Below are 115,343 nucleotides of genomic sequence, written 5' to 3'. Positions count from 1 at the left end.
TCGACGTCGATGTTGCCCGACGTCGGCTCGCTGTCGACGAAGACCGGTGTGGCGCCGGTGTAGCTGATGGCGTTGGCCGTGGCGACGAAGGTCAAGGAGGAGGTGGGCACGTGGTCGCCTGGGCCGACACCCCAGGACACCAGGGCCAGGTGGAGGGCGGACGTGCCGGAGGAGAGCGCGACCGCGTTCCGGGCGCCGACACGCGCCGCGACCTCGGCCTCGAACTTGTCGACGTGCTCTCCGAGCGGGGCTACCCAGCCGGAGCGGATCGCATCGACGACGAGCTGTTCCTCGGCCTCGCCGACGTCCGGCGCGGAGAGATAGATGCGGCTCACTGGACAGCGCTCGGGATCGTGTTGTGGCGAAGGGCCAGCTCCGCGAGACCGGCGGTGACGACGTCGTTGCTCTGGCTGCGATCCACGCGCAGCGCCTCGTGGGGGCGGATCGGTGGGACCGTGACGTGCGAGATGAGTCCGTGGACGGCGGGTGTGCCGATCTCGTCGATGCCGAAGAGGTCCTCGTGCAGCTTCTCGCCGGTCTTCAGACCGGTGAAGACGACGCGGACGTCCTCCTGGCTGAGGCTGATCATGCGTTGGGCGAGCTCCAGGATGCTCACCGGTTCGCCCATGTCGAGCACGAGGGCCTCGCCGTCACGGCCGATGGCCGCAGCCTGGACGACGAGCTCGACGGCCTCGTGCACCGTCATGAAGTACCGAGTCACCTGAGGGTCCGTGACCGTGACCGGGCCTCCGGCCTCGATCTGGGCGGCGAAGGTCTTGATGACCGAGCCGTTGGTGCCGAACACGTTGCCGAACCGCACACTGAGGTAGGTGCCGGAGGCCCGCTCGGAGCGTTCCGCGGTCAGTCGCTCTGCGATGCGCTTGCTGTAGCCCAGGACGTTGACCGGATCGGCCGCCTTGTCGGTGGAGATGTTGACGAAGCGTTCGACGTGGTGCCGCTCGGCGGCGTCCAAGAGGTTGAGCGTCCCCCAGACGTTGGTCTGGAGAGCCTCCGAGGCATGGCGCTCCAGGACGTTCACGTGTTTCAGCGCGGCGGAGTGGAAGACGATCTCAGGACGGAACTCCGAGAACACCTCTTCGAGGCGTTGGGAGTCGCGGATGTCGGCCAGGACGATGTGGTCGGACTCGAGGTCCGCCCGGCCGTCGATGGACAGGGCCAGGGTGTGCAGCGCGGACTCGTCGCGGTCCAGGAAGGCGACGGCCGACGGACTGAACCGGACGATCTGGCGGCACAGCTCCGACCCGATGGACCCGCCGGCTCCCGTGACCAGGACGCGCTTGCCGGACAGGTAGGCGGCGATCGACTCGAGGTCGGTCTCGATCTGGTGACGACCCAGCAGGTCGCCGGGCTCGAGGCTCCGGACCGAGCGCACGGTGACGCCGTCCAGCAGCTGGTCGACCCCCGGAAGGATCTTGACGTCGAGCCCATGGGCCAGGGCGTCGGAGGTGATGCGGTTCACGAGCTCGGTGCTGGCACTGGGGATGGCCAGGACGACGCCGCTGGCCCTGACGTCGGTGGCGACCTGCGCGACGTCCTCGATCCGTCCGAGGACGGACAGGCCGCGGAACCGGAAGTGCTTCTTGCGGGGATCGTCATCGACGAGGGCGACGGGATTCCATCGCTCCTTGGGGTCGTTCAGCATGGAGGCGATGAGCTGTCGCCCGCCTTCGCCTGCACCCACGATGACGACGCGAGGCGCAGTGGCCCGGGACATCCCGGCCCGTTCACGGGTGACGAGACGCCACAGGCCTCGAACCCAGGCGGTGAGGCAGAAGGTCAGGAACGCAGCGATGATCGGCGCCGAGTGAGGCACCCCGACCGCAGGGGACACCAGGTTGAAGACGGTGGAGACGACACCGGCCACGGCGACGACGGTGCCGAGCAGGAAGAGCTCGTCGATCGACGCCATGGCGGATCGGCCGTGATGGAGGCGGAAGAGCCAGGCGGTCAGGAGGTGGGCCGCCCCTGCCACTGCCCCCACAGCCAGGACGCCGAACAAGGGCACGGCGTCTCCGGCTGACAGCGTCGACCCGGCGACGACAGCCAGGTCCTCCAGGCGGAGCGCGGTGGCGAAGTACAGCGCCACCATCCAGGCCGAGACGTCCAGCACGCCCAGGCTCACGAGTCGCCGGTTGCGAAGGATCTCGATCAGGCTGGCTCGCACGAGCTGACTACCGCACTTTCATTTCGTCGACATGAACGGGGTGCTCCCGGCAGGTGTCATCGTCCATGCAGGGCATTGGACCATCGTAAAGCCTCAAGCCTTTCTTCGTGCCTTTGCCCTACTTCTGCGCGGAGGCTCGGGAGCCTCCTCCACGACCGGGGCCGTGTCGGTGGCCGGGTCCGCGTCCGCGTCCGTGTCCGCGTCCGTGTCCGTGACTGTGACTGTGACTGTCTCCACGTCCGTGTTCGTGTCCGGAGCCTCGTCGGGAGCAGTCGTCTCGGCTCGTGGACCCGGCTGGTCCGCGAGAGCACGCACGACCAGGACGGCCGGCTCGGTGACACCGACGGCGAGAGCCGAGTCGACAGCGCTGCGCAGGTCAGAGACCCGGGTACGACCCAGCTCGACCACGATGACGAAGAGCCCTGCGCCACGAGCCAGGAGCGTCGCATCGGCGAAGTCGGCCACGGGGGCGGTCGAGATGATCCCGAGCCCATGATCTCGCATCGCGTCGCGCAGCAGCGTGCTGAGACGCGGTGAGGCGGTGAGGCCTCCGGCATCGGGACTCAAGGCTCCCGCGGGGAGGAGGACGAGGCCGGGCGTCAGCTCCACGCTCGGCGCAGGCCCGGGCTCAGGGTCGCTCAAGGCTTCCGCCAGGCCCGGACCGGAGTGGTGCAGGAGGCTGGTGAGCCGTCCGGACCGAAGGTCCGCGTCCACGAGGACGGTGGAGCGGCCGGCCTCGGCGGTGGCCTGGCCGAGCTGAGCGACGACGACAGCCGACGACAGGTCGCCGGCCCCGGTCATGACGATGCTGGCCACACCGTCACGCACAGGCATGTGCTGAAGGCTGGCGGCCACCCGGCGCCAGGCGTCGCTCGTCCGGGGATCGGCCTGAGCGGTCGCGGCCCGAGGGTCGGTCGGCACGACACCCAGCACCGTGACGCGGTCGTCGAAGCGGTCGAGGTCGTCGAGATCCTGCAGGCGCCGCCCGCGCAGCTCGGTGAAGAAGACGGACGCCGCCCCGAGGGCCAGGCCGATCAGGATGCTGAGCGCGATGATGGAGGACGTGGACGGTGACACGGGTGGGCCCGGCTCATCGGCCGGCTGGACCACCTGGGCCGGCGCCGAGTCTGTTTCGGCGTCAGGGTCGGACAGCGCGGCCGCGGTGATGGCGTCGCCGCCGGTGACGAGAGCGAGATAGCGGACGAAGGTGTCGGCGTAGGTCTGCGCGACCTTGCGCGCGTTCTCGGGCGACCGGTCGCGCACGGACATCCGGATGACCGCGGTTCCCGGCTCGACCGTCGTGGAGGTGGCAGAGAGGAAGGCGCGCGGCGAGACGTCGAGCTCCAGCGAGTCGATGACCTGACGGACCAGCACGTCGGTGCTGGCGAGGGCCTGGTAGGACGCCGCTTGGGTCTCGGCCGAGCTGGTGGTGGCGCCGGCCGCGTTCTGGCTGGGCTCCACGTACAGGCGGACCGTCGACTCGTACTGGCGGGGGAGCAGGAACAGGGCGGCGACGCCGATCGCGATCGCGACGACGAGCAGCGCGGCGACCCGGCGCCAGCGGCGCCGCAGGGCGCGGGTCAGGTCCTTGAGTTCCATTGATCCTCCGTCGTGAGTACTGGAACACCCTAGGCCAGCCCCAACCCGTCGAGACCCCGCGGTGGTGCGCGTCGTCTGCTCGCGCACCGATGAGGAGAGCGCACGAACGGTCAGGACGCCGGCCCGCGCGCGGCCTCCAGCACGCGGAAGCCCTTCGCGGACGCCGCGCGTCGCGTGGGCCAGCCCTGCTCGCCGAGCCAGCGCTGCAACGAGTCGGCGCCGAGGTTCTTGCCCACCACCATGCGTGCCAGGCCTGTGGGGCCGAGCCGGGGGAGCCAGGTGAGCAGGAGCTCATGAAGAGCCTGCTTGCCGATGCGGACCGGTGGGTTGGACCAGATCTCGTCGAACGCGAGGTCGGCCGGGACGTCGTGGGGGAGCGCCACGTGCACCGTGACGCCGTGCCGCGCGGCGTTGGTCCGGGTGAGCTCGAGCGCGCGCTCGTTGACGTCGACGGCCCAGACGGTGGCGTCCGGGTTCTGGAGCGCCAGCATGACGGCGACCGGACCCCACCCGCAGCCGAGGTCGAGCAGGGTGACGGGACCGGCGGGCACGTCGCACGACTCCAGCAGGAGCCGGGTCGCGTGGTCGAGGTGCTCGGCCGAGAAGACGCCCGTGCTCGTGGTGAACGACAGGTCGCGACCCAGCACCTGGACGCGCACCTCGCGTCGGCGGTCGTCGGCCGACGGGTCACGGTCGAAGTAGTGGCCGCTCATGGGACCCATTGTGGCGTCCCGGGGTGCGCAGGGTCCCGGCCGGCTTCAGCAGTGCCGGAAGACGTAGCCCTTCGTGCCGCGCGGCACCACGTCACGGTCCCGCAGGAGGATGGCATGCCGGCCGCCGCGGTCGGCGCAGGCCGTCCTGTAGGCGGCCTTCCCGTTGTCGGTGTACTCGATCTCCACGAGCCTCGAGCCGTAGAGCTTCGTGTACGCGCCGCACTCCCGGTAGACCTGGCACTCCTCGGCCACCGCGAAGTCGAGGCCGAGGGCCTTGCCGTCGAGCTCGGGGGTGTTCTTCTGGCCGAGGGCGAGTCCTGCGGCGTGGGCCTCGGTGGCCAGTCGGCGAGCCATGTCGGCGGCCTGCGCCTTCGTCATGAGCTTCGAGGAGCGGGTCCAGGAGTCGAGGTTGTCGGCCTCGACCGCCTCGTAGCCGTCGCGGGCGCACCCGGCGAACCATCGGCGGTTGACCCGCTGCAGCTCGCGGCGCCGGTCGGCGGTGCGCAGGTCCATCAGCACCTCGTCGGGCCAGCCCGGGTCGTGGACGAGCGTCGAGCCCTTCCTCAGCAGGAGCCTGGGGTGGTGCTTCTTCCACCAGCTGAGCGTGCCGGGCTGGGTCTGGAAGGAGTTGACGTAGCAGATCGAGTACCGTCCGGCGGCCTTCGTGGTGCGGTCCCGGACGACGACGGTGACGTCGTCGGCCGGCCTGTAGCTGCCGCCCAGCTGGTAGTCGACGACGGCGCCGTCGGGAAGCGGCTGCACCGTGGGGCCGGCGGCCTGGGCGGCCGAGCCGGTGAGGACCGTGAGGAGCAGGGCGAGAGCGGCGAGCAGGCGGGTCACGAGGAGCGCTCCGAGGGCGGTGTCCAGGACTGGCGGACGCGGGTGGGGGCGACGAGGAGCCACGCGTCGGTCACGAGCTCGCGCAGCTCGGCGGCGTCGGCGCGGTGGAGGTGGACCAGCACGTAGTCGTAGCCGTCGTAGTGCGGGGTGGTGAAGTAGGCGGGGTCGTCGCCCTCGACGAGTGCGACCTTGTCGTCGGCGGAGCAGCGCAGCGCCAGTGCGCCCTCGGCGTCGGTCCGCAGCCGCCCCACGAGCTTGCCCTTGACCTTGAGTGCCGGTGTCCCGTACGACGTGGACTCCTCGGTGTCGGGGAAGGTGCTCCCCGCCCAGCTGACCAGCTCGTCCCACTCCATGGGCACATCCTCCCACCCATGGGGAGCGCGGTCCTCCGGTCGGCTCAGGCCTCGTCGCGGCGGCGGCGTGAGGCGAGCACCCGGTCCGCGATGCCGGCGTCGTCGGGATAGACGACCTCCTCGAGCACGAGCCCGTGGGCCGGCATGACCCGGACGCGGGAGTCGCGCTCCCTCCCCTGGAGGACTCCGAGGGCCCAGGCGGGCTCGTCACGGCCGTCGCCGACGGCCGTGAGGGCGCCCATGAGCGCTCGCACCATGGAGTGGCAGAAGGCGTCCGCGCGGACCGTCGTGGTGACGAGTCCGCCCTCGCGGACGGTGGAGAGCTCGAGGAGCGTGCGGATGGTGGTGGCACCGTCGCGCCTGCGGCAGAAGGCGGCGAAGTCGTGCTGACCGAGCAGCAGCTCGCCGGTCACGTTCATGCGATCGACGTCGAGGGTCTTGCCCCAGGGCACGACGTGGTTGCGCACGATCGGGTCGATCCCGGCGGGGTCGTCACTGATCCGGTAGGCGTAGCGGCGCTCGAGGGCGGCGAACCGTGCGTCGAAGCCAGGCGGTGCCTGCGTGACGGAATGGATCGTCAGGTCCTCCGGCAGGAGGCTGCGCAGCCGTCGGCCCAGCTCGCGGGGGACGACGTGGTCGGGGAGGTCGACGTGGGCCACCTGGGCCCGCGCGTGCACCCCGGCGTCGGTGCGACCGGCGCACTGGACCATCGGCGGGGTCGGGAGGCGCAGGATCTTGGCGATGGCCTGCTCGACGGTCTCCTGGACCGTGCGGTGGCCGGGTTGCGTGGCCCAGCCGCGGAAGCCGAGGCCGTCGTAGGAGAGGTCGATCCGGAGTCGCACGGTGGGGAGTTTAGTCGTCGGGACGAACGAGAAATGCGCCGCCTTCGACCTTCCGACGGTGCGGTCGGGGTCGAGGGCGGCGCAGGTCCGGGATCAGGCCCAGCGCTCCGAGGAGGGCGGGAAGACGAGGTTCCGCTCACCCGTGTAGATCTGCTTGGGGCGCGCGATCTTCTGCTCCTTGTCGTCGACGAGCTCGACCCACTGCGCCAGCCAGCCCGCGGTGCGGGGGATGGCGAAGAGGACCGTGAACATCTCCGGCGGGAACTCGAGCGCCTCGTAGATGAGGCCCGAGTAGAAGTCGACGTTGGGGTAGAGCTTGCGCTTGACGAAGTACTCGTCCTCGAGCGCGACCTTCTCCAGCTCCTGCGCGATCTTGAGCAGCGGGTTGACCCCGGTGACCTCGAAGACGTCGTCGACGGCCTTCTTGATGATCGTGGCCCGCGGGTCGAAGTTCTTGTAGACGCGGTGACCGAAGCCCATGAGCTTCTCGTCGCCCTTCTTGACGCCCTCGATGAAGCCGGGGACGTTCTCGACCGTGCCGATGCGCTTGAGCATCCGCAGCACGGCCTCGTTGGCGCCGCCGTGCAGTGGGCCGAAGAGCGCCGCGATGCCGCCGGAGACGGCCGAGTACGGGTCGACCTGGCTGGAGCCGATGGAGCGCACCGCGTTGGTGGAGCAGTTCTGCTCGTGGTCGGCGTGCAGGATGAACAGGACCTCGAGGGCCTTGGAGAGGCGCGGGTCCGGGTTGTACTTCTGCTCGCTCATCTTGAACAGCATCGCGAGGAAGTTCTCGGTGTAGGTCAGGTCGTTGTCGGGGTAGACGTACGGCTTGCCCTGCGCGTGACGGAAGGCCCATGCGCCGAGAGTGGGCATCTTGGCGATGAGGCGCACGATCTGCTCGTGACGGACCTGCTCGTCGCTGATGGCGCGCGCCTCGGGATAGAACGTGGAGAGGGCGCCGACGCTCGAGAGCAGCATGCCCATGGGGTGCGCGTCGTAGCGGAAGCCCTGCATGAGGCTCTTGAGGTTCTCGTGCACGAACGTGTGGTAGGTGATCTCGTGCACCCACTGCGCGTGCTGGTCCTCCGTGGGCAGCTCACCGTGGATGAGGAGGTAGGCGACCTCGAGGAACGTGGACTTCTCGGCCAGCTGCTCGATGGGGTAGCCCCGGTACTCCAGGATCCCCTTGTCGCCGTCGATGAAGGTGACGGCGCTGCGCGTGGAGGCGGTGTTGGTGAAGCCCGGGTCGTACACGGCCAGGCCAGGCTCGTCGTCGGACTTCCCGATCTTGCCGAGGTCCGCGGCACGCACGGTGCCGTCGGTGATCTCGAGCTCGTACTCCTCGCCCGTACGGTTGTCGCGGACGGTCAGTGTCTCTTCGGTCACGATGGGTCTCCTGTGCCGGCTGATTTCTGAGGCCCGCGATGGTGTGCGGACCTCATGTTCAACCTATCCCCGGTAGTGAGGACATGCTCAGTGGGGGCCGTCACAGCGGCGGTGCAGCAGAAGCGCAGCAGCCCCGTTTTGACCCGACACCTTCCCGCCCGTTACTCTTGAACGTCGTTGTGTCCTGCGTCTTCACGCGGACCCGACTGCCCCAAGCCACAGTTCCGAAACACGAGAAGGTCTGCCGTGCCCACGTACAGCCCCAAGCCCGCCGACATCACGCGTCAGTGGCACGTCATCGACGCCGAAGACGTCGTCCTCGGACGCCTGTCGGTCCAGGCTGCGACGCTCCTGCGTGGCAAGCACAAGGCCACCTTCGCCCCGCACGTCGACGGCGGCGACTTCGTCGTCATCGTCAACGCGGAGAAGGTCGCCCTCTCGGGCAACAAGCGCACCGACAAGCTGGCCTACCGTCACAGCGGCTACCCGGGCGGACTCAAGTCCATCGCGTACGGCGACCTGCTCGACAAGGACGCCCGCAAGGCCATCGAGAAGTCGGTCCGCGGCATGCTTCCCAAGAACCGTCTGGGCGACGCCCTCATCAAGAAGCTCAAGGTCTACTCGGGCCCCGAGCACCCGCACGCCGCGCAGAACCCCCAGCCTTTCGAGATCACGCAGATCTCCCAGTGACCAACCAGATTCCAGAGAAGAGCAGCACCGTGGCCGACACCACCGAGAACGCCGACTTCGAGACCAACGCCGAGGGCGTGGCCTACACCTCCGAGAGCAGCCCGTCCGCTGACGCGCCCCTGGCGCCCGCGACGATCGCTCCCGGTGCGGCCACCGGCCGCCGCAAGGAGGCGATCGCCCGCGTGCGCATCGTCCCCGGGACCGGCCAGTGGGTCGTCAACGGCAAGCCGCTGGAGGAGTACCTCCCCAACAAGCTGCACCAGCAGATCGCCAAGGAGGGCCTCGAGGCCCTCGGCCTGACGGACCGCTTCGACGTCGTCGCCCGCGTCACCGGTGGCGGCATGACCGGCCAGGCCGGCGCGCTGCGCCTCGGTGTGGCCCGCTCGCTCAACGCGATCGACGAGGAGACCAACCGCCCCGTCCTGAAGAAGGCCGGACTCCTCACGCGCGACTCGCGCATCAAGGAGCGCAAGAAGGCCGGTCTCAAGAAGGCCCGCAAGGCTCCTCAGTACAGCAAGCGCTGATCAGCAGCTGCTGACGTCGTGGGGCGGATCTTCGGCACCGACGGGGTCCGTGGGCTCGCCAACCGTGATCTCACGGCCGAGCTCGCGCTCGACCTCGCCGTGGCAGCGGCCCACGTGCTGGGCGAGGTCGGCGTGTTCGCCGACCAGCGACCCACGGCGGTCGTGGCGCGCGACCCGCGGGCCTCGGGCGAGTTCCTCGAGGCCGCGGTCGTGGCCGGCCTGGCCTCGGCCGGCGTCGACGTGCATCGCCTGGGCGTGGTGCCCACGCCGGGCGCTGCGTTCCTGACGGCCGAGCTCAAGGCCGACCTGGGCGTCATGATCTCGGCCAGCCACAACGCGATGCCCGACAACGGCATCAAGTTCCTCTCGCGCGGCGGGCTCAAGCTCGACGACGCGATCGAGGAAGCCATCGAGGACCGGCTCGAGGAGCCCTGGGACCGTCCCGTCGGGGGTGCGGTCGGTCGCATCGGCGACAGTCACGTGGGCGTCGAGGTGTATGTCAAGCACCTCGTGAGCACGGTTCCCGTCCGCCTGGACGGCCTGACGATCGTGCTCGACTGCGCCAACGGGGCCGCCTACGAGGTGGGTCCCGAGGTGTTCCGTCAGCTGGGCGCGCAGGTGGTCACGATCCACGCCGAGCCCGACGGCATCAACATCAACGCCGACTGCGGCTCCACCCACCTCGGCGATCTCCAGCGTGCCGTCGTGGAGCACCGGGCCGACGCCGGCTTCGCCTTCGACGGCGACGCCGACCGCTGCCTGGCCGTCGACGCCACGGGGCAGGTGGTAGACGGAGACCAGATCCTCGCGATGCTGGCCCTCGCCTTCCGCGACGCCGGGCGACTCGTCGACGACACCGTCGTCGCCACCGTCATGAGCAACCTGGGCTTCCTTCGCGCGCTCGAGGCCGAGGGCCTCACGGTGATGCAGACGGCGGTCGGCGACCGCTACGTGCTGGAGGCGATGCGCCGTGGCGGATTCTCCCTCGGTGGGGAGCAGTCCGGTCACGTCATCATGAACGACTTCGCCACCACCGGCGACGGCGTGCTCACGGCCGCGCACGTGGCGGCGCGCATGGCAGCCACGGGTCAGACGTTGGCGCGGCTCGCGTCGGTCGTCACCCGCATGCCGCAGGTGCTCGTGAACGTGCCCGACGTCGACAAGTCCCGCGCCGACACCGACCCCGTCCTGCTGGCCGCGGTGAAGGACGCCGAGGCGCATCTCGGAGTCGAGGGGCGGGTGCTGCTGCGTCAGTCGGGCACCGAGCCGCTCGTGCGGGTCATGGTGGAGGCCGCCACCCTGGAGCGGGCCGCCGAGGTCGCCGACCAGCTGGCCGGCGTCGTCCGCACCTCGCTCGCACTCTGACTCAGCCCCCACTCACGTCGGTCGTTCTGCGGGGCCCGGACGGTGCGAGGCGGCGTCAGGAGAAGGCGGCGCGGCGGCGGACGCCCGTGAAGCTGATGAGCCACAGGACCGTGGACAAGATCACCAGCATCACGAGGCAGGCGATCCAGATGCCGACCTCGTGGTTCCACAACGCGTCGTGCTGCTCAGGCGGCAGGGCCCGGTTCAGGTCCGTCGTCGCCGCCGCTGCTGCGTATCCCCACCGTCCCGGGGCCAGCCAGGCCAGCTGCTCGAGCCCCAGTCGTCCGGCGATGGGGAAGAGGCCGCCGCACAGGACGAGCTGCGCCATCACCAGCAGCACGAGCGGCGGCGTGGACTGCTCCGGGTTGCCGAGCCGGGCGGAGACAGCGAGCCCCAGGAGCATGCAGCACACCGACGTGGCCGAGACCGCGACGAGGATCTCCGCGGCCGCCGGCATGAAGAAGATGCTGTCCGACGGGTCCTTCTTGAACAGGAGCACGACCGCGACGAGCAGGATCGACTGGACCACGACGACGGCGGCCAGCACCGCGGTCTTGGCGATCAGGTACGACAACGGGGGAAGGCCGGCGTCCCGCTCGTGCAGGAAGATGGCACGCTCCCCGACGAGCTCACGGATGGAGCCGGCCAGGCCGAGGAAGGCCGCTCCGATCGTGAGGATGGCGAGCAAGCGTCCGGGATTCGGGTCGGGCTCGGTGCCCAGCGGCGCGAGGCCGTGCGAGCCCGGGACGGCCAGCGCCAGGACCGCGAGCAGCACGGGCATGCCGAGCGTCAGGGCGACCAGAGGCTTGTCGGCCAGGATGAGCCGGACGTGACGACTGGCGACGGTGAGTGCACGACGGGTGATCTGGCCCGCGTCGAGCGGCGGAGCGGGCACGTCGAACGACGCCGTGGACGCCGGTCGGTCGATCCGGTCCCGGCCGGGGGTCGCCGGCGTCGGGACCGCGAGGTCGGTGAAGACCTCGGCCCACGACGCGCGGCCGAAGTGTCCGAACACCTCGGACGGCGGGCCGCGGAACGCGACGGTGCCACCGGCGCGCAGGACGATCACCTCGTCGACGAGGTCGAGGTGGTCGAGGTCGTGCGTCACGACGAGGACCTGCTTGCCGTCGTCGGCGAACTGGCGCAGGAGCTGCATGATCTGCAGGACCAGCGAGGGATCGAGGCCGGAGGTGGGCTCGTCGAGGATCAGCATGGTTGGCTCGGTGAGGAGCTCCATGGCGATGGCGACGCGGCGTTGCTGCCCACCGGAGAGCCGGTCCACGGGCGTCTCTGCGTGCTGCGTGAGCCCGAGCTGGTCCAGCACCTCGTCGACCCGGGCGTGGCGTCCCGTCACGGTGACGTCGTCGGCGAACCGCAGCCGCGCGGTGTAGTCGAGGGCCTGGCGTGCGGTGAGCTTGCCGTGGGCGATCGTGTGCTGGGGAACGACGCCGATGTCGCCGCGGAACGCCTGGCGCTGGCTCGCCATGCTGGCCTCGCGGAAGTCGACCGAGCCCGAGGTGGGGCGCACCTGCCCGGTCAGGAGTCGGAGCAGGCTGGACTTGCCTGCGCCGGAGGGGCCGATGACGGCCACGACCGACGGCTCCTCGACGGCGAAGGAGACCTGGTCGACGATGCGTCGGCCGGAGCGGATGGCGAGCACGGCGTCGCGCACCACGAGGCCGCCGGCTGACTCGGGCACGAGCCCGCCGCGCTGCACCCGGAAGTGCGTGTTCCCGATGAGGACCTTGTCGCCGTCGACGATCCGCTGCTGCGCGACGGCCGAGCCGTTGACGATCGTCTGGTTGGTGCTGCCCAGGTCGATGATCCAGCGTTCCCCGTGCCGGGTCTCGACGCGGGCGTGCCGGGTCGAGACCATCGGGTCCTCGAGACTCAGGTCGTTCGAGACGTGCCGACCGATCGTCACCGTCCCGCTGGTCGTGCCCGGCAGCGCTGACGACGGCGCCCGGAAGGACTCGTCGGCCGGGACCAGGGTCCGCCGGTCCAGGGTGTGGCTCGCCAGCGGGTCCACGAGGTCGAGACGGATGAGCGGGGCGTCGGCCGGGTCGCCGAGCAGGACGTCGTGGGCGTCGACGAGACTGACGCGCTGGATCTCCTGCCCATGGATCCAGGTGCCGTTGGCGCTGCCGAGGTCCTCGAGCACCCACACCCCCTCGTGGACGACTCGCGCGTGCCGGCGCGACACGAGGTGGTCAGGGACCACCACGTGGCCGGCGGGGTCGCGGCCGATCACGACCTCCTGGCCGGGCGTCACCTCCAGGACGACGGCGCCATCGACCGTGATGCGGACGGCCCTGGGGTCGGTCATGGGTCAGCGCTTGCCGGTGAAGGGGTCCTGCGCGTCGAAGGCCCAGCGGCGGAGCGTGAGCGTCGCCGCGCCCTCGGCCGTCTCACCCGTGGCCGTGTAGAAGTAGCCACCGCCGAGCGACTCGAGCCCCAGGGCGGCGTCGAAGCGCCAGCCGCGGACGCCGGTGCCACCGTCGCGCAGACCGTCCGGCGCCAGCTTCACGACGGAGCCGGTCTCGCCGCCCAGGCCACGGAGCTTCTGCGTGGTGGCCGGCGTGCGCGCCGGGATGCTGAACAACGTGTAGTTGGGGAACGACGGCTTGGGGCCCTCGTAGACGGCCAGGAGGTACCGGTCCAGCCACGGGTCGAACGCGAGGTTCTGCACGCCGTACCGGGTGTTGCCGGTGTAGACGAAGTACTTGCCCGCGGGGCTCTCCGGACCGTCCGAGGCCGGCGAGCTGCTCACGGGCTGGGCGTACTCGGCCAGCGTCGCGGGCGTGAACTGGAGCAGCACCTGGTAGTCGTTGTCGGAGCGGGCCTCGTTCTCGAAGATGCCGTAGGCGACGGTCACCATCTCCTCGTCGGAGCCGTCGAGGGCCGGTCCGAGGGCGATGCCGTCGATGCCACTCGTCCCGTAGCGGTGGTCGGGCGTCTCCGCGACGTCGCCGTCGAACGTCCCGTCGCCGTTGACGTCCTCGAGGTAGTCGTTCGTGACGTCGGGCATGTAGACCATGGAGACGCCGTCGGTCTCGTCGGCCCGCTGTCCGAGGCCCGTCAGGTCCTTGCCGTCGATGACGGCCAGGAAGAAGCCGTTGATGTCCTTGCGGGTGAGCGATCCGTAGATCTTCCCGCTCTCGGCGTCCAAGGTCAGGTCGCCGAGGTGGCCGCCGAGTCCCGTCACGCTGGCGACGACGTCGCCGGAGAAGTTGGTCTTGTAGAGCCAGTCCTTGAAGGACCAGTAGATGAACTTGTTCTCACGGTCGACGACGATGCCCTGGACGTGCTCCTCCGGGGGCGCTGACGCGATCGACACCGTGGAGGGGAGGCCGGCAGGACGCCGGCCGAAGGTGGGTGCCTGCGGTGCGGCCTCGGGGTTGACCGACGCCGAGGGCTTCGCTGCGCCGGACTTCTTGGCGTCGGCAGCGACCGGCTGCTGGTCGTCGGAACCGGAGCGGCTGACGGCCCACACGACGCCCGCGACCAGGGTGGCGGCGAGCACGAGGCTCGTCGCAGCAACGGCGAGGACCGTGCTGCGCCTCCGGGCCTCGGAGGTGGCGGCCTCCTCGAGGGGCGCGGAGCCCGGAGGGAGCGGAGGAGCGCCGGCCGCCGGGCGACGCCTGATCTGGGTCGAGTCGTCCGGCAGATCGACCGGCGCCGCCGAGGGGCGGGGGGTTCGGATGACGGTGGGCTCGTCCGGTGTCGGCACGGTGCCGGCCCCGGTGGCCAGGTCGTGCAGGAGCTCGTGGGCGCTCGAGTAGCGGCGGGCCGGATCCACCGCGAGGCAACGGCCGAGGATCGCGGCAAGGTCGGTGCTCACCGGGACGCCAGTGAGATCGACGTCCTCGTGCGAGAACGCGCGCCGCATGATGGTGGCTGCGGTGTCGGACGAGCTGGAGCGGAACGGCGTGGCGCCGGTCAGGGCCTCGAGGAGCGTCGCGCCGAGGGAGAAGATGTCCGAGGCGGGCGAGGCCTGGGAGTCGAGCAGCACCTCCGGAGCCAGGTAGGCGATCGTGCCGGACATGGCTGCGGTGGAGGTGGCGCCGGTGCGTGCGGTGACCTTGGCGATGCCGAAGTCGGCGAGGATGGGGTTGCCGTTGCGGGAGTAGAGGATGTTGGCTGGCTTGACGTCGCGGTGCAGGAGTCCGGCGTCGTGGGCGTGGGCGAGGGCGGTGCCGATGTGGAGGGCGACGTCGCGTGCCTGGGTCTCGTCGATGTGTCCGGTGGAGCGCATGCGGTCGCGCAGGGTCCCGCCGGGGGCGAACTCCATGACCATGTAGGGGTCGCCGTCGGGGGTGGTGCCGGCGGCGAAGACGGAGACGATGTCGGGGCACCAGTCGAGGCTTCCGACGGCGGCGCACTCGCGTTCGAAGAGTCTGAGCTCTTCGTCGGTGACCTCGGCGACGCGCAGGACCTTGACGGCCACGGTGCGGTTGAGGGCGGGCTGTCGGGCCTTGTAGACCTGGCCGAAACCGCCACGGCCGATGAGCTCGGCGTCCTCCAGGCCCGGGATCCCCAGGTCGACCACGGCATGCCCCACTTCGCTTCGGTGTGCCCGCTCGACCGGGCGCAGATGGGTCGAAATGTAGCGTCCGTGACGACGAGGCGGCAGCCACTTGTCGAAAACACCGACAGCATCACGTCACACGCAGGGTGCGGCAGCGTTCGTGACGACCGGGCGGCAGCCACGTGTCGAAAAGATTGACGAGTGAAGGGCCGAGGGCCTGAGGGTAGGGAAGGGTCGTAATCACTGTGATCCCGGCTGCTGCGAGCAGATGGTGTCCTACCGTGCGAAGGATCCCCCTCCCGAGACGGAGCTCCTCATGAAGTCACCCCGGATCCTGCTCGTCACGGCCCTCGCCGTCGCAGGACTCAGCACCACACTCCTCGTGGCACCGGCCGCCCAGGCCGCCGGCTCCACCCACCTCACCCTCACGTACACCAAGGCCATGAAGAACGAGCTCAACAACGCCCGCGGGACGCTCACGACACCGGTCGAGCGCACCGTGAAGCTCCAGTACCGGAGCGGGACCACCTGGAAGACGCTCAAGAGCACCACGAGCGCGTCGGACGGGACCTTCCAGTTCGCGTTCCGGCTCCAGGGCACCAAGGCGCTGCGGTTCCTCGCTCCCAAGTACCCGTCGCACGCCACGATCACGGGCACCGTGCGGACCGTCACGATCGTCGCCCAGACGGGCAAGCTCCTCGTGACGCCGGACTCGCAGTGCACGTTCTTCGCGACCGACCGGACCGCGGTCGCCTCGTTCACACCGGCCCGCCCGGGACGCAAGGTCACGTTCCAGACCAACGTCGGCTCGATCGTCGGGTACCAGGACGGTCGCGGCAACGTCGCGGTGACCATCCCGGCCGGCAGCTCCGTCTTCAGCTACAAGGCCTTCGCCATCGCGGCGGAGCGCAACGGCGCGGCGGCCAAGACGTCGAACGGCTACACGTACGCCACCACGTCCTGCACCTTCACCCCGCTCTGACCGGAAGTCTGGTCGGAGCCCGTGGCGGGCCGGTCACATCTTGCGGAAGCGCACCCACTTGACGGAGTGGTCGGCGTCCTTGCGCAGGATGAGGTCGGCCCGTCCACGCGTGGTCTGCACGTTCTCGCGCAGGTTGGGCCAGTTGATCGTGTCCCACAGCTCGCTCGCGCGCGCCACGGCCTCGTCGTCGGTGAGGGAGCTGTAGCGGTGGAAGTACGAGGCGGGGTCGGTGAACGCCGTCTTCCGCAGGGCGAGGAACCGGTCGACGTACCAGCGTCGGATGTCGCGGCTCGAGGCGTCGACGTAGATGCCGAAGTCGAAGTAGTCGCTCACGGCCGCGCCGGGGCTGCCGTCGCCGCGATCCTTGGCGGGGGCCAGCACGTTGAGGCCCTCGATGATGACGATGTCGGGGTGCTCGACGGCCACGACGTCGTCGGTGCGGTCGTAGGTGAGGTGCGAGTACACCGGCGCCTCGACGCGGTCGACGCCTGACTTCACGTCGATGACGAACCGCAGCAGGGCCTTGCGGTCGTAGGACTCCGGGAAGCCCTTGCGCTGCAGGATGCCGCGACGCTCGAGCTCTGAGTTGGGGAGCAGGAACCCGTCGGTGGTCACGAGCGAGACGCTCGGGTGGCCGGGTCCGTGGGCGAGGAGGTCGCGCACGATGCGGGCCGTCGTGGACTTGCCCACCGCCACCGAGCCGGCGATGCCGATCACGAAGGGCGTGCGCTGGGGCTGCGGGTTGCCGAGGAACTTCTCGGTGGCGCGGTAGAGGCCCGTGGCGGCCCGCAGGCGCAGGGCGATCAGCTCGGTGAGCGGCAGGTAGACCTGGCGCACCTCCTCGAGGTCGAGCTGGTCTCCGAGGCCCTTGACCTGGTCGATCTCCTGCGCCGACAAGGGCAGCGGCGCGTCGCCCGCCAGGGCCGCCCACGCCGCGCGATCCATCTCCACGTACGGAGACCGCTCCCGACTCATGCGCGCCATTGTTCCCGTACCACCTTCCGTGCCATGCACTCGGTACCCTGGACAGCATGTGCGGAATCGTCGGGTACGTGGGTCATCGCCAGGCACTCGACGTCGTCATGGGGGGTCTGAAGCGGCTTGAGTACCGCGGCTACGACTCGGGCGGCGTCGCGCTGGTCGACGGCGACCACATCACGTGGGCCAAGAAGGCGGGCAAGCTCTCCAACCTCGAGGGCGCGCTCAAGGAGCGAAGCATGCCCGCGTCCACCACCGGGATCGGGCACACGCGCTGGGCCACCCACGGCGGCCCCACCGACGTCAACGCCCACCCCCACCTGGACTCCTCGGAGCGGGTGGCCATCGTCCACAACGGCATCATCGAGAACTTCGCCGAGCTCCGGGCCGAGCTGGAGAGCTCGGGACGCGAGATGGTCTCCGAGACCGACAGCGAGATCGTGGCGCACCTCGTCCGCGACCAGCTCGACGTCACCCCGAACCTGACCGACGCCGTGCGCGCGGTCTGCGCCCGGCTCGAGGGCGCCTTCACCCTCGTGATCACCGATGCCGAGCAGCCCGACGTCGTCGTGGGCGCGCGCCGCAACTCCCCGCTCGTCGTGGGGCGCGGCGACGGTGAGAACTTCCTGGGCTCCGACGTCGCGGCGTTCATCGACTACACGCGCGACGCGGTGGAGCTGGGCCAGGACCAGGTCGTCACCATCACGGCCGACGGGATAGACGTCGTCACCTTCGACGGCGAGCCCGCCGAGCACCGCGACTACCACGTCGACTGGGACGTCTCGGCGGCCGAGAAAGGTGGTCACGAGTGGTTCATGCTCAAGGAGATCGCCGAGCAGCCCCAGGCCGTCGCCGACACGCTCCTGGGTCGTCGTGACCCCGACGGACGGCTCGTGCTCGACGAGATGCGTCTCTCCGACGACGAGCTCCGTGACATCGACAAGATCATCGTCATCGCGTGCGGTACCGCCATGTACGCGGGCCTCGTGGCCAAGTACGCCATCGAGCACTGGACGCGCATCCCGTGCGAGGTCGAGGTGGCCAGCGAGTTCCGCTACCGCGACCCCATCATCGACCGCTCCACGCTCGTGGTCTCCATCAGCCAGTCCGGCGAGACCATGGACACCCTCATGGCCATCAGGTACGCACGCCAGCAGCGCGCACGGGTCCTGAGCATCTGCAACACCAACGGCTCCACCATCCCGCGTGAGTCCGACGCCGTCATCTACACGCACGCGGGGCCCGAGATCGCCGTCGCCTCCACCAAGGGGTTCCTGTCCCAGGTGGTCGCGTGCTACCTGCTCGGCCTGTACCTGGCTCAGGTCACCGGGGCCAAGTACGGCGACGAGATCAGCTCGATCATCGCCGAGCTGGAGGAAGTCCCCGCCGGGATCCAACGCCTCATCGACGACGCGGGACAGGTGCGGAAGCTGGCCGCCGACCTCGAGTCCTCACGGTCGTTCCTCTTCCTCGGCCGGCACGTCGGCTACCCCGTGGCCCTGGAGGGCGCGCTCAAGCTCAAGGAGCTGGCCTACGTCCACGCCGAGGGGTTCGCTGCCGGAGAGCTGAAGCACGGCCCCATCGCGCTCGTGGAGGACGGGACACCGGTCTTCGTGGTCGTCCCGCCGCGAGGGCGCGACCAACTGCACGAGAAGGTCGTCTCCAACATCCAGGAGGTCCGCGCCCGCGGCGCCCGCACCATCGTGCTGGTGGAGGACGGCGACGACTCGGTCGTCCCGTACGCCGACGAGGTGATCCGGCTGCCCAAGGTGCCCACGCTCCTTCAGCCGCTGGTCGCCACGGTGCCGTTGCAGATCTTCGCGTGCGAGCTCGCGCAGATCATGGGCCACGACGTCGACCAGCCGCGCAACCTCGCCAAGTCCGTCACCGTGGAGTGACCGTGGCCATCTGGGGAGTGGGCGTCGACGTCGTCGACCTGGCACGGTTCGAGAAGTCGCTCGAGCGCACGCCTGGCCTGCGCAGCCGGCTGTTCCGGCCCGAGGAGCTGGCCGCGGGGCACACCACGGAGTCGCTCGCGGCTCGGTTCGGCGCCAAGGAGGCCTTCGTGAAGGCGCTCCGCTCGCCCGCCGGACTGTCCTGGCAGGACATCGAGGTCGTGCAGGACGCGGCGGGAGCACCCTCGCTGGAGCTCCACGGCGCGGCGGCCTCCCGGGTCCAGGAGCTGGGCATCACGGCCGTCCACCTCTCGCTCTCGCACGACACCAGCGTCGCCACCGCGTTCGTCGTCGCGGAGTCCTGACGTGCTGCGCGCCCACCGCGCCGACGACGTGCGCGCCGCCGAGCAGGCGCTGCTCGGGACCCTCGACGACGACGGCGAGCTGATGGCCCGGGCCGCCCGTGGCCTGGCCGAGGCGATGCACCACGTCCCGGCGGGCGAGGTGCTCCTCGTGCTGGTGGGCTCGGGGTCCAACGGTGGAGACGCCCTCTTCGCCGCGGCGCATCTGCTGGACCGCGGCGTGCGCGTCGACCTCCTGCTGCTCGAGCCCGAGAAGGTCCATGCCGCAGGGCTGCGGGCCGCGCTGACGGCCGGGGCCCAGGTGGTCGACCGTGCCGGCGGGCACCGCTTCGTGCTCGACGCGATCGTCGGCATCGGGGGTCGGCCCGGTCTGCGTGAGCAGGCCGTCGAGGTCGTCCGTCAGCTCCAGGGCGCCGACGTCACCTCGGTCGACGTGCCGTCGGGCGTGGGAGTCGACGAGGCCACCACCGGCGAGCCGCACGTCCGGGCCCGTCGCACGGTCACGTTCGGCACGCACAAGGTGGCGGGGCTCGTGGACCCCGCGGCAGCGGTTGGGGGAGGGACACCGGTCCTGGTGGACATCGGGCTCGGCCCGTACCTCGGCGCTCCGGCCGTCGAGGCGCTCGAGGAGACCGACGGTCACGTCCTCGCCCGGCACCTGTTCACCGACGCCGTGAGCCACAAGTACACGCGCGGCGTCGTGGGGGTCGCAGCCGGCTCCGACGAGTACGCGGGCGCGGCGCACCTCTGTGTGGCCGGCGCCCAGGCCGGACCCGCGGGGATGGTCCGATTCGTCGGCGAGGAGTCCCTCCGGCACCGGGTGGTCGACCGAGCACCCGAGGTGGTGGCCTCGTCCTACGACGAGGCCGGGCGCGTGCAGGCCTGGGTCGTCGGCCCGGGCGGCGGCAGCCAGGCCGGCGAACGTCTCGCCTGGGCGCTCGAGCAGGGAGTCCCGCTCGTCGTCGACGCCGACGCGCTGCAGCACCTGCCCGACCGCTTCGAGGTGCCGGCCCTCCTGACGCCGCACGCGGGTGAGCTGGCCCGCATGCTCGGCGTCGAGCGCGACGACGTGGAGGCCGAGCCGCTCGCCCACGCCACGCGCGCGGCCGAGCAGTCGGGCGCGACGGTGCTCCTCAAGGGCGAGCGAACCCTCGTGGTCCGGACCGGTGCCCCGGCACGGGTCAACCTCGTGTCCACCCCGTGGCTCGGCACAGCAGGCTCGGGCGACGTCCTCGCCGGGTTCGCCGGCGCCCTGGTCGCTGCTGGGCTCGACCCGTTGGACGCTGGCTCGGTGGCCGCGCTCCTGCACGGTCGTGCCGGGCAGCTGGCCAACCCCGGCGGGCCGTTCACCGCGTCCGACGTCGCCCGGCGCCTGCCGTCCGTCGTCGCGGCCTTCCTGCGGGGAGACGGCGCATGAGCCGCGAACCGCAGGCCGAGGCCGTCATCGACCTCGACACCTACCGGTCCAACCTCGAGGCACTGCGTGCCGCGGCGCCCGGCGCTCTCCAGATGCCCGTGGTCAAGGCCGACGCCTACGGCCACGGTCTCGCGCCCGTGGCCCGGGCCGCTCGCGAGGCGGGTGCCGACTGGCTGGGCGTGGCCACCGGGGCGGAGGCGCTCGCCCTGCGCGAGGCCGGCGACACCGGGCCCGTGCTGTGCTGGCTCGCTGCGCCCGGCGCCGACTTCACGTCGCTCGCCGAGGCCGACGTCGAGGTCACGGCATCGTCCGCCGAGCAGCTCGCCGAGATTCTTTCCGGCAGCACGCGTCGGCCCAAGGTCCAGCTCAAGGTCGACACCGGGCTGCTCCGCAACGGCGCCTTCGGCCCCCAGTGGGACCTCCTCGTCGAGGCCGCCGTGCAAGCCCAGTCCGCGGGGCGGCTCGAGGTCACGGGCGTGTGGTCGCACTTCGCGTGCGCCGACGAGCCGGACCACCCCGCCAACGACGAGCAGGAGCGGGTCTTCACCGAGTCCGTCGAGCAGCTCGAGGCGGCCGGGATCGCGCCGAGGCTCCGGCACCTGGCCAACTCCGCGGCCACGCTCGTGCGTCCCTCGTCCCACCTCGACCTCGTGCGGGTCGGGATCGCCTCGTACGGGATCAGTCCCGACGCCGGGCTGCAGCACGGCGTCGCGCTGCAGCCCGTCATGACGCTGCGCGGGCGCGCAGTCTCCGTCAAGCGTGTCCCGGCCGGCCGCGGCGTCTCGTACGGCCACACCTACGTCACGGACCGCGAGACCACCCTCGTCGACGTGCCGCTCGGCTATGCCGAGGGCGTGCTGCGCACCGCCTCGGGGCGGGCGCGGGTCGGCGTGGCCGGCGCCCAGGTGCCGGTGGCGGGGCGGATCTGCATGGACCAGCTCGTCGCCGACGTGGGCGACCTCCCCGTCGCGCGGGGCGACGTCGTCACGCTCTTCGGCCCGGGCGACGACGGCGAGCCCACCGCCCAGGACTGGGCCGAGGCCGCCGGTACGATCGCGTACGAGGTCGTCACGCGGCTCGGTGGTCGCATCGTCCGCACCTATCGAGGAGAACGATGAACCGACTCACGGCACTCGGCGTCACCGCCGGAGCGTTCGTGGCTGCAGGTGTCACCGCCAAGGTCGTCGACGTGAGGCGCACGTCGGCCCGGCGCGACGAACTGGCCGACGCCACGGCGTTCGGCACGGTGCACAGCCCCGCACAGACCGTGGTGGCCCACGACGGGACGTCAATCAACGTCGAGGTCGACGAGGCGCCCGATGCGCCGGCCGATGCTCCCACGATCGTCTTCGCCCACGGCTGGACCTGCACCCTCGACACCTGGCACTTCCAGCGGCTCGCGCTGCGGGGTCGCTACCGGATGGTCTTCTACGACCAGCGCTCCCACGGCGCGTCGGGTCGCTCGCACGCCGACTCCTCCGGCCTGGACGACCTGGCGCAGGACCTCGCTGCGGTGCTCGACGCGCACGTGCCCGACGGGCCGGTGGTGCTCGTGGGCCACTCCATGGGCGGCATGACCCTCATGGAGCTCGCCGGGCGCGAGCCCAAGCTCTTCGGCACCCGCGTCGTGGCCACCATGCTCATCGGCACCAGCTCGGGCAGGCTCATCCACGAGGCGCCGGCGCTCGCGAAGCTCGCCCCGCTCCTGCGGGTGGCCAGCCCGGTCCTCGACTGGGGTCGCGGCTTCAACAGCCGCACGCTCATGAAGCGCTGGGCCGTCGGCCCCGGAGCGAGCGACGCCGCCGTCGACATGACCGACCTCATGATCCGGCAGGCGCGCACCCAGGTGCTCCTCGACTTCTACCCCAACTTCGTCACGCTCGACACGACCGCCGGACTCGTCGACCTGGGACAGGTGCCCACCGTGGTGCTCTGCGGGACCAAGGACATGCTGACCCCGTTCAAGCACAGCCGCCGGCTCGCCGAGACCATCCCGGGCGCCACGCTCGTGGCGGTCGAGGGAGCGGGCCACATGGTCATGCTCGAGCAGCCCGGCCGGGTCACCGAGGCGCTGCAGGGCCTCCTGGAGAGGGCTGCATGAGTCGGATCCGCGCCCTCGACGTCATCGACGCCGGGCCCGAGCACGCGCCCGCCGTCCTCGACGTCATCCGACGCTCGTTCGGTGCCCGCCAGCAGCTCGACCCGCCGTCCACGGCGCTGGAGGAGACCGAGGAGTCCATCGCCGCGGTCCTCGCCGGACCCGGGGGGCTCCTGGTGGAGCGACGCGGCGAGCCCATGGGCGCCCTGCTGTTCGACGAGTCGCGGCCCGGTTCCCTCGGCCTGCGCCGGGTGGCGGTGGACCCCGACATTCAGGCCCGCGGCGTCGCGTCGGCCATGGTGGGCGTCGCCGAGGACACCGCCGAGGAGCGCGGCAAGGACGGCATCTGGCTGCACGTGCGCGAGGAGCTGCCCGAGACGGTGCGCTTCTGGGCTCGCCGCAAGTACCACCCCCTGCGCCAGGACGGACCGCTCATCGAGTTCGGCAAGACGCTCTGGCTCGCGCGCGAGGTGCCCACGCCGGAGGCCATGCACCACCTGGCCGACCGCGTCGCCTCGCTCGTGCGCGCCGGCGACCTGCTCGTCCTCTCCGGCGACCTGGGCGCCGGCAAGACCACCTTCACCCAGGGCCTCGGCGACGCCCTGGGTGTCCGCGGCCCCATCACGTCTCCCACGTTCGTGCTGGCCCGGACGCATCCCTCGCTCGTCGGGGGCCCGCCGCTCGTCCACGTCGACGCCTACCGGCTGGGCGGTGCCGAGGAGGTCGACGACCTCGACCTCGACACCACGGCCGACGAGGCGGTCACGGTCGTCGAGTGGGGCGCCGGCATCGCCGAGCAGCTGAACGACAGCTGGCTCTCCGTCACCATCGAGGTCCGCGGTCCCCGCCCCATCGACCCCCTCGGCACCCCGCACGCCGGCGAGGTCCCTGGTGCCGAGGAGATCGACGACGTCGAGCCCCGCGTCGTCACCATCAAGCCCAACGGCCCCCGCTGGGTCGGCGTCCCGCTCCGCTCCACCCTCCTCGGCTGACCCCGACCCCGAGATTCGCGGCTCCATCCACCGAATGGGGCACGAGAACGGTGGATGGGGCCGCAAATCTCGGCGTGGGGGAGGGTGTCCTAGGCTCGGGGCGTGCTCCTGCTCGCCCTCGACACCGCCGGTCCCGCGGTCAGCGTCGCGCTCCACGACGGCCACGACGTCGTGGCCACCGCGAGCGGTGTGGGCACCATGGCGCACGGCGAGCTCCTGGCCCCGGCCATCCGCGACGTCCTTGCCGAGGCCGGTGTGACCGCCGCAGACCTCACCGACGTCGCCGTCGGGGTGGGCCCGGGCCCGTACACGGGACTGCGGGTCGGCGTGGTCACGGCACTCACGCTCGCCCAGACCCTCGGGCTCACGACGCACGGCGTGTGCTCGCTCGACGCGCTGGCCGTCGGCACGACGGGCGAGGTGCTGGTGGCCATCGACGCCCGGCGCAAGGAGGTCTACTGGGCCCGGTACGTCGATGCACGCCGCGTCGACGGTCCCCACGTCGACCGGCCCGCCACGCTCGCCGAACGTCACCCGGGTCTCCCCGTCGTGGGACGCGGCGCAGCGCTGTACCCCGACCTCCTGGTCGACGGGGGTGGCCCGCTGGACGCGGAGGCCGCCGACCTGGCCCGCGCGGTCGTGGCCGGCACGGTGGAGGAGCTGCCGCTCGAGCCGCTGTACCTGCGCCGCCCCGACGCGGTCGAGCCCGGCGCCGTCAAGCGCGCATGAACCGCCCGGCCGAGGGCCGTGACGTGGACGCCGTGACCGGCATCGAGGCAGTGTGCTTCGGTTCCGAGGCCTGGAGCAGGACGCTCGTCGAGGACGAGCTGCGCGCGGGACGCGTGCTGCTCGTGAGCGAGCTGGACGGCGAGGTCGTGGGCTACGTCGACGTGAGCGTCGTGGCAGACGTCGCGGACCTCCTGCGTGTGGCGGTCCTCCCACGCGCCCGACGCGGAGGCCGCGCGGCCGCGCTGCTCGACGCCGCGCACGATCGGGCAGCGGCCGCGGGTGCAGAGCGCGTCCTGCTGGAGGTGGCCGCGGACAACGAGGCGGCGATCGGCCTCTACCGCGCGGCGGGATACGGGGCCATCAGCCGCAGGAAGCGCTACTACCGCGACGGCTCCGACGCCCTCGTGCTGGAGAGGTCGCTCGTCGCGGAGGACGAACGATGATCGAGGAGATCCGGTCCTGGCCCTGGGCGTGGGCCTGGCTGACGCTGTTCGTCATCGTGCTGCTGCGGGCCGGCGCCACGTGGGGGATCGGTCGGGCCATCGCCGCAGGCGCCCTGCGCAGGCGCGACGCCGAGGGGCGGGCGTCCGCGCCCCGCGTCCGGCGCGCGATGGAGCGGGTCGAGCAGTGGGGCCCTCCCGTGGTCACGCTGAGCTTCCTCACGGTCGGCGCGCAGACGGTCGTCAACCTCGCCGCGGGCCTGGCGCGGATGGGCTGGGTCCGCTACGCGATGGGTCTGGTGCCCGGCGCCGCCATCTGGGCCACGATCTGGACGTCCCTCGGTGCCGGCGTCGTCGCGGCCGCCACGAGTGCGGGGGCCGACCACACCGAGGCCGTCGTGCTGCTCGTCCTGACCGTGGCCGTGGTGCTGGTCGTCGCCGTGGTTGCGAGTCGGCGTCGGCGTGACACGCTGGAGCCATGACGGATCACCCCATCGAGAGCGACCAGAAGCAGCCCCAGGACACGCTCGTCGACCGCGGCGTCGACGACGTCCTCGACGAGGGCTACTCGCCGGCCGAGAACTACGGACCGGGCGAGGGCTTCGGGACCACGATCGACGAGGAGCGCGAGGGCGAGACCCTCGAGCAGCGCGTCGCCCAGGAGGAGCCCGACGTCGACCCGTACGCCGACGAGGAGCTCGAGGGCAACGTGGGCGACCTCGACGACGAGGTCGGTGGTGAGCGCGCCGGTCGTCTGGTGGATCCCGACCAGGGCCTGGGCGAGGACACCGAGAAGGACCTCGTGGGCGACGACGTCGGCATCGACGGTGCAGGCGCCAGCGCCGAGGAGGCCGCCATCCACGTCATCGAGGACGAGTAGCGGTCGGTGCTCCGGCGGGGACTCGTTCCCCACTCCAGTGCACACCCGTCCACTACGCTGCCGACATGCGCGACTACACGTACCCGACCATCATCGTCACGGCCAAGACGCTCTTCCGGGCGCTGGGCATGAAGTTCCAGATGTCCGGGACGGAGAACATCCCGCGCGAGGGCGGAGCCATCCTGGCCGCCAACCACATCGGTTACGTCGACTTCGTCTTCGACGGCCTGGCCACGCAGCCCAGCAAGCGGCTCGTGCGGTTCATGGCCAAGAAGGAAGCCTTCGACCACGCCGTCGGCGGCCCGCTCATGCGCTCGTTCCACCACATCGAGGTGGACCGTGACAACGGCGAGGCGTCGTACCACCGGGCCGTGGAGTACGCGCGCTCCGGCGAGGTGGTGGGCATCTTCCCCGAGGCCACGATCAGCCGCTCCTTCGAGATCAAGGAGCTCAAGACGGGTGCCGTGCGCATGGCCGCGGAGGCGGGCGTCCCGCTCATCCCCATGGTCACGTGGGGCACGCAGCTGCTGAAGACCAAGGACCACGAGTCCGACATCTGGGGTCGCGGCAAGACGATCGCGCTCCACGTCGGCAAGCCGCTCCAGGTCACGGGCGAGGACCCCGTCGCCGAGACGCTGGAGCTCAAGAAGGCCATGAGCGCCCTGCTCGACAAGGCCATCACCGAGTACCCGGTCAGCCCGGAGGGGCAGTGGTGGGCTCCGGCCCGCTACGGGGGCACCGCTCCCACTCCCGAGGAGGCCGACCGACTCGACGCGGAGGAGAAGGCCGCCAAGGCCGCCCGACGCGCCGCCCGAGAAGGAGGAGCAGCATGAAGGCCATCTACCAGGACACCGTCCTCGCCGAGGCACCCCAGGACGAGCTCGTCCGCATCGAGGGGAACTGGTACTTCCCGCCGGCCAGCCTCGCCGAGGGTCAGTTCGCGCCCAGCCCCACGGCGTACCACTGCCCGTGGAAGGGCGACGCCCAGTACTGGACCGTCGGGTCCGGCGACGACGTCCTGGAGGACGGCGGCTGGTCGTACCCCGAGCCCATCCCGTCGTCGTTCGAGCGCGTCGGCACCGACTACAGCGGCTACGTCGCGTTCGACCCCCGCGTCACGGTCAGCGAGTAACCGGCGAGGATGGGGTCGTGACTGAACCCCTCGTCCTCGGCATCGAGTCGTCCTGCGACGAGACCGGTGTCGGCATCGTGCGCGGCACGGAGCTGCTGGCCCACGCGGTCGCCTCCAGCGTCGACGAGCACGTGCGGTTCGGCGGCGTGGTCCCCGAGGTCGCCAGCCGCGCCCACCTCGAGGCCATGGTGCCCACGCTGGAGCAGGCCTACGCCGAGTCGGGCGTGCGCATCCAGGACGTCGACGCCATCGCCGTCACGTGCGGGCCCGGACTCACCGGCGCCCTGCTCGTGGGTGTGGCTGCCGCCAAGGCGCTCGCGCTCGCCCACGACAAGCCGTTGTACGGGCTCAACCACCTCGTCTCGCACGTCGCGGTCGACCAGCTGGAGCACGGTCGGCTCGACCGGCGCGTGGGTGCGCTCCTCGTCAGCGGCGGGCACACCGAGATCCTCCTCGTCGACGACCTCGCCGATGGCGTGCAGATGCTCGGCAGCACGATCGACGACGCCGCGGGCGAGGCCTTCGACAAGGTCGCTCGTCTGCTAGGCCTCCCGTACCCCGGTGGCCCGCACATCGACCGCGCGGCACAGGACGGCGACGGCAGGGCCATCGCCTTCCCGCGTGGCCTGACCAAGGGTCGCGACCTGGAGAAGCATCGCTACGACTTCTCCTTCTCCGGTCTCAAGAGCGCCGTCGCTCGGCACGTGCAGCGGGAGCAGGCCGCCGGGCGCTCGATCGACGTCGCCGACGTCGCGGCCTCGTTCCAGGACGCCGTCGTCGACGTGCTGACCTCCAAGACCGTCAAGGCGTGCCGCGCCGAGGGCATCGACACGCTCGTCGTGGGCGGGGGAGTGGCGGCCAACGGTCGCCTGCGCGCCCTCATCGAGGAGCGGGCCTCGGCGGCCGGCATCGAGGTGCGGGTCCCGCGTCCGGGGCTCTGCACCGACAACGGCGCCATGGTCGCCGCCCTGGGTGCCGAGGTGGTGCGGCGAGGCGTCGCCCCGTCGTCGCTCGACCTCCCCGTCGACTCGAGCATGCCCGTCACGCAGGTCGTCGCCGCCTGAGTCGGTTTACCACGGGGGGTTGGCAAACAGACCCATACCTACGGAAGCTTCCGTAGGTATGGGTCGGCTTACCGACTTAACGTGGTAAACCGTCGTCGACACGCCATCTGCTTTTCTTGAATTGTTCAGGAAAAGAGGGCATGGTGTCAGTGTGCCCGTCGCGACTGCGTTCCCCGACCTCCTGAGGGAGGCGGGCCTGCGTGTCACCACGCCGCGCGTCGCGGTGCTGGGCGCGGTCCACGCCCACCCCCACGCCGACACCGAGGTCCTCATCGACGCAGCACGCGTCGAGGTCCCCGCCGTGTCGCACCAGGCCGTCTACGACTCGCTGCGCGTGCTGTCCGACGCCGGGCTGATCCGACGGATCCAGCTCCCCGGTCACGTCGCGCGCTACGAGTCGCGCGTGGGCGACAACCACCACCACCTCGTGTGCCGCTCGTGCGGCGCCATCGAGGACGTGGACTGCAGCGTCGGGCACGCGCCGTGCCTGACCCCCTCGGACCACCACGGCTTCGTCATCGACGAGGCCGAGGTCATCTACCGCGGAACCTGTGCGGCCTGCCGGGCCGCCCAGACCGTCTGAAACGTCTCCCGAAGACGACGAACCGGAAGGAAGAGACATGGCTGAGCACAATGCGGAGGTCGGCGACCTCAACGACCCCAGCAACGAGGGGCGTTGCCCGGTCGTCCACGGGGCCAAGTACCCCGCCGAGAGCGGCAGCACCAACTCCGGCTGGTGGCCCAACCGGCTCAACCTCTCGATCCTGGCCAAGAACCCCGAGGCCCGGAACCCGCTCGCGGCCGACTTCGACTACAAGGCTGCCTTCGAGGCCCTCGACCTGGCCGCGGTCAAGTCCGACATCGCCGACGTCCTCACGACGTCGCAGGACTTCTGGCCCGCCGACTTCGGCACCTACGCGCCCTTCATGATCCGCATGGCCTGGCACAGCGCCGGCACGTACCGCGTGCAGGACGGCCGCGGCGGAGCCAACGCCGGTCAGCAGCGCTTCGCCCCGCTCAACAGCTGGCCCGACAACGGCAACCTCGACAAGGCCCGCCGCCTGCTGTGGCCCGTCAAGAAGAAGTACGGCCAGAACCTCTCCTGGGCCGACCTCATGATCCTCACGGGCAACGTCGCCCTCGAGACGATGGGCTTCGAGACCTTCGGCTTCGCCGGCGGCCGTCCCGACGTCTGGGAGGCCGACGAGGACGTCTACTGGGGCCCCGAGACCGAGTGGCTCGGCGGCGAGGAGGGCGGCGCGCAGCGCTACTCCGGCGACCGTGAGCTCGACGGCCCGCTGTCGGCCGTGCAGATGGGTCTCATCTACGTGAACCCCGAGGGTCCCGAGGGCAACCCCGACCCGCTCGCCTCGGCGCGCGACATCCGCGACACGTTCGGCCGCATGGCCATGAACGACGAGGAGACCGTCGCGCTGATCGCCGGCGGCCACACGTTCGGCAAGACCCACGGCGCCGGCCCGGCCGACCTCGTCGGCACGGAGCCCGAGGGCGCCTCCATCGAGGAGCAGGGCCTGGGCTGGAAGAACACCCACGGCACCGGCAAGGGCGCCGACGCCATCACGTCGGGCCTCGAGGTCACCTGGACGTACCACCCCACGCGCTGGGACAACGAGTTCTTCCACATCCTGTTCGCCTACGACTGGGAGCTCTTCGACTCCCCGGCCGGCGCGCACCAGTGGCGTCCCAAGAACAACGCCGGCGACGGCCTCGTGCCCGAGGCGTTCGGCGACGGCACGCGCGAGCCGCGCATGCTCACCTCCGACCTCGCGCTGCGGTTCGACCCCATCTACGAGCCCATCTCGCGCCGGTTCAAGGAGAACCCGGAGGAGTTCGCCGACGCCTTCGCGCGTGCTTGGTACAAGCTCACGCACCGCGACATGGGTCCCATCGTCCGGTACCTCGGCCCCGAGGTCCCGAGCGAGGAGCTGCTCTGGCAGGACCCCGTCCCCGCTGCCGAGGGTGCCCCGCTCACCAACGCCGACGTCAGCGCCGTGAAGGACGCGGTCGCGGCCACCGACCTGAGCATCAGCGACCTCGTGAGCGTGGCCTGGGCCTCGGCCTCGACGTTCCGCATCAGCGACATGCGCGGCGGCGCCAACGGCGCCCGCATCCGTCTGCAGCCGCAGGCGAGCTGGGAGGTCAACAACCCCGACGAGCTCGCCCGGGTCCTCGGCGTGCTCGAGCAGGTCCAGGCCGACTTCAACGCGAAGGGTGGCGCGCACCTCTCGCTCGCCGACCTCATCGTGATCGCCGGCAACGTCGGCGTCGAGAAGGCGGCCCAGGCCGCCGGTCACGACGTCACCGTCCCGTTCCGTGGGGGTCGTACCGACGCCACGCAGGAGCAGACCGACGTCGAGTCCTTCGCGTGGCTCGAGCCCCGGGCCGACGGCTTCCGCAACTACGAGGCCAAGGGCAACCGCCTGCCGGCCGAGTACCTGCTGATCGACCGCGGCAACCTGCTGGACCTCACCGCGCCGGAGCTCACGGTCCTCGTCGGCGGTCTGCGTGTCCTCGGCGCCAACTACGACCGCTCCGACCTGGGCGTCCTCACCGACCGCCCGGGCCAGCTGACGAACGACTTCTTCGTCAACCTGCTCGAGCTGGGCCAGGAGTGGTCGGCCGTCAACGACACGTCCACGGTCTTCCAGTCCAAGGACGCGTCGGGCCAGGTCCGCTGGACCGGCTCGCGGGCCGACCTGGTCTTCGGCTCCAACTCCGAGCTGCGTGCGCTGGCCGAGGTCTACGCCAGCGACGACGCGGCCGAGAAGTTCGTCCAGGACTTCGTGGCGGCGTGGGTCAAGGTCGCCGAGCTCGATCGCTACGACCTGCGCTGACCGATCGCAGCCACGGTGTGACCGTCCGGTCGGAACTCTTCGCGAGATCCGACCGGACGGTCATGTCCGGCGGGGGTGGGCTCGTCGGAACCTGACCACCTGGCCCGAGCGGACCTGGGCCAGCGCGTCGACGTCGCGCGGGACGACCACCCCGATCACGGGGTAGCCCCCGGTCACCGGGTGGTCGGGACCCAGCACGACGGGCAGCCCCGCCGACGTCACCTGCACGCTGCCCCGCACGCACGGCTCGCTGGCCAGCTCGCCGGTCCGCGCCCGCTCGACGGCATGGCCCTCGAGCCGTACCCCCACACGGTCGGAGCGCTCGGAGACGCGCCAGGCCGCGGTGAGGAGGTGGCGGACACCGGCCGCCGTGAACCAGTCGTCGCGCGGTCCCATCATGATCGCCACGGTGAGGTCGCCGGCCGCGAGCAGGGGTTGCGCCTCCCGCAGGCTGGACGGTCCGTGGCCGACGCCGACCGCGAGGCGCTGCCCGGCCTCGACGGCTCCCGGACCGAGCCGGCTCAGGACGTCGGTGCTGCGCGAGCCGAGGACGGGCGGGACGTCGAGACCACCCGCCACCCCCACGTAGGTTCGCAGGCCGAGGACCGTCGGCGCCACGTCGAGCACGGAGCCGGGGCCCAGGCGCAGCGACCGGCCGTGGCCCACGGGCACGCCGTCGACCCGGAGCGGTCCGACGGCGCCGGTCACGGCGACGCGGTGCTCCTGGGTGGCTCGGAGGACGAGCCCGCCACCGAGACACTCCAGCACGGCGGCGTCCGGGTGGTTGCCGAGCAGGGCGTGGTTGGTGCGCAGCGCCATGCGGTCGAAGGCGCCCGAGGAGCCCACGCCCTGGCTGCCCAGCCCGGGCCGTCCGGCGTCCTGCACCAAGGTCAGGGCCCCGGGCGCCTCCACCACGAGGCTCATGTCCCGACCGCCTCGAACCGGACGGTCGCGCCCGGCTGGAGCAGCGCAGGCGGGTCCCGCTCGACGTCGAAGAGGGCCAGGTCGGTGTGCCCCAGCAGCTGCCAGCCGCCGGGGGACTCCCGCGGGTAGATCCCGCTGAACGTTCCCGCGAGACCGACGGACCCCGCAGGCACCCGCGTGCGGGGGCGGGATAGACGAGGCACCTCGAGCCGGGGATCTCCGTCCACGAGGTAGGCGAAGCCCGGGGCGAAGCCGCCGAACGCGACCGTCCAGGCTCGCCCCGTGTGTGCCTCGACCACCTCGGCCGCCGTGAGGCCGGTGTGCGCCGCCACCGCCTCGAGGTCCTCGCCGTCGTAGACCACCGGCACCACGACGGAGGGGGCGTCGACCGCGATGCCGCGCTCCGGGCCGGGATCGGACTCGGCCACGAGCCGGCGGAGCCGGGCCGGGTCGCCGCGGAGTAGCACCGTGCGGGCTCCCAGCACGACGTCGCGCACGTCGGGGTGGTCGGCGAGGGTCGCCCGCCACGCCTGGGCGCCGGCGAGGTCGCCGCAGTCGAGCAGCAGCGCCTCGGTGCCGCACGGCAGGACGCGAGGTCTCATGCGCGCTCCACCAGGAAGCACGTGGCTCGGTCCTCGACGCGCGTCAGCACGATCGTGGCGGTCCGGCTGCCCTTGAGCCGGAGCCGCGACACGAGCTTCTCCGGCACGACGTCCACGCCGCGCTTCTTCACGGTGAGCGTCCCGACGTCGTGCCCGACGAGCGCGGCCTTGAGCTGCTTCTCCCGGAACGGGAGCTCCTCGAGGATCCGGAACGAGCGGGCCATCGGGTGCTGCACGAGATGATCGGCACTCACGTAGGCGATACGGGGGTCGATCAGCCAGCCGCCGACCTCGTCGGCGAGCCGGCCCACCAGGCCCGAACGGATCACGGCGTCGTCGGGCTCGTGGAGGTACGGCCCCACCGGGCCGACGACCCCCCGCGTCCCGTCCCCCGTGAGCTCCGCGCCGCTGGGCAGGGCCGTGGCCCGGCGCGCGACCGACCCCAGGCCGATGCCCCACAGGCACGCCTCGACGAGGTCGCCGCCGTCGCTGACCCACTGGGCCTCCACGCCGTCGGGGACGAGCTCGTGCGGCAGCCCCGGCATCGTCTTCACGACGGCACCGCGCAGCAGGTGCTCCGTGACCACGTCCCACGAGGGGCTCATGAGGTCGGGGTCGAAGACCCGCCCGCGACCGTCCCGTCGGGCCGGGTCGAGGAAGGCCACCTCGTCGTCGAGCGGGATCACCGTGGTGGCGTCGGCGCACAGCACCTCGCCGGGCAGCTCGAGTGCGGCGAGGTTGGCTCGGGCGACGGCGGCTCGCACGGGGTCCAGCTCGACGCCTCGGACGCGCAGGCCGGCCCGGGCGAGGGCGAGGAGGTCGCTGCCGATGCCGCAGCCGAGGTCGACCACGGCGGTCGCCCCCGACGCGGCGAGCCGCTCGGCGCGCAGCCTCGCCACGCTGCCGCGGGTGGCCTGCTGCAGGGCGTCGTGGGTGAACCAGAGGCGCGCGGCGTCGTCGCCGAGCTTGGCCCGAGCGAGCCCGCGCAGGTGGTTCTGGGTGACGGCTGCCGCCACCAGCTCGACGGGGTGGCTGCGGCGCAGTCGGGTGCCGAGGGCGAGGTCGGACTCCACCCCGGCCCGCTCGTGGACCTCCGCGAGCAGCGCCGCCCCCTCGGGGGAGAGCAGCCGCTCGAACGTCTCCAGGTCCACAGGAGCAAGGTATCGAGCCCCGCGCAGCGGGGTGGGCCGCCACCACGAACGACGCAGTCGTTCGAAGCGCCCGGATGCGAGCGCAGCGAAGCAGGCGCGAGCGCTTAGCACTCGCCGTCGTCGAGTGCCAGCCGTGTGCTAACTTGAGAATTGGCACTCGGCCCACCTGAGTGCCAGCGGTGCACGACCCCCGCGACGGCGTGCGCCAACCCTTCGTTTCATCCGTTGAAAGGGGAGGTCGACCAGTGTCGGTCACCATCAAGCCGCTCGAGGATCGCATCGTCATCAAGGCGGTCGAGGCCGAGCAGACCACAGCGTCCGGTCTGGTCATTCCGGACACCGCCAAGGAGAAGCCCCAGGAGGGCGAGGTCGTCTCTGTCGGACCCGGTCGGGTCGACGACAACGGCAACCGCGTCCCGCTGGACGTCGCCGTCGGCGACAAGGTCATCTTCAGCAAGTACGGCGGCACCGAGGTCAAGTACGCGGGCGAGGAGTTCCTCATCCTCTCCGCGCGCGACGTCCTCGCCGTCGTCTCGTGATCTGAGGCCTCGGGGCCGCTGAGGCGGCCCCGAGGCATCTCACGTCTCTGACCCACCCGCCTTCGCAGAAGGCCACCCAACTCTCTCAAGGAACGTGCTGCATGCCCAAGATCCTGGAATTCGACGAGGACGCACGCCGCGCCCTCGAGCGCGGTGTCGACAAGCTCGCCGACACCGTCAAGGTCACCCTCGGCCCCAAGGGCCGCTACGTCGTCCTCGACAAGAAGTGGGGCGCTCCCACCATCACGAACGACGGCGTGACCGTCGCCCGTGAGGTCGAGCTCGACGACCCCTTCGAGAACCTCGGCGCCCAGCTCGCCAAGGAGGTCGCCACCAAGACGAACGACGTCGCCGGTGACGGCACCACCACCGCCACCGTGCTGGCGCAGGCCATGGTCCACGAGGGCCTGCGCGCCGTCGCCGCCGGCGCCAACCCGGTGGGTCTCAAGAAGGGCATCGAGGCCGCGGTCGCCGCCGTCGTCGAGCGCCTGCACGAGACCGCCCGCACCATCGACGACGTCAAGGACATGACGTCGGTCGCCACCGTCTCGAGCCGCGACGCCCACATCGGCGAGCTCATCGCCGAGGCGTTCGACAAGGTCGGCAAGGACGGCGTCATCACCGTCGAGGAGTCCAACACCCTCGGCACCGGCCTCGACTTCACCGAGGGCATGCAGTTCGACAAGGGCTACCTGTCGCCCTACATGGTCACGGACACCGAGCGCATGGAGGCGGTCCTCGACGATCCCTTCATCCTCGTGAACCAGGGCAAGATCTCGGCCGTCCCCGAGCTGCTGCCGCTGCTCGAGAAGGTCATCGCGGCGGGCAAGTCGCTCTTCATCATCGCCGAGGACATCGACGGCGAGGCCCTCTCGACGCTCGTGGTCAACAAGATCCGCGGCACGTTCACGTCGGTCGCCGTCAAGGCTCCGGCCTTCGGTGACCGCCGCAAGGCCATGCTGCAGGACATCGCCACCCTCACCGGTGCGCAGGTCGTCACGCCCGACGTCGGTCTGAAGCTGGACCAGGTCGGCCTCGAGGTGCTCGGCACGGCTCGCCGCGTCGTCATCACGAAGGACGACACCACGATCATCGACGGTGGCGGCGAGTCCGCCGAGGTCGACGGCCGGGTCAACCAGATCAAGGCCGAGATCCAGAACACCGACTCCGACTGGGACCGCGAGAAGCTCCAGGAGCGTCTCGCGAAGCTGGCCGGCGGCGTCTGCGTCATCCAGGTCGGCGCGGCCACCGAGGTCGAGCTCAAGGAGAAGAAGCACCGCATCGAGGACGCCGTCTCGGCGACCCGCGCGGCCATCGAGGAGGGCATCGTCCCCGGCGGTGGCTCCACGCTCGTCCACGCGGTCTCGGTGCTCGACGACGACCTCGGCCTGACCGGCGACGAGGCTGTCGGCGTCCGGATCGTCCGCAAGGGCGCCGACGCCCCGCTCGAGTGGATCGCCCGCAACGGCGGCGTCTCCGGCGAGGTCGTCGTGGCCAAGGTCCGCGAGTCCGGTGAGGGCTACAACGCCGCCACCGGCGAGTACGGCGACCTGCTCGCGCAGGGCATCCTCGACCCGGTCAAGGTCACGCGCTCCGCGCTGGCCAACGCCGCGTCGATCACGGCCATGCTCCTCACCACGGAGACCCTCGTGGCCGAGAAGCCGGCCGACGAGGCCCCCGACGCGCACGCCGGTCACAACCACTGACCAGCACCGTCAGCCGCATCACATCGGCGCCCGTCATCCCCTGGGATGGCGGGCGCCGCTGCGTGTCCGCCGGTATGTCGTCGCAGGTCAGCGGGGGATTCGCTTGCGCGGGAGCGACCGACCTCATACTGTGAGTATGGATGTGACAGTCTTTGTGTCACATCACCGATGACACAAAGATCCCGAGGAGTGCGCGATGACGATCACCGCTGAGGAGTTCCGCGAGACGGTGGAGCGTGACGGAGTCCTGGAGCGTCTGCTCTCCTCCTCGCAGCAGCTCTCGTACGACCCCCAGACCGAGGTCGACTGGGACGCGCCGGTCGACCCGCTCGCGCACGGCGTGAATCCCGAGTGGTGCACGCTCTACGGCACCGACCTCTGGGAGTCCATGACGCCTGAGCAGCAGGCCACGCTCACGCGGCACGAGGCCGCCAGCGTCGCGAGCATCGGCATCTGGTTCGAGATGCTCCTGCAGCAGATGCTGCTCGTCGACATCTACGACAAGGACTACACGACCCCGGAGTTCCAGTTCGCGCTCACCGAGATCGCCGACGAGTGCCGGCACTCGATCATGTTCGCGAAGGGCGCCCAGCTGCTGGCCGGACGCACGTACATGCCGCATCCGCGCCTGCACCGGGCCGCCCGCCTGCTCAAGCTCATCGCCCGCGGCGAGGTCGCCTACACGAGCATCCTCGTGGCCGAGGAGGTCCTCGACGTCATGCAGCGTGACTGGATGCGCGGCGAGGGCGTGGCTCCGCAGATGAAGACGATCTGCAAGATCCACGTCGTCGAGGAGTCGCGCCACATGAAGTTCGCGCGCCACGAGACCATCGAGGCCATGAAGGGCGCCGGTCGCCTGCGTCGTCAGGTCAGCGGCTTCCTGATCGCCACGGTGGGCTACTACATCGTGAAGTCACTCGTGCGCCCCGGCGTCTACGAGGCCGCCGGCCTCGACGTCCAGGAGGCCCGGGAGGTGGCGCGCACCAACAAGCACCACCAGGCCCTCATGCGGCTCAGCTGCATCCACCTCATGGACTTCCTGTCCGAGGCGGGTCTGCTCACGGGCCCGGCCAAGCGCATCTACCAGCGCGTCCACATGATCTGAGGACGAGCCATGCCCTTCGCGATCACCCAGAGCTGCTGCTCGGACGCCTCGTGTATCGAGGTCTGTCCCACCGACTGCATCCACCCCTCGCCGGGCGAGCCCGACTTCGGCAAGACCGACATCCTCTACGTGGACCCGCGGTCCTGCATCGACTGCGGAGCCTGCGCCGACGCCTGCCCGGCCTCGGCCATCAAGCCCATCGAGATCCTGCGCGGGGGTGAGGTGGTCTTCGCCCAGCTCAACGCGGCCTACTACGAGGACCGGCCCGAGCGCGAGGTCGCCAAGGTGTCCACGCACGCCCGCGTCCCGGCCGGCGTCCCCGACCGGATGCGCATCGCCGTCGTGGGCACCGGGCCCGCGGCCGCGTACACCGCGCGAGAGATCCTGGCCGCCACCGACGCCGAGGTCTCCGTCATCGACCGGCTTCCGGCTCCGGGCGGACTGCTCCGCGCGGGCGTGGCACCCGACCACGGCGAGACCAAGCGCGTGGCCGACACGTTCGAGTGGACGTTCACGCACCCCCGCACCCACCTGTTCATGAACGTCGAGGTGGGCCGCCACGTCACCCACGCCGAGCTGCTCGAGCACCACGACGCCGTCGTCTACGGCGTGGGTGCGCCCGAGGACCGGGCCCTGGGCATCGAGGGCGAGGACCTCCCGGGCGTGCACGGCGCCACGGAGACGGTGGCCTGGTACAACGGCGACCCCGACGTGGCCCCCGACGCCGTGACCGTGGTCGACGGGCGCGCGTTCGTGGTGGGCAACGGCAACGTGGCCCTCGACGTGGCGCGGATCCTGCTCGGCGACGTCGAGCGGCTCGCCACCACCGAGATCGCCGACCACGCCCTCGACGCCCTGCGGAGCAGCGACGTCCGTGAGGTCGTGCTGCTCGGGCGCCGCGGGCCGGAGCACGCCGCCTTCACCCGCCCGGAGCTCCTCACCCTCCCCGACGGCATCGAGCTGCTCGTCGAGGACGACGAGCTCTCGGCCACCGCCCTCGACGACGCGGTGCCGGGGTCGCAGGCCGCACTGCTCGCCCCCGTGCCGCGCGTGCGCTCGGACTGGACGAGCGAGCCCGCCCCGGGCCGACGTCTGGTCCTCGCCTTCAACCGGCAGGTGGTCCGCGCCACCGGCGACGGTCGGCTCGAGAGCATCTCCGTCACGGGCCCGGAGAACGACGTCGAGGCACGCACGGGTCTGCTGGTCTGCTCGACGGGCCGGCGTGGCCGGGCGGTCCCGGGCGTCCCCTTCGACGAGGCCCAGGGCATCGTCCCCAACGCCGACGGTCGTGTGCTCGACCTCGCCGGCTCGCCCGAGCCCGGCACGTACGTCGTGGGCTGGGCCAAGCGTGGAGCGCGCGGCGGGATCGGCGCCAACCGGACGTGCGCACAGGAGACCGTCGAGCAGCTGCTGAAGGACGCCACGGCCGGTCTCCTGACCGGTCCGGAACGTCCCTCGGGCCGCGGCCGCCGGTTCGAGTCCCTCGTGACCCGTCGTCAGCCGCGTGTCGTGCGCGGCAAGGGCGTGGCCGCCATCGAGAAGGCCGAGAAGGCGGCCGGGCTCCGGTCAGGCCGCCCCCGCGTCAAGCTCACGTCCGTCGAGGATCTCCTCTCCACCGCCGGCGCCCGCCGCTGAGCGAGAGGCTCTGCCGGCGACGGCTTCGACGGGCTCGGCCGGAGGCGCACGCAGTAGCGTCGCGGGTGTGACTGTCTTCGACGCGCTGCGGACCGAGCTGGACCTGCCCGACCACTTCCCGGAGGACGTGAGCGCGGAGGCGCGTCGGATCGCGGCCGAGCCCGTGTCGCCCGACGGGCGGACGGACCGGCGCGACCTTCCCTTCGTCACGATCGACCCGCCCGGCTCGATGGACCTCGACCAGGCCGTGCACCTCGAGCGGTCGGCCGACGGGTTCGTGGTGCACTACGCGATCGCCGACGTCGGGGCGGCGGTCCCGCCCGGCGGTGCGGTGGACCTGGAGTCCTGGCGCCGCGGCGAGACGATCTACCTGCCCGACGGTCGGGTCCCGCTCCACCCGCCGGAGCTCTCGGAGGACGCGCTGAGCCTCCTGCCCGACCAGGACCGCCGAGCCGTGCTCTGGACCGTGCAGGTCTCGAGCGACGGCTCGCTCGGCACCGCGACGGTGGAGCGTGCGCTCGTGCGCAGCATCGCCCGTCTGGACTACGAGGCCGTGCAGTCCGCCTCCGACTCCGGCTCGCCCCACCCCTCCGTCGAGGCCCTGGCCGACCTCGGCCGCGCCCGACGCGCGGCCCGGGTGGCGGCGGGCGCGCTGGAGCTGGGCCTGCCGGAGCAGGAGGTCGAGGCCGACGGCGACGGCTGGGCGGTCCGGTGGCGTCGTCGCGCCGAGGCCGACGACTGGAACGCCGAGGTCTCCCTGCTCACCGGCATGGCCGCGGCCAGGATGATGCTGGAGTCGTCGGTCGGCGTGCTCCGCGTCCTGCCGGAGGCCGACGACCGCGACGTCCGACGGTTCCTCCAGCGGGCCGAGGCACTGGGGGTCGACGTCGGTCAGCGCTCGGCCGCCGAGGTGCTGGCCGGCCTCGACCCGGCCCGGCCGCTGCACGTCGCCCTCATGAACGACGGCGCCCGCCTGCTGCGGGGAGCCGGGTACGTGGCCTTCGACGGCGCCCCGCCCGAGCAGTCCCACCACGCGGGCATCGGAGGCCCGTACGCGCAGGTGACGGCGCCGCTGCGCCGCCTGGCCGACCGGTACGGCACCGAGGTCTGCCTGGCCCTCGCCGCCGGCTCGCCGGTCCCGGAGTGGGTCCGGACGGCGCTCGTCCGGCTGCCCGACGCGATGAAAGAGGCTGACCGCCGTGCCAACGCCGCAGACCGCGGCGCCACCGACCTCGCCGAGGCCGTCATGCTGCAGGGCCGGGTGGGGGAGACCTTCCGGGCCACCGTGGTGCGTGCCGACGAGGACCGGGTGACCGTGATGCTCGAGGAGCCGTCCGTCCTCGCCGCGTGCACGGGCGAGGGCCTGCAGGAGGGCGCCGAGATCTCGGTCGTGCTCGAGAGTGCCGACGTGTCCGCCGGGAAGGTCACCTTCCGTCCCGTGTGACGGACCACCTACAGACTCCGGGTATGTATGAGGTTAGGCTGCCCTACATGTCTCGTCTCATGCTGGCCGCCGTCGTCGCGGCCGCCCTCATCCCCCTCGCCGCGTGCGGCTCCTCCGACTCGTCGTCCGACGAGGCCTGGACCTTCACCGACGACCTCGGCACCAAGATCTCCCTCGACGCCGCTCCGAAGCGCATCGTCGCGCAGTCCTCGGTGGCCGCGGCCCTCACCGACCTCGGTCTCGGCGACCGGATCGTCGGCACCTTCGGCCCGCTCAAGAACCCCGACGGCGAGCCGGACGTCCAGGCCGAGGGCCTCGACCAGTCCAAGGTCAAGGACGTCACCGGCTCCGGTGACTACGGCGACGTCGACGTCGAGAAGCTCGCCGGTCTCCGTCCCGACATCGTCATCACGAGCACCTACATCGAGCCGCAGCTCTGGTACGTCAACGAGGCCAGCGAGGCCAAGATCAAGAAGCGCTACGACATCGCCGCGATCAGCTTCCAGGACAAGACCCTGCCGCAGATCTTCGACGGCACGGAGCGCCTCGCCGCTGCCCTGGGCGCCGACAAGAGCGGCTTCGCCGAGGGTCGCGACGCGTTCGGCCAGGCGGCCGAGCGACTGCAGTCGGTGTACGAGGCCCAGGGCGATCCCTCGATCGTGGCCGTCTCGCCGGCGGCCGACGTCCTCTACGTCTCGAGCCCCGACGCGAACCCGGACCTGAAGTACTACCGCGACACCCTCAAGCTCAACATCGTCTCGCCGAAGAAGCCCGACGACGGTGGCTACTTCGAGTCCCTCAGCTGGGAGAAGGCCGACCAGTACGACGCCGACGTCGCCATCTGGGACGCCCGCGGCGGTTCGGCCGCGCTGAAGGGCCTCGAGGCCCAGCCGGTCTGGAACAAGACGAAGGCCGGCCGGGACAAGGCGTACGTCGCGTGGAACTCCGTCGCAGCGCCCAGCGCCGCCGGCTACGCCCGCATCATCGAGTCCTTCGCCGACGGCCTCGAGAAGGTCGCGCAGTAGTCCCGTCCACCACCTCGCTGAGTGTGACGTCCGCGCCGCCGACCACCCCGTCGTGCGACGCGAACGTCACACTCAGCGCGTTCCGGGGCACTTCCGGCCGGGTCGTAGACTTGGTGCATGGATCAGCCGGGCATCCCTGACAAGTTCGCCACCTTGGGACTCACGTACGACGACGTGCTCCTGCTCCCCGGCGAGACCGACGTCATCCCCTCCGAGGTCGACACCACGGCCCGCCTGACCCGCGAGATATCGTTGCGCGTCCCGCTGCTCTCCAGCGCCATGGACACCGTCACCGAGTCGCGCATGGCCATCGCCATGGCGCGCGAGGGCGGCATCGGCATCCTGCACCGCAACCTGTCCATCGAGGACCAGAGCTACCAGGTCGACCTCGTCAAGCGCACCCAGACGGGCATGATCCCCAACCCGGTCACGATCGGCCCCAAGGCCACGCTCGAGGAGCTCGACGAGCTGTGCGGCGAGTACCGCGTCTCCGGTCTGCCCGTCGTCGACCCCGACAACCGTCTGCTCGGCATCATCACCAACCGCGACCTGCGCTTCACCCCCGTCGCCGAGTGGAGCAACACGCTCGTGGCCGACGTCATGACGCCCATGCCGCTCATCACCGGTCCGGTGGGCATCAGCCGTGAGGACGCCTCCACGCTGCTGCGCCAGCACAAGCGCGAGCGCCTGCCCATCATCGACGACGAGGGGCACCTCACCGGGCTCATCACCGTCAAGGACTTCGTGAAGTCCGAGCAGTACCCCCTGGCCAGCAAGGACGACGAGGGCCGCCTGCTGGTCGGCGCCGCCGTCGGCTTCTTCGGCGACTCGCTCGACCGCGCCAACGCGCTGCGTGAGGCCGGCGTCGACGTCCTCGTGGTCGACACCGCGCACGGCCACGCCCGACTCATGCTCGAGATGATCCGCAGCATCAAGGCCGACAAGAACTTCGACGGCATCCAGGTCATCGGTGGCAACATCGCCACCCGCGAGGGCGCCCAGGCGCTCGTCGACGCCGGTGTCGACGCCGTCAAGGTCGGGGTCGGGCCGGGCTCCATCTGCACCACCCGCGTCGTGGCCGGTGTGGGCGTGCCCCAGATCTCGGCCGTCTACGAGGCCTCGCTCGCCGCCCAGCCGGCCGGGGTGCCGGTCATCGCCGACGGCGGTCTGCAGTACTCCGGCGACATCGCCAAGGCCCTCGTGGCCGGCGCCGACACCGTCATGGTCGGCTCGCTGCTCGCCGGCTGCGAGGAGAGCCCCGGCGACCTCATCTTCCTCAACGGCAAGCAGTACAAGAGCTACCGCGGCATGGGCTCGGTGGGGGCCATGGCCTCGCGCGGCAAGAAGTCCTACTCCAAGGACCGGTACTTCCAGGCCGACGTCACGAGTGACGACAAGATCGTCCCCGAGGGCATCGAGGGCCAGGTCGCGTACCGCGGCCCCCTGTCGGCCGTCGCCCACCAGCTCGTCGGTGGTCTGCACCAGTCCATGTTCTACGTCGGCGCCCGCACCATCGGCGACCTCCAGACCAAGGGCAAGTTCGTGCGCATCACGGCGGCCGGTCTCAAGGAGAGCCACCCGCACGACATCCAGATGACCGCCGAGGCGCCCAACTACGCCGGTCGCTGACCGTGCTCGGGGACCGGTGGGGCGTCAGCCCCGCCGAGACCCGGCTGGTCTACGGGTGCGACGCCCTCGTCCACCAGCCCACGCTCGAGGCGTGGCGCGGGGTCACGGTCGAGGCACCGTCGGACGTGGTGTGGCGCTGGGTCAGGCAGATCCGCCTCGCGCCCTACTCCTACGACTGGGTCGACAACCTGGGCCGCCGGTCGCCCGACCGGCTCCACGACCTTCCGGACCCGGTCGTGGGCGATCCGTTCACCGCCACGGCGGGCCGACCGGTGGGCCGGGTGCTCGCCGTCGACCCGGGGCGAGAGCTCACGGGGTCGATCATGGGCGCGGTCATGTCGTACCTCGTCGTGCCGCAGGGCCCGACCTCGTCGCGGCTGCTCCTCAAGATCGCGGCGCGGTCGCGGCGCCCCGTCGCGGCGCTGCTGTGCCTCGGCGACCTGCCCATGGCCCGCAAGCAGCTCCTCACGCTCAAGTCCCGAGCCGAGGCCGGCGCGGACCACTAGGGTCCTGGCCATGAAGGACTCCGTCACGCTGCACATGGACGCCACGCCCCAACAGGTGTGGGACGTCGTCTCCGACATCACGCGCACGGGGGAGTGGAGTCCCGAGACGTTCGAGGCGCGGTGGACCCGTGGCTCCACGGGGCCCGAGCTGGGCGCCTGGTTCAAGGGGCACGTGCGCCGCAGCGGCAAGGGCCCCGTCGTCTACTGGTCGTTGTGCCAGGTCACGGCCTGCGAGCCCGGCCGCGAGTTCGGATTCACCGTGCTCGGCCCGGGCGGGCGACGGATCAACAACTGGCACTACCTGGTCGAGCCCGCCGCCGACGGGGGAGCCGACGTCACCGAGTCGTTCCGCATGGAGCCCTCGGCCGCCACGCGCGTCTACTGGCTGCTCGCCGGATGGCTGCGTGGGCGTTACAACCGGCGAAACATGACGGCCTCGCTGGAGCGCATCGCGTCGATCGTCACCGCACCCCACTAGGGTGTAGCGCATGGCTGACCTCGATCTCGGCGCCGCCAAGCGCGGCCGACGGGCTTACTCCTTCGACGACATCGCGATCGTGCCGAGCCGGCGCACGCGGGACCCGGAAGAGGTCTCCACGGCGTGGCAGATCGACGCCTACCGGTTCGAGCTGCCGGTCATCGCGGCACCCATGGACTCGGTCATGAGCCCCGACACCGTCATCGCGCTCGGCCAGCACGGCGGCCTCGGCGTCCTCGACCTCGAGGGCCTCTGGACGCGCTACGACGATCCCGAGCCGCTGCTCACCGAGATCGCCTCGCTCGACCCGGCTCGGGCCACGGCCCGGCTGCAGGAGATCTACTCGGCGCCCGTGCGCCCCGAGCTGATCCGCGACCGCCTCAAGCAGATCCGCGAGGCGGGTGTCACGGTGGCGGGTGCGCTCTCGCCGCAGCGCACCAAGCAGTTCGCCGACGTCGTGGTGGAGGCGGGCGTCGACCTCTTCGTCATCCGCGGCACCACGGTGTCCGCCGAGCACGTCTCGGGCCAGACCGAGCCGCTCAACCTCAAGGAGTTCATCTACGAGCTCGACGTCCCGGTCATCGTGGGCGGCTGCGCCACCTACCAGGCCTCGCTGCACCTCATGCGCACCGGCGCCGCCGGTGTCCTCGTGGGCTTCGGTGGCGGTGCGGCCCACACCACGCGCTCGGTGCTGGGCATCTCGGTGCCCATGGCCTCGGCCGTGGCCGACGTCGCGGCAGCGCGTCGTGACTACCTCGACGAGTCCGGCGGGCGGTACGTCCACGTCATCGCCGACGGATCCATCGGTCGCAGCGGCGACATCGCCAAGGCCGTCGCGTGCGGCGCCGACGCCGTCATGATCGGCTCGCCGTTCGCGCGGGCCACCGAGGCCCCCGGCCGCGGGTTCCACTGGGGCGCCGAGGCCTGGCACTCCGAGCTCCCGCGCGGCGAGCGCGTCGACATCGGCACGGTCGGCTCGCTCGAGTCGGTGCTGTTCGGACCCTCGTCCGTCCCCGACGGCACCATGAACATCATCGGTGCGCTGCGGCGCGCCATGGCCACCACCGGCTACACCGAGCTCAAGGAGTTCCAGCGGGTCGAGGTCGTCGTCGGGTGAGTGACCCGCACCCCTCCGGGCTGCCTCAGGCCCCTCCCACCTCCGCGGGCGACTCCACCGCGTCGGCGGCGGGAGACCGTGTCGACGGCCGGGCCGCCGCGGGACTCGTCCTCAGCCTGGTGCTGTGGGGTGCCCTGGCCTTCGGCACGCTCACGGTCGGGTTCCTGGCGCTGTTCTTCGGCATGCTGTCAGACGGCTGCTACGAGGGTGTGGACGACGGCATCTGCAGCGACGCCGGCGGTGCCATCTTCTTCGGTGCGGTCCTCGCGTTCTGGGCCGTCCTGGCGTTCTCGCTCATCGGGTCGCTCGTGATGATCGTCCTGAGCCACAAGCGTCGTCGTCGCGCGTGGCCGTGGCCCCTCGGGGCAGCCCTGGTCGACGTGGTGGCGATCGTGCTGTTCCTCGTGGTCGTCGCCTCGCTCAGCCCGTCATGACGGTCGCCGTCGTCGAGACCCGCGAGGACGACCCGCGGGTCGTCACGCTGCGGCAGCAGATGGCCGCCGAGATGGATGCGCTGTACGGACGTCCGCGGCACGCCGTCCCGGCGGAGGGCATCGACCCGGCGTCGGTGCTCGTCACGGTCCTCGTCGTCGACGGTGGCGTGCCCGTGGCCACGGCGGCCCTGAGACGCCTGGGCGACGACGTCGAGGTCAAGCGCATGTTCGTGGTGCCCGAGGCGCGCGGTCGGGGCATCGCCGGTGCGCTGCTCGAGGCCGTGGAGGTCCAGGCCGAGGCCGAGGGCGCCCGTCGCGTGCTCCTGCACACGGGGGAGCGCCAGACCGCTGCGCTCACGCTCTACCGGCGCCGGGGGTACCTGGACGTCCCGGTCTTCGACCCGTACCTCGACGTCCCCGAGTCGGTCTGCCTCGCGAAGGACCTCGCCGCGATCGGGTGAGCAGGTTCACCCCTCGGCATTGGCTGCGTCGGCCGTCGGTGGTCTAGCATGGCAAGGCTGACCTTGGTCAGGCAATCCTGACCTCACCCGAAGGGCTCACTCCATGAAGCGCACCCTCGCCGCGCTCGGCCTCGCCGCCGTCGCCTCCGCCTCCCTCTCCGCCTGCGCCGAGGAGCCCGACGCGTCGTCGGGCGCCATCGCCGTGGCCGCCTCGGACTCCTCCTGCTCGATCTCCAGCACCGACCTGGAGGCCGGACCGGCCACGTTCAAGGTCACCAACAAGGGGTCGCGCGTCACCGAGTTCTACGTCTACGCCGACGGCGACCGCATCATGGGCGAGGTCGAGAACGTGGGCCCGGGCCTCACGCGCAACCTCGTGGTCGACCTCACCAAGGGCACCTACGAGGGCGCCTGCAAGCCCGGCATGGTGGGCGACGGCATCCGCGAGACCCTGAAGGTCACGGGCGAGGCCGCCAAGCCGCTCTCGGACTCCGAGGAGCTCACGGCCGCCGCCGACAGCTACGAGCGCTACGTCGAGAGCCAGACCGGCGCCCTCATCGACAAGACCACCGAGTTCGTCGACGCCGTCAAGGCCGGCAACGTCGACGAGGCCAAGACGCTCTTCCCCGTCGCGCGCACCTACTGGGAGCGCATCGAGCCCGTCGCGGAGATCTTCGGCGACCTCGACCCGCTCACCGACGGCCGGGAGGCAGACGCCAAGGCCGAGGGCCGCGACTTCACCGGCTGGCACCGCATCGAGAAGCAGCTCTGGGTCTCGAACAACACCGAGGGCATGGACACGTACGCCGACGACCTGCTCAAGAACGTCAAGACCGTCGTGACCCAGAGCAAGGAGAAGCCGCTCACCGCGCTGCAGCTGGCGCAGGGTTCCAAGGGTCTGCTCGACGAGGTCGCGACCGGCAAGATCACGGGCGAGGAGGACGAGTTCAGCCACACCGACCTCTGGGACTTCAAGGCCAACATCGAGGGCTCGCAGGCCGCGATCGCCTCGCTGCGCCCCGTGCTGGAGGACCAGGACCCCGCCCTCGTGAAACAGCTCGACGCCCGCTTCAAGGCCCTCGACACCGAGCTGAACCAGCACCAGGCCGAGGACGGGTCCTGGACGTTCTACGACCAGCTCAGCAAGGCGCAGATCAAGAAGCTCTCCGACGCCGTCGCGGCGCTCAGCGAGCCCATCAGCCAGGTGGCGTCCGTCGTGGCCAAGTCGGCCTGACCATGACGAGGCCCTCCGTGTCACGCTGGTCAGCGTGAACGACGAGCAGACCACCCCGACGCCCGGCGTCTCCCGCAGAAGACTGCTGGGAGCGGCCGGGCTGGGTGCGCTCACCGTCGGTGCCGCCGGCGCTGGCGCCGGGTACGCCGTGGGTGGACGTCCCGACGCGGTGGCACCCGACCCCGACGCCCTGCCGGTGGAGTTCACCGGCAAGCACCAGGCCGGCATCGTCACGCCCGCCCAGGACCGCCTCTACTTCGTCGCCCTCGACATGTCCTCGGAGTCGCGCGACGACCTCATCTCGCTGCTCAAGGACTGGACCGCCGCCGCCCGTCAGCTGACCCAGGGCAACGAGGTGGGTGAGCTGGGCGCCGTGAGCGGTCCGCCGCTCGCGCCGCCGGAGGACACCGGCGAGGCACTCGGCCTCGCACCTTCGCGGCTCACCCTCACGATCGGGTTCGGTCCCACCCTGTTCGAGAAGGACGGCAAGGCCCGCTTCGGCCTCAACGGGAAGAAGCCCGAGGCCCTGGTCGAGCTTCCGCCGTTCTCCGGCGACCGCCTGGCGGAGAACATCAGCGGCGGCGACCTGTGCATCCAGGCCTGCGCCAACGACCCCCAGGTCGCGGTGCACGCCGTGCGCAACCTCGTGCGCATCGCCTTCGGCCGTGCGTCGGTCCGCTACTCGCAGATGGGCTTCGGCCGCACGTCGTCCACGTCGGCCGCGCAGGTCACGGCCCGCAACCTCTTCGGGTTCAAGGACGGCACGGCCAACCTCAAGGTGGAGCAGACGAAGGCCGTCGACGAGCACGTCTGGGTCCACGGCGACGACGGACCACCGTGGCTCGTGGGCGGTTCCTACCTCGTGAGCCGCAAGATCAACATGCGCATCGAGACGTGGGACCGCGAGTCGCTCGAGGGCCAGGAGGCCATCATCGGGCGGACCAAGGGCTCGGGCGGCCCCACCAGCGGTGGCGACGAGATGGCCGCGATCGACTTCGAGAAGAAGGGCCCCGACGGCGAGCCGCTCGTGGGCGCCAAGTCCCACGTGCGCCTGGCCCATCCCGACTTCAACGACGGCGTGCAGCTGCTGCGCCGTGGCTACAACTTCGTCGACGGCTCCGACGGGCTGGGCCAGCTCTCGGCCGGCCTGTTCTTCATCTCCTACCAGCGCGACCCGAAGCAGTTCGTGACGATCCAGCGCAGCCTCGCCGGCCCGCTCAACGACCTGCTGAACGAGTACATCGTCCACGTGGGCTCCGGCATCTTCGCCTGTCCGCCCGGCGTCGACGCTCAGGGCTACTGGGGCGAGACCCTCTTCACCGTCTGAGCGGTGCAGGATCCACCGCGCGTCGGGCGGGCGGCTCGTGACGTCCCGGTGGCGGAGCGATGTCGACCCGGTGAATGAGATCTCCGATACTCCGGGTATCTGACTGCTGCGCGGGCCACATACTGCGAGTATGGTGACGGTATGCCTGCCTCCAGCACGTTGTTCCCGCAGTCACGCATCGACGTCCTGACGGCTCAGATCCGCTCCACCACGGGTGAGAGCCGCACCACCACCTCGCCCTTCACGGGGGAGCCGCTCGCCGTGGTCCCGGTCTCGAGCCTCGACGACGTCGACGCTGCCTTCGACGCCGCCCGCGCCGCCCAGGTCCGCTGGTCCCGCACCGCGGTCCGTCAGCGGGCCAAGGCGCTCCTCAAGCTCCACGACCTCGTGCTCGAGCGCCAGGACGAGCTCCTCGACCTCATTCAGCTGGAGTCGGGCAAGAGCCGCCGGCACGCCTTCGACGAGATCGCCCACCTCGCTCTCACCGCCCGGTACTACGGCCGCCGTCTGCGCCGACAGCTGCGACCCGACGGCCGGCCTGGTGTCATCCCGCTCCTCACCGACATCACCGTCCACCATGTCCCCAAGGGCGTCGTCGGCATCATCAGCCCCTGGAACTACCCCCTCACGATGGCCGTGGCCGACGGACTGCCGGCCATCGCAGCGGGCAACGCCGTGGTGCAGAAGCCCGACAGCCAGAGCCCTCTCACGGCGCTCGCGGGCCTGGAGCTCCTGCGCGACGCGGGCTTCCCCGCCGACCTCTGGCAGGTCGTGAGCGGCGCCGGTTCCGTCGTGGGAACGGCCCTCGTGCAGCAGGCCGACTACATCTGCTTCACGGGCTCCACCGCCACGGGCACAGGCATCGCCAAGCTCGCGGCCGAGCGCCTCATCGGGTACTCGCTCGAGCTGGGCGGCAAGAACCCCATGATCGTCCTCCCGGGCGCCGACGTGGAGAAGGCCGCCGCCGGAGCCGTCAACGCGTGCTTCTCCTCCGCCGGCCAGCTGTGCGTCTCCATCGAGCGCCTCTACGTGCACGACACCCTCTACGACGCGTTCCGCGCCGCCTTCGTGCGCCGGGTCGACGCGCTGAGCCTCGGCGCCTCGCTCGACTGGGACGTCGAGATCGGCTCGCTCGTCTCGCCCGCCCAGCTGGAGACGGTCACCAAGCACGTGGCCGACGCCGTCGCCAACGGCGCCACCGTCCTGGTCGGCGGCGAGGCCCGTCCCGAGATCGGCCCGTACTTCTTCGAGCCCACGGTGCTCGAGGGCGTCACCGACGCCGCCGAGTGCTTCGCAGGCGAGACCTTCGGTCCGCTGGTCTCGCTGTACCGGTACAGCCAGGTGGAGGAGGTCGTCGAGCTGGCCAACGCCGGCGAGTACGGCCTCAACGCCAGCATCTACGGTCCCGTCCGCCAGGCCAAGGCCATCGCGACCCGCATCAAGGCCGGCACGGTCAACATCAACGAGGGCTTCGGCGCCACCTTCGGCAGCATCGACGCCCCCATGGGCGGCATGCGCACCTCGGGCACCGGTCGTCGTCAGGGCGACGAGGGCCTGTACCGCTACACCGAGACCCAGTCCGTGGGTGTCCAGAGACTTCTTCCCGTCAGCGGACCCGCCTTCGTGAAGCCCCAGCTCTACGCGCGTCTGATGACCTTTGCGCTCCGTCTGATGCGCCGCACCCCCCGAGCCTGAGAGGATCCCCGCATGAGCAACAGCACCGAGCAGGACTTCGACTACGACGTGATCGTCGTGGGATCCGGTTTCGGCGGCAGCGTCACGGCGCTGCGCCTCACCGAGAAGGGCTACAAGGTCGCCGTCCTGGAGGCCGGCAAGCGCTTCAAGGACGAGGACTTCGCCAAGAGCTCCTGGCGCCTGCGCAAGTTTCTCTGGATGCCCCAGCTCGGCTGCTACGGCATCCAGCGCATCGACAAGCTCAAGGACGCGCTCATCCTGTCCGGCGCCGGTGTCGGCGGCGGCTCGCTCGTGTACGCCAACACGCTGTACGAGCCCCTCGACCCGTTCTACAAGGACCCTGCCTGGGGTCACATCACGGACTGGAAGACCGAGCTCGCGCCGTACTACGACCAGGCCAAGCGCATGCTCGGCGTCTCGATCTACCCCATCGAGACGGCCGCCGACCGCATCATCAAGAAGGTCGCCGCCGACATGGGCGTGGAGGGCACGTTCCACCACACGCCCGTCGGCGTCCTCTTCGGCGAGCCCGGAGCCGACATGGGCGACCCGTTCTTCGGTGGGGCCGGCCCCGACCGCAAGGCCTGCATCAACTGCGGCGAGTGCATGACCGGCTGCCGCCACAACGCCAAGAACACCCTCGTGAAGAACTACCTCTACCTCGCCGAGGAGAACGGTGCCGAGGTGCACCCGCTCACCACGGTCACCGACGTCCGCCCCCTCGAGGGCGGCGGATACGAGGTCGAGACGCGGCGCACCAACCGCCGTTTCCGCCCGCACAAGAAGCTCCGCGCCCAGCAGGTCGTGTTCGCGGCCAGCACCATGGGCACGCAGCGTCTCCTGCACAAGATGAAGGACTCGGGCCAGCTGCCCCACGTGTCCGACCGGCTGGGCCTGCTCACCCGCACCAACTCCGAGGCCCTGCTCGGCGCCATCGCCGACGACCGCGACGTGGACTACAGCCACGGCGTGGCCATCACGTCCTCGTTCCACCCCGACGAGTTCACCCACATCGAGCCCACCCGCTACGGCAAGGGCTCCAACGCCATGTCGCTCATGCAGACGGTGCTCACCGACGGCAGCCTGCCCGGTGCGCGCTGGAAGACGTGGCTCAAGGAGATGTGGCGCCAGAAGGCCAACCTCTTCAAGCTCTACGACCTGAAGCACTGGTCCGAGCGCACGATCATCGCCCTCGTGATGCAGACGCACGACAACTCCATCACGACCTACACCAAGCGCGGCATCCTGGGGCGCAAGCGACTGACGTCGCGCCAGGGCCACGGCGCGCCCAACCCGGCGTTCATCGAGCCGGGTCACCGCGCGGTGCAGAAGATGGCCGAGCACATGGGCGGCACCGCCGGAGGCACCATCGGCGAGCCGTTCAACGTCCCGCTCACGGCCCACTTCATGGGCGGCGTGTGCATCGGCGACTCGCCCGAGCACGGCGTGATCGACCCGTACCACCGCCTCTACGGCCATGAGGGCCTGCACGTCGTGGACGGGTCGGCCATCACGGCCAACCTCGGCGTGAACCCGTCGCTGACCATCACGGCCCAGGCCGAGCGCGCCATGTCGTACTGGCCCAACAAGGGCGAGCTGGACCCGCGTCCCGCGGTGCAGGCCGAGTACCAGCAGATCCAGCCGGTCGCGCCCAAGAGCCCCGTCGTCCCCGACGACGCCCCCGGCGCCCTCCGCCTGCCCATCGTCGGCGTGAGCTGATCCCAGCTCCCTGAGCCTGTCGAAGGGCTGGGGGTCGGAGGGGTCAGACGCGCCAGTCGACCTCGTGCACCACGTGGGTGCCGGCGAGGCCCTTGAGCTCGACCTCGCGGGAGTCGTCCACGACGACGCTCTCCGGGTCGAGCTCGGCCAGGACGGCGTCGCTCACCCAGATCTCGCCCCCGCCGGCCTGCGCGGCCACCCGCGCGGCGTAGGCCACGTTGCGTCCGAAGAGGTCGTTGTCGCGCTGCACCGCCGAGCCCTTGTGCGCGCCGATACGGATGCGCACGTCGACGAGGCCACCGCGGGTGGAGCCGGTGACCGTCCGCTGGGCCTGCACGGCGGCGGCCACCGCCTCGTGCGGCTCGGCGAAGGCGACCATGAAGCCGTCGCCCTGCGTCTTGATGACATGGCCGGCGTGGGCCGCGACCGCCTTCTTGAGGGCGCGGTCGTGCTTGGCCAGGAGCTGGACCCAGTCCTTGTCGCCGAGTCGGTCGTTGAGCGCCGTGGAGTTCTCGATGTCGGAGAACAGGATCGTGACGGTGCCGTCCTTGGCCGCCATCCGGGCCAGGTCGGGACGCTCGACGTCGGCCCATCGGGCGAGGTCGTCGATGGAGCTGCGGAGCATGCCGCCGAAGCCCTTGTCCTTCACGGCGATGCCGGTGCCCACGACGGTGCGGACGACGTCGCTGGCCGTGGGCACGCTGAGCCGGGGTCGTGCGGGTCGACGGCCCTCGGCCAGGCGCTGCTTGAGGGAGCGGACGCGCCGTCGGGCACCGAGCAGCAGGCCGAACGTCACGGCCTGCAGCACCACCAGAGCGACCACGACGCCGCCCAGTGCCCACTCGAGTCCGGTCACGGGCCCACGCTAGCGAACCCGGGCCCGTCAGGCCGGCAGGCTCAGGGGGTGACCTGGCCGGAGTAGAAGCACTGCGCTCCGCCGATGTCGTTCGCGAAGACCGAGAGCGAGTAGCTCTCGCCCGACGACACGTCGGTCATGCCGCCGACGAAGGTCATGGTGTCGACGCCACCGCTCGGGACGAGGAGACCGAGCTCGCCGCCGGTCACCTCGCCGGCGGGGTAACGGATCATGGTCGCTGCTGCACCGTCCTGCGACCAGGCTCCCCACAGTCGCAGGTTGCCGAAGTTGGTCCGCTTGACCAGGAGGTTGGGGCCGGAGCTGTTGCAGTTGCCGTAGACGAGGAAGTCGTCGATCGCGGCCAGGAGCTGAGGCCCGTCGCCGACCGCCGTGGCGAAGTCGACCGACCCGGGACCCTGGAGCCCGCGCTCGCCTCGCTCGCCCGGGATCCCGGGATCGCCCTTGAGGCCCCGCAGTCCCTGGAGGCCACGCTCGCCGGTGGCTCCGGCGAGACCGGGCTGGCCGGCGATCCCGGTCGCGCCGGTCCTGCCCGTGGGTCCGGTCGCACCCGTCGCACCCGTCGCACCGGTCTTCCCGGTCCGCCCTGCCTTGTTGACGCTCACAGCCGTGGTACCGGTGGGGCAGACGTTCTTGCTGCTGGCGCTGCGCACCACGTTCTTCTTCGTGACACACACCTTGACGGTGCTGCTCGTGGTGGCCGACCAGGCCAGGGCTCCACCCCCGACGACCAGTCCGGCCACGAGGGCACCAGCGAGGGCAGCTCGACCTGAGATCCGCATGACTCATGGTCGGACCGGTCGGCCGGTGCGCGGACCGGTTCCGCCGTGATTACGCGCGATCCCCACCGTCGGCCCCGAGGTGCACCCGCGCGAGCTCGAAGCGACTCGCCACGTCCCAGCGGCGCAGGGCGTCGCCGACGTGCTTCTCCACCGCCTTGACGCTGACACCCAGGGCAGCGGCCACCTCGGCGTTGTCGAGACCGCGGGCGACGAGACCGACGACCTCGCTCTGGCGCGGTGTGAGGTCGCGCGGCGGAGGCGGCTGCTCCCCGCGCGGTCCCTCCGAGGCCAGGAGCGCGATGCGGCTGCTGACGCCGAACGCGCACAGGATGCGGGAGAGGTGGGTGCGGACCGTGGCGGGGGAGAGGAAGAGCTTCTGCGAGATGTCGCGCGTGTCGAGCCCGGCGAGGACGAGCTCGGCGACCTCGCGCTCCCGCACCGAGAGCTCGGACCAGCCGCCCGCGCTCCGCGGAGGCAGGCGGCGGCGAGCGCCGGCAAGGACCTGGCCCGCCGAGCGGCGCATGGCGCGGTGACCCGTCTCGTCGGAGTGCTCCACCTCCTCGCGCAGTCCTCGGGAGGCCTCCGCCACCTGGTGTGCGGCGATCCTGGCCCGCGCCAGCACCACGGCGCCCTCGGCCACCTCGATCCCTCTGCCCTCGCTGCGGGCCGCCTCGACGGCGCGCTCCGCGTGCTCCACGGCGGCCGTCGCGTCGCCGTCGTGCAGTGCCACCCGGGAGCGGAGCCGCGCGCAGGCGGGGAAGGCGATGGGGTGGTCGGCGATCTCGAGCGAGGCCTCGAGCCAGGCGTGGGCGGCGTCCGCGTCGTCCGCCGCGACGGCGGCGTTGGTCAACAGCTCGAGCCCGATGGCACGGTCGATGATCGTGAGGTGCGACAGTGCGGCGTCGTCGTCGACGAGGAGCAGCAGGCTCGCAGCCTGCCCGACGTCGTCGATCGAGATGGCCCCGAACGCGGCGAGCAGGTAGACCCCACGACCGAGGTAGTCGACGGCCGGCACCTGCTCGGCCACGAGGGTGTCGATGAGCTGCTGCGTCTCGTCGGCCCGGTCCGCGTTGCCCGTGAGGAGGATGGCCACGGCATCGGCCAGCGGCGACAGCCCGTGCCGTCTCGCCGCCGGTCTCAGGCGGTCGAGAGCGGTGAGGGCGTCGTCGATGCGCCCGGTGAACCCGGCTGCCCGGGTCTCGGTGGCGAGCATCATGACCTCGTACGGGTGACCGGCCCAGGCGCAGGACCACGACGACCCCTCGGCCGCCCGCATCGCGACGTCGAGGCGGGCACCATCCAGCGCGGCCTCTGCGACGAGGTACCGGGCGAACGACCAGTCGGCTCCGCCGTCGTCGTGGGAGGCCAGGACCTCGAGTGACCGCTCCCAGTCGGCACGTCCATGGGCTGCGGGCTCACCGGCCACCGCGAGACCGAGCGCCGCGACGGCCAGGACCTCGTCGAGGGGGCGTTCGGCTCGTCGTTCGGCGTCGTCCGCGGCCTTCAGGCAACCGGGAAAGTCGCCCACCCAGAACCTGGTGAGCGCCAGCAGCGTGTGGTCGAGCGTGGACCGCGGCTCGGGCAGCTCGACCGGGACGCCGGAGCGTTCTCGCACGAGGCGAGCCAGGATCTCCTTCGAACCTGCGTCCATGCGCCGCATCGTAGTCCTGCCGAACCTGTGATTACGCGGAATCACCACTACCGGCGGCCGGTCGTGGCGGCCACAGTGGCGGCATGCGCCTCTGGTCCGCCGCTGCGGTGGCTTCCCTCGTCCTGCTCACCGGCTGTGGAGGCGACGACTCCTCCGACGCCGACAGCCCCGCTGCCACGGGCACCTCCTCGCCGCAGGCGGGCGAGAAGGCCGCCGAGGCGCCCGAGGACGTCTGCGCGGTCCTGTCCGACGCCGACGTCAGCGCCGCCGTGGGTTCGACGCTCGTCGCCAGCCAGGACCCCGGCGGAGGATGCACCTACAAGCCCGAGGATCCCCGTGCACTGAGGGTCGCCGTGACGGTGCTTCGCGCCGACGAGGGTGGCGGCTTCGAGTCCTACGTCGCCGGGCTCAAGGCCTCGTACGAGACGTTCGCCAAGAAGGACCTGCCCGGCGTCGGTGATCGCGCGGTCGTCGCCTCGGGCGCGACGGTCTACGGCGGCAGCCTCCAGGCGGCCTCCGTCGCGGAGGTGAGCGGGCTGCTCGTCAGCGCGAACGCCCTCGGCGGCACGGAGGAGGAGCTGTCCGACGCGGCGGCGAAGACGCTCACGATCGCGGTCGAGAAGCTCGGCTGACCTCTCGCGAGCGGGTCACGGTCCAGGCGATAGCGTGGGGCCCATGGCGAAGATCATCTACACGCTCACCGACGAGGCACCCATGCTCGCGACCTACTCCTTCCTCCCGGTCGTCGAGGCGTATGCCTCCACGGCCGGCGTGGAGGTCGAGACCCGCGACATCTCGCTGGCCGGCCGCATCATCGCGGCCCTCGGCGACCTGCTGCCCGCCGACCAGGCCGCGCCCGACGCCCTGGCCGAGCTGGGTGAGCTGGCCAAGACGCCCGAGGCCAACATCATCAAGCTGCCCAACATCAGCGCCTCCATGCCGCAGCTCAAGGCGGCCATCGCCGAGCTGAAGCAGCAGGGTCTCGACCTCCCGGACTATCCCGACAACCCCACGTCGGACGCCGAGAAGGACGTCAAGGCCCGCTACGACTCGGTCAAGGGCAGCGCCGTCAACCCCGTCCTGCGTGAGGGCAACTCCGACCGCCGGGCTCCTTCCTCGGTCAAGAACTACGCCCGGAAGCACCCGCACTCGATGGGCGCCTGGAGCAGCGACTCCCGGACCAGCGTCGCCACGATGGGCGAGAACGACTTCCGCTCCAACGAGAAGTCGGTCGTGGTGCCCGAGGACGGCACCCTCACCATCCAGCACGTCGCCGCCGACGGCACCACGACGGTGCTCAAGGAGTCGGTCAAGGTCCTGGCCGGCGAGGTCGTCGACGCCACGTACATGAACGCCGCGGCGCTCGACGCGTTCCTGACGGAGCAGGTGGCCAAGGCCAAGGCCGACGGCGTGCTCTTCTCGGTCCACCTCAAGGCCACCATGATGAAGGTCTCCGACCCCATCATCTTCGGCCACGTCGTGAAGGCCTTCTTCGCCGACGTCTTCGCCCGGTACGGCGACGACCTCGCCGCCGCCGGCCTGAGCCCCAACAACGGTCTGGGCGGCATCCTCGCCGGGCTCGACGCGCTGCCCAACGGTGCCGAGATCAAGGCCGCCTTCGAGGCCGGCATCGCCGACGGGCCCGCGCTGGCCTACGTCGACTCGGACAAGGGCATCACCAACCTGCACGTGCCGAGCGACGTCATCGTCGACGCCTCCATGCCGGCCATGATCCGCACGTCGGGCCACATGTGGGGCGCCGACGGCCAGGAGGCCGACACCCTCGCCGTCATCCCCGACAGCAGCTACGCGGGCGTCTACCAGACGGTCATCGACGACTGCCGCGCCAACGGCGCCTACGACCCCACCACCATGGGCTCGGTGCCCAACGTCGGGCTCATGGCGCAGGCGGCCGAGGAGTACGGCAGCCACGACAAGACCTTCGAGATCGAGTCCGACGGCACCGTCCAGGTGGTCGACGGGTCGGGCGCGGTGCTCCTCGAGCACCAGGTCCAGGCCGGCGACATCTGGCGCGCGTGCCAGACCAAGGACGTCCCGATCCGCGACTGGGTCAAGCTCGCCGTGACCCGCGCCCGGGCGTCGCAGACTCCCGCCGTCTTCTGGCTGGATCCGTCGCGTGCCCACGACGCCACCCTCATCGAGAAGGTCAAGACGTACCTGCCGGAGCACGACACCGAGGGCCTGCAGATCGAGATCATGCCGCCCGACGAGGCCACGCAGTTCTCCATCGACCGCATCCGTCGGGGCGAGGACACCATCAGCGTCACCGGCAACGTGCTGCGCGACTACAACACCGACCTGTTCCCCATCCTGGAGCTCGGCACGAGCGCCAAGATGCTCTCCATCGTCCCGCTCATCAACGGCGGCGGCCTCTTCGAGACGGGCGCCGGAGGCTCGGCGCCCAAGCACGTGCAGCAGCTCGTCAAGGAGGACTACCTGCGCTGGGACAGCCTGGGTGAGTTCCTCGCGCTGGCCTCGAGCTTCGAGCACCTCGCCACCTCCACGGACAACGCCCGGGCCCAGGTCCTGGCCGACACCCTCGACCGCGCCACCGGCACGTTCCTCGACGAGAACAAGTCGCCCGGACGAAAGCTCGGAAGCATCGACAACCGCGGCAGCCACTTCTACCTCGCGCTCTTCTGGGCCGAGGAGCTGGCGAAGCAGACCGAGGACGCCGAGCTGGCTGCGGCCTTCGCCGACATCGCGGGCAAGCTGCGCGCCGACGAGCAGACCATTGTCGACGAGCTGCTCGCCGTGCAGGGCAAGCCGGCCGACATCGGCGGCTACTTCCGCCCCGACGCCGAGAAGACCACCCAGGTCATGCGCCCGTCGGGCACGCTCAACTCGATCCTGGACTCCCTGAGCGTCTGACCGCATGGCGGCTGATCGGCAGGACGGTCCGGCGGGGGTGCCGGGCCGTGGGCGGCAGACCAGCACAGCGCTGGCCGCGTTCGAGCTCCGCCCCGTGCGGGTCTCGGACGCGGCTGCGCTCGCGTCGGCCTACCGACGCAACGAGGAGCACCTGCGCCGGTGGGAGCCGCTGCGCTCCGAGCTGTTCTTCACCGCCGTCGGCCAGCTCGACGAGATCGAGCGCCAGCGGGACGCTGTCGACCGGGGACTGGTGGACGCGTGGCTGCTGCTCGACGGTCACGACGTGGTGGCTCGGCTCAACCTGAACAACATCGTGCGCGGCGTCCTGCAGTCCGCCAGCATCGGGTACTGGGTGGACCAGGAACACACCGGGCGAGGGATCGCCGGGGCGTTGGTGGAGTTCGCCGCGCACCGTGCCGGCGTGATGGGTCTGCACCGGCTGGAGGCCGGGACCCTGGTGGACAACGTCGTCTCGCAGCGGGTGCTCGAGCGCGCGGGCTTCGAGCGGTACGGCCTGGCGCCGCGGATGCTCTTCATCGCCGGGCGGTGGCAGGACCAGGTCCTGTTCCAGCGGATCCTGCACGACGATCCCGCCGGCCCGGCCGTCCCGTGACCGCCTGGGCGAGGGCACGGTAGGGCTCGCTCGTAGCCGGCGCGGCGGAGGCGGGTGGCCTGCCAGGGCTCAGGCGCGCAGGAGCTTCTCGACGGGCGTCCAGCCGCGGGCCCGGGCCTTGAGGCGTACGTCGCCGAGCAGCTGCGTGAGGTGGGCAGCGCGGACCTGCACGGCGGCGGCCGTCTCGGACCCCACGTCCTCGAGCAGGTGGGTCACGACCTCGCCGTCGTCGCGCTGGGCCCAGCCGCCGACGACCCGGCCGTCGGCCCACACCGTGGGTCCTGCGTTGCCGTTGACGTCGAAGACCTGCGGCTTGTGGGCCGCATGGAGGTGGTCGCGGTGCTTCCAGCCCATGATGGTGGGATCGAGGGCCGGCAGCAGGGCGACCCACGGCTCCGGCGCCGGGACCGGCTCGAGGTCGTCGGCCAGGACGACGCCGGGAGCTCCCTGGAGGTCGACGTCGGTGAGCGGCAGGTCGGCCACGGCCTGGCGGGTCAGTGTCTTGGTCCACCCGGTCCACCACTGCAGGTCCTCGAGCGTGGCTGGCCCGTAGCGGCGGAGCCAGGCCTCCGCCAGCGTACGAGCAGCCGTGGGGAGGTCGGGCCGCTCGGCGAGCGCTGGGTGCCAACGCTCGGAGAGGCTCCAGGCGAACTGGGTGGAGGTCCAGCCGCCGCGCGGCCGACCCCGGACCACCTGACCTGAGGACGAGAGCACCAGCAGGATGCGCGAGGCGTAGGAGACCTCGGTGGCCCACGTGTCGGTGGGTGGGCCGTTCATGAGCCGGGTGGCGAGCAGGGGAGAGGTCTCGGCCAGGAGGGTGGTGGTGACGGACTCGTGCTGGGCGAAGACCTCGAGCGCCTCGCCCTCAGCCCGCGCCAGGTGTGCCTCGGGGTCTGCGACACCGTTGAGCACCAGCAGCTTGAGGAGCTTGCGTCGCTCGTCCTTGGCCACGGCGAGGCTCGACCCGAGGCAGGCCACGGCGAGCTCCGGCGGGACCGCGAAGACGGTGCGACGCATGGAGAGCACCCGGACGAGGGACCGGTCGTCGTACAGAGCGGTCACGACGTCGTCGGGCGAGGTGCCGGGCGCGCGGAGCACGGCCGAGAGCACCGTGGACGCGGGGTCGGTCCCGTGCAGGGCGACGACGGCGGCAGCCGCCCCGAGCACGTCAGAGGCTTCGTGGCCCGGGGCCAGGGCATGACGCACGCCGACCCTGTCGCGCCGCTCTGCCTCGTCGAAGGTCCGCATCAGTGCACGCTATCGCCGGACACAGACAGGTCATGCCCTGTTGCGGGGGTTGCGCTGCCAGCTAGTTGTTCCGGGTGGTCTCCACTCGATGTGGCCGTCGGGTGCTGTGCGTGACTCCCAGTGGGTGTCGTGGACGTGGTGGTGGTGTCTGGTGCAGAGGAGCGTGCCGTCCTGCAGGTTGGTCTTGCCTCCGACGGAGTAGGGCGTGAGGTGGTGTGCCTCGGTCCACTCGGGTGGCCGGTCGCAGGTGGGGAACGAGCACCCACCGTCGCGGTTGGCCAGGCCGATGCGCTGGTACTTCTCGAAGTACCGCTTGGACTGTCCGTAGTCGAGGGGGAGGGGTTTCCCGTCGAGGACCATGGGGATGATCCCGACCCGGCAGGCGAGCTTGCGGGCCTGCGAGGCGCTCAATCGGGTGCCGTCGCTCAGCGTGGCTGGTGCGATCCCGCCGACCAGCGTGTCGTGCTCGAGCGTCACGACGACCTGGGCTCCGACGCCTCCGTTGGAGGGGAGCTGGTCGATGGGGAGGTGGGAGCAGAGGTCGGTGAACGCGCGGCCCATCTTCTTGGCCGGGTCGGTCTCACTGTCCTCGGGAACAGGACCCAAGGTCGCGTCCGGGTCCGACAGGTGGGCGCGGGACGGGGCGGCGAGGGCGTCGACGGCGGTCTTGAGCATCACGGCCTCGGCCTCGGGGAGCTCGAACTCGCCTCGGAACATGCCGTTCTTCTCGTCCCACATCCGAAAGTACGCGTTCTGCCTCGCCAGCCGCTCGCGATGCACGAGCAGCTCGTTCTCGTGGGCGTCGACGTCGGGCTTGGCCGCGTAGACGTCCATGAGCCGGTCGGTGCGGCGCCGCAGGTCCTTGATGGTGAGCCGCTCTGCATCCTTCAACAACGTCCGCTCCGCCAGGTCGCGTTGCTGAACGGTCACGTCGGCTGGGAGCTTGTCCAGACCTTTGGCGATCACCGAGGACTGCTCGAACGTCACCTCACCCCGAGCCAGGGCATCTTGTGTGTGGGTGGTGGACTCGAGCTTCTGCGCTGTCTTCACCAACCGATGCCCGGCTGCTTCGTCGCCCCCGAAGTCCCTGGCCAGCAGGTTGCCGGTGGAGGTGGCGCCGGCCTTCCGCGCAGCACCTGAGGACTCCAGAGCCCGCACGGCGGCCATCTTCTGCGCAGCCACTCGGGCCTCGACCCGGGTCAGCTCCGCCGTCAGGCGACGAACTTCCGAGGTCTCGAGCCCAGACCAGGCGTCGGTCGGCATCGCGTCCAGATCCGCATGCAGCGCCGAGACACCAGCCACCAGGGGGTGGGAGTCGATCAGAGCCGCGGTCATGGACCCATATTAGTATGGGTGTTTGAATAAGGCAAGACCCTCTGGCATGAATCTCGAACGAGGTGGCGCTGCGGGATGACCTCGCCCACACCAGGAACAATCCCGTGCCGCACTGTGCTGCACTAGATCGTGACGACTCTCGAAGCCCCGCAGACGCCCAGCCGCGTCCGCCACGTGACGCTCGCGCTCATCTCGTTGGCACTCGGCGGCTTTGCGATCGGTACCACCGAGTTCATGACGATGGGCCTGCTGCCCGACATCGCCAAGGGCATCGACGAGTCCATCCCCGCCACGGGCCACATCATCACGGCCTACGCGTTCGGCGTGGTCGTGGGAGCGCCGATCATCGTGTCGCTCGGCGCCCGTCTGCCCAAGCGGGAGCTGGCCATCGGTCTCATCCTCGCCCTCGGTGTCGGCAATGCCGTCACGGCGGTCGCGAGCGGCTACTGGCCCGTCATGGGCGCCCGGTTCCTGGCCGGGCTGCCGCACGGCGCCTACTTCGGGGTGGCCTCCCTGCTCGCGGCATCGCTCGTCCGGCCCGAGTTCAAGGGCCGCGCTGTCAGCTCGGTCATGCTCGGCCTGTCGGTCGCCACCGTCGTCGGTGTCCCGGCCAGCACGCTGCTCGGCCAGGGGCTCGGCTGGCGCGCGGCCTACTGGGCCGTCCTCGGCATCGCGATGGCCGCTGCGGCGATGATCGCGATCTTCGTCCCGCACTCGGCCGCCGATCGTGGGGCCTCGCTGCGCCGTGAGCTCTCGGCGCTCAAGCGTCCGCAGGTGCTGTTCGCCGCAGGCGCCGGCATGGTCGGGTTCGGCGGTCTCTTCGCGATGTACAGCTACATCGCCAAGATCGTCACGAACGTCACCGAGCTCGAACGGGGCTGGGTCGCGGTCTTCCTGCTGGCCTTCGGCATCGGCTCCGTGCTGGGGTCCTGGGGCGCCGGCGTGCTGGCGGACTGGGACGTCGAGAAGACCGTGATCGGCAGCTTCGTCGCCACCGTCGTGGTGCTCGTGGCCTTCTACTTCACGGCCGGCTACCTGGTCCCGGCCCTCGTGCTCGTGCTGTGCGTGGGTGCGCTCGGCTCGCTCCTGGCCATCGCCCTGCAGATCCGGCTGATGCACGTGGCGGGCGACGCCCAGATGATCGGCGCTGCGCTCAACCACTCCTCGCTCAACATCGCCAACGGGCTCGGCGCCTACTTCGGCGGCCTCGTGATCGCCGGTGGCTTCGGCTACCGCCCGACGAGCCTCGTGGGAGTCGCCCTCGCCTCGGTGGGGCTCGTGATCTTCCTCGTGGGCCTGGCCGCCGAACGGCGCGCCCGGTCGTCGGCCTGATCCTGCCTGCCCATCCGTCGTGCCGCCACGAGGGTCACGAGCCCGGCGGCCACCCGGACCGCCTGGGTCGAGACGTCGAGAGCCCCGGAGTCGCTCGTGACCAGGTCGTTCGGGACCGTGGCGAGCACGAGCTGGTAGAGCCCCCACGCGGACGTCGCCCCTGAGCCCACCCAGACCGCGACGGCAGGAACCCATCGGGCGGCAGCTCCTCGGTGGAGCAGCACGAGGCCCACGACCGCGACGAGAGCAGCTGCGACGTCCCCCGACAGGTTGGGCCAGGCGACCGGTGCGTGGGCCAGCGCGTCAGCCGTCAGCAGGGCGGCCGACGTCAGGAGCAGCGCGCAGGCCACGGTCGTGAGGAGGCTCCACGGGGCCCGGGGCAGCGGGGTCCTCGCCACGGATCCCCAGCGGGCCCGGGCGAACAGGCCGAAGGCGAGGAGCAGGAAGACGCCCTGCCACAGGAAGCCGGCATAGACGAGTGCGTAGACCCAGCCGGCGATGGCCTCCGAGCCGGACCCGGAGGTCTCGGGGACGCCCACGAGGAGCTGGAGCGGCACGATGACGAGGATCGGGGCCAGGAGGCCCGTCCCGATCCACATCGGCGCGAGGAGCGCCGCGGTGGGGACACGCTCGGCGAGACGGCTCGCGAACGCCACGGCCAGGAGCACGGCCACCGCGTCCATCGCGAACGTGGCCGCGTTGGCCACGTGCATCGTGGTGCTGCGACCGAACTCGGGATCGAGCAGACCCACGCGGCTGCCGCTCAGCCAGAGCACCTTGAGCACGAGGTAGGGGAGGGTGCCCGCGATCGCGAGGGCGCTCACGACCACACGGGCCCGAGAGATCTCGGGCGGGCTCGCCGGCAGGTTCGAGGACATGCTTCCAGCCTGCGTGCCGATCAGCGCTGCGGCTGTCGGTGACCACCCCGGCCCGACCCTGGGGACGGACCGGGGCGTCGTCGGGGTCAGTGCCCGGCGACCTGGTCCGCGCCGACCTGCGGGCGCAGCCAGACGCGGTCGCCCTCGTGCAGGTCGAGTGCCGTGGCCTCGGCGCGGGTCACCACGACCTGGACGGGCTCGGGGTGCAGGACGTCCTCGGGCGTGACCTCGAGACGGATCTCGAACCCGACCCGCGTCCACCGCGTGATGGTGCCCACCGCGGTGGCCGCCTGCTCGTAGCGCGAGATGTCGATGTCGTGCGGGCGGATGAGCTTGTCCCCGAGCGTCGTGACCGGGCCCAGGAAGCTCAGCACGAAGTCGCTCGCCGGCTTGTCGTAGAGGTCGTCCGGCGTGCCCACCTGCTCGATGCGGCCCTCGTTGATGACGACGAGGGAGTCGGCGACCTCGAGGGCCTCCTCCTGGTCGTGCGTCACGAAGACCGTGGTCACGTGCACCTCGTCGTGCAGGCGCCGCAGCCAGTCACGCAGCTCCTTGCGGACCTTCGCGTCGAGCGCTCCGAACGGCTCGTCGAGCAGGAGGACGGTGGGCTCGATCGCGAGCGCCCGAGCCAGGGCCATGCGCTGACGCTGGCCGCCGGAGAGCTGCGAGGGAAGCCGGTCGGCCCACTGCGTGAGGTGGACCAGCTCGAGGAGCTCGTCCACCTTCGCCTTGATCTCGTTCTTGGGCCGCTTGCGGATCTCGAGCCCGAACGCGATGTTGCGCCGGACGCTGAGGTGCTTGAAGGCCGCGTAGTGCTGGAAGACGAAGCCGACGTTGCGCTTCTGCGCCGGCAGCCTCGTGGCGTCGTTGCCCTCGATGACCACCGATCCCGAGTCCGAGGACTCCAGCCCCGCGATGATGCGCAGCAGGGTCGACTTGCCGCCACCGCTCGGCCCGAGCAGGGCCGTGAGCTGCCCGCTGGGGATGGACAGGTCGATGTCCTCGAGAGCGACGAAGTCGCCGAACTTCTTGGTGATGCCAGCGATCTCAATCCCCATCGGGGCTCTCCTCGGGTCGCAGGAAGGTGACGACGACGAGAGCCGCCACCGCGATGAGTGCGAGCAGGAACGACGTCGCGTACGCGGCGCCCTGCTCGAAGTCCTGGTACTTCTGCTCGACGATCAGCGTGGCGGTCTGGGTCTGGCCCACGACGTTGCCGGAGATGATCTTGACGGCACCGAACTCGCCGAGCGCGCGCGCCAGGCTCAGCACGACGCCGTAGAGCAGCGCCCACTTGATGGAGGGCAGGGTGATGCGGCGGAAGGTCTGCCACGAGCCGGCGCCCAGGCTCCGGGCCGCCTGCTCCTGCTCGGCGCCGACCTCCTGGAGCACGGGCACGATCTCGCGGATGACGAGCGGCAGGCTCACGAAGGCGGTCGCCAGGATGATGCCGGGCGTCGCGTAGGCGATCTGCAGACCTGCGTCCTCGAGGGCGGGACCGAACACCCCGTTGCTCCCGCCGTAGGCGAGGAGCAGGGCGAGGCCCACCACGACGGGCGAGACCGAGAGCGGCAGGTCGATGAAGGCCGACAGCAGGTTCTTGCCGGGGAACTCCTGCCGCACGAGCAGCAGAGAGATGCCGACGCCGAAGACGGTGTTGATGACGACGGCCCAGACGGCGACGTAGACCGTGAGCTGCAGGGCGAACACCACGTCGGGGTCGGAGAACGCGGCCTGCAGGTTCTCGAGGCCGCCGTCGAAGGTCTTCTGGACGACGAGCCCCACGGGCCACGCGACGAGCAGGAAGAGGTAGACGACGACGAGGCCGCGGCGGGCGTAGGTGCCGGCGGTCTTGGGGGGCGTCACGTGACTAGCCACGGCGGGCCACCCAGCGGTTGACGAGCTGCAGGGCCAGGATGGCGGCCAGCGCCACCAGCAGGAGCAGCACGGCCACGGAGGCGGCTGCGGCCTCGTTGCCGTTCTCGATGTAGGTCAGGATGCGCACCGAGGCGACCTCCGAGGTGTGGGGGAGGTTGCCCGAGAGCAGGACGAGGGAGCCGTACTCGCTGATGCCCCGCGCGAAGCTGAGGGCCGCGCCGGCCGTGATGGCGGGGGCGAGCGCCGGCAGGATGATGCGGCGCACCGTCGTGAGCTGCGAGGCGCCCAGGGAGGCCGCCGCCTGCTCCACCTCGGGGTCCAGCTCGAGCAGCACGGGCTGGACGGTGCGCACGACGAAGGGGAGCGTCACGAACAGGAGGGCGAGGAAGACCGCGCGCTCGGTGTTGCTGACGTCGATGCCGATCGGGCTGCGCGGCCCGTAGAGGCTCAGGAGCACGAGGCCGGCCACGATGGTGGGCAGGGCGAACGGGATGTCGATGATGACCTCGAGGAGCCGCTTGCCCCAGAAGCGGTCGCGCACGAGGACCCACGCGATGAGCGTCCCCATCACCACGTTGACGACGGTCACGAGCAGCGACTGCTCCACGGTGAGCCGCAGCGCGTCGAACGTCTGGTCGTCGGTGAGGGTGTCCCGGAAGGTGGCCCAGCCGCCGTCGGCCGCCTGGATCACGATGAGGGCCAGGGGGATCAGCACGAGCAGGCTGAACCACGTGAGCGCCAGGCCGAGCCCGAGCCCGGACTGACGCGTCAACGTGTTGGTGCGGGCACGCCCCCGACCCCGGCGCCCTGTGGGCGTCGGGGTCGGGGGCGCGAGGATCTCCGTGGTCATGACTTCCCGGAGGCCGAGATGATCTTGGTGATGATGCCGCTCTTCTCGTCGAAGAACTTCGTGTTCGCGGCCTCCCAGCCGCCGAAGGTCTTGTCGATCGTGAAGAGCGTCGTGACCTCGGGGAACGGGTTGCTCGGGTCGTTGGCGCCCTTCACGTCGCCGACCTCGACGCCGTCCACGCCCTCGACCGGCCGGAACCCGTACTGCGCGAAGATCTTCTGACCGGCGGCGCTGAAGCCGAAGTCGAGGAAGTCCTTGGCGGCCTGGGGCGCCTTGGTGGTGACGGCGGCCGGGTTCTCGATGAGCAGGTTCTTCTCGGGGATCACGTAGTCCACGTCCTCGCCGCTCTGACGGGCGAAGATCGCCTCGTTCTCGTAGGAGAGGAGCACGTCGCCCGTTCCGCCCTGGAAGGCGGTCGTGGCGTCACGGCCGGAGCCGGGCAGCGCCTTGACGTTGGCGAAGAGCTTCTTGAGGTAGGCCTGCGCGTCGGCCTCGGAGCCACCGTCGGCGATGACCGACTGGTAGGCCGCCAGGATGTTCCAGCGCGCCGAGCCCGAGGAGCCGGGGTTGGGCGTCACGATGCCGACGCCCGGCTTGGCGAGGTCGGCGAAGGTCTTGATGTTCTTCGGGTTGCCCTTGCGGACCACGAGCGACACGACGGAGGTCGAGAGGATGCCCTTCGTGGCGTTCTGGTCCCAGTCCTTCGCGACGAGGTCCTCGTCGACGAGGCGCGTGGTGTCGGGGGTGAGCGAGAAGTGGACGACGTCGGCCTTCAAGCCGCCGACCACGGCGCGGCTCTGGTCGCCGGAGGCTCCGTACGACTGCTTCCAGCTGACGTCCTTGCCCTCGTCGGTCTGGCCGAAGGCCTTCTCGAGCGCGCCGTCGGCTGCCTTGGGGACGGAGTAGGCGACGAGCGAGAGCTGGGTCTTCGAGTCGTCGCTGTCGGAGCTGCCGGACGGGGCACAACCGGTGAGCATCGCCGCGCTGGCGGCGAGGGCCACGGCCGTGGTCAGTCGTCTGCGGGGGGAGAGCTTCATGCCTGGTCCTTCGAGGTCGGGCGCCACGAGTACGTCGCGCTTCGAGCCACGAACCTAGAACGGAACGGAGCGCGTCCCGACCAATCTCACGATGTGGGATATTTCGACACATCGTGGGACGAATGCGTGTGGCACGCCGTCAGTCCAGCACCACGGTGCGCGGTCCGTTGCGCAGGACGCGGGCCTCGGCGTGCAGCTTGACAGCGCGCGAGAGGGTCTGCGCCTCGACGTCGCGGCCCACGCGCGCGAGGTCGGCCGGGGTCATGCGGTGGTCGACGCGCAGGACGCCCTGGTCGATGATGGGGCCCTCGTCGAGGTCGGCCGTGACGTAGTGGGCGGTGGCTCCGATGAGCTTCACGCCCCGGTCGTGGGCCTGGTGGTAGGGCCGGGCGCCCTTGAAGCTGGGCAGGAAGCTGTGGTGGATGTTGATCGCGCGGCCCGCGAGGGACCGGCAGAGGTCGTCGCTCAGGATCTGCATGTAACGGGCGAGCACGACGAGCTGGACGTCGAGCTCGTCGACGAGCCGCAGGATCTCCGCCTCCGACTCGGCCTTGGTCTCCGGCGTCACCGTGAGCCGGTGGAACGGGGTCTCGTAGGCCGCGGCCATCTTCTCGAGGTCGGGGTGGTTGGAGACGACGGCCGGGATCTCGATGGGCAGCGACCCTGTGCTCTGGCGGTAGAGCAGGTCGTTGAGGCAGTGGCCCTCCTTGGACACCAGGACCAGGGTGCGCAGCGGCGCCTCGGCCACCACGATCCGGAAGTCCATGGCGTGCTCGTCCGCGACCGGAGCGAAGCCCGAGCGCAGGGCGTCGACGTCGGCACCGTGCTCGAAGTGCACCCGCAGGAAGAACTCGGCGTCGGAGGTGTCGGTGAACTGCTGGCTGTCGAGGATGTTGCCCCCGCCCTCGGCGATCCAGCGCGTGACGGCATAGACGAGACCAGCACGGTCCGGACAGGTCAGGGTGAGGACGAAGGTCACCCGACCGATCCTAGGGCTGTGCTGGTCTCGTCCGCCTTCGGCGGAGGCTGGTCCTGTCTGCGCTGATGCGGCCTCAGTGGCCGCCGTGGCCCTCGTGGGTGGGCTTGGCGAAGAACAGCACCACGACGATGCCCACGGCGAAGGCCGCGATGGGCAGCCAGTAGGCCTGCGACATGGCGGTCGAGAACTTCTCGGCGATGTCGTGCGGCATGGCCTGCCCGCCGGCCGACGCCGCCGAGTCGGTGTCGCCCGAGAGGCCGTTGGCCGCGAGGCGCGAGCCGATGAGCGCGGCCACGGCGGCGGAGCCGAGGGCCGCAGCCACCTGGCGCGTCGTGTTGTAGATGCCGGCACCGGCACCTGCCGACGCCATGGGCAGGTTGCGCGTGGCCGTGGCGCTGAGCGGTGCCCACAGGCACGCGTTGGAGACGCCGAACAGGGCCATGGGGAGCAGGAGCTGCCACGCCGGGGTGTCGGGGTCGATGAGGTAGGCGCTCCAGCCCATCGCGACGGTGGCGGTGCCGAAGCCCACGAGCGTGATGCTCCGCGGGTGCACCCGGTCGACGAGCTGGCCCACGAAGGGCGACAGGCCCATGAGGATGACGGCCATGGGCGTCATGAACAGTGCGGCCTCGGTGGGGCTGTAGCCGCGGGCTCCCTGCGCGAAGAACATGAACGGCAGGCTCATGGCGGTGATGGCCATGGAGACGAGGGCGATGCCGGCGTTGCCCACGGAGAAGTTGCGGTCGCGGAAGAGGCCGAGAGGGACGAGCGGCTCGGTCTTGATCTTGCTCTGCCAGAACAGGAAGAGCGCGAACACCACGATGCCACCGACGATGAGGCCCCAGATGGCGGCGTCCCAGTCGTAGCGCTCACCCTCCTGGATGCCGAACACGAGGAGGAACATGCCGACGCCGCTGAGGGCGACGCCGAGCAGGTCGAAGCTGTGGGCGTGGGTGGGCAGCGTGGGCACGAGCCGCCAGGCGAGCACGAAGGCCACCACGCCGACGGGCACGTTGATGAAGAAGATCCACTCCCAGCCGGCCGCGTCGACGAGGACGCCGCCGAGGATAGGGCCGACGAGCGTGGCCACGCCGGCCGTGGCGCCCCAGAGCGCCATGGCTCCGCCACGCTTGGCGGCCGGGAACGTGCGGGTGATGACGGCCATCGTCTGCGGAGTCATGAGCGAGGCGCCCACGCCCTGCACGGCGCGCGCCACGATGAGGCCGTCGATCGAGCTGGTGAGTCCGCACCACAGCGAGGCGCCCGTGAAGATCACGAGGCCCACGAGGTAGACGTTCTTGGGGCCGAAGCGGTCGCCGAGGCGTCCCGTGATGAGCAGCGGCACGGCGTAGGCGAGCAGGTACGCGCTCGTGACCCAGATGCCGGTCGTGAAGTCGGTGTCCAGGTCGCGGATGATGTCGGGCGTCGCGACCGACACGATCGTGTTGTCGAGCAGGATCATGAAGAACCCGATGACCATGGCGAGCAGGGCGGGCCAGGGCTTGTAGTCGGGTGGGAGGTCGGACGTCGGACGACCGCCCGTGGGCTGGGGGTTCACTGTCTCGGTTGCCATGGAAGGTCCTTGGTCTCGATGCGGCTGATGAGCTGGGTGATCCACTCGCGCTCGGCGAGCTTCATCGTGTGGAGGTAGTCGGCCTCGATGAGGTAGGCCTCGGGCACGTCGCGGGAGCGGGCGTGCGCGACGCCCTCCTGCAGTCGTTCGAGGTCGACGTCGAGGTTCTTCACGTAGGTGCGCAGGTCGGACACGACGAGGTCGGCCGGCCCGTTGTGTGCCTCGGCGAGGGCCAGCGGGAACCGCGGGTACTCGTTGACGGGCGTGCTGAGCCACTCCCGGAGCTGGGCGACGAGCGCGTCGTACCCGGCCTCGGTGATGGCGTAGGTGGTGCGCTCGGGCCGGTTGCCCTCGCGCTCCGTGCCCACGACGCTGACGAGCTGCTCGCCGTGGAGGCGCTCCACCGCGTGGTAGAGCGAGCCGGGCCGGACCTTGACGAGGTGGTCCTCCTGGCGCTCGAGCAGCAGCTGGTACATCTCATAGGGGTGCATGGGTCGCTCGTTGAGCAGGGCCAGGGCCGCGACGGCCAATGGCTTCAACGAGGTCATCCCGCGCCCTTCCAGTCGAAATATTCCAGGTGGAATATATGGCCTGATGGATGTGCTCCGCAACCAATCTCGAGTGTGGCGCTCACCACCGACACAACGCGAGCCCCCGGTCCGGGAGCAGGTCAGGCGAGGAGCTCGTAGCCCTCGAGGTCGGCATAGGTGCCGTCTCCGAGCGGCTCGGCCTCGCGCTGCGTGCCGAACCGGGTGAACCCGTTGGCCTGAGCCACACGGTTGCTGGCCTCGTTCTCCACGGCGGCGTAGAGCGACAGCCGCTGCAGGCCCAGGCCGCTGTTCTCGTGGAGGGGGGCGAAGGCCCAGTCGCGGACGAGCCCGACCGCTTCGGTCATGACGCCGCGTCGCCGGGCGTCCGGGTGCGTCCAGTAGCCGACCTCGCCGTGGAGCGGGTCGAGCCCGCCGAGGTCCATGATCGCGACGTGGGCGAGCAGGGCGTCGGTCGCGCGGTCGGCCACGACCCACGACGCCTTGGTGCCGGTGGCGCTCGACCAGACCTCCCGGTGGAGGAAGTCCCGAGCGTCTCCCGCGGTATAGGGGTGCGGGAGGTGGTGCAGCCAGTGCCGCGTGACGGGGTCGCTGCACGCCTCGACGACCCGCGGCAGGTCGGCCTCGCTGAACGGCCGCAGCCGGAGCCGGTCGTTCTCGAGCACCGAGTCGAGCCAGCGCGTGCGGGGGAGCGGTGCGTCACCGAACCGGATGGACGCCGTCCACGCGTCGACGGCTCGTCCGCGCTCCCACAGCAGCCCCGGCGTGGTGCCGTGGAGCGTGAAGCCGGCCCGGTGGGCCACGCGCAGCGACGCCTCGTTGCCCACGTGCGCGCGCCAGTGCACGACCTCGGCCACGCCCTCGGCGAAGGTCCAGTCGACGGCGAGCTGCACGGCGCGGACCATGACGCCGCGGCCGCGGGCCCACGGGTGCAGCGCGAAGCCGACGTCGGCCACGCCGTTGCCCCGCACATCGATGTTGCCGGCGTAGCGAGGCCGTCCGTGGGCGTCGGGCGCCTCGATGGCCCAGCCGCGCGCCGTCCCCTGGTCCCAGGCGCGAGGGACCACGGACAGCGCGAACTCCTCGCTCTGCTCGATCGTGTGCGGGACCGGGATGGCGGTCCAGCGCTGCATCTCCTCGTCCTGCGCCATCTGGAGCATCGGCTCGAGGTCGTCGCGCGTGTGGGCTCGCAGCGTGATCTCCCCGTCGGTGAGGACGGGGACGCACAGCGGCCAGGGGAGCGCGGGTCCCGAGAGGGACGGGTGCATCAGGCCGGGTCGCTCGCGAACAGGACGCTCTCGGCGCGGAAGGGGTCGGCGGGGTAGACGCCCAGGATCCGGATGTCGGTGGTGAAGAAGGTCAGCTCGTCGAGCGCCCGCCGCACGCCGACGTCGTCGGGGTGGCCGTCGACCTCCACGAGGAACTGGGTGGCGTTGAACGTGCCGCCCACCATGTAGCTCTCGAGCTTGGTGAGGTTGACGCCGTTGGTGGCGAAGCCCCCGAGCGCCTTGTAGAGCGACGCCGGCAGGTTGCGCACGTTGAAGATGAAGCTCGTGACGACGGGACCGTTCCCGGCCGCGGCCCGGCGCGGCTCACGCGAGAGGACGACGAAGCGGGTGGTGTTGTGGTCCTCGTCCTCGACGTCGTTGGCCAGGATCTCGAGACCGTAGATACCGGCCGCGAGCGGCGGCGCGATGGCGGCCTGCGTGACGTCGTCGGCCTCGGCGATCTCTCGGGCGGCACCGGCGGTGTCGCCGGAGATGACGGGACGCCAGCCGTGCTCGGAGATGATGCGGCGGCACTGGCCGAGCGCGTGCACGTGGGAGTGGACGGTGCGGATCGACGCGAGCGTCGTGGCGGGGGTGGCCATGAGCGCGAACTGGATGCGCAGGAAGTGCTCGGCGATGATGTGCAGGCCCGACGTGGGCAGGAAGTGGTGGATGTCGGCCACACGACCGGCGAGCGAGTTGTCGATGGGGATCATGGCCAGGTCGGCCTGGCCACCTTCGACGGCGGCGAAGACGTGCTCGAACGAGGCGCAGGGCACCGGCTCGGCGTCGGGGTAGTTCTGGTTGATCACCAGGTGGGAGTTGGCTCCCGGTTCGCCCTGGTAGGCGATGCGCGTGCTCACGGCCCCAGTGTGTCAGCCCTGGCCGGTGACGAGCGTGGCACCGTCGGCGGGCTGCACCACGAACGTGGCGGGCCGCCTCCACTGCACGGACTCGAACCGCTCGCCCACGAGGGCCCGGACGCGCTCGACGTCGGCGGTCTCCACGAGCGCGATGGCCGAGCCGCCGAATCCTCCGCCGGTCATGCGGGCTCCGAGCGCGCCCGCCTCGATGGCGGTCTCCACAGCCACGTCGAGCTCGGCGCAGCTGACGGCGTAGTCGTCGCGCAGCGACTCGTGCGAGGCCGTGAGGATGGTGCCCAGCTGCGCCCAGCTGCGGTCGGTGAGGGCCCGCAGGCTCGCCCTGACCCGGGCGGTCTCGGTGATGACGTGGCGGACGCGGGCCTTGAGCGTCTCGTCCTCGAGCTTGTAGGGCGCGTCGAGACCGGCCTGGGCCAGGTGCTCCAGGCCGAGGAGCGCGGCGGCCTCGGCGCTCTCCCGGCGACGGTCGGCGTACCCGCCCGTGGCGTGGTCGTGCGAGACGCCCGTGTCGATCACGACGATCGCGAGCCCGTCGTCGGCGATCTGGAACGGCACGAGGCTCGTTCCCGGCGGATCGGTGGAGGGGTCGGTGAGCACGGCGTGCCCGGCCTGGCCGTGGGCCACGGCGAGCTGGTCCATGGAGCCGGTGGGCGCCCCCACGAAGTCGTTCTCGGCGCGCTGGGCCGACAGCGCGATGGCGGTGCGGTCGAGCCCGAGCCCGGCGATCTCGTCGAGCGCCGCGGTGACTCCCACGGTGAGCGCGGCCGAGGAGGAGAGCCCGGCGCCGGACGGGAGGTCGGACTCGAGCACGAGGTCGAGCCCGCCCACGGGGTGACCGGCCTGCACGAGCGCCCAGACCGCGCCGGCCGGGTACGACGCCCAGCCGTCGACGTCGCCCGGCTGCACCGACGTGGTGAAGTCGGCCTTCTGCCGCGACCCGTCGGGGAGCGTGCTCCACACGTTGACGGCGTCGTCCTCGCGCGGACGGGCCTTGAGGGTGACGAACCGGTCGATCGCGAACGGGACCGAGGGTCCGCCGTTGTAGTCGAGGTGCTCGCCGACGAGGTTGACGCGGCCGGGGACGCGCCACGTCCGGACGCTCTGGGAGTCGCTCACCCGCTCGACCCTAGGCGGTGGTCCCGCCCGAGGGGTGGAACGCTCCACAGCGGGTCCTGGCAGAATGCTCGACATGCCCGACGCTTCCCCTCGTCGGCCGCGCGTGCTCTCCGGAGCCCAGCCCACGGCCGACTCGTACCACCTCGGCAACTACTTCGGTGCCTTCAAGCAGTGGGTCGCGCTCCAGGACGACTTCGAGGCCTTCTACTTCGTCCCCGACCTGCACGCCATCACGGTCGAGTACGACCCGGCGCTGCTGCGCGAGCGGACCTACGTGGCCGCCGCGCAGATGCTGGCGGCCGGCGTCGACCCCGACCGCAGTGCGCTCTTCGTCCAGAGCCACGTGCCCGAGCACGCCCAGCTGGCGTGGGTGCTCGGCGGCGTCACGGGCTTCGGCGAGGCGAGCCGCATGACCCAGTTCAAGGACAAGAGCGCCAAGGGGGGCCAGGACTCCTCGAGCGTCGGCCTCTTCACGTACCCGATCCTCATGGCCGCCGACATCCTGGTCTACCAGGCCGACCGCGTCCCCGTGGGCGAGGACCAGCGTCAGCACGTGGAGCTCACCCGCAACCTCGCGCAGCGCTTCAACCACCGCTTCGGCGAGACCTTCACGGTCCCCGAGGCCCACATCGTCAAGGCCACGGCCAAGATCTACGACCTGCAGGACCCGACGGCCAAGATGAGCGGCTCCAACGCCTCCCACGCAGGCGTCGTCGACCTCACCGACACCGCCAAGCAGGCGGCCAAGAAGGTGCGCTCCGCCGTCACGGACTCCGGCACGGAGATCCGCTTCGACCCGCAGGAGAAGCCCGGCATCGCCAACCTGCTCACGATCTTCTCGGCGCTCACCGACCGTCCGGTCGACGATGTCGTCGCGGAGTTCGAGGGACAGCAGTACGGCCACCTCAAGGTGGCGCTCGGCGAGCTCGTGGGCGACTTCGTCCAGTCGTTCGGCGACCGCACCCGCGAGCTGCTCGACGACAAGGGCGAGCTCGACCGCGTCCTGGCCCAGGGCGCCGAGCAGGCCCGCAGCGTCGCCGTCCCCACCCTCGAGCTCGTCTACGAGCGATCGGGGTTCGTCGCCCCGGCCGGGAGCCGTTGAGCCGTGCCCACCGTCGGCGTCGCCATCGAGGTGCCGGAGCCCTTCGGCCCCCTGCTGCGCAGCAAGCGGGCCTACTTCGGCGACCCCCAGGCCGCCACCGTCCCCACGCACGTCACGCTGTCGCCGCCCGTCGAGGTCGAGGACGGCGGGGTCGACGCCGTGGCCGCGTCGCTGCGTGACGCCGCCGGTGCCACCGACGCCTTCTCCATGACCCTGCGGGGCACGGGCTCGTTCCGGCCGGTCACCCCGGTGGTCTACGTGGCGGTGGCCGACGGCGTCTCACCCACGGAGCAGCTTGCCGAGCGGGTCCGCGTGGCGATCGACGCCCCCGTGCCGGACTTCCCCTTCCACCCGCACGTGACGGTCGCCCACCACCTCGTGGACTCGGTGCTCGACGAGGCCTACGAGGACCTCGCCGACTTCGAGTGCACCTTCACCGTGGACGCGTTCGCCCTGTACCTCCACGACGACGAGACCGGCTGGACCCCGCAGGTCACCTTCCCGCTGGCGTGATCAGCCCGCGAGCGCGTCGACGTCGAGGACGGCGGCCGGCTTCTCCGGGAGGGTGACGCCTTCGTAGGAGATGACGACGTCGCCGCCGTCCTGGCTGATCTGCAGCGGTCGATGGTCCTCGGCATCGAGGTAGAGATAGGACTTCTTGCCCTTCTCGTTGTCGACGAGGGTGATGCAGTCCACCCCGTTGATCGTCTTGTCGGGGCCGATGGTGACCTTGCCCTCGGGCTCGAAGATCTCGTCGACGAACGAGTCGCGCGAGAACTCGTCGGCCAGGTCGCCGAAGCTCGTGCTCGTGACCCACTTCCCGGCGAAGCGATCCGCCGTCTCGGCGTCGGCGTTGTCGGTCCAGAACTGCTTCGAGCCCTTCACGTAGGACGCGTCGTCGACGAGGGCGAGCTCGAACGAGCCCTGGGAGCCGATGGAGAAGGAGCCCTGCACGTCGTCACCGGCGTAGGTGATGTCGATCTGTCCGCGGTCGCCGTCGTCGTCGATCGAGCCCTTCATGCGGAAGGCCTTGCTCGCGCCGATCTCCTTCTTGGCGTCGGCGAGGAGGCTCGCTGCCGACTCCTTGGACGAGGACGAGGACTTCTGCTCCGGGTCGTCGGACTCTGCGTCGTCGGAGCCGCCGCAGGCCGTCAGCGCGACGAGGCAGGTCAGGCCGGCGGCGAGTGCGTGGCGAAGCTTCATGGGTCCCCCTGAGGTCGGCTGGATCGACTGGTCTGGGACTGTATCGGCCCTCGGACGGAGCCGCGAGAGGAACGATCAGGTGCCGGCGCGGGGGCGGAACTCGCCGAGCTGGGTGAGCAGCTCCTCCTGGAACGCGCGGGCGGCCAGCTGGAGGGTCTCGGCCCGGTGGGCCAGCGCGATCTCGCGGCGCAGCGACGGACGGCGGATGCGGATGGATCGCAGGGTGGGCCGGTTCGACATCACCATCTCCGGCACCACGGCGTGCCCGAGCCCGGCCTCGACGAAGCGCAGCACGGCGCTCATCTCACCGCCCTCCACCGACAACCTGGGCTTCACGCCGGCCTGCTCGAACGCGCGGATGGTCACGTCCCGCAGGTCGTAGCCCTCGCGGAACATCACGAGGGGGACGTCGCTGAGCTCGGCGACGTCGACCTCGTCGGGCAGGGGCGACCCCGGGGGAGCAGCCAGCACGAGGCGCTCACGCATGACGGGCGTGGCGACGATGTCGTCGGTCACCGCCTCGCGAGGGGCGATGAGGAGGGCGAGGTCGAGGCGGCCCTGGGCCAGCTCGCGGGCGAGCACGCGAGAGCCGGCCTCGTGGATCTCCAGCTCGATGTCGGGGTGGGCCGTGTGGAAGTGCGTGAGGACCTCCGGAAGCAGGCCGTCGCACAACGAGGGCGTGGCGCCGAGCCTGACCCGGCCCCGCTGGAGCCCGGCCACCTCGTGGACGGCTCGTTGGGCCGACTCGACGTCGATGAGGACGCGCTCGGCGTGGGGAAGGAGCGCCTCGCCGGCGCTCGTGAGCTCGATGCCGCCACGGTTCCTGACGAACAGGGGAGTGCCGAGGGAGTTCTCCAGCACGCGGATCTGCTTGCTCAGGCTCGGCTGCGCCACACCCATGAGGTCGGCGGCCTGCGTGAAGTGTCGGGTGCGTGCCACGGCGACGAAGTAGGACAGCTGCTGGAACTGCATGCACCCATCATGCCCGATGGCTATGAAGGTTGCCCTCATGATGACTTAGCGCGAACCTGAGAACAGTTCTAAGGTGACGAACGTGTCGACTACTCAGCTGAAGCGCGTGCCGGCCTCTCGGTCGACCGTCGCCAAGAAATACGCGATGGCCGTGTCCGGCCTCATCATGGTGGGCTATCTCGTCCTCCACATGTACGGCAACCTCAAGGCCCTGCAGAGCCCGGAGGCGTTCAACGACTACGCCCACCACCTGCGGACCATCGGCGAGCCGATCCTCCCGCACACCGGTCTGCTCTGGATCGTGCGCGTGGTGCTCCTGGCCGCGGTCCTGATCCACGCCTACTGCGCCATCTCGCTGTGGCGCCGCAACAAGAAGGCTGCGGGCTTCACGGGTGGGCTCGGCGCCAAGCGCTACCACTCCAAGCAGAACCGCACGGGCATCCAGCGCAGCTACGCCTCCTTCACCATGCGGTGGGGCGGCGTCACGATCGCGCTGTTCATCGTCTTCCACATCCTGAACCTCACGACGAACGACATCCACCCCGGTGGCGCGTCGGACGAGCCGTACGAGAAGCTCCACAACAGCTTCCAGTACTTCTGGGTCCTGCTCTCCTACACCGTGGCCATGATCGCCGTGGGCTTCCACCTGTGGCACGGCTTCTGGAGCGCCCTGCAGACGCTCGGCCAGAACCGCAGCTCCACGCGCATCGAGTCCAACGCCAACACGGCGGCCATCGTGATCGCCGCCGTCATCACGATCGGCTTCCTCGTGCCGCCCTTCTCCATCTACTTCTTCGGTCTGGGAGGCTGACCATGGCTCAGGCCATCGACGAGTTCATCACCGTCGGCGACGAGATCGCCGACTCCGCCGCACCGAGCGGCCCCATCGAGAAGCGCTGGGACGAGCGCAAGTTCTCGGCCAAGCTGGTCAACCCGGCCAACCGCCGCAAGATCAACGTCATCATCGTGGGAACCGGCCTCGCCGGGGCCGCGGCGGCCGCCACCATGGGTGAGGCCGGCTACAACGTCAAGACGTTCTGCTACCAGGACAGCCCCCGTCGCGCGCACTCCATCGCGGCGCAGGGTGGCATCAACGCCGCCAAGAACTACCGCAACGACGGCGACAGCGTGTACCGCCTCTTCTACGACACCGTGAAGGGCGGCGACTTCCGCTCCCGCGAGTCCAACTCGTACCGGCTCGCGCAGGTCTCGGTGAACATCATCGACCAGTGCGTCGCGCAGGGCGTCCCGTTCGCCCGCGAGTACGGCGGACTGCTCGACAACCGCTCGTTCGGCGGCGTGCAGGTCTCCCGCACGTTCTACGCCCGCGGCCAGACCGGTCAGCAGCTGCTCATCGGCGCCTACCAGGCCCTCGAGCGCCAGATCGCGGCCGGCACGGTCGAGATGAACACGCGCCACGAGATGCTCGACCTCATCGTCGTGCCCGACTCCGACGGCACCGAGCGCGCCCGCGGCATCATCGTGCGCGACATGGTCTCGGGCGAGATCGAGACCCACACCGCCGACGTCGTGGTGCTCGCCACCGGCGGCTACGGCAACGTCTACTTCCTCTCCACCAACGCGATGGGCTCCAACGTCACGGCCACGTGGCGTGCGCACCGCAAGGGCGCCTACTTCGGCAACCCCTGCTACACGCAGATCCACCCCACGTGCATCCCCGTCTCGGGCGAGTACCAGTCCAAGCTGACGCTCATGAGCGAGTCGCTGCGCAACGACGGCCGCATCTGGGTGCCCAAGGCGCAGGGCGACGACCGTCACCCGACGGACATCCCCGAGGACGAGCGCGACTACTACCTCGAGCGCATCTACCCCTCGTTCGGCAACCTGGTCCCGCGCGACATCGCCTCGCGCGCGGCCAAGTACCAGTGCGACGACGGCAAGGGCGTCGGTCCCGGTGGGCTCGGCGTCTACCTCGACTTCGCCGACGCCATCGCGCGCATGGGCCGCAAGACCGTCGAGGCCAAGTACGGCAACCTCTTCGACATGTACGCCCGCATCACCGGTGAGGACCCGTACAGCCAGCCGATGCGCATCTACCCGGCCGTGCACTACGTGATGGGTGGCCTGTGGGTCGACTACGACCTGCAGAGCAACATCAAGGGCCTGTTCGTCGGCGGTGAGGCCAACTTCTCCGACCAGGGCGCCAACCGCCTGGGTGCCTCGGCGCTCATGCAGGGCCTGGCCGACGGCTACTTCGTGCTGCCGTCGACGCTGCCCGACTACCTGGCGTCCCACCACCTCGAGCCCGTGACCGAGGACCACCCGCGCGTGGTCGAGGCCCGCAAGGCCGTCGAGGAGCGGGTCGAGAAGCTGCTCAGCATCAACGGCAGCCGCACGGTCGACTCCATCCACAAGGAGCTCGGCCACATCATGTGGGAGTACTGCGGCATGGAGCGCTCGGAGGAGGGCCTGGTCAAGGCCATCGGCCTCATCCGCGACCTCAAGAACGAGTTCTGGACCAACGTGAAGGTCACGGGCGTCAACGAGGAGCTCAACCAGACGCTCGAGCGGGCCAACCGCGTGGCCGACTTCATCGAGCTCGGTGAGCTCATGTGCATCGACGCGCTCAACCGCGCCGAGTCCTGCGGCGGCCACTTCCGCTCCGAGAGCCAGACCGAGGACGGCGAGGCGCTGCGTCACGACGACGAGTTCGCGTACGTCGCGGCCTGGGAGTACGGCGACGACGACAAGAAGGTCCTCCACAAGGAGCCCCTCACGTACGAGTACATCGAGATGAAGGCTAGGAGCTACAAGTGAAGATCACCGTCAACGTCTGGCGCCAGAAGAACGCCGACGCCAAGGGCGCGATGGTCACCTACCAGCTCGACGACGTCCTGGAGGACATGTCCTTCCTCGAGATGCTCGACGTGCTCAACGAGACCCTCACCCTCGCGGGCGAGGACCCGGTGGCCTTCGACTCCGACTGTCGTGAGGGCATCTGCGGCTCGTGCGGCGTCGTGATCAACGGCATCCCGCACGGTCCCGAGGTCACCACCACGTGCCAGCTGCACCTGCGCAGCTTCAAGGACGGCGACGTCATCGACATCGAGCCGTGGCGCGCGTCGGGCTTCCCCGTCGTGAAGGACCTCGTCGTCGACCGCGGGGCCTTCGACCGGATCATCCAGGCCGGCGGCTACATCAGCGTCAACACCGGCTCGGCCCCGGAGGCCAACAACCTCCCGGTCCCCAAGGAGGACGCCGACCACGCGTTCGAGGCCGCCACGTGCATCGGCTGTGGCGCCTGCGTCGCGGCGTGCCCCAACGGCTCGGCCATGCTGTTCACGGCCGCCAAGATCACCCACCTGGGCCTGCTGCCGCAGGGCCAGCCGGAGCGCGACTCGCGTGTCCTCGGCATGGTGGAGCAGCACGACGCCGAGGGCTTCGGCGGCTGCACCAACATCGGCGAGTGCACCACGGCGTGCCCCAAGGGCATCCCGCTCGACGTCATCAGCCGTCTCAACCGCGACCTCCTCGGAGCCCTCGCGGCCGGCAAGGCCTGACCCGGTTCACCACGGGGTCTGGGCAGACCTGACCCACCGAGGCAACTCCCGACGCCCCACGGCCTGCCGGCCGTGGGGCGTCGTGTTTCCCCAGACCCCGTGGTAAACCGGCCTCGGGGATTTGGGTTAGCCATGTTAATGAACTAGGCTAAGGACATGCCCACCGACACCCAGAGACTCTCCCTGGCGGTGGCGCGACTCAACCGCAGGCTCCGTCAGGAGCGGCACTCCGACCTCACCCCGTCCCAGCTGGCCGTGCTCGGCACGGTGCGCGTCCTGGGACCCACGTCGCCGTCGTCCGTCGCGGCTCGAGAGCGCGTCAGCGCCCCCAGCATCACCCGCACCATCAACTGCCTCGTCGAGGAGGGGCTGGTGGAGCGGAGCCCGCACCCCGAGGACGGCCGCCAGGTCGTCGTCGAGCTCTCCGACCTCGGCGAGAAGGTCCTCGCGGAGGAGCGCCAGCGCCGCGACGCCTGGCTGCACGTGCGCCTGCGCGAGCTCGACAACCGCGAACGAGCCGTGCTCCGGGAGGCCTCGGCGCTCCTCGAGCGCCTGGCCGAGTCTTGAGCCCCACGTTCCGGGCCCTGTCCAACCGCAACTACCGCATCTACGCCACCGGCGCCGTCGTCTCCAACGTCGGCACGTGGATGCAGCGCGTCGCGCAGGACTGGCTCGTCCTCCAGCTCACCTCGAGCGGAACGGCCCTCGGCATCACGACCGGTCTGCAGTTCCTTCCCGCGCTGCTGCTCTCGCCCATCGCCGGCGTCGTGGCCGACCGCTACCCCAAGCGCACGGTCCTGCGCGTCACGCAGGTGGCGATGGCGGTGCCGGCCGCGGTGCTCGGCGTCCTCGCCGTCACGGGGGCTGCTCAGGCGTGGCACGTCTACGTCATCGCCTTCCTGTTCGGCGTCGGCACGGCGTTCGACGCGCCCGCCCGACAGTCGTTCGTCGTCGAGATGGTGGGACGCGACGACCTCGCCAACGCCGTGGGCCTCAACTCCGCCTCCTTCAACTCCGCGCGCCTCGTGGGTCCCGCCCTGGCGGGCCTGCTCATCGCGGCCGGAGGCGGCGGAGCGAGGGCCACGGGCTGGGTCATCCTGCTCAACGCGGTCAGCTACCTCGCCGTCATCGCGTCGCTCCAGCGGCTCGACACGAGCCGGCTGCACCCCTCGCCGGTCGCCCGACGCGGGCCCGGCGCCGTGCGCGACGGAGCGCGGTACGTCCGATCGCGCCCGGACCTGATGCTGATCCTGACGATCGTGTTCTTCGTGGGCACGTTCGGCATGAACTTCCAGATGACGAGCGCCCTCATGGCCACCGAGGTGTTCCACAAGGGTGCAGGGGAGTACGGGATCCTCGGCTCCGTCATGGCGATCGGCTCGTTGGGCGGCGCGCTCCTCGCAGCCCGCCGGGAGGCGCCGCGTGCCCGGCTGGTGGTGATCGGTGCACTCGTCTTCAGCGTGCTCGAGGTGACGGCCGGCCTCATGCCCACCTACCTCACCTACGCCGTCGTGCTGCCGTTCCTCGGTCTCACGGCGCTCACGATGGTGACCACGGCCAACGCGACCATCCAGATGACCTCGTCGCCGGAGATGCGGGGACGCGTGTCGGCGCTCTACCTCATGGTGTTCATGGGAGGCACGCCCATCGGCTCACCCATCCTGGGCTGGGTCGGTGAGACCTTCGGCGCTCGCTGGACCCTCGTGGGTGGCGGGATCATGACGGCGTTCGGCGTGCTGCTCGCCCTCGGCCTGGCGGTCCGCGCCGGGTCCATCGAGCGCCCCACGATGGCGATGACGCGCGACGCGCTCCACCTGCGCCGGTCCGAGGCCGTCGAGGACGCCGACCTCGCGAGCTGATCCACGCCGATCTGCGCCGCGACCACCTCGGACGTAGCGTTCAGTCATGGATGTCGAGCGCACCTTCACCGTCGAGCAGCCCATCGAGCAGGCCTTCGCGTTCCTGAGCGACTTCGAGAACACCGAGCACTGGGACCCCGGCACCGTGAGCACCCGGCGGACGAGCGGCGACGGCGGTCTCGGCACCACGTACAAGAACACCTCGGAGTTCATGGGCCGGAGGGTCGAGCTGGACTACGAGACGGTCGGCTACGACGTCCCCACGCACTTCGTGTGCCGCGGGGTCAACGGCAAGACCACCGCCACCGACCACCTGACGTTCACCGCCGTGGAGGGCCGCACCCAGATCCACTACCGCGCGGTCTTCGAGTTCCCGTTCCCCATCAACGTCCTGGCGCCGCTGTTCGTGCGCGGCAAGATCGAGAAGCTCGCCGACGAGACGGTCGCGCAGATCAAGACTTCCCTCGCCTGACGTCGGGGGTCATCCTCCGAACGACGCCCCGGTGGTCCGGTCCGGGAGCGTATCCTGGACGAATGCCCTTCGCGTCAGCCATCAAGCAGTCGATCGAGGTGGTCACCCCCGACCTCATCGAGCTCCGACGTGACCTGCACGCCAGCCCCGAGCTCTCGTGGCACGAGGACCGCACCACCGACGTCGTCGCCACCTGGATGGACAAGCTGGGCGTCGAGCACGAGCGGCTCGAGGGAACGGGGCTCGTCGCCGAGATCGGCCCCGAGGGCGGACCCATCGTGGCGCTGCGAGCCGACCTCGACGCCCTGCCCGTCGACGACACCACCTCCGACCCCTGGCGCTCCACCGTGCCGGGCGTCGCCCACGCGTGCGGCCACGACGTCCACGTCTCCGGGCTGGTCGGCGCCGCTGTGGCGCTGTCGCAGCTGCACGCCTCGCAGGGACTGCCCAGCCGCGTCCGCCTGATCTTCCAGCCCGCCGAGGAGGTCATGCCCGGGGGTGCGCTGCGGCTGCTCTCCTCAGGAGTGCTCAAGGGCGTCTCGCGCATCTACGCCCTGCACTGCGACCCGTCGCTCGACGTCGGCCAGGTGGGCCTCCGCGAGGGCCCCATCACCGGCGCCTCCGACCGGATCCAGGTCATGCTCTCCGGCCGCGGCGGCCACACCTCCCGGCCGCACCTCACCGAGGACCTCACGTACGCGCTGGGCAGCCTCGTCACCCAGCTCCCCGCCGTGCTGTCGCGCCGCTTCGACCCGCGCGCCGGCGCGAGCCTGGTCTGGGGCTCGGTGCACGCGGGCAACGCCGCCAACGTCATCCCGGCCACGGGCGAGCTGTCGGGCACCCTGCGCATGCTCGACGCCGCCGCCTGGCACCAGGCCGAGCACCTCGTGCGCGGCCTGATCGCCGACATCATCGAGCCCTTCGGCGTCAGTGCCGACGTCACCTACGTCCGGGGGGTGCCGCCGGTCGTCAACCACTTCGGCGCCACGGAGTCACTGCGCCGGGCGGTCACCGACGCCATCGGTCCCGCCGCCGTCGCCGGCACGTCGCAGAGCCTCGGGGGCGAGGACTTCGCCTGGTACGTCGAGGCCGTCCCGGGCGCGATGGGCCGGCTCGGCACCCGCACGCCCGACGGTCCCACGTACGACCTCCACCAGGGCAACCTGCGCGTCGACGAGCGGGCCATCGCGGTGGGTGCCACGGTGCTCGCCTGCGCCGCCGTCGTCTGAACCCGGTCCAGGCCAGGCGCCGGCCGGTCCACGCACCGGGACGCCGGTGACAATCCGGTTACGGTCTCGCGCGACCCTCCCCGAGCGGCACCGGCCGCTACTAGGGTCACCGTGAGGCCGGGACTCCGGCCCCCCAGCGAGGAGGAAATGTGCGCCGTTTGGCAACCATGACGGTCGCGATCGCGACCTGCGGATTCGTTCTGACCGCATGCGGCACCGCCGCCGACGACAACGGCGACGAGAAGGCCGCCGCTCCCAAGTGCGAGACGACGAAGATCGAGGGCGACCCGCAGGTCGCCATCGCCTACGACGTCGGCGGACGCGGAGACCAGTCCTTCAACGACTCGGCCTACGCCGGTCTCGAGAAGGCCAAGGGCGAGACCCCCACCCTGAAGACCGCCGAGGGCGAGGCGAGCCAGGACGAGGACGAGGCCACGCGCGAGGAGCGTCTGCGCGGCTTCGCCGACGACGGCTTCAACACCATCGTGGGCGTCGGCTTCGCGTACAGCGAGTCCGTCAACAAGGTCGCGCCCGACTACCCGAACGTCGCGTTCGCCGTGGTCGACGGCTTCGACCCCGACAAGGACCAGAACTGCAACGTCGCGTACCTGACGTTCGCCGAGAACGAGGGCTCGTTCCTCGTCGGCGCCGCTGCGGCCCTGCAGTCCAAGACGGGCAAGCTCGGCTTCGTGGGCGGCGTCAACAACGCCCTCATCCAGAAGTTCGAGGCCGGCTTCAAGGCCGGTGCCGAGGCCGCCAAGCCCGGCACCGAGGTCACGTCCACCTACATCGAGCAGTCGGACCCCAAGGGCTTCGGCGACCCGGCCGGTGGCAAGAGCGCGGCCGAGGGCCTCTACTCCGACGGTGCGGACATCGTGTTCCACGCCGCCGGCGGCTCGGGCTCCGGTGTCTTCGACGCCGCGGTCGAGGCCGACAAGGAAGCCATCGGTGTGGACTCCGACCAGTACAAGACGGCGTCGGCCAAGCAGCGTGAGCACATCATCACCTCGATGCTCAAGCGCGTCGACATCGCCACGTACGACTTCATCAAGTCGGTCGAGGGCGGCACGCCGCTGGCCAGCTACAACGCGTTCGCGCTCAAGGACGACGGCGTCGGCTTCTCGACGTCGGGCAACTTCCTGAGCAAGGACACGATCACCAAGGTGAACGCCTTCCGCGACCAGATCATCGCGGGCGACGTGAAGGTGCCCGAGAAGCCGTAAGGCCTCCTGACACCCTGCAACCCAGGCAGGGCCCGGGGCTCGCCGCTGGCGGACCCCGGGCCCTACTGTCGTCCTATGTCCCGAGAGCGGAGCACGTCGTGACCACGTCATCGACCGACCAGGACGTCGCGAGCATCGACGTCGTCCTGTCAGGGATCCTCAAGCGCTTCCCCGGCGTGGTGGCCAACCACGACGTCGACCTGCACCTGCGCCCCGGCGCCGTGCACGCCCTCATCGGGGAGAACGGCGCGGGCAAGTCCACGCTGATGAAGATCCTGTACGGCGTCCAGGCGCCCGACGAGGGCACCATCACCGTCGACGGGTCGCCGGTCTCGTTCTCCTCGCCCACCGACGCCATCGGACAGGGCATCGGCATGGTGTTCCAGCACTTCATGCTGGCCGACAACCTCACGGTGCTCGAGAACATCGTCCTCGGTGCCGAGAAGCTGCACGGCATCGGCGACGGCGCCCGCCGCCGGATCCGCGAGATCTCGGCGCGGTTCGGCTTCGGCCTCGAGCCCGACGACCTCGTCGAGCGGCTCGGCGTGGCCGACCGCCAGCGGGTCGAGATCCTCAAGGTGCTCTACCGGGGCGCGCGCCTCATCATCCTCGACGAGCCCACCGCGGTCCTCGTCCCGCAGGAGGTCGACGCCCTCTTCGCCAACCTGCGTGAGCTCGTGGCCGGCGGCTGCTCGGTCCTCTTCATCTCGCACAAGCTCGACGAGGTGCTCGAGATCGCCGACGACATCACCGTCATGCGTCGCGGCACCACCGTCGGCACCGCCGACCCGGCCACGGCCACCCGGCAGGGCCTCGCCGAGCTCATGGTCGGCTCGGAGCTGCCGTCGCCCGAGACCACCGAGTCCACCGTCACCGACACCCCGGTGCTCGAGCTCCGGGGCGTCACCGTCACCAACGAGGCCGGCCGCGACGTCCTGAGCGACGCCACCCTCACCGTGCACCGCGGTGAGGTGGTGGGCATCGCCGGCGTGGAGGGCAACGGCCAGTCCGAGCTCGTCGAGGTGATCATGGGCATGCTCCGCTGCTCCTCGGGCAGCATCGTGCTCCGCGACCAGGACATCACCCGCAGCAGCACGCGTCAGGTCCGCGAGGCCGGGGTCGGGTTCATCCCCGAGGACCGCCACCGCCACGGCCTGGTCCTCGACTACCCGCTGTGGGAGAACCGGATCCTCGGCCACCAGACCCAGGCGCCCGTCGTGCGGGGCCCGCTGCTCAACCAGCGCGGAGCCCGCAAGGACGCCCAGCGGATCGTCGAGGAGTTCGACGTCCGCACCCCCGGCATCGACACGTCGGCCCGGGCCCTGTCCGGCGGCAACCAGCAGAAGTTCATCGTGGGCCGCGAGATGAGTGGCGACCCCGTCCTCCTCGTGGCCTCGCACCCCACCCGCGGTGTCGACGTCGGCGCGCAGGCGGCCATCTGGGACCACATCCGGCGGGCCCGTCGCGACGGTCTCGGCGTGCTCCTCGTCTCGGCCGACCTCGACGAGCTGATCGGCCTGTCCGACCGCATCGAGGTGGTCCTGCGTGGGCGGCTCACGGCCACCTTCGACCCGCGCGACGTCACGCCCATGGACCTCGGCACCGCCATGACAGGAGGTGAGGTCGCGTGAAGCGCCTCTTCTACGCCGTTCTCCCGCCGGTCGTGGCCGTGCTCGTCGCGCTCGTCGCCACGAGTGCCGTCATCGTCGTCTCGGGAGGCTCGGCCACGAGCTTCATCTCGACGATCCTGTCGGTGCCCGACGACCGCGTGCTCGTCAACATCATCAACCAGTCGTCGATGATCTCGATCTCGGCCTTCGCGGCCGCCATCGGCTTCCGCATGGGACTGTTCAACATCGGCGTCGAGGGCCAGTACATCGCCGGCACCACGGCGGCGGCCTTCTTCGGCGGGTCCGGCATCGTCTCCGGTCCGCTCAACATCCTGGCCACGCTGGTCGTGGCCATGCTGGCGGGCGCGCTGTACGCGTCCATCGCGGGCATCCTCAAGGTGACCCGCGGCGTCAGCGAGGTCATCTCGGCCATCATGCTGAACTACATCGCGCTCACCATGGCGGGCTACCTGGTCCAGCGCTACGGCGAGAAGAGCGGCTACACCTACATCACGCCGCGCCTGCCGGAGTCGAGCCAGCCGCTCGGCTTCTCCGTGGTCTCGGGCGCACCCGACGTCTGGGCCCTGTTCGTCGTGGCGGTCGCCGTGGGCGTGGGCTACTGGTTCCTGCTCTCGCGGACCCGCTTCGGCTTCGACCTGCGCACCACGGGCGAGTCGCCCACGGCCGCGCTCGCGAGCGGCATCGGCGTGGGCAGGATGGTCATCATCTCCATGGCGCTCTCCGGAGCCGTCGCAGGTCTCGTGTGGATGCCGGCCTACTTCGGCAGCGTCCACACGTTCGGCACGCCGGAGAACTTCCAGGCCGGCCTGGGCTTCACCGGCCTGGCCGTGGCCCTGCTGGGACGCAACCGGGCGATCGGCATCGCCGTCGGCTCGCTGCTCTTCGCCTTCCTGGCGGGCCAGTCCAACGAGCTGCAGCGCGACGGCATCGCCAAGCAGGTCGTCGACATCACCCAGGGCGTCGTGGTCCTGGCGGTCGTGGTGGCCTACGAGGTCGTCCGCCGCCGCCAGGCCCGAGCCGAGCAGGAGGCGGTCGCCGCGAGACTCGACGACCGTCCCACCGAAGGAGTGGTCTCGTGAGCACCGTCGCCGCACCCACGCAGCCCGACCCGGGCACGGCCCTGGGCCGCGCGCGCAACCGCTGGCTCACGTGGCTCGTGGTCGTGCTCGCCGTCGTCGTCACGGTCTCGGTCATCCGCATCGCCACGGGCGCCGACCGGCTCTCGAGCGTCGGCACCCTCCGGGCCGCCCTCATCGGCGCCTGCCCCATCCTGCTCGCCGGTCTCGGCGGGCTGTGGTCCGAGCGCGCCGGCATCGTCAACATCGGTCTCGAGGGCCAGATGCTCCTGGGCACGTGGGGCGCGGCCTACTTCGCCTACCACTACGGACCCGTCGCCGGTCTGCTCGGCGCGGCCTTCATGGGAGTCCTGGCCGCGCTCCTGCACGCCGTGGCCACGGTGAGCTTCGGGGTCGACCACATCATCTCGGGCGTCGCGGTCAACATCATCGGCCTCGGCGCGGTGGGCTTCCTGGCCAAGCAGTTCTTCGAGGACCTGGAAGGCGGTGGACCGCGCAACCTGTCGGGCTACGAGACGTTGCCCAAGTTCTCCGTCCCCGGCCTCTCCGACGCCGCCGACAGCCTCGCCGGACACCACTGGTTCGTGGTCTCCGACCTCGCTGCGGTGGTGGGCGCGCTCACCACCAACATCTCGGTGCTCACGATCCTCGCCCTGGCCCTCGTGCCCATCACGGCCTGGACGTTGTGGCGCACCAGCTTCGGCCTGCGGCTCCGCTCGTGCGGCGAGAGCCCACAGGCGGCCGAGACGCTGGGCGTCAACGTCTACCTCTACAAGTACGTCGCCGTCCTCGCGTCGGGCGCGCTCGCCGGGCTCGGTGGCGCGTACCTCACCATGGTGGCGTCGTCCTCGTTCACGGTGGGTCAGACCGGCGGTCGCGGCTACATCGGCCTCGCGTCGATGATCTTCGGCAACTGGCGGCCGGGTGGCGTGCTCACGGGATCGCTCATGTTCGGCTACTCCGACGGTCTGAGCCTGCTGCCACGCAACGGGCCGCTCGTGCACGCCCTCCTGCTGCTCATCACGGTCCTGCTGCTCGCCTACGCGGTGGTCAAGTACCGCGCGGGCGAGAAGACCGCGGCGGTCATCGTGCTGGCGGTCGGCGTGCTCCTGCTGGTCTGGTACCTGCTCACCGACTCGGTACCGAGCGCCTTCACCGGGATGACGCCGTACGTGGTCACCCTGTTCGCGCTCGCCATCGCGTCGCAACGGCTCCGCATGCCGGCCGCCGACGGCAAGCCCTACCGACGAGGAAGTGCCGGATGACAGCCCTCGGCATCACGGGCGCCGACGACCCCATCGACTGGGACGCCCTCACGCGCTACGCCACCGAGGTCATGGGGCGCGCCTACGCGCCCTACTCCCACTACAAGGTCGGTGTCGCGGGACTGGTCGACGACGGTCGCGTGGTCCTGGGCTGCAACGTCGAGAACGCCGCCTACGGCGTGGCCCTGTGCGCCGAGTGCGGCATGGTCTCGGCCCTGCACTCCACGGGCGGCGGCCGCCTCGTCGCCGTCGCGTGCGTCGACGGCCAGGGCAAGCCGCTCATGCCGTGCGGGCGGTGCCGCCAGCTCCTGTGGGAGAACGGCGGCCCCGAGATGCAGCTGCAGACCCCCACGGGCATCAAGACCATGAACGAGGTCCTGCCCGACGCCTTCAGTGCCGTGGACCTGGAGACACCGGAGCAGTGACGCTCGAGCTGAGCGACGTCGACCTCACGGAATCGTCGTTCGTGAGCGACCCGTATCCCGTGCTCGCCGAGCTGCGGGCGTCCGGCCCGCTGCTGTGGCACGAGCCGAGCGCGCGCTGGCTCGCCACCACCCACGCGTCCGTGAGCGCCGTGCTCCGCAACCGGAAGCTGGGCCGGCTCTGGGACGACTGGGAGCCCACCGCGGAGATGGAGCCGTTCAACGCGCTCCACCGCAACCAGATGATGGAAAACGAAGATCAGACCCACCGCAGACTTCGTGGGTCTGTCCAGCGCGGTTTCGGGCGAGGGCACGTGGAGCGCATGGCCCCACGCATCGACGAGCTGGCCGTCTCGATGCTCGACGCCTTCTCCGCCGGGGAGACGGTCGACGTCCTGGGCGCCTACGCCGAGCCCATGCCCGTCTACGTCATCGCCGACCTGCTGGGCGTGCCCCGCGCCGACCACGCGAGCCTGCGCGACTGGTCCCAGGGCATCGTGCACATGTACGAGCAGGGCGTGGGCGACGACGTGCGGGCCGCGGCGGTCCAGGCCTCGCTCGACTTCTCGGCCTACGTCCGCGACGTGGTCGAGCACAAGCGCCGTCACCCCGACGACGGCCTCGTCTCGCACCTCGTGGAGGACGGAGGCCTCTCCGACGACGAGCTCGTCGCGTCGGTCGTGCTGCTCCTCAACGCCGGCCACGAGGCGTCGGTCAACGTCTTCGGGAACGGCATGCACGCGCTCCTGAGCCACCCCGACCAGCAGTCCCGCGTGACCTCGGGCGAGGTGGACGTGGCCACCGCGCTCGAGGAGCTCATCCGCTACGACGCGCCGCTCCAGCTCTTCGAGCGCACGGCCACCGCCGACGTCGAGATCGCCGGGCAGACCGTCTCGGCCGGCCAGAAGGTCGCGTGCCTCATGGGCTCGGCCAATCGCGACGCCGCCGCGTTCGCCGACGCCGACCGCTTCGACGTCGGCCGTGACCCCAACCCCCACGTGGGCTTCGGCATGGGTCTGCACTTCTGTCTCGGCGCCCCGCTCGCCCGGCTGGAGCTGGAGATCACGATCCGCCGCCTGCTCGAACGCTTCCCCGACCTGTCCCTGACCGGTTCCGCGCCGCGCCGGCCCACGTGGGTCCTGCGCGGCTTCTCCGCCATCGAGGTTTCCCTGTGACCGAGCCCTTCGACGCTCCCGCCATCATCGCCGCCAAGCGCGACAAGCACCGCCTGAGCGACGCCCAGATCGACTGGGTGGTCGACGCCTACACGCGGGGCGTCGTGGTGCCCGAGCAGATGTCGGCGCTCGCCATGGCCATCCTGCTCAACGGCATGGACCGCCCCGAGATCGCGCGCTGGACCGCCGCCATGATCGCGAGCGGCGAGCGCATGGACTTCTCGTCCCTCTCGCGCCCCACGGCCGACAAGCACTCCACGGGCGGCGTGGGCGACAAGATCACGCTGCCCCTGGCGCCGCTCGTGGCCGCCTGCGGCGTGGCCGTGCCGCAGCTCTCCGGCCGCGGGCTCGGCCACACCGGTGGCACGCTCGACAAGCTCGAGGCCATCCCCGGCTGGCGGGCCGCGCTGTCCAACGAGGAGATGCTGGCGCAGCTGGAGGACGTCGGCGCCGTCATCTGTGCGGCCGGCTCGGGCCTGGCTCCTGCCGACAAGAAGCTCTACGCGCTGCGCGACGTCACCGGCACCGTCGAGGCCATCCCCCTCATCGCCAGCTCCATCATGAGCAAGAAGATCGCCGAGGGCACAGGCGCGCTCGTCCTCGACGTGAAGGTGGGCTCCGGCGCCTTCATGAAGGACCTCGACCAGGCTCGTGAGCTGGCGGAGACCATGGTCGCGCTCGGCACCGACGCGGGCGTCAACACCGTCGCTCTCCTCACCGACATGGCCACGCCGCTCGGCCTCACCGCCGGCAACGCGCTCGAGGTCGCCGAGTCGGTCGAGGTGCTGGCCGGCGGTGGTCCGCAGGACGTCGTCGACCTCACCCTCGCCCTGGCCCGCGAGATGCTGGCCGCCGCGGGTCGTGGGGACGTCGACCCCGCCGAGGCGCTCGCTGACGGCCGGGCCATGGACGCCTGGCGCTCGATGATCTCGGCCCAGGGCGGCGACGCCGACGCGGCCCTCCCGCAGGCCCGGGAGACGCACGTCGTCACCGCCCCCGAGGGTGGCGTCCTCACGCGGCTCGACGCCATGGCCGTGGGCCTGGCCGCCTGGCGCCTCGGGGCGGGCCGTTCGCGCCCCGACGAGGCGGTGCAGGCCGGCGCCGGCGTCGTGATGCATGCCAAGCCGGGCGACGAGGTCGCGGCAGGCGCACCGCTCCTGACGCTGCACACCGACACGCCCGAGCGGTTCGAGCGTGCTCTCGAGGCGCTGGAGGGCGGCTTCGACCTCGGCGACGCTCCGGCGCCCCGGACCGACGTCGTCCTCGACCGCATCGGTTAGGTTCGGTGTCATGCGTGTGCTGAACGACCGGGACGAGATCGCCGACGCCGTGGGCGACGAGCTGGGCGTGAGCGAGTGGCTCAAGATCTCCCAGGAACGGATCGACCTCTTCGCCGACGCCACGGGCGACCGGCAGTGGATCCACGTCGACCCCGAGCGCGCGGCCGACGGTCCCTTCGGCGCCACCATCGCGCACGGCTACCTCACCCTCTCGCTGCTGCCGTTCCTCGGGGCTCAGGTCTACGCGTTCGCGGGAGACGTCGCGCGGGTGAACTACGGACTCAACAAGGTGCGGTTCGCCACGCCCGTCCGCGTGGGTGCCAAGGTGCGCAACCGCGTGCGGATGCTCGAGGCCAAGGATGTCCAGCGAGGCCAGCAGGTCACGTTGCAGCACATGATCGAGGTGCGCGGCGAGGACAAGCCGGCGTGCGTGGCCGAGACGGTCACGATCCTCATGGATGCCCAGGGGGCCCACGGATGAAGGTTCACCGATGAAGGTCACGCCGGAGCAGGTCGCCGCAGCGCCCAAGGTGGCGCTGCACGAGCACCTCGACGGCGGGGTGCGCCCCGAGACGGTGGCCGAGATCGCCGCCGAGATCGGGCACGCGCTGCCCTCCGAGCCCGAGCTGCTGGGGGAGTGGTTCCGCGCGGCGGCCGACTCCGGCTCGCTCGTGCGCTACCTCGAGACGTTCATCCACACGGTCGCCGTCATGCAGCGGCCGCAGGACCTGGCCCGGGTGGCCCGTGAGTCGGTGCTCGACCTGGCGCGCGACGGCGTCGTGTACGCCGAGCTGCGCTGGGCACCGGAGCAGCACCTGCAGGCGGGACTCAGCCTCGCAGCCACCGTGGAGGCCGTGCAGTCCGGCATCGACGAGGGTCGCGCCCTCGCGGCCGACGAGGGTCGGCCCATCGTGGTCCGCCAGCTGCTCACGGCCATGCGGCACGCGCAGCACGGGCTCGAGATCGCCCGGCTCGTCGTGGAGTACCGCGACCGCGGGGTCGGAGGCTTCGACATCGCCGGTGCCGAGGACGGCTTCCCGCCCATCCTGCACCTCGAGGCGTTCGAGTACCTGCGCCGGGAGAACGCGCACTTCACGATCCACGCCGGCGAGGCCTTCGGGCTCCCGTCCATCTGGCAGGCCATCCAGCGCTGCGGCGCCGACCGGCTGGGTCACGGAGTCCGGATCATCGACGACATCGACCTCGCGGCCCCGGGCGGACCGCAGCTGGGTCGGCTCGCGGCCTACATCCGTGACTGTCGCATCCCGCTCGAGATGTGCCCGTCCTCCAACCTGCAGACGTCGGCGGTGCCCGGCATGCGCTCCATCGCCGACCACCCCATCGGCCTGCTCAAGGAGCTGGGCTTCCGCGTCACGGTGAACTGCGACAACCGCCTCATGAGCGGGACCTCCATGACGCGTGAGATGCAGCTGCTCGTCGATGCCTTCGACTACGGCCTCGAGGACCTGCGCTGGTTCACGGTCAACGCCATGAAGAGCGCCTTCCTGCCGTTCGACGACCGGCTGGCCCTCATCAACGACGTCATCAAGCCCGCCTACGCCGCCCTGGCCGCCGAGGGCCCTGCGCGCTGAGACGGCTCACGCGCAGATCTTCCCGATCCTCGTCACGGCGTCGGTGACGGACGAGCTGAGGTGGCCGTCCTCGACGTACGCCTCCTGGTCGTCGAGGAAGTCGACGAGCTGACCGACCGGGTCGCTGAGCTGGTCGGGGCCGTCGGACACGATCGCGAAGAGCCTGCCCTGGACGCCGGTGCCGTCCTGGGGCTCGGCGTCGGCGAGGTCGAGGGCCTGCTGGACGAGACCGCCGTCGTCGAGCAGGTCGGCGCACGCCGTGCCGAGGGCTCCGGTCGCCGCCGAGGCGGCAGGCGACGTCGGAGCAGGCGTGGCGGGGTCGGACCCTGCCTCCGACCCGTCGTCACCACTGCACCCTCCCAGCATCACGAGGGCTGCTGCTGCCAGGACGACTCCGAGACGACGCATGGTCGGACGCTACCGCGAGGCGTCGCGCGGGCGGGTGAGGGCGCGGCGGGCCTGCCGGGGTGTCATGGGGGTGCACCCCGCGGCCACGGCCCGGGTCACCACCTCGGGCTCGGCCTGCATGAGACGCCAGCCGCGTCGCACCAGCACCCAGGGCGCCTTGCGCCCCTCCCGCAGGTCGCGGCCCAGGCGCAGGGCGAACGTGACCAGCCGGTGGCGGCGCAGGCAGATGGCGGCGTCGAGGAGGCCGGCGTCGCGGCACGAGGCGACGATGGCCGGGGCGAACAGTCCCTCGGCGATGAACTGCTCGCCGGCCACGAGCTCGTGGGTGCCGGTGGCCCGGCTCGCCGCGATGTCGTAGACCGGCACGGAGGCGCGTCCCGAGGCGCAGAGCTCGGCGATGGCGCCCACGGCAGCGACGGCGTCCCAGGAGCCGAGGTGGTCCCAGTCGACGATCCCCAGGGTGCTGCGGGGGAGGTCGGGGTCGTCGCCGTCACGGTAGAAGTCGTCGAGCCGGAGCACCGACCACCCGAGCCGCTCGGCCAGGTGGGACTTGCCGACGCCGGACGGGCCGGCCAGGATCACGACGCCCATCCGTCCAGCCTAGACGGGCTCCTAGGATGGTGGACATGTCGTTCCACCTCTCCGTCGCCGACGTCGCGGCCACCATCGACCACGCCATCCTCAAGCCCGAGCTCACGCTCGCCGAGGTGGACGCCGAGCTCGAGGTCGCCGCCCGGTACTCGCTCTTCAGCGTGTGCGTCCGCCCCGGCGACGTGCCTCACGTGGTGGACCGCCTCGAGGGCACGGGCGTGGCCACCGGCACCGTCATCGGGTTCCCGCACGGGACCACGTCCACCGCGGCCAAGGTGGCCGAGGCGCGCCAGGCCCTCGCCGACGGCGCCGTCGAGCTCGACATGGTGCTCAACATCGGTCGACTGCGCAGCGCGATGCTCGACGACGTGGAGCAGGACATCCGCGCCGTCGTCGAGGCCGCCGACGGGCACGTCGTGAAGGTCATCCTGGAGACGGCCTACCTCGACGACGGCCAGGTCGTGGCGGCGTGCCACGCGGCCGAGCGGGCCGGAGCCAGCTTCGTGAAGACCTCCACCGGGTTCGCCGGCGGCGGCGCCACGGTCGAGCACCTGAGGATCATGCGGGCCGAGGTGAGCGACGCGGTCCAGGTGAAGGCCTCGGGCGGCGTGCGCAGCCTCGACACCCTGCTGCAGATGCGCGAGCTCGGCGTCACCCGCTTCGGCACGAGCGCGTCGGCCACGATCCTCGACGACGTCGCAGCGCGCGTCGCCGGCAGCGAGGGCACCGGCGCCACCGACGCGTCCTCCTACTAGGCGCCCGCGCTCGCGCCGCTTCGCGCTCCTTCCGTCCGCTCGCTGCGCTCGTCGAGGCCTCCCGGACAGGGTTCACCGGATCGACACCTGCGGGCCGCCGTCGGACCCTTGACCCTGGACACCCCCGTGGGGTGAGGTGAGGGCGACCAGTCATCCGGGGGGATGCGTGGAGTTCATCGCATGGTCGCCTGCTCGCAGGCCTGCGTGCGCACAGCATCGGTCGAATCCTCTCGAGACCACATCGAGAAGGAACTCATTCGTGAAGATCGCCTGGGGACGCCTGTCCGCCGCCATCACCACCGTCCTGGTCGGGTCCGTCCTGACCGCCGTGCCGGCCTCAGCCGCCGACCCCGTCACGATCCAGCTGTTCGACATCAACGACTTCCACGGCCGGATCGACGCCAACACGGTGAAGTTCGCCGGCACGCTCGAGCAGCTCCGCGCCCAGGCGGGGGAGGGGAAGTCGCTCTTCCTCTCGGCCGGCGACAACATCGGTGCCTCGCTCTTCGCGTCGGCCACCCAGAAGGACGAGCCGACGATCGACGTGCTCAACGCGCTCGACCTCGACGTCTCGGCGGTCGGCAACCACGAGCTCGACAAGGGCGCCGCTGACCTCACGGGCCGGGTGTCCGACCGAGCCGACTTCCCGTACGTCGCCGCCAACGTGATCGACAAGACCACCGGCAAGCCGCTCCTCCCCGCGTTCGAGACGTTCACGGTCAACGGCCTGAAGGTGGCCGTCGTCGGTGCGCTGACCGAGGAGACCCCTTCGCTCGTGTCGCCGGCGGGCATCTCCGACCTCGAGCTCACCGATCCCGTCGAGGCCGTCAACCAGACCGTCGCCGATCTCAACGCAGCCACGGACAAGCCCGACGTCATCGTGGCTGACTACCACGAGGGTGCCGGCGCCGGGACGCCCGACGGCGCGACGATCCAGCAGGAGATCGCGGCCGGCGGCACCTTCGCCGACATCGCCACCAAGACCGACGCCTCGGTCGACGCGATCTTCACCGGACACACTCACAAGCAGTACGCCTGGGACGGCCCGATCCCCGGCTCCACGAAGACCCGCCCGATCCTGCAGACGGGCAGCTACGGCGAGAACATCGGCAACATCGGTCTGACCGTCGACCCCGACACCGACGAGGTGACGGCGTACACCGTCAAGAACGTGCCCCGCACGACCACGGCCGACGCCACGCTCGTGTCCACCTACCCGCGCGTCGCGGCCGTGAAGCCCATCGTCGACGCCGCGCTGGAGAACGCCAAGAAGGTCGGCGAGACCCCGGTCGGCGAGGTCACCGACGACATCACGACGGCCTACTCGGGCACCAACCGGGACGACCGCTCCAACGAGTCCACGCTGGGCAACCTCGTCTCCGACGCCGTGCTGGCGCAGGTCAAGAACACGACGGCCGGCGCCGATCTCGCGGTCACCAACCCCGGCGGACTGCGCAACGAGCTCTTCTTCACGAAGGACCCGGCGGTCGCCAGCGACAAGGACGGCTCGGTCAACTACGCGGAGGCCAACGCGGTCCTGCCGTTCGTCAACAACCTCAGCTCGGTCACGCTGACCGGTGCGTCGCTCAAGAAGGTCTTCGAGCAGCAGTGGCAGACCAACCCCGACGGGACCGTCCCGTCGCGGCCGTTCCTGGCGCTCGGGTCGTCGAGCAACGTCCGCTGGACGTACGACGACACGAAGGCCGCCGGCAGCCGCATCACGTCGCTGTGGGTGAACGACGAGCCCGTCTCGCCCACGGCCTCGTACAAGGTCGCCGTGCCGTCGTTCCTCGTGTCCGGCGGTGACAACTTCCGCGCCTTCACCGAGGGCAAGGGCGTCGACACCGGCCTCGTCGACTACGAGGCCTGGATCGACTACCTCCAGAAGAACCAGCCGCTCTCGCCGTCCTACGCCCGCCACGCGGTCAAGGCGACGGGGGTCAAGAGCGAGTACCGCGTCGGCTCCGACCTGTCGGTCGGCCTCGCCAAGCTCGACCTGACCTCGCTCGGCAGCCCGGCCAACAAGTCCGTCTCGGCCAAGATCACGAAGGACGGCGCGACCCTGAAGAACCTCGGGTCGAGCACCGTCACCGACGGCGCAGCCACGATCTCCGGTGCGCTGCCGGCCGGCGTGACCGGCGACCTCGTCCTCGAGGCCACGGCGTACCCCAGCGGGACCCGCACCACGATCCCGCTCACGGTCAAGGGCGCCCGCATCACGGCCACGGCCGACGACGCCGTCTTCGGCGAGGACACCACGGTGCACGTCACCGCGACGGCACCCGGCGCCGCCCCGACCGGCGCGGTGAAGGTCCTCGACGGCTCCACGGAGCTCGGCACCGGCACGCTCGCCGACGGCAAGGCCGACGTCACGATCGACACCGAGAAGATCGGTGCCGGCACCTCGGAGCTCACCGTGGCCTACGCGGGGGCCAGCGGCCTCCCGGCGGCGCAGGGAACCGTCTCGGTCAAGGTCGCCGAGGCGGCCACGAGCGCGTCGATCTCCGTCGAGCCCAACCCGCGTCGCGGCGAGCCGGTCGACGTCACGGTCGACGTCGGCTCGGCCACCGGCACCACGCCAGGTGGCAAGGTCACGCTGAGGTCGGGGGACACGGTCCTCGGCACGGGCAGCCTCACGGACGGCTCGGTCACGATCCCGGCCGACGTCTCGACCCTGCCCATCGGCACGAGCACCATCACGGCCGAGTACGCCGGCGACCCGGACCACCTGTCCTCCACCACGACGGCAGACGTCGACCTCGCCAAGGGCCTCGTGAACCTCGCGGCCACCAGCCCGGCGCCCACGCCCTACGGGACGTCGGCCACGGTGCGGGTCTCCGGAGCCTCGGGTGCCCGCGGGCTGGTCTACGTGACCAACGGGTCGGACGTCGTCGGCATCGGCACCCTGACGAACGGCCAGGGGACGGTCACGCTCGACAAGACGGCGCTGAAGCCCGGCACCTACACGCTGGACGTCTTCTTCAACGGGAGCGACCAGTTCGAGCCCACCGACGTGCCGGTCACCGTGACCGTCACCAAGGCGGCCACCACCACCAGGGCCAAGGTCGCGACGAAGAAGATCGTCGCGTCCAGGACCAAGGCCAAGGTCGCCGTCACCGTCTCGGCCCGGGGCTTCGCGCCGTCCGGCGGCAAGGTCACCGTCAAGAAGGGGACGATCGTCGTCGGGGCCGGGACCGTGAAGAACGGCGCCGTCACGGTGACGCTGCGACCGCTCACGAAGGTCGGCACCTCGACCTTCACCGTGTCCTACGCCGGCAACGACACCGCGCTCGCCTCGAGCGGCCGGGTGTCGATCAAGGTCGTCAAGAAGTAGATCCCTCCCTCGACAGGCTCGGGGAGCACGCCGCTCCCTGATCCTGTCGAACGGACCCGCACGCCCCGAGCCAGGAGTTCGTCATGTCCCGTGTCCTCACCTCTCGTCGCCTGATCGGCCTCCTGGCCGGCACGGCCCTGGCCGCAGCCGGGGCGGTGGCGCTGCCCAGCAGTGCCACGGCCGCGTCGGCCGACCACCTCGTCATCGACGAGGCCTACCTCAACGGCGGATCCGCCGGGGCCGGCTACCTCAACAAGTTCGTCGAGATCAAGAACCCCACCGACCAGGACGTCGACGTCTCCGGCTGGTCGCTGCAGTACCGCCCCTACAGCGCGACGACGGACTTCACGAGCACGATCGCCCTGGGCGACCACGTCATCCCTGCCGGCAGGACGCTCCTGGTCTCCGGCAACAACAACGCCGACAACGGTGCTGCGCTCCCGACGCCTGACGTGGCCTCGACGGTCGCGTTCTCCGGGAACGCCAACGGCGGCACGCTCGCCCTGTCGAGGAGCACCACGGCGCTGACGGGTGACCGGGCGACCGTCCTGGCCAACAGCTCCGTCGTCGACCTCCTGGGCTACGGCCTCTCCACCACGTACGAGGGGACGCCCAAGGCCTCGGGCTACGGCGTCGCGAAGTCGATCAGCCGCAGCGGCGGCACCGACACCGACGACAACGCGGCCGACTTCGCTGCGACCGATCCCTCGCCCACGGCGTGCGGGACCGCGTGCGTCAAGGACACCACCCCGCCGCCCACCACGGCGGCCAGGACGATCGCCGAGATCCAGGGGACCGGCGCCGCCAGCCCTCTCGCGGGCACTGCGGCCAGGACCACGGGCGTCGTGACGGCCACCTATCCCACGGGCGGGTACGACGGCGCCTACATCCAGACCGAGGGCTCCGGCGGCGACGCCGACCTCGCGTCCCACACGGCGTCGGACGGGGTCTTCGTCTACTCCAAGGCCTTCGCGGCCGACGTCGAGGTGGGCGACCACGTCGAGGTCACCGGCACGGTCAAGGAGTTCAGCGGCCTGACCGAGCTCGTGCCTGCTGCAGGGACCTGGAAGGTCCTGGACACCCCGGCACAGGCCGTCAAGCCGGCCACCGTCGCGTTCCCGCTCACGGAGGCGCAGCGCGAGACCTTCGAAGGCATGCTCCTCGAGCCCCAGGGCTCGTACACGATCACCGACAACTACGCGACCCACCAGTACGGAGAGGTCGGACTCGCGGCCGGCACGTCGCCGCTGCCCCAGCCCACGGACGTGGTGCGTCCGCGCACGCCGGAGTACACGGCGCTCGTCGCCGACAACGCGCGCCGGCTCGTCACGCTCGACGACGGCTCGAGCGTCAACTACCTGACCACCGACCGGGGCGTCCCGGTCCCGTGGCTGACCCCCACCAACGAGGTACGCCAGGGAGCTCGGGCCACCTTCACGGCCCCGGTCGTGCTCGACTACCGCTTCGGCTGGAAGCTGCAGCCGACCGCTCGCCTCACCGGCACCGACGGCGCCCCGGCCACGTTCTCCTCCACCCGGACGGCGGCTCCTGAGCCGGTGGGCGGACAGGTCACGGTGGGCTCGTTCAACGTGCTCAACTACTTCCCGACCACGGGCGAGGCCTACGTCGCCTCCGGCCGCGGCACCTGCACGTACTACGACGACCGCGCCGGGAACCCCATCACCAACGACGAGTGCACCAACAACGGTCCGCGCGGCGCCGCGACGGCCGCGAGCCTCGCGCGCCAGCAGGTCAAGATCGTGAAGGCCTTCTCGACGCTCGACGCCGACATCGTGGCCGTCGAGGAGCTCGAGAACTCTGCGGCGCTCGGCCAGCCCCGCGACGCGGCGCTCAACACCTTCGTCGCGGCGCTCAACGCTCACGAGGGCAAGGACGTCTGGGCCGGTGTCGTCTCGCCCGCCACGGTCCCGACCTCCGGATCCGACGTCATCCGCACGGCGTTCGTCTACAAGAAGGCCGCGGTGTCGCCCGTCGGTGGCTCGACCATCCTGGACAGTCCCGCGTTCGCCAACGCCCGTGCTCCGCTCTCACAGGCCTTCCGCCCGGTCGGGTCCGGCGCGTCGTCGGACTTCGTGGTGATCGCCAACCACTTCAAGTCCAAGGGCTCGGGCACCGGGGTGGACGCCGACCAGAAGGACGGTCAGGGTGCGTCCAACCACGCCCGTGTGGAGCAGGCCGAGGCGCTGGTCGCCTTCGCCCAGGAGCGTTCCGCGGTGGCCGGCACCGATCGCGTCCTCCTCGCCGGCGACTTCAACGCCTACGCCAAGGAGGACCCGGTGAAGGTCCTCGAGGACGCCGGCTTCGTCAACGTCTCCGACGCGCTCTCGGGCAAGGACACGTACCAGTTCGACGGCCTGGTGGGCTCGCTCGACCACGTCTTCGCCTCGCCCGCGGCCAGCCGGCGCGTGCGCGGTGCCGACGTCTGGCAGATCAACGCGCCCGAGTCGATCGCCCGCGAGTACAGCCGGTTCAACGGCAACGTCACGAATCTCTACGACGACTCGCCGTTCCGCGCGAGCGACCACGACCCGTCGATCATCGGCTTCGACGCCGACCCGGCGGCGTCGTCGCTCGACGTCCGCGGTCCGGGCTCCGTCCGTCGCGGAAGCGATGCCTCCGTGGGCGTGACCGTCGCGGGGGCCGAGGGTTCCCCGGCGGCCACGGGAACGGTCACGGTCAAGGACGGCGACACGGTGCTCGGCGATGCCTCGCTGGCGGGCGGGAAGGCGACCGTCTCGTTCGGCACGGGCGCGCTGCCCGTCGGGGCCCGCACGCTGACGGTCTCCTACGAGGGCGACGGCGAGCACGCCGCCGCCGTGGCCACGACACGCCTCACGGTCCTGAGGGCCACGACGCCGCTCAGCGCGACGTCCGCCTCGAGCGCCTACGGGACGTCGGGGCTCGTGACCGTGAAGGCGGACCCGGTGGCCACCGGCCTGGTCTACGCCGTCGCCGACGGTGAGCTGCTGGGGCTCGGCACCCTCCGGGCCGGCCGCGCCACGCTGCGGCTCGACCCCACGGCCCTCGAGCCCGGCGCGCACGAGGTGGAGGTCTTCTACGGCGGCAACGACGTGCTCGAGCCGGCCGACACGACCTTCACGCACGTGATCAGGCGTGCGTCGTCGAGCCTCAGGTCCAGCGCGTCGCCGAGGCGGCTCGTGGTGAAGAGGTCCAAGGGCGCGGTGAAGGTCGCCGTGACCACGAAGGGCTTCACCGCGACAGGCGGCATCGTGACGGTGCGGTTCGGCACGCACACCGTGGGCACCGCGACGGTGAAGGACGGTGTGGCCACGGTCGCGCTGAGGCCGTTCTCGACCACGGGCACCAAGAAGCTCACCGTCTCCTGGGCCGGGAACACCCTGGCCATCGGCTCCTCCACGTCGACGACGGTGACCGTCACGAAGAAGTAGCCAGCCCCACCGGGGCCGGACGAACGACGAGGGCGGCAGGTCGCTGCTGCGACCTCAACCCTTCATCGTCGGTCGAACCGCGGTGGGTCAGAGGCCGAGGGCGGCGGCGAGGTCGGCCTTGATGCGCTCGAGCTGGTCCGTGGCCTCGGCGCGGGCCTCGTCGACCGACCCGGTGACCGGCGTGACCACCTCGATGTAGCACTTGAGCTTGGGCTCGGTGCCTGACGGCCGCGCGATGATGCGGGTGGCCTCGCCCAGCCCGAGCCGGATGCCGTCGGTGGCCGGGAGCCCGCGATAGCCGAGCTCGAGGTCGTCCACCGAGGTCACCTCGAGCCCGCCGAGCGAGGAAGGGGGCGTGGTGCGCAGCGTCGCCATGGCGTCGGCGATGATCGAGAGGTCCTCGACGCGCACCGAGAGCTGACCCGTGGCGTGGAGGCCGTGCTCGCGGTAGACGGCGTCGAGGCGGTCGAGGAGCGTGAGCCCCTCCGCCTTGAGCTCGGCCGCAAGCTCCAGCGCCGCGAGGACGGCCGAGACGCCGTCCTTGTCGCGTGCGATGTGCGGGGCGACGGAGTAGCCGAGCGCCTCCTCGTACCCGAACGCGAGGTCCTCGATCTTGCCGATCCACTTGAAGCCCGTGAGCGTCTGCTGCCACGGCTGCCCGTACGCCGCCGCCTGGCGGCCGAGCAGGTCCGAGCTCACGATCGAGGCGGCGTAGGTGCCCGTGGCGCCGCGCCGCAGCATGTGGTCGGCTAGGAGCGCGCCGGTCTGGTCGCCCGTGAGCATGCGGTACGACTCGCCGTCGCGGACGCCCACGGCGCAGCGGTCCGCGTCGGGGTCGTTGGCCACGATGATGTCGGCGCCCACCTCGGAGGCGAGCTTGAGCGCCAGGTCCATGGCGCCCGGCTCCTCGGGGTTGGGGAAGACGACGGTGGGGAAGTCCGGGTCGGGATCGCCCTGCTCGCGCACCACGTGGAGCGCGGGGAAGCCGGCCTGGCGCACCACCTCGACGAGCGTGTCGCGACCGACCCCGTGCATGGGCGTGTAGACGGCCACGACGTCGCGGGGTCCGTCCTGGGCCAGCGCGACGCACGCCTGCACGTAGGCCTCGGCGACCTCGGGCCCGAGCACCTCGAAGTCGAGCCCGCGCGCCAGCTGGTCGACGGGTCCGACGGCGTCGATGGCATCGGAGATGTCGCTGTCGGCCGGCGGGACGATCTGGCTCGAGTCCTCGAGGTAGACCTTGTAGCCGTTGTCCTGGGGCGGGTTGTGCGACGCCGTCACCATGACGCCGGCCGACGCACCGAGGTGGCGGATGGCGAAGGCGAGGACGGGTGTGGGCAGCGCCTCGGGCAGCAGGTAGGCGCGGACGCCGAGACCCTCGGCGATCTCCGCCGTGTCGCGGGCGAAGACGTCGGAGTTGTGGCGGGCGTCGTACCCCACGACGACCGAGGGGGTGGTGCCGTCGGGCGCGTGGTCGAGGAGGTACTGCGCGAGGCCGGCCGCCGCCTGCGCCACGATGACCCGGTTCATCCGGTTGGGCCCGGCGCCCAGCGCGCCCCGCAGCCCGGCGGTGCCGAACTGCAGACGCTGGCCGAAGCGGTCGGCCAGGGCCTCCTGGTCGTCCGCGTCGAGCAGGTCCTGCAGCTCGGCGCGGGTGACGGGGTCGGGATCCTGGGCCAGCCAGGCCTGGGCCTGCTCGATGACGGACATGCGTGCCTCTCGGGTCAGCAGCGGATCAGAAGCGGGGGAGGACGTCGGCGAGGAGGGCGCCCATGCGGGTGGCGGCCGACCTGCCGGCCTCCAGCACCTCCTCGTGGTTCAGCGGCTCGCCGGTCATCCCGGCGGCGGCGTTGGTGACGAGGGAGAGCCCGAGCACCTCCATGCCGGCCTCGCGGGCCGCGATGGCCTCGAGCGTCGTGGACATGCCCACGAGGTCGCCGCCGATGGCGCCGATCATGCGGATCTCGGCTGGGGTCTCGTAGTGCGGGCCGGGGAGCTGCACGTACACGCCCTCGTCGAGCGACGGGTCCACCTCGCGCACGAGCGCCCGGAGGCGGCTCGAGTACAGGTCGGTGAGGTCGACGAAGTTGGCTCCCTCGATGGGCGAGGTGGCCGTGAGGTTGATGTGGTCGCTGATGAGGACCGGGGTCCCGGGCGACCAGGCGGGATTGAGGCCGCCGCAGCCGTTCGTCAGCACGAGCGTCTTCACGCCGGCGGCCGCCGCGGTGCGCACGCCGTGCACGACCTTGGCCACCCCGTGGCCCTCGTAGAAGTGGGTGCGGCCGAGGAACACGAGCAGGCGGCGGTCGCCCAGGGCGATGGAGCGGATCGTGCCGCCGTGCCCCTCCACCGCGGGCTGGACGAAGCCGGGCAGCGAGGCTGCCGGGATCTCCGCCACGGGCTCGCCCAGGGCGTCGGCGGCGGGGAGCCAGCCGGAGCCCATGACGAGGGCGATGTCGTGCTGCTCGACGCCGGTGCGCTCGGCGAGGACGTCGGCCGCCTGTCGTGCCAGGTCAGAAGTGCTCACCTGCCGTACATTACGGGAGTGCCGAAGATCATCGGGAGCTCCTTGGAGGAGCACAGGGAACGAACCCGCGTGCGCGTGTTCGAGGCCCTGACGTCCCTGCTGGCACAGCGCCCGTTCGCGGCCATCTCCATGGCCGACCTCGCGGCGGAGGCGGGCGTGGGCCGGACGGCGCTCTACAACCACTTCCGCGACAAGGACGCCGTCGTGGTGGCCTTCGCCACCGACGAGACGCGCCGTTACGTGAACCGTCTCCAGCACGAGCTCGAGGGCGTGCAGTCACCCGAGGACCGCATGCGCACCTACGTGCGCCACCACCTCGACACCGCGGAGCAGATGCACTTCGGCTTCGGGCCCGAGCTGTACGCCACGCTCTCTCCGGAGGCGCTCATCGAGCTCCGTGACCATGTCGTCGACGTGGAGCAGGTGCTGCAGCAGATCATCCAGGACGGCGTCGCGTCTGGGGCCTTCCGCGTGAAGGACGTCGGGTCCGCGCTCGCCCTCGTGCACGCGTGCCTGCAGGCCAAGCGGGCCGACGCCGCCACCACGGAGGAGTTCGTCCTCCGCGGGCTCGGCGCCTGAGCCTCCGGCCCGGCCCGACGCACCACAGCGGCGCCGCTCCCGAAGGGGAACGGCGCCGCCTCGCGTGGTGCGCGCGCCCTACCTCGCGAAGGTGATGAAGTAGGACTTGAACGAGCCGACGTGGTTCGTCGTGGCGCCGTACCGGGCCGAGACCCGCCAGGTGCCGGCGACCGAGACCTTGGGCAGCGTCAGGTTCACCGCGCCGTTGGCGTTGAGCGAGCCCCTGACCGTGTACGTCTTCGAGCCCTTGGCCACGACGACCGCGACGGTGCCGCGGGGCGTCGCGACGCCGGCCGCCGGTCGGACGACGACGCGGACGGTGCCGGTGGCCCTGGTCGTGGGCTTCTTGGTCACGCTGGCCGATGTCGTGGTGGCTGCGGCCTTGACCGTGAAGGTCCGAGCCGTCGACTCGCTGGCGGCCCGGGTCGCGGAGCCCGCGAAGGAGGCCTGCACCGTGTGCGAGCCCACCGCGAAGGTGCTGGGCAGCTTCAGGGTGGCCTTGCCGTTGCTGATCGGCGCCTCACCCAGCGTGGTCTCGCCCTCGGTGAAGACGACGCTCCCGGCGTCCGCCCCCGCGACGGTGGCCGTCAGCGAGACCGCGTTGCCGTACGAGTGCGTCTTGACCTCGGCGAGGCTGGTCGTGGTCGGGCTCTTGAGCGCCTCGAAGTCGATGTCGATCGGCGTCTCGGTGTCCTGGCTCGTGGTCGAGTGGGAGTGCGCGCGCCACGTGTAGACGGAGTACTCCTTCGTCGGGTCGAGCTTCGCCGGGTCGAGCGTGATGACGCCGTCGAAGGCACCCGTCGTGGCGTCGATCGCCTCGCCGAAGAAGGCGGCCACGCCGGCGAAGAGGCTGATGTTCCCGATGCTCGAGACGTCGGGCAGGCCACCCCGGGGTGCGATGCCTGCGTAGACACCGGCATCGCCGGGGTTGGTGGAGCGGGTGAAGCCCTGGCCCGCAATGGTCCACCGCGTGGCGTCGTTCGCGTCCTGCGTGGCCGTGAGCGTCGGACGGGGAGCCTCGGCCGTGAAGGCCGACGGGACCTTGTTGGGCTGCGCGGCGCTCGCGTTGGTGCGGTAGAAGTGCGACCGCGTGCCGGGCGCGATGGCGCCGAGGAACGACGGCGCGAAGGACTCGCCGTTGTAGGGGCGGTCCGGCGAGCTCGTCAGCGCCACGGCCTGCTCGGACCCCGGCGCCAGGACGCCGACGAAGTCGGGGGTGGCCGTGAGGCTCTTGCCGGCTGCAGCGTCGGTCCAGGCGGAGGCCGGGGCGGTGAACGTCGTGACCGTCACGCGAGTCACCGGGGTCGAGGTCGCGACGCTCGTGCCGCACTGGGCCACGGCGGGGACGTCGGACGACACGTCGGCCACGATCCTGCCGGAGCCTGTGGCGTCGATCTCGACGCTCGGGTTGGCGATCGTGATGGTGTAGCAGCGGGTCGTGGAGCCCGGGAAGTTGAACGACGCGTCGACGGTGCCGGCGTACCTGACCGACGTGACGCCATTGCCGCTGTCGTGGGTGCCCACGCCCTGGGGGAACGTGATGACGCCCTCGGTGTCCTCGGTGGCGCCGCCGGAGTAGACGCGGGCGCCGATGTTGTTCTTGAACTGCTGCGACACCTTCCACTTCAGGGTGGGGGCCGGGGCTGCTTCGGCTGAGGCGACGGACGGCGAGGCGAGGACGAGGCCGCTGAGGGCCAGTCCGCTCACGATCGTCCCGGCCATCGCGCGGCGAGCGCGGGTCATGGCTGACATCGGGGACCTTTCGGGGGAATGAGGCGAGGCTCGTAGTTAGGTAAGGGAGCCCTCACTTAGGTAAGGGCGACCATACACTATGCTGACGCCATGTCATCTCCGACGTGGACCGCACTCGACCGACCGACGCGTGCCACCCTCGCGGGTGGGGTCGTCGTCGCCCTGCTCCTGGCGGTCGTCAGCGCCGTGACCCCGGCGTCGCCGGCGCGCGCCGCCGACACGGGATCCCTCGTCTGGGGCGTCAAGGCCTCCTTCCGTTCCTACGTGGGCGGACCGATCGCGCACGGCTCGATCGACGTGAGTGGTGGAGCGTCACGGCTCGGGGACGGCACCTTCTCCTTCGGCCAGACCGAGACGAGCGTGGAGGCCGGCGGCTCCACGGGCACCACCTCCTTCGGTGGCGGCGTCCGCTTCTCCGGCCACGACGGGCAGCTCGACGTCAGGCTCGCCTCGCCGCGGCTCGTCGTCACCTCGGCCTCGGCCGCCCAGCTGAGCGCCGACGTCACGCAGGCCGGAGCCACGACCCGCGTGGTGATGGCAGACCTCAAGAACCCGTCCACGAGCGGCGGTGCCACCACGTGGAAGGCCTTCCTCACGACCGCCGGCTCCCAGGTCTTCGCGCTCGACGGCTCCGAGTTCTACGGTCCCGGCACCGAGATCGACCCGGTGAAGGCCACGGTCGTGCCGCTGCCCGGACCTGAGCCCACCGAGTCCACGGCCACACCAGAGCCCACGGAGACGACGCCGAAGCCGTCCCCCACGGCGACGAGGCCCACGCCGCGACCGACCCCGTCGTCCGAGCACGGCGGCGGAGGGGGCGCGGGCGGCGACGACGAGGAAGCCACCACGAAGCGTCGGCCCGGCCTCCTGCAGTGGGGCGTCAAGGCCTCGTTCCGCAGCTACATCACAGGCCCGATCGCCAAGGGCTCCGTCGCGGTGGGCGGAGGAGCCGCTGCCTCGGGCGGCACCTACCGCTTCGGCCAGCGCTCGTCCACGGCCACGCCCCCGTCCGCCGTCGGCACCACGAGCTACCGCGGCAACGTCACCTTCGCGGGCCACGCCGGCCTGCTGGCCATGACCTTCGCCGACCCGCAGGTCCGGGTCACCTCGCCCTCGTCCGGGTCGCTGTCGGTCCAGGTGGGGGGACGCCGGCTCGACGTCGCCAGCCTGGCCCTGCGCAACGGCTCGCGCTCCACGGCCGGCAACGCCGTGTCGTACTCGGGCGTGCCTGCGTCCCTGACGGCGGCAGGGTCGTCGCTGTTCTCCTACGACGGCTCGGCCTTCTACCCGGCCGGCACCGCCATGGACCCGGTGAGCTTCGTCGTCGGCTCGGCCTCCACCGTCTCGACGTCCTCCGGCTCCGCCGTCGTGGCGGGCGGCCCGGCGAACGCCACGCCGGTGTCCGACATGGCCGCCGCCGACACCACCGACGTGGTCGTCGCCGGGTGCGCGGTCGACGACGCGTCCATGACGTGGGGCTTCAAGGAGTCGTTCCGGTCGTACATCTCGGGCTCGATCGCCAACGGCGACTGGGCCACCTCGGGGCAGGTGTCGTACGCCACCCCGTCCTTCTCCTTCTCCGCGGGGAAGGGGACCTACGACGGCGCGAAGGGCGCGGCCCGTCTCGCGTGGAACGGCGGCATCGCGTTCACCGGTCACGACGGCGCCCTCGACACCACGGTCTCCGACCCGGTGCTCCAGGTGGGCGATGCCTCCTCCGCCACGCTCGTGCTCGACGTCAAGGGCGTCTCCATGGACGACGCCATGGCCGGTCGCGAGAAGCAGGTGGAGCGCAAGGACGTCCCGTTCGTGACGCTCGACCTCGGCGCCGCGACGGTGAGGAAGGACGGCGCGAAGGTCGTGTACGAGGCCGTGCCCACCGCTCTGACGAAGGAGGGCCAGGCCGCCTTCCCCAACTACGAGGCCGGGACCGCCTTCGACCCCGTCGACCTGACCTTCACCGTCGGACGGGACTGCGCGTCTGCAGCTTCGGACGGGAACGCCTCCGCCGACGCTGCGGGCACCGCCGCCGTGCAGCCCTCGGCCGCCACGAGCGACGACGGAGGGGCCTGGCTCCCGTGGGTCGGCGGCGGCGTGATCGGGGCGTTGCTCGTCCTCGTGGGCCTGGGTGGCTTCCTGCTGGGTCGTCGCGGCTCCGGTGCCTCGGCATGAGGTGCTCCTGGGCTCGCCTCGGAGCCGTCGCCGTCGCAGCGACCCTGGTGGCGGCGTGCGCCGGGCCGGGGGGCTCGCCGGAGGAGACCGCGGGCGCAGGCGCAGACCTGGTCCCGCTCTCGCAGGTGGAGCCCGCCGCCGACCCCAAGGCGCTGAAGGGTCCCAGCACCGCCACCCTCGCCGACCGCGCCGTCGAGCCGGTCGCCGACTCCCCGAAGCAGTCGCTCCCCGTCACGGTGACCTCCAAGGACCGGGCCGGTGACCGGAAGGTCGTCGTGAAGGACACGTCGCGCGTGGTGGCCATGAACCTCTCCGGGTCCATCGCCACCACGGTGTGGGGACTCGGCCTGGGGGAGACCCTCGTCGGCCGCGACCAGGCGGCCGAGATCCCGGGCACGAGGAAGATCCCGGTCGTCACCAGCGGGGGTCACTCGGTCAACGCCGAGGCCGTGCTCGACCTCGAGCCGACGCTCGTCATCACCGACGGCTCGGTGGGCCCGCGCGACGTCGTCGAGCAGCTGCGCGACGCCGGCGTGACGGTCGTCTTCATCGACGACGACTCGTCCTTCGACGGTGCCCAGCAGATGGCCCGCGACGTGGCCGCCGTCTACGGCGTCCCCGAGACGGGGAAGCTGCTGGCCCAGCAGATCGACGAGCAGGTCGAGGCCGTCCAGCAGGAGGTGGAGCGCATCGCGCCGGAGAAGGAGTCCGACCGGCTCCGGATGATCTTCCTGTACCTGCGCGGCTCGGCCGGCATCTACTACCTCTTCGGCGAGGAGTCGGGCGCCGACGACCTCATCGACGGCCTCGGCGGCGTCGACGTCGCCGAGGAGCTCGGGTGGGAGGGGATGAGGCCCATGACCGACGAGGCCATCGTCGAGGCCGACCCCGACGTCATCCTCGTCATGACCGACGGCATCCGGTCCACCGGCGGCGTGGACGGGCTGCTGGCGGACAAGCCGGCCATCGCGCTCACCACCGCCGGGAAGAACCGACGGTTCGTCGACATGGCCGACAGCGACATCCTCTCCTTCGGCCCGCGCTCGGCCGGCGTCGTCGACGCGCTGGCGCGGGCGGTCTACGCGCCGGAACCGCCGTCGTGAGGCGCGCGGTGGTCCTCGCGGCGCTCGTGCTCCTGCTGGCCGTGGGCCTCGTCATGTCCGCGACGCAGGGCCAGCTCTCGGTGAGCTCCGCCGACGTCCTCGGCACGGTCCTGCACGGCCTGGGCGTCGACACGTCCTGGCGGCCCGAGCGTGAGGTCACGGAGCAGGCCCTGTGGCAGATCCGGTTCCCGCGGGTCGTGATGGCCCTGCTCGTGGGTGCGGCGCTCGCGGTCGGCGGCGCCATCATGCAGGCGATCTTCGGCAACCCGTTGGCCGAGCCCGGCGTGGTGGGCGTCTCGGCCGGGGCCGCGCTGGGCGCGGCCATCGGCATCGTCACCGGGTTCACGTTCGCCGGTGGCTGGGGCATCGCAGCGCTCGCGTTCCTCGGCGGCCTGCTCGCGACGATCTTCGTCTACGCGACCGCGCGCAGCGCAGGTCGGACCGAGGTGGTCACGCTGCTCCTGACGGGCATCGCCGTCAACGCCTTCGCCGGAGCCGGGCTGGCGTTCGTGATGTTCGCCGGCGACACGGCGGCCCGCGAGCAGATCGTCTTCTGGCAGTTGGGCTCCATGAACGGCTCGCGCTGGTCCGAGGTCCTCGTGGTCGCCGTCGTCACGGTGCTCGCCTCGGCCGTCGCCCTGGTCCTGGCGCGTCAGTACGACCTCCTGGCGCTGGGCGAGCGGGCGGCGGGCCACCTGGGCGTGCGGGTGGAGGCGCTGCGCATCGGCTCGATCGTCGTGGTGGCCCTGCTCACCGGCGTGGCGGTCGCCTTCGCCGGCATCATCGCCTTCGTCGGCCTCGTGGTGCCCCACCTCGTGCGCCTGTCCCTCGGACCGGCCCACCGAGGACTCCTGCTCACGAGCCTGCTCGGTGGTGCTGTGCTCCTCACGTGGGCAGACCTGGGAGCACGCACGCTCGTCGGTGGTGCCGACCTGCCCATCGGCATGCTGACCGCGCTCGTGGGCGGCCCCTTCTTCTTCTGGCTCGTACGACGCACCCGAGGGCGCTCAGGAGGCTGGGCATGAGTGCATCGACGCAGCAGGCCTCAGTCGTGGCCGTCCGGGTCGTGGACCTGGAGTGCCGCCTGGGCGGTCGTCCGGTCGTGGCCGGCGTGGGTCTCGACGTCCGGTACGGCGAGGTCCTGGCCCTCGTGGGTCCCAACGGGGCGGGCAAGTCCACGGTGCTCGGCGCCGTGGCCGGCGACCTCGCGGCCTCCGCCGGGTCCGTCCTCCTCGACGACCGCGACGTGGGGGAGTGGTCCACGCGGGACCTCGCCCGACGGCGCTCGGTCCTCCTGCAGTCGCACGAGGTGAGCTTCGCCTTCACCGTCCGTGAGGTCGTCGAGATGGGCCGCGCCCCGTGGCTCGGTCGCGAGGAGCAGGACGACGACGAGGAGGCCGTCGCCGAGGCCATGCGTCGTGCCGACGTGGTGCACCTGGCCGACCGTCCCTTCACGCAGCTGTCCGGCGGCGAGCGCGCGAGAGCGGCGCTCGCCCGGGTCCTGGCCCAGCGCACCGACGTGGTGCTGCTCGACGAGCCCACGGCGGCGCTCGACCTGCGCCACACCGAGGACGTCATGGCCGTGGCGCGAGACCTTGCGGCCGCCGGCCGCGCCGTGGTCGTGGTGCTCCACGACCTGTCGCTCGCCGCGGCCCATGCCGACGTCATCGCGGTGCTCGACGCGGGCCGGCTGGTCGCCCACGGCGCTCCGGCCGACGTCCTCACGCCTGAGGTCGTCTCGTCCACCTACGGGATCGACGTCCACGTGATCGCCGACCCCGACGGACGACTGCTGGTCGTCCCACGCCGAGCGCCGCGTCCACATCCTGACACGCCGTCACGTCCTATCTGACAATCTGTCATATAGTCTGAGCACACCCCACCGAGGAGCACGCCATGACCGCCACCGCCCAGCAGGTGTCCGAGAGCACCACGCTGTCCACGCTCATGCGCGAGGGCTCGATGGCCGAGCACCGGGAGGCGGAGGGCTCCGCCTTCATGTCCACGCTCACCGACGGGGGTGTCAGCGAGGCCGGCTACGCCCAGTACCTCGCCATGTACCGCGAGGTGTACGCCACGCTCGAGTCGGTCGCCTCCGACCTGGCCGACCACCCGGTGGCCGGGCGTCTCATCGATCCCCGTCTCGATCGGCTGGCGGCCATCGAGGCCGACCTCGACTTCTGGTCCCAGGGCGAGCGGCCCGCCGTCGACAGTCGCGCCGTCGACGCCTACGTCGCCAAGGTCGAGGCGTCGCGCACCGACCCCGTCCTGTTCGTGGCCCACCACTACACGCGCTACCTCGGCGACCTCTCGGGCGGTCAGGTCATCGGCCGGCTGCTCACGCGCGAGTTCGGCCTGCAGCCCGGCGAGGGCGTCGCCTTCTACGCCTTCGGCGAGATCCCCAAGCCCAAGCCGTACAAGGACGCCTACCGCGCCACGCTCGACACCCTCCCCGTCGAGGCCGTCGACCGTCCGCGCATCGTCGACGAGGTCCGCTCGGTCTTCGGGCTCAACGGCGCCATCTTCGCCGAGCTCACCGCACGACTCGACGAGTTCCGCCGCACGCGCTGAACCCCGGTCCGGTCGAGCCTCGGGTCGGGCCACTGCTCCTCACGATGAGAGGATGGTCCCGTGACTCGAGTAGCGATCATCGGTGGCGGACCCGGCGGCTACGAGGCAGCCCTGGTGGCAGCCCGGCTGGGGGCCGAGGTCACGGTCGTCGAGCGTGACGGCCTGGGCGGCTCGACCGTCCTCACCGACTGCGTCCCGAGCAAGACCCTCATCGCCACGTCCGACCTCCTCACCGAGGTGGAGTCGTCGGCCGAGCTCGGGGTCGACATCCCCCGCGAGATCCGCGCCGACCTCGCCATCGTCGACGACCGCGTCCTGAGCCTCGCCGCAGCCCAGTCCGCCGACATCTCCGCCCGCCTCGACGCGAGCGGCATCGAGGTCGTAGCCGGTCTCGCGTCGCTCGTCGACGCCTCCACCGTCCGCATCACGCCCCACGACGGTGCCGAGGACGTGCGCGAGGTCGACGCCGTGCTGGTCTCCACCGGCGCGCACCCCCGCGTGAGCCCCGACGCCCAGCCCGACGGCGAGCGCATCCTCACGTGGGAGCAGGTCTACGCCCTGCGCGACCTCCCCGAGCACATGATCGTCGTCGGGTCCGGCGTCACGGGTGCGGAGTTCGCCAGCGCCTACAACGGTCTCGGCGCCCGCGTCACGCTCGTCTCGAGCCGCGACCGCGTGCTTCCGGGGGAGGACCCCGACGCCGCCAACCTCATCGAGGACGTCTTCACCGAGCGCGGCATGACGGTGCTGGGGACCTCGCGCATGGCCTCGGTGCAGCGCGACGGCGACCGGGTCGTGGTGACCCTCACCGACGGGCGCACCGTCGAGGGCTCGCACTGCCTGCTCGCCCTGGGCTCCATCCCCAACACCGCCGACCTCGGCCTCGTCGAGGCGGGCGTCACGCTCGACGACGGCGGCTTCGTCCAGGTCGACAAGGTCTCGCGCACGAGCGCCCGCGGCGTCTACGCCGCAGGCGACTGCACCGGCGTCTTCATGCTCGCCTCCGTGGCGGCACAGCAGGGTCGTATCGCCATGGCCCACCTCCTCGGCGATGCCGTGCACCCGCTCGACCTCGAGAAGATCTCGAGCAACATCTTCACCTCGCCGGAGATCGCCACGGCGGGACTCTCGCAGAAGCAGATCGAGGAGCGCGGCCTGCACGTCGACGTCGCCATGCTGCCCCTGGCGGCCAACGCGCGCGCCAAGATGCAGGGCGTCCACCACGGCTTCGTCAAGCTCTACGCCCGACGCGGTGCGGGCAGCGTCATCGGCGGTGTCGTCGTGGGTCCCCGGGCCAGCGAGCTCATCCACCCCATCGCCCTCGCCGTCTCGGCCTCGCTCACGGTCGACCAGGTGGCCGACGCCTTCACCGTCTACCCGTCGCTCTCCGGGTCGGTCGCGGAGGCCGCCCGCCATCTGCACGGCGCATGACCCGCCTCGGGAACGTTCGAGTGTCGCAAGCCTCTGACCTGCACAAATGACACGCGTGTAGTTCTGCAGGTCAGCGACTTTCGCTGGACCGGGGCCCGGACGTGTGCACATAATCGAACGTTCGTCACTCCAGTCACACCCGTCACAGCGGCTCTACAGAACGGCTTCACCATGCTTCGTCGGCGCCAATTCTCGGTGGCACCGTGCGCAGTCCTGAGCAGCGCGCTCCTGACCGTGTCCCTCCTGGCCGCTCCCCAGGCCCAGGCGGCCTCCGGTGGAGGCGGCGACGCAGGCTCCGCGCCGGCCGCCGTCGCGCCCGCCGCCGCGCCCGCGGTGAAGACCGAGCAGCTCGAGGTGCCGACCACGATCCGCTCCAAGGCCGCAACGCCCTCGCCCGAGAGGCAGGGCGTCGGCAGGGCCGACGGCTCCGCCGCCACGGTCGTGGCCGAGCTCGAGCCCACGCGCGTCCGGTCCTTCAGGATGGTGGGCGTCACGTGGGACGCCGACGCGTCGCTGAAGGACGTGAAGGTCGAGATCCGCACGCGCGAGGACGGCACCTGGACCGCGTGGCGCGGGCTCGAGTTCGACGGCCACCTGGACGACGGCAGCCCGCGTGACGGCACCGACGCCGACTGGATCGGAGAGGGCGCCGACGGCGTCGCCGCCCGCGTCTCGGCCTCCGAGGGCCAGCCCGAGGGGCTCCGCATCGCCACGATCGACCCCGGTGCGGACGCCAACGACGCCAAGCCGTCCGAGGGCGACGCCACGCAGTCCGGCGCCCTCGCGCCGCTGTCGGCGAGCGGCGTCGCGGACGGCACGGCGCAGGCCGTGACGGCGGCCGACACGAGCCCCGCCTACACGCCGGTGCCCAAGATCATCACCCGCGCCCAGTGGGGCGCTGCGAAGCCCAACTCGTGCGACACGCCCCGCGTGGGTGCCACGACCAAGGGCGTCGTCATCCACCACACGGCCGGCAAGAACTCGTACTCCAAGGCCGAGTCCGACAACATCATGCGCGCCGACCAGAGCTATCACATGAAGGCGCGTGGCTGGTGCGACATCGGCTACAACTTCGTCGTCGACAAGTACGGCCAGATCTTCGAGGGTCGTTCCGGTGGCTACGACCGCAACGTGCGCGCTGCCCACTCCGGCAACGACGCCGTGAACACGTACACCACCGGCATCTCCCTCCAGGGAAACTTCGACGTGGCGCACGTCCCGGACGCCATGAAGAACGCCGTGGTCCGGCTGGTGGGCTGGCGCCTCGCCACCACGTTCAACCCGGCCAAGGGCACCTACTCGCTCGGCGGCAAGACGCTCAACCGCATCGCAGGTCACCGCAACGTGGTCAG

105 protein-coding genes (2 of these 105 cut by a window edge) are annotated in these 115,343 nt (G+C 71.0%); 68 read left to right on the top strand and 37 right to left on the bottom strand.

The genetic code is table 11. The features are described from left to right. From ASD11_RS11300 to ASD11_RS11265, 8 genes are all read right to left on the bottom strand, one after another. Positions 1–335, bottom strand: partial view of a DegT/DnrJ/EryC1/StrS family aminotransferase gene (locus ASD11_RS11300; RefSeq protein WP_056287189.1) — the beginning only. Its footprint begins 793 nt before the window's first position; only the first 335 of its 1,128 coding nucleotides appear in the window; the start codon lies at positions 333–335; its stop codon lies off the left edge, out of view. Continuing rightward, positions 332–2,185 carry a nucleoside-diphosphate sugar epimerase/dehydratase gene (locus ASD11_RS11295; RefSeq protein WP_056287188.1) on the bottom strand — a complete coding sequence of 618 codons (1,854 nt, stop codon included), beginning with the start codon at positions 2,183–2,185 and terminating at the stop codon, positions 332–334. Before ASD11_RS11295 ends, ASD11_RS11300 begins: the two co-directional genes overlap by 4 nt. A gap of 93 nt (positions 2,186–2,278) precedes the next feature. Next, the gene (locus ASD11_RS11290; RefSeq protein ID WP_056287185.1) at positions 2,279–3,784 is read right to left on the bottom strand and encodes a Wzz/FepE/Etk N-terminal domain-containing protein; all 1,506 of its coding nucleotides are present in this window, start codon (positions 3,782–3,784) and stop codon (positions 2,279–2,281) included. A gap of 110 nt (positions 3,785–3,894) precedes the next feature. Continuing rightward, positions 3,895–4,497 (bottom strand): class I SAM-dependent methyltransferase, encoded by a 603-nt coding sequence (locus ASD11_RS11285; protein ID WP_056288780.1) that lies wholly within the window; start codon positions 4,495–4,497, stop codon positions 3,895–3,897. A 45-nt stretch (positions 4,498–4,542) separates the two neighbouring features. Further along, entirely contained in the window at positions 4,543–5,337 is a 795-nt protein-coding gene (locus tag ASD11_RS11280; RefSeq protein WP_056287183.1) for an endo alpha-1,4 polygalactosaminidase, read from the bottom strand. Beyond that, positions 5,334–5,690, bottom strand: coding sequence for an MmcQ/YjbR family DNA-binding protein (locus ASD11_RS11275; protein WP_056287178.1), 357 nt, complete (start codon positions 5,688–5,690; stop codon positions 5,334–5,336). The genes ASD11_RS11280 and ASD11_RS11275 overlap by 4 nt, the downstream gene beginning before the upstream one ends. Before the next feature lie 44 nt (positions 5,691–5,734). Further along, the gene (gene truA / locus ASD11_RS11270; protein ID WP_056287176.1) at positions 5,735–6,532 is read right to left on the bottom strand and encodes a tRNA pseudouridine(38-40) synthase TruA; all 798 of its coding nucleotides are present in this window, start codon (positions 6,530–6,532) and stop codon (positions 5,735–5,737) included. Between the two features lie 93 nt (positions 6,533–6,625). Further along, on the bottom strand, positions 6,626–7,918 hold the full coding sequence (locus ASD11_RS11265; RefSeq protein ID WP_056287173.1) for a citrate synthase: 1,293 nt from the start codon (positions 7,916–7,918) through the stop codon (positions 6,626–6,628). 246 nt (positions 7,919–8,164) lie between these two features. On the opposite strand from ASD11_RS11265, the gene rplM reads away from it, so the two are divergent. The 3 genes from rplM to glmM are packed head-to-tail and all read left to right on the top strand — an operon-like array spanning position 8,165 to position 10,497. Next, positions 8,165–8,608, top strand: coding sequence for a 50S ribosomal protein L13 (gene rplM / locus ASD11_RS11260; RefSeq protein ID WP_056287171.1), 444 nt, complete (start codon positions 8,165–8,167; stop codon positions 8,606–8,608). A gap of 8 nt (positions 8,609–8,616) precedes the next feature. After that, positions 8,617–9,132, top strand: a complete 516-nt coding sequence (gene rpsI / locus ASD11_RS11255; protein ID WP_442854197.1) for a 30S ribosomal protein S9 — start codon at positions 8,617–8,619, stop codon at positions 9,130–9,132. 18 nt (positions 9,133–9,150) lie between these two features. Beyond that, positions 9,151–10,497, top strand: a complete 1,347-nt coding sequence (glmM, locus tag ASD11_RS11250; protein ID WP_056287167.1) for a phosphoglucosamine mutase — start codon at positions 9,151–9,153, stop codon at positions 10,495–10,497. A gap of 55 nt (positions 10,498–10,552) precedes the next feature. On the opposite strand, the gene ASD11_RS11245 is transcribed toward glmM, so the two are convergent. Together ASD11_RS11245 and ASD11_RS11240 are read right to left on the bottom strand one after the other, a co-directional pair. Then, positions 10,553–12,823: an ATP-binding cassette domain-containing protein gene (locus tag ASD11_RS11245; protein ID WP_056287165.1), complete on the bottom strand. Its 2,271-nt coding sequence runs from the start codon at positions 12,821–12,823 to the stop codon at positions 10,553–10,555. 3 nt (positions 12,824–12,826) lie between these two features. Then, the gene (locus tag ASD11_RS11240) at positions 12,827–15,046 is read right to left on the bottom strand and encodes a serine/threonine-protein kinase (RefSeq protein ID WP_056287162.1); all 2,220 of its coding nucleotides are present in this window, start codon (positions 15,044–15,046) and stop codon (positions 12,827–12,829) included. 295 nt (positions 15,047–15,341) lie between these two features. Between ASD11_RS11240 and ASD11_RS11235 the strand changes: the two genes are divergently transcribed. Then, positions 15,342–16,007: a hypothetical protein gene (locus tag ASD11_RS11235; RefSeq protein WP_156464688.1), complete on the top strand. Its 666-nt coding sequence runs from the start codon at positions 15,342–15,344 to the stop codon at positions 16,005–16,007. A gap of 33 nt (positions 16,008–16,040) precedes the next feature. On the opposite strand, the gene coaA is transcribed toward ASD11_RS11235, so the two are convergent. Then, complete coding sequence (gene coaA / locus ASD11_RS11230) at positions 16,041–16,991, bottom strand: type I pantothenate kinase (protein WP_056287157.1); 951 nt, start codon at positions 16,989–16,991, stop codon at positions 16,041–16,043. 47 nt (positions 16,992–17,038) lie between these two features. On the opposite strand from coaA, the gene glmS reads away from it, so the two are divergent. The 15 genes from glmS to katG all read left to right on the top strand — a co-directional run bounded on the left by glmS (position 17,039) and on the right by katG (position 30,849). Continuing rightward, a complete protein-coding gene (glmS, locus tag ASD11_RS11225) occupies positions 17,039–18,883 on the top strand; it encodes a glutamine--fructose-6-phosphate transaminase (isomerizing) (protein ID WP_056287154.1) in 1,845 nt (614 codons plus the stop codon). Positions 18,884–18,885: 2 nt separating this feature from the next. Beyond that, the gene (locus tag ASD11_RS11220) at positions 18,886–19,245 is read left to right on the top strand and encodes a holo-ACP synthase (RefSeq protein ID WP_056288775.1); all 360 of its coding nucleotides are present in this window, start codon (positions 18,886–18,888) and stop codon (positions 19,243–19,245) included. 1 nt (position 19,246) lies between these two features. Next, positions 19,247–20,659, top strand: a complete 1,413-nt coding sequence (locus ASD11_RS11215) for a bifunctional ADP-dependent NAD(P)H-hydrate dehydratase/NAD(P)H-hydrate epimerase (RefSeq protein WP_056287151.1) — start codon at positions 19,247–19,249, stop codon at positions 20,657–20,659. Beyond that, positions 20,656–21,777, top strand: a complete 1,122-nt coding sequence (gene alr, locus ASD11_RS11210) for an alanine racemase (protein WP_056287149.1) — start codon at positions 20,656–20,658, stop codon at positions 21,775–21,777. The genes ASD11_RS11215 and alr overlap by 4 nt, the downstream gene beginning before the upstream one ends. Continuing rightward, positions 21,774–22,760: an alpha/beta fold hydrolase gene (locus ASD11_RS11205; protein WP_056287146.1), complete on the top strand. Its 987-nt coding sequence runs from the start codon at positions 21,774–21,776 to the stop codon at positions 22,758–22,760. The genes alr and ASD11_RS11205 overlap by 4 nt, the downstream gene beginning before the upstream one ends. Next, positions 22,757–23,749: a tRNA (adenosine(37)-N6)-threonylcarbamoyltransferase complex ATPase subunit type 1 TsaE gene (gene tsaE, locus ASD11_RS11200; protein WP_056287143.1), complete on the top strand. Its 993-nt coding sequence runs from the start codon at positions 22,757–22,759 to the stop codon at positions 23,747–23,749. Before ASD11_RS11205 ends, tsaE begins: the two co-directional genes overlap by 4 nt. A gap of 102 nt (positions 23,750–23,851) precedes the next feature. Continuing rightward, a complete protein-coding gene (tsaB, locus tag ASD11_RS11195; RefSeq protein WP_056287139.1) occupies positions 23,852–24,478 on the top strand; it encodes a tRNA (adenosine(37)-N6)-threonylcarbamoyltransferase complex dimerization subunit type 1 TsaB in 627 nt (208 codons plus the stop codon). 23 nt (positions 24,479–24,501) lie between these two features. Then, a complete protein-coding gene (locus ASD11_RS11190) occupies positions 24,502–24,921 on the top strand; it encodes a GNAT family N-acetyltransferase (protein WP_162246479.1) in 420 nt (139 codons plus the stop codon). Then, entirely contained in the window at positions 24,918–25,400 is a 483-nt protein-coding gene (locus ASD11_RS11185) for a DedA family protein (RefSeq protein ID WP_056287134.1), read from the top strand. The genes ASD11_RS11190 and ASD11_RS11185 overlap by 4 nt, the downstream gene beginning before the upstream one ends. Then, entirely contained in the window at positions 25,397–25,798 is a 402-nt protein-coding gene (locus ASD11_RS11180) for a DUF5709 domain-containing protein (RefSeq protein WP_056287132.1), read from the top strand. The genes ASD11_RS11185 and ASD11_RS11180 overlap by 4 nt, the downstream gene beginning before the upstream one ends. A 65-nt stretch (positions 25,799–25,863) precedes the next feature. Further along, on the top strand, positions 25,864–26,631 hold the full coding sequence (locus ASD11_RS11175; RefSeq protein WP_056287127.1) for a lysophospholipid acyltransferase family protein: 768 nt from the start codon (positions 25,864–25,866) through the stop codon (positions 26,629–26,631). Then, positions 26,628–26,930, top strand: coding sequence for a DUF427 domain-containing protein (locus tag ASD11_RS11170; protein ID WP_056287122.1), 303 nt, complete (start codon positions 26,628–26,630; stop codon positions 26,928–26,930). The genes ASD11_RS11175 and ASD11_RS11170 overlap by 4 nt, the downstream gene beginning before the upstream one ends. Before the next feature lie 17 nt (positions 26,931–26,947). After that, entirely contained in the window at positions 26,948–27,994 is a 1,047-nt protein-coding gene (gene tsaD, locus ASD11_RS11165; RefSeq protein ID WP_056287119.1) for a tRNA (adenosine(37)-N6)-threonylcarbamoyltransferase complex transferase subunit TsaD, read from the top strand. A 151-nt stretch (positions 27,995–28,145) separates the two neighbouring features. Further along, entirely contained in the window at positions 28,146–28,577 is a 432-nt protein-coding gene (locus tag ASD11_RS11160; protein ID WP_056287114.1) for a Fur family transcriptional regulator, read from the top strand. Between the two features lie 37 nt (positions 28,578–28,614). Then, entirely contained in the window at positions 28,615–30,849 is a 2,235-nt protein-coding gene (gene katG, locus ASD11_RS11155; protein ID WP_056287110.1) for a catalase/peroxidase HPI, read from the top strand. A gap of 60 nt (positions 30,850–30,909) precedes the next feature. Here the strand turns inward: katG and ASD11_RS11150 are convergent, their stop codons facing one another. From ASD11_RS11150 to ASD11_RS11140, 3 genes are read right to left on the bottom strand one after another with little or no spacing between them, the layout of a single operon-like run. Then, the gene (locus tag ASD11_RS11150; RefSeq protein WP_056287108.1) at positions 30,910–31,773 is read right to left on the bottom strand and encodes a biotin-dependent carboxyltransferase family protein; all 864 of its coding nucleotides are present in this window, start codon (positions 31,771–31,773) and stop codon (positions 30,910–30,912) included. Further along, positions 31,770–32,375, bottom strand: a complete 606-nt coding sequence (locus ASD11_RS11145; RefSeq protein WP_056287107.1) for a 5-oxoprolinase subunit B family protein — start codon at positions 32,373–32,375, stop codon at positions 31,770–31,772. The genes ASD11_RS11150 and ASD11_RS11145 overlap by 4 nt, the downstream gene beginning before the upstream one ends. Then, positions 32,372–33,526 carry a class I SAM-dependent methyltransferase gene (locus ASD11_RS11140; protein ID WP_056287105.1) on the bottom strand — a complete coding sequence of 385 codons (1,155 nt, stop codon included), beginning with the start codon at positions 33,524–33,526 and terminating at the stop codon, positions 32,372–32,374. Before ASD11_RS11140 ends, ASD11_RS11145 begins: the two co-directional genes overlap by 4 nt. Positions 33,527–33,771: 245 nt before the next feature. Here ASD11_RS11140 and groES point away from each other — a divergent pair, with 245 nt between their 5' ends. The 16 genes from groES to ASD11_RS11060 all read left to right on the top strand — a co-directional run bounded on the left by groES (position 33,772) and on the right by ASD11_RS11060 (position 51,580). After that, on the top strand, positions 33,772–34,065 hold the full coding sequence (groES, locus tag ASD11_RS11135; protein ID WP_056287102.1) for a co-chaperone GroES: 294 nt from the start codon (positions 33,772–33,774) through the stop codon (positions 34,063–34,065). 101 nt (positions 34,066–34,166) lie between these two features. Then, on the top strand, positions 34,167–35,771 hold the full coding sequence (gene groL / locus ASD11_RS11130; protein ID WP_056287100.1) for a chaperonin GroEL: 1,605 nt from the start codon (positions 34,167–34,169) through the stop codon (positions 35,769–35,771). A 196-nt stretch (positions 35,772–35,967) separates the two neighbouring features. Further along, positions 35,968–36,876, top strand: coding sequence for an AurF N-oxygenase family protein (locus tag ASD11_RS11125; RefSeq protein WP_056287096.1), 909 nt, complete (start codon positions 35,968–35,970; stop codon positions 36,874–36,876). Between the two features lie 9 nt (positions 36,877–36,885). After that, a complete protein-coding gene (locus ASD11_RS11120; protein WP_056287093.1) occupies positions 36,886–38,511 on the top strand; it encodes a 4Fe-4S binding protein in 1,626 nt (541 codons plus the stop codon). A gap of 67 nt (positions 38,512–38,578) precedes the next feature. Further along, positions 38,579–39,955 (top strand): RNB domain-containing ribonuclease, encoded by a 1,377-nt coding sequence (locus ASD11_RS11115; RefSeq protein WP_056287091.1) that lies wholly within the window; start codon positions 38,579–38,581, stop codon positions 39,953–39,955. Between the two features lie 47 nt (positions 39,956–40,002). Beyond that, positions 40,003–40,980 (top strand): ABC transporter substrate-binding protein, encoded by a 978-nt coding sequence (locus tag ASD11_RS11110; protein ID WP_162246478.1) that lies wholly within the window; start codon positions 40,003–40,005, stop codon positions 40,978–40,980. Between the two features lie 117 nt (positions 40,981–41,097). Beyond that, the gene (gene guaB / locus ASD11_RS11105) at positions 41,098–42,609 is read left to right on the top strand and encodes an IMP dehydrogenase (RefSeq protein ID WP_056287087.1); all 1,512 of its coding nucleotides are present in this window, start codon (positions 41,098–41,100) and stop codon (positions 42,607–42,609) included. A gap of 2 nt (positions 42,610–42,611) precedes the next feature. Further along, on the top strand, positions 42,612–43,115 hold the full coding sequence (locus tag ASD11_RS11100) for a hypothetical protein (RefSeq protein ID WP_056287085.1): 504 nt from the start codon (positions 42,612–42,614) through the stop codon (positions 43,113–43,115). Between the two features lie 10 nt (positions 43,116–43,125). After that, positions 43,126–43,593: an SRPBCC family protein gene (locus tag ASD11_RS11095; protein ID WP_056287082.1), complete on the top strand. Its 468-nt coding sequence runs from the start codon at positions 43,126–43,128 to the stop codon at positions 43,591–43,593. Positions 43,594–43,603: 10 nt separating this feature from the next. Further along, a complete protein-coding gene (locus ASD11_RS11090) occupies positions 43,604–44,710 on the top strand; it encodes a GuaB3 family IMP dehydrogenase-related protein (protein ID WP_056287080.1) in 1,107 nt (368 codons plus the stop codon). Next, a complete protein-coding gene (locus tag ASD11_RS11085) occupies positions 44,707–45,144 on the top strand; it encodes a hypothetical protein (RefSeq protein WP_056287077.1) in 438 nt (145 codons plus the stop codon). Before ASD11_RS11090 ends, ASD11_RS11085 begins: the two co-directional genes overlap by 4 nt. Beyond that, positions 45,141–45,605, top strand: a complete 465-nt coding sequence (locus ASD11_RS11080; protein WP_056287074.1) for a GNAT family N-acetyltransferase — start codon at positions 45,141–45,143, stop codon at positions 45,603–45,605. The genes ASD11_RS11085 and ASD11_RS11080 overlap by 4 nt, the downstream gene beginning before the upstream one ends. Positions 45,606–45,708: 103 nt before the next feature. Next, positions 45,709–46,839 carry an iron uptake system protein EfeO gene (gene efeO, locus ASD11_RS11075; protein ID WP_056287071.1) on the top strand — a complete coding sequence of 377 codons (1,131 nt, stop codon included), beginning with the start codon at positions 45,709–45,711 and terminating at the stop codon, positions 46,837–46,839. Positions 46,840–46,873: 34 nt separating this feature from the next. Further along, entirely contained in the window at positions 46,874–48,166 is a 1,293-nt protein-coding gene (gene efeB, locus ASD11_RS11070; RefSeq protein ID WP_200940122.1) for an iron uptake transporter deferrochelatase/peroxidase subunit, read from the top strand. A gap of 141 nt (positions 48,167–48,307) precedes the next feature. Continuing rightward, positions 48,308–49,861 carry a succinic semialdehyde dehydrogenase gene (locus ASD11_RS11065; RefSeq protein WP_056287064.1) on the top strand — a complete coding sequence of 518 codons (1,554 nt, stop codon included), beginning with the start codon at positions 48,308–48,310 and terminating at the stop codon, positions 49,859–49,861. Positions 49,862–49,873: 12 nt separating this feature from the next. After that, on the top strand, positions 49,874–51,580 hold the full coding sequence (locus tag ASD11_RS11060) for a GMC oxidoreductase (RefSeq protein WP_056287061.1): 1,707 nt from the start codon (positions 49,874–49,876) through the stop codon (positions 51,578–51,580). Positions 51,581–51,623: 43 nt separating this feature from the next. Here the strand turns inward: ASD11_RS11060 and ASD11_RS11055 are convergent, their stop codons facing one another. From ASD11_RS11055 to ASD11_RS18665, 3 genes are read right to left on the bottom strand one after another with little or no spacing between them, the layout of a single operon-like run. After that, entirely contained in the window at positions 51,624–52,436 is an 813-nt protein-coding gene (locus ASD11_RS11055) for an adenylate/guanylate cyclase domain-containing protein (protein WP_235503305.1), read from the bottom strand. Between the two features lie 41 nt (positions 52,437–52,477). Continuing rightward, positions 52,478–53,236, bottom strand: coding sequence for a collagen-like triple helix repeat-containing protein (locus ASD11_RS11050; protein WP_056287058.1), 759 nt, complete (start codon positions 53,234–53,236; stop codon positions 52,478–52,480). Positions 53,237–53,285: 49 nt separating this feature from the next. Next, entirely contained in the window at positions 53,286–54,887 is a 1,602-nt protein-coding gene (locus ASD11_RS18665; RefSeq protein WP_056287055.1) for a helix-turn-helix domain-containing protein, read from the bottom strand. Between the two features lie 83 nt (positions 54,888–54,970). On the opposite strand from ASD11_RS18665, the gene ASD11_RS11040 reads away from it, so the two are divergent. From ASD11_RS11040 to ASD11_RS11030, 3 genes are read left to right on the top strand one after another with little or no spacing between them, the layout of a single operon-like run. After that, positions 54,971–55,519 carry a DUF3558 domain-containing protein gene (locus tag ASD11_RS11040; RefSeq protein ID WP_056287053.1) on the top strand — a complete coding sequence of 183 codons (549 nt, stop codon included), beginning with the start codon at positions 54,971–54,973 and terminating at the stop codon, positions 55,517–55,519. A gap of 43 nt (positions 55,520–55,562) precedes the next feature. Further along, positions 55,563–57,779: an NADP-dependent isocitrate dehydrogenase gene (locus ASD11_RS11035; RefSeq protein WP_056287050.1), complete on the top strand. Its 2,217-nt coding sequence runs from the start codon at positions 55,563–55,565 to the stop codon at positions 57,777–57,779. A 4-nt stretch (positions 57,780–57,783) separates the two neighbouring features. Further along, entirely contained in the window at positions 57,784–58,392 is a 609-nt protein-coding gene (locus tag ASD11_RS11030; RefSeq protein ID WP_082554303.1) for a GNAT family N-acetyltransferase, read from the top strand. Positions 58,393–58,461: 69 nt separating this feature from the next. Here ASD11_RS11030 and ASD11_RS11025 read toward each other — a convergent pair whose 3' ends face one another. Both ASD11_RS11025 and ASD11_RS11020 read right to left on the bottom strand, forming a co-directional pair. Next, on the bottom strand, positions 58,462–59,640 hold the full coding sequence (locus ASD11_RS11025) for a winged helix DNA-binding domain-containing protein (protein WP_056287049.1): 1,179 nt from the start codon (positions 59,638–59,640) through the stop codon (positions 58,462–58,464). A gap of 30 nt (positions 59,641–59,670) precedes the next feature. Next, positions 59,671–60,975 carry an HNH endonuclease signature motif containing protein gene (locus tag ASD11_RS11020; RefSeq protein WP_082554302.1) on the bottom strand — a complete coding sequence of 435 codons (1,305 nt, stop codon included), beginning with the start codon at positions 60,973–60,975 and terminating at the stop codon, positions 59,671–59,673. A 129-nt stretch (positions 60,976–61,104) separates the two neighbouring features. On the opposite strand from ASD11_RS11020, the gene ASD11_RS11015 reads away from it, so the two are divergent. Next, the gene (locus tag ASD11_RS11015) at positions 61,105–62,307 is read left to right on the top strand and encodes an MFS transporter (protein ID WP_056287047.1); all 1,203 of its coding nucleotides are present in this window, start codon (positions 61,105–61,107) and stop codon (positions 62,305–62,307) included. Here ASD11_RS11015 and ASD11_RS11010 read toward each other — a convergent pair. From ASD11_RS11010 to galK, 11 genes are all read right to left on the bottom strand, one after another. Next, a complete protein-coding gene (locus ASD11_RS11010) occupies positions 62,205–63,185 on the bottom strand; it encodes a hypothetical protein (protein WP_056287046.1) in 981 nt (326 codons plus the stop codon). The genes ASD11_RS11015 and ASD11_RS11010 overlap by 103 nt on opposite strands. An 86-nt stretch (positions 63,186–63,271) precedes the next feature. Then, entirely contained in the window at positions 63,272–64,243 is a 972-nt protein-coding gene (locus tag ASD11_RS11005) for a sulfate/molybdate ABC transporter ATP-binding protein (RefSeq protein WP_056287045.1), read from the bottom strand. Further along, positions 64,233–65,051, bottom strand: coding sequence for a sulfate ABC transporter permease (locus tag ASD11_RS11000; RefSeq protein WP_235503304.1), 819 nt, complete (start codon positions 65,049–65,051; stop codon positions 64,233–64,235). Before ASD11_RS11000 ends, ASD11_RS11005 begins: the two co-directional genes overlap by 11 nt. A gap of 4 nt (positions 65,052–65,055) precedes the next feature. Further along, positions 65,056–65,913 carry a sulfate ABC transporter permease subunit CysT gene (gene cysT / locus ASD11_RS10995; protein ID WP_056287043.1) on the bottom strand — a complete coding sequence of 286 codons (858 nt, stop codon included), beginning with the start codon at positions 65,911–65,913 and terminating at the stop codon, positions 65,056–65,058. Further along, the gene (locus tag ASD11_RS10990) at positions 65,910–66,950 is read right to left on the bottom strand and encodes a sulfate ABC transporter substrate-binding protein (RefSeq protein WP_056287040.1); all 1,041 of its coding nucleotides are present in this window, start codon (positions 66,948–66,950) and stop codon (positions 65,910–65,912) included. Before ASD11_RS10990 ends, cysT begins: the two co-directional genes overlap by 4 nt. Before the next feature lie 139 nt (positions 66,951–67,089). Continuing rightward, positions 67,090–67,929 carry a formyltetrahydrofolate deformylase gene (purU, locus tag ASD11_RS10985; protein WP_235503303.1) on the bottom strand — a complete coding sequence of 280 codons (840 nt, stop codon included), beginning with the start codon at positions 67,927–67,929 and terminating at the stop codon, positions 67,090–67,092. Positions 67,930–68,002: 73 nt separating this feature from the next. Continuing rightward, the gene (locus ASD11_RS10980) at positions 68,003–69,502 is read right to left on the bottom strand and encodes a DHA2 family efflux MFS transporter permease subunit (protein ID WP_056287039.1); all 1,500 of its coding nucleotides are present in this window, start codon (positions 69,500–69,502) and stop codon (positions 68,003–68,005) included. Beyond that, positions 69,484–70,050 (bottom strand): PadR family transcriptional regulator, encoded by a 567-nt coding sequence (locus ASD11_RS10975; RefSeq protein WP_056287037.1) that lies wholly within the window; start codon positions 70,048–70,050, stop codon positions 69,484–69,486. Before ASD11_RS10975 ends, ASD11_RS10980 begins: the two co-directional genes overlap by 19 nt. A 122-nt stretch (positions 70,051–70,172) precedes the next feature. Further along, positions 70,173–71,318 (bottom strand): GNAT family N-acetyltransferase, encoded by a 1,146-nt coding sequence (locus ASD11_RS10970; RefSeq protein ID WP_056287036.1) that lies wholly within the window; start codon positions 71,316–71,318, stop codon positions 70,173–70,175. Then, a complete protein-coding gene (locus ASD11_RS10965) occupies positions 71,318–72,181 on the bottom strand; it encodes a prephenate dehydratase (protein WP_056287033.1) in 864 nt (287 codons plus the stop codon). Before ASD11_RS10965 ends, ASD11_RS10970 begins: the two co-directional genes overlap by 1 nt. 12 nt (positions 72,182–72,193) lie before the next feature. After that, positions 72,194–73,315, bottom strand: a complete 1,122-nt coding sequence (galK, locus tag ASD11_RS10960; protein ID WP_056287030.1) for a galactokinase — start codon at positions 73,313–73,315, stop codon at positions 72,194–72,196. Positions 73,316–73,388: 73 nt separating this feature from the next. Between galK and trpS the strand changes: the two genes are divergently transcribed. Then, a complete protein-coding gene (gene trpS / locus ASD11_RS10955) occupies positions 73,389–74,417 on the top strand; it encodes a tryptophan--tRNA ligase (RefSeq protein ID WP_156464686.1) in 1,029 nt (342 codons plus the stop codon). A gap of 3 nt (positions 74,418–74,420) precedes the next feature. Then, the gene (locus ASD11_RS10950) at positions 74,421–74,930 is read left to right on the top strand and encodes a 2'-5' RNA ligase family protein (protein ID WP_056287022.1); all 510 of its coding nucleotides are present in this window, start codon (positions 74,421–74,423) and stop codon (positions 74,928–74,930) included. Here the strand turns inward: ASD11_RS10950 and ASD11_RS10945 are convergent, their stop codons facing one another. Both ASD11_RS10945 and ASD11_RS10940 read right to left on the bottom strand, forming a co-directional pair. Beyond that, a complete protein-coding gene (locus tag ASD11_RS10945) occupies positions 74,931–75,620 on the bottom strand; it encodes a hypothetical protein (protein ID WP_056287020.1) in 690 nt (229 codons plus the stop codon). A gap of 75 nt (positions 75,621–75,695) precedes the next feature. Next, positions 75,696–76,592: a LysR family transcriptional regulator gene (locus ASD11_RS10940; protein WP_056287019.1), complete on the bottom strand. Its 897-nt coding sequence runs from the start codon at positions 76,590–76,592 to the stop codon at positions 75,696–75,698. 73 nt (positions 76,593–76,665) lie between these two features. Here ASD11_RS10940 and ASD11_RS10935 point away from each other — a divergent pair, with 73 nt between their 5' ends. The 16 genes from ASD11_RS10935 (at position 76,666) to ASD11_RS10860 (ending at position 93,337) form a co-directional block, all read left to right on the top strand. Next, positions 76,666–77,403 carry a succinate dehydrogenase cytochrome b subunit gene (locus ASD11_RS10935; RefSeq protein ID WP_056287016.1) on the top strand — a complete coding sequence of 246 codons (738 nt, stop codon included), beginning with the start codon at positions 76,666–76,668 and terminating at the stop codon, positions 77,401–77,403. A gap of 2 nt (positions 77,404–77,405) precedes the next feature. After that, a complete protein-coding gene (locus ASD11_RS10930) occupies positions 77,406–79,370 on the top strand; it encodes a fumarate reductase/succinate dehydrogenase flavoprotein subunit (RefSeq protein ID WP_056287015.1) in 1,965 nt (654 codons plus the stop codon). Then, on the top strand, positions 79,367–80,113 hold the full coding sequence (locus ASD11_RS10925; RefSeq protein ID WP_056287014.1) for a succinate dehydrogenase/fumarate reductase iron-sulfur subunit: 747 nt from the start codon (positions 79,367–79,369) through the stop codon (positions 80,111–80,113). Before ASD11_RS10930 ends, ASD11_RS10925 begins: the two co-directional genes overlap by 4 nt. Positions 80,114–80,269: 156 nt before the next feature. After that, on the top strand, positions 80,270–80,680 hold the full coding sequence (locus ASD11_RS10920) for a MarR family winged helix-turn-helix transcriptional regulator (protein ID WP_056287011.1): 411 nt from the start codon (positions 80,270–80,272) through the stop codon (positions 80,678–80,680). Next, on the top strand, positions 80,677–81,972 hold the full coding sequence (locus ASD11_RS10915) for an MFS transporter (RefSeq protein ID WP_056287009.1): 1,296 nt from the start codon (positions 80,677–80,679) through the stop codon (positions 81,970–81,972). The genes ASD11_RS10920 and ASD11_RS10915 overlap by 4 nt, the downstream gene beginning before the upstream one ends. Before the next feature lie 46 nt (positions 81,973–82,018). Continuing rightward, a complete protein-coding gene (locus ASD11_RS10910) occupies positions 82,019–82,444 on the top strand; it encodes an SRPBCC family protein (RefSeq protein WP_056287007.1) in 426 nt (141 codons plus the stop codon). A 62-nt stretch (positions 82,445–82,506) separates the two neighbouring features. Next, a complete protein-coding gene (locus ASD11_RS10905; protein ID WP_056287003.1) occupies positions 82,507–83,673 on the top strand; it encodes an amidohydrolase in 1,167 nt (388 codons plus the stop codon). A gap of 149 nt (positions 83,674–83,822) precedes the next feature. After that, positions 83,823–84,896, top strand: coding sequence for a BMP family lipoprotein (locus ASD11_RS10900; RefSeq protein ID WP_082554299.1), 1,074 nt, complete (start codon positions 83,823–83,825; stop codon positions 84,894–84,896). A gap of 98 nt (positions 84,897–84,994) precedes the next feature. Beyond that, a complete protein-coding gene (locus tag ASD11_RS10895; RefSeq protein WP_056286996.1) occupies positions 84,995–86,527 on the top strand; it encodes an ABC transporter ATP-binding protein in 1,533 nt (510 codons plus the stop codon). Next, entirely contained in the window at positions 86,524–87,606 is a 1,083-nt protein-coding gene (locus ASD11_RS10890; protein WP_056286995.1) for an ABC transporter permease, read from the top strand. Before ASD11_RS10895 ends, ASD11_RS10890 begins: the two co-directional genes overlap by 4 nt. After that, positions 87,603–88,868: an ABC transporter permease gene (locus ASD11_RS10885; RefSeq protein ID WP_235503301.1), complete on the top strand. Its 1,266-nt coding sequence runs from the start codon at positions 87,603–87,605 to the stop codon at positions 88,866–88,868. The genes ASD11_RS10890 and ASD11_RS10885 overlap by 4 nt, the downstream gene beginning before the upstream one ends. Then, positions 88,865–89,293, top strand: coding sequence for a cytidine deaminase (locus ASD11_RS10880; protein WP_056286990.1), 429 nt, complete (start codon positions 88,865–88,867; stop codon positions 89,291–89,293). Before ASD11_RS10885 ends, ASD11_RS10880 begins: the two co-directional genes overlap by 4 nt. Beyond that, entirely contained in the window at positions 89,290–90,465 is a 1,176-nt protein-coding gene (locus ASD11_RS10875; RefSeq protein WP_056286989.1) for a cytochrome P450, read from the top strand. Before ASD11_RS10880 ends, ASD11_RS10875 begins: the two co-directional genes overlap by 4 nt. Beyond that, positions 90,462–91,745, top strand: coding sequence for a thymidine phosphorylase (locus ASD11_RS10870; RefSeq protein WP_056286988.1), 1,284 nt, complete (start codon positions 90,462–90,464; stop codon positions 91,743–91,745). Before ASD11_RS10875 ends, ASD11_RS10870 begins: the two co-directional genes overlap by 4 nt. Before the next feature lie 10 nt (positions 91,746–91,755). Further along, the gene (locus ASD11_RS10865) at positions 91,756–92,226 is read left to right on the top strand and encodes a MaoC family dehydratase (protein ID WP_056286985.1); all 471 of its coding nucleotides are present in this window, start codon (positions 91,756–91,758) and stop codon (positions 92,224–92,226) included. A 10-nt stretch (positions 92,227–92,236) separates the two neighbouring features. Next, positions 92,237–93,337 (top strand): adenosine deaminase, encoded by a 1,101-nt coding sequence (locus ASD11_RS10860; RefSeq protein WP_056286984.1) that lies wholly within the window; start codon positions 92,237–92,239, stop codon positions 93,335–93,337. 6 nt (positions 93,338–93,343) lie between these two features. On the opposite strand, the gene ASD11_RS10855 is transcribed toward ASD11_RS10860, so the two are convergent. Both ASD11_RS10855 and ASD11_RS10850 read right to left on the bottom strand, forming a co-directional pair. Beyond that, positions 93,344–93,745 carry a hypothetical protein gene (locus tag ASD11_RS10855; RefSeq protein WP_056286983.1) on the bottom strand — a complete coding sequence of 134 codons (402 nt, stop codon included), beginning with the start codon at positions 93,743–93,745 and terminating at the stop codon, positions 93,344–93,346. Between the two features lie 9 nt (positions 93,746–93,754). Continuing rightward, positions 93,755–94,336, bottom strand: coding sequence for a hypothetical protein (locus tag ASD11_RS10850; RefSeq protein ID WP_056286982.1), 582 nt, complete (start codon positions 94,334–94,336; stop codon positions 93,755–93,757). Between the two features lie 35 nt (positions 94,337–94,371). On the opposite strand from ASD11_RS10850, the gene deoC reads away from it, so the two are divergent. The 3 genes from deoC to ASD11_RS10835 all read left to right on the top strand — a co-directional run bounded on the left by deoC (position 94,372) and on the right by ASD11_RS10835 (position 101,856). Then, a complete protein-coding gene (gene deoC / locus ASD11_RS10845; protein WP_056288761.1) occupies positions 94,372–95,091 on the top strand; it encodes a deoxyribose-phosphate aldolase in 720 nt (239 codons plus the stop codon). 259 nt (positions 95,092–95,350) lie between these two features. After that, positions 95,351–98,425, top strand: a complete 3,075-nt coding sequence (locus ASD11_RS10840) for an Ig-like domain repeat protein (RefSeq protein WP_056286979.1) — start codon at positions 95,351–95,353, stop codon at positions 98,423–98,425. Positions 98,426–98,508: 83 nt separating this feature from the next. Further along, positions 98,509–101,856: an ExeM/NucH family extracellular endonuclease gene (locus tag ASD11_RS10835; protein ID WP_056286978.1), complete on the top strand. Its 3,348-nt coding sequence runs from the start codon at positions 98,509–98,511 to the stop codon at positions 101,854–101,856. 87 nt (positions 101,857–101,943) lie between these two features. On the opposite strand, the gene ASD11_RS10830 is transcribed toward ASD11_RS10835, so the two are convergent. Together ASD11_RS10830 and ASD11_RS10825 are read right to left on the bottom strand one after the other, a co-directional pair. Then, complete coding sequence (locus ASD11_RS10830) at positions 101,944–103,566, bottom strand: phospho-sugar mutase (protein WP_056286977.1); 1,623 nt, start codon at positions 103,564–103,566, stop codon at positions 101,944–101,946. Between the two features lie 25 nt (positions 103,567–103,591). Then, positions 103,592–104,383: a purine-nucleoside phosphorylase gene (locus tag ASD11_RS10825; protein WP_056286976.1), complete on the bottom strand. Its 792-nt coding sequence runs from the start codon at positions 104,381–104,383 to the stop codon at positions 103,592–103,594. A gap of 18 nt (positions 104,384–104,401) precedes the next feature. Between ASD11_RS10825 and ASD11_RS10820 the strand changes: the two genes are divergently transcribed. Beyond that, positions 104,402–104,962 (top strand): TetR/AcrR family transcriptional regulator, encoded by a 561-nt coding sequence (locus tag ASD11_RS10820; protein WP_056286975.1) that lies wholly within the window; start codon positions 104,402–104,404, stop codon positions 104,960–104,962. Between the two features lie 78 nt (positions 104,963–105,040). Here the strand turns inward: ASD11_RS10820 and ASD11_RS10815 are convergent, their stop codons facing one another. Next, on the bottom strand, positions 105,041–106,714 hold the full coding sequence (locus tag ASD11_RS10815; RefSeq protein ID WP_082554296.1) for an Ig-like domain repeat protein: 1,674 nt from the start codon (positions 106,712–106,714) through the stop codon (positions 105,041–105,043). 90 nt (positions 106,715–106,804) lie between these two features. Here ASD11_RS10815 and ASD11_RS10810 point away from each other — a divergent pair, with 90 nt between their 5' ends. The 7 genes from ASD11_RS10810 to ASD11_RS10780 form a co-directional block, all read left to right on the top strand. Continuing rightward, the gene (locus ASD11_RS10810) at positions 106,805–108,886 is read left to right on the top strand and encodes an HtaA domain-containing protein (protein WP_056286969.1); all 2,082 of its coding nucleotides are present in this window, start codon (positions 106,805–106,807) and stop codon (positions 108,884–108,886) included. Beyond that, a complete protein-coding gene (locus ASD11_RS18150) occupies positions 108,883–109,989 on the top strand; it encodes a heme/hemin ABC transporter substrate-binding protein (RefSeq protein WP_056286968.1) in 1,107 nt (368 codons plus the stop codon). Before ASD11_RS10810 ends, ASD11_RS18150 begins: the two co-directional genes overlap by 4 nt. Further along, a complete protein-coding gene (locus ASD11_RS10800) occupies positions 109,986–111,014 on the top strand; it encodes a FecCD family ABC transporter permease (RefSeq protein ID WP_056286963.1) in 1,029 nt (342 codons plus the stop codon). The genes ASD11_RS18150 and ASD11_RS10800 overlap by 4 nt, the downstream gene beginning before the upstream one ends. Beyond that, a complete protein-coding gene (locus tag ASD11_RS10795; RefSeq protein WP_056286961.1) occupies positions 111,011–111,841 on the top strand; it encodes a heme ABC transporter ATP-binding protein in 831 nt (276 codons plus the stop codon). The genes ASD11_RS10800 and ASD11_RS10795 overlap by 4 nt, the downstream gene beginning before the upstream one ends. A gap of 44 nt (positions 111,842–111,885) precedes the next feature. Beyond that, positions 111,886–112,560: a biliverdin-producing heme oxygenase gene (locus tag ASD11_RS10790; protein WP_056286958.1), complete on the top strand. Its 675-nt coding sequence runs from the start codon at positions 111,886–111,888 to the stop codon at positions 112,558–112,560. Positions 112,561–112,620: 60 nt separating this feature from the next. Further along, positions 112,621–113,991, top strand: coding sequence for an NAD(P)H-quinone dehydrogenase (locus ASD11_RS10785; protein ID WP_056286956.1), 1,371 nt, complete (start codon positions 112,621–112,623; stop codon positions 113,989–113,991). A 195-nt stretch (positions 113,992–114,186) separates the two neighbouring features. Next, positions 114,187–115,343, top strand: partial view of a SpoIID/LytB domain-containing protein gene (locus ASD11_RS10780; RefSeq protein ID WP_056286953.1) — the 5' portion only. 1,579 nt of this gene lie beyond the right edge of the window; 1,157 of the gene's 2,736 nt are visible here — the first part of the coding sequence; the start codon lies at positions 114,187–114,189; the stop codon falls past the right edge of the window.

The sequence above is a fragment of the Aeromicrobium sp. Root495 genome, assembly GCF_001426755.1.
Classification (GTDB): Bacteria; Actinomycetota; Actinomycetes; order Propionibacteriales; family Nocardioidaceae; genus Aeromicrobium.
This window is presented reverse-complemented; position numbering and strand designations above follow the sequence as displayed.

What these genes read in the sequence shown, in the direction of transcription:
- ASD11_RS11095 (WP_056287082.1), top strand. Translation starts at nt 43,126, where the DNA reads ATGAAGGACTCCGTCACGCTGCACATGGACGCCACGCCCCAACAGGTG.
- ASD11_RS10795 (WP_056286961.1), top strand. Translation starts at nt 111,011, where the DNA reads ATGAGTGCATCGACGCAGCAGGCCTCAGTCGTGGCCGTCCGGGTCGTG.
- ASD11_RS10980 (WP_056287039.1), bottom strand. Translation starts at nt 69,502, where the DNA reads ATGGCAACCGAGACAGTGAACCCCCAGCCCACGGGCGGTCGTCCGACG.
- ASD11_RS11030 (WP_082554303.1), top strand. Translation starts at nt 57,784, where the DNA reads ATGGCGGCTGATCGGCAGGACGGTCCGGCGGGGGTGCCGGGCCGTGGG.
- ASD11_RS11090 (WP_056287080.1), top strand. Translation starts at nt 43,604, where the DNA reads ATGGCTGACCTCGATCTCGGCGCCGCCAAGCGCGGCCGACGGGCTTAC.
- ASD11_RS10930 (WP_056287015.1), top strand. Translation starts at nt 77,406, where the DNA reads ATGGCTCAGGCCATCGACGAGTTCATCACCGTCGGCGACGAGATCGCC.
- ASD11_RS11275 (WP_056287178.1), bottom strand. Translation starts at nt 5,690, where the DNA reads ATGGAGTGGGACGAGCTGGTCAGCTGGGCGGGGAGCACCTTCCCCGAC.
- guaB (WP_056287087.1), top strand. Translation starts at nt 41,098, where the DNA reads ATGGATCAGCCGGGCATCCCTGACAAGTTCGCCACCTTGGGACTCACG.
- alr (WP_056287149.1), top strand. Translation starts at nt 20,656, where the DNA reads ATGAGCCGCGAACCGCAGGCCGAGGCCGTCATCGACCTCGACACCTAC.
- ASD11_RS11145 (WP_056287107.1), bottom strand. Translation starts at nt 32,375, where the DNA reads ATGAGACCTCGCGTCCTGCCGTGCGGCACCGAGGCGCTGCTGCTCGAC.
- cysT (WP_056287043.1), bottom strand. Translation starts at nt 65,913, where the DNA reads ATGACCACGGAGATCCTCGCGCCCCCGACCCCGACGCCCACAGGGCGC.
- ASD11_RS18665 (WP_056287055.1), bottom strand. Translation starts at nt 54,887, where the DNA reads ATGGACGCAGGTTCGAAGGAGATCCTGGCTCGCCTCGTGCGAGAACGC.
- ASD11_RS11125 (WP_056287096.1), top strand. Translation starts at nt 35,968, where the DNA reads ATGACGATCACCGCTGAGGAGTTCCGCGAGACGGTGGAGCGTGACGGA.
- ASD11_RS11110 (WP_162246478.1), top strand. Translation starts at nt 40,003, where the DNA reads ATGTCTCGTCTCATGCTGGCCGCCGTCGTCGCGGCCGCCCTCATCCCC.
- ASD11_RS11025 (WP_056287049.1), bottom strand. Translation starts at nt 59,640, where the DNA reads ATGCGGACCTTCGACGAGGCAGAGCGGCGCGACAGGGTCGGCGTGCGT.
- ASD11_RS10940 (WP_056287019.1), bottom strand. Translation starts at nt 76,592, where the DNA reads ATGCAGTTCCAGCAGCTGTCCTACTTCGTCGCCGTGGCACGCACCCGA.
- ASD11_RS11080 (WP_056287074.1), top strand. Translation starts at nt 45,141, where the DNA reads ATGACGGTCGCCGTCGTCGAGACCCGCGAGGACGACCCGCGGGTCGTC.
- ASD11_RS11020 (WP_082554302.1), bottom strand. Translation starts at nt 60,975, where the DNA reads ATGACCGCGGCTCTGATCGACTCCCACCCCCTGGTGGCTGGTGTCTCG.
- ASD11_RS10905 (WP_056287003.1), top strand. Translation starts at nt 82,507, where the DNA reads ATGCCCTTCGCGTCAGCCATCAAGCAGTCGATCGAGGTGGTCACCCCC.
- ASD11_RS11150 (WP_056287108.1), bottom strand. Translation starts at nt 31,773, where the DNA reads ATGAGCCTCGTGGTGGAGGCGCCCGGGGCCCTGACCTTGGTGCAGGAC.
- ASD11_RS11040 (WP_056287053.1), top strand. Translation starts at nt 54,971, where the DNA reads ATGCGCCTCTGGTCCGCCGCTGCGGTGGCTTCCCTCGTCCTGCTCACC.
- ASD11_RS10970 (WP_056287036.1), bottom strand. Translation starts at nt 71,318, where the DNA reads ATGCACCCGTCCCTCTCGGGACCCGCGCTCCCCTGGCCGCTGTGCGTC.
- glmS (WP_056287154.1), top strand. Translation starts at nt 17,039, where the DNA reads ATGTGCGGAATCGTCGGGTACGTGGGTCATCGCCAGGCACTCGACGTC.
- ASD11_RS10880 (WP_056286990.1), top strand. Translation starts at nt 88,865, where the DNA reads ATGACAGCCCTCGGCATCACGGGCGCCGACGACCCCATCGACTGGGAC.
- ASD11_RS11285 (WP_056288780.1), bottom strand. Translation starts at nt 4,497, where the DNA reads ATGAGCGGCCACTACTTCGACCGTGACCCGTCGGCCGACGACCGCCGA.
- ASD11_RS10910 (WP_056287007.1), top strand. Translation starts at nt 82,019, where the DNA reads ATGGATGTCGAGCGCACCTTCACCGTCGAGCAGCCCATCGAGCAGGCC.
- ASD11_RS10790 (WP_056286958.1), top strand. Translation starts at nt 111,886, where the DNA reads ATGACCGCCACCGCCCAGCAGGTGTCCGAGAGCACCACGCTGTCCACG.
- ASD11_RS18150 (WP_056286968.1), top strand. Translation starts at nt 108,883, where the DNA reads ATGAGGTGCTCCTGGGCTCGCCTCGGAGCCGTCGCCGTCGCAGCGACC.
- ASD11_RS10830 (WP_056286977.1), bottom strand. Translation starts at nt 103,566, where the DNA reads ATGTCCGTCATCGAGCAGGCCCAGGCCTGGCTGGCCCAGGATCCCGAC.
- ASD11_RS11050 (WP_056287058.1), bottom strand. Translation starts at nt 53,236, where the DNA reads ATGCGGATCTCAGGTCGAGCTGCCCTCGCTGGTGCCCTCGTGGCCGGA.
- ASD11_RS11035 (WP_056287050.1), top strand. Translation starts at nt 55,563, where the DNA reads ATGGCGAAGATCATCTACACGCTCACCGACGAGGCACCCATGCTCGCG.
- ASD11_RS11185 (WP_056287134.1), top strand. Translation starts at nt 24,918, where the DNA reads ATGATCGAGGAGATCCGGTCCTGGCCCTGGGCGTGGGCCTGGCTGACG.
- ASD11_RS11060 (WP_056287061.1), top strand. Translation starts at nt 49,874, where the DNA reads ATGAGCAACAGCACCGAGCAGGACTTCGACTACGACGTGATCGTCGTG.
- katG (WP_056287110.1), top strand. Translation starts at nt 28,615, where the DNA reads ATGGCTGAGCACAATGCGGAGGTCGGCGACCTCAACGACCCCAGCAAC.
- ASD11_RS11180 (WP_056287132.1), top strand. Translation starts at nt 25,397, where the DNA reads ATGACGGATCACCCCATCGAGAGCGACCAGAAGCAGCCCCAGGACACG.
- ASD11_RS11120 (WP_056287093.1), top strand. Translation starts at nt 36,886, where the DNA reads ATGCCCTTCGCGATCACCCAGAGCTGCTGCTCGGACGCCTCGTGTATC.
- ASD11_RS10815 (WP_082554296.1), bottom strand. Translation starts at nt 106,714, where the DNA reads ATGTCAGCCATGACCCGCGCTCGCCGCGCGATGGCCGGGACGATCGTG.
- ASD11_RS10850 (WP_056286982.1), bottom strand. Translation starts at nt 94,336, where the DNA reads ATGGGCGTCGTGATCCTGGCCGGCCCGTCCGGCGTCGGCAAGTCCCAC.
- deoC (WP_056288761.1), top strand. Translation starts at nt 94,372, where the DNA reads ATGTCGTTCCACCTCTCCGTCGCCGACGTCGCGGCCACCATCGACCAC.
- ASD11_RS10990 (WP_056287040.1), bottom strand. Translation starts at nt 66,950, where the DNA reads ATGAAGCTCTCCCCCCGCAGACGACTGACCACGGCCGTGGCCCTCGCC.
- ASD11_RS10860 (WP_056286984.1), top strand. Translation starts at nt 92,237, where the DNA reads ATGAAGGTCACGCCGGAGCAGGTCGCCGCAGCGCCCAAGGTGGCGCTG.
- ASD11_RS11010 (WP_056287046.1), bottom strand. Translation starts at nt 63,185, where the DNA reads ATGTCCTCGAACCTGCCGGCGAGCCCGCCCGAGATCTCTCGGGCCCGT.
- coaA (WP_056287157.1), bottom strand. Translation starts at nt 16,991, where the DNA reads ATGGCGCGCATGAGTCGGGAGCGGTCTCCGTACGTGGAGATGGATCGC.
- ASD11_RS11205 (WP_056287146.1), top strand. Translation starts at nt 21,774, where the DNA reads ATGAACCGACTCACGGCACTCGGCGTCACCGCCGGAGCGTTCGTGGCT.
- groL (WP_056287100.1), top strand. Translation starts at nt 34,167, where the DNA reads ATGCCCAAGATCCTGGAATTCGACGAGGACGCACGCCGCGCCCTCGAG.
- ASD11_RS10945 (WP_056287020.1), bottom strand. Translation starts at nt 75,620, where the DNA reads ATGAAGCTTCGCCACGCACTCGCCGCCGGCCTGACCTGCCTCGTCGCG.
- efeO (WP_056287071.1), top strand. Translation starts at nt 45,709, where the DNA reads ATGAAGCGCACCCTCGCCGCGCTCGGCCTCGCCGCCGTCGCCTCCGCC.
- ASD11_RS10920 (WP_056287011.1), top strand. Translation starts at nt 80,270, where the DNA reads ATGCCCACCGACACCCAGAGACTCTCCCTGGCGGTGGCGCGACTCAAC.
- ASD11_RS10975 (WP_056287037.1), bottom strand. Translation starts at nt 70,050, where the DNA reads ATGACCTCGTTGAAGCCATTGGCCGTCGCGGCCCTGGCCCTGCTCAAC.
- ASD11_RS10855 (WP_056286983.1), bottom strand. Translation starts at nt 93,745, where the DNA reads ATGCGTCGTCTCGGAGTCGTCCTGGCAGCAGCAGCCCTCGTGATGCTG.
- ASD11_RS10835 (WP_056286978.1), top strand. Translation starts at nt 98,509, where the DNA reads ATGTCCCGTGTCCTCACCTCTCGTCGCCTGATCGGCCTCCTGGCCGGC.
- ASD11_RS11245 (WP_056287165.1), bottom strand. Translation starts at nt 12,823, where the DNA reads ATGACCGACCCCAGGGCCGTCCGCATCACGGTCGATGGCGCCGTCGTC.
- ASD11_RS11170 (WP_056287122.1), top strand. Translation starts at nt 26,628, where the DNA reads ATGAAGGCCATCTACCAGGACACCGTCCTCGCCGAGGCACCCCAGGAC.
- ASD11_RS10810 (WP_056286969.1), top strand. Translation starts at nt 106,805, where the DNA reads ATGTCATCTCCGACGTGGACCGCACTCGACCGACCGACGCGTGCCACC.
- trpS (WP_156464686.1), top strand. Translation starts at nt 73,389, where the DNA reads ATGCCCGACGCTTCCCCTCGTCGGCCGCGCGTGCTCTCCGGAGCCCAG.
- ASD11_RS11290 (WP_056287185.1), bottom strand. Translation starts at nt 3,784, where the DNA reads ATGGAACTCAAGGACCTGACCCGCGCCCTGCGGCGCCGCTGGCGCCGG.
- ASD11_RS10865 (WP_056286985.1), top strand. Translation starts at nt 91,756, where the DNA reads ATGCGTGTGCTGAACGACCGGGACGAGATCGCCGACGCCGTGGGCGAC.
- ASD11_RS11235 (WP_156464688.1), top strand. Translation starts at nt 15,342, where the DNA reads ATGAAGTCACCCCGGATCCTGCTCGTCACGGCCCTCGCCGTCGCAGGA.
- ASD11_RS11175 (WP_056287127.1), top strand. Translation starts at nt 25,864, where the DNA reads ATGCGCGACTACACGTACCCGACCATCATCGTCACGGCCAAGACGCTC.
- ASD11_RS11065 (WP_056287064.1), top strand. Translation starts at nt 48,308, where the DNA reads ATGCCTGCCTCCAGCACGTTGTTCCCGCAGTCACGCATCGACGTCCTG.
- tsaE (WP_056287143.1), top strand. Translation starts at nt 22,757, where the DNA reads ATGAGTCGGATCCGCGCCCTCGACGTCATCGACGCCGGGCCCGAGCAC.
- ASD11_RS11005 (WP_056287045.1), bottom strand. Translation starts at nt 64,243, where the DNA reads ATGGGGATTGAGATCGCTGGCATCACCAAGAAGTTCGGCGACTTCGTC.